Genomic DNA, 113,552 nt, shown 5'->3' with positions numbered 1-113,552 from the left:
TGAGGATCGGCAGCGTCAGCATCATCGCCAGCACCCGCGGCAGCACCAGCAGCTCGATCGGGTCGAGGCCGAGGGTGCGCACGGCATCGAGCTCCTCGTTGGCCTTCATGGCGCCGAGCTGGGCCGTGAAGGCGCTGGCGGTGCGGCCGGCGAGCAGGATGGCGGCGAGCAGCACGCCGAACTCGCGCAGGAAGGCGAAGGCGACCAGGTTGACCGTATAGATGGTGGCGCCGAAGTCGCGCAGCACCGTGGCGCCCAGGAAGGCCACCACGGCGCCCACCAGGAAGGTCAGCAGGGCGACGATGGGCAGGGCGTTGAGGCCGGTCTGATGCAGCTGGGCCACCACCGAGGTGAGGCGCCAGCGGCTCGGCCGCCAGGCGGTGCTGGCCAGGGTGGCGAGCACCTGGCCGATGAAACCGAGCAGCTTGATCTGCTGGTGCCAGAGCCCCTCCACGAGCTGGCCGGTCTGCGCCAGGCCATCCCTCAGCGGCCGGCGGGATCGCGCGGCCGGGGCCGGGCGGTCGACCATCGCCTCGCCCAGGGTGCGCAGCAGGGCGCGGCGCGTCGCCGGCAGTTCCGGCGCCCAGTCGTCGATCGCGGCGAGCCGTTCGGCGCCGGTCAGCTCCATCAGCAGCACGGCGCCGGCGGTGTCCAGGGCGGCCAGCGGCGTCAGGTCGATCCCCTGGGCAGAGGGCTCGCGGTCCTTGGCCAGGCGTTCGACCTCGCGCTTCAGGCTCCCATGGTGCTCGAGCGTCCAGTCGCCCCGGATGGCCAGGCGCTCGCCCTGAGGGTCGATGTGACCGGGCTCATTCTTCACGGGCTCTGTCGCGGTGTCTGTCATGGGCTCGGTCACGGCGTCGGGGTGATTCGGCGAGTCATGGGACTCGATGGTATCAGTCCAGAAGGCGTTATATTAGCGTGCACTGTGTTTTGCGCCGTCGCGCACTTCTCCTCTGGTGACGGCAAGATAGGGTCGGGGTCCATGAGGCCTTGATCAACTATCATGATGGTCTCTCTCATGATGCCCACAGGCTGACAGGATCGACACGATGATCGCACCTTTCTTCCCGGCTCGAGCCTCGATGCAGCACCCTCTGGCGCGCTTGCTTCTGGTGCTGGGCCTGCTGGCGCTGCTCGGCGGCTGCACCTTGCCGTCTCTCGAGGGGCGGCTAGAATCGTCGGCGCTGGACGAGGCGCAGAGTCGTGACACCTCGCTCGGCGAGGGCCTGGCGCCCTCGGTCGACGCCCATCCCGGCCTGAGCGGCATCTACCCGCTGGACAGGCCCATCGATGCCTTCGCCGCCCGGATGGTGATGGCGCATGCCGCCGAGCGCACCCTGGACGTCCAGTATTACATCTGGCACCCAGACATCACCGGCATGCTGCTGTTCGAGGCCCTCTACGAGGCCGCTGAGCGCGGGGTGCGGGTGCGCATGCTGCTCGACGACAGCGGCACCGGGGGGATCGATGAAGAGCTCGCCGCGCTCGCCAGTCACCCCAATATCCAGGTGCGGCTGTTCAATCCCTTCGTCGTGCGCACCCCCAAGTGGATCGGCTATCTGACCGACTTTTCCCGGGCCAATCGGCGGATGCACAACAAATCCTTCACCGCGGACAATCAGGCCTCGATCATCGGCGGGCGCAACATCGGCGACGCGTACTTCGGTGCCGCGAGGGACGTGACCTTCTCGGACCTGGACGTGCTGGCCGTCGGCGAGGTGGTCGACGACGTCTCGAGCGACTTCGACCGCTACTGGAGCAGCGGCTCCTCCTATCCCGCGACGCGCATTCTCCCAAGCGTCGGGCCGGAGGGGCGGGTGCGGCTCGAGCAGGCGTTTGCCGAGGTCGTGAGGGATCCCGAGGCGGACGCCTACCTGACGTCCGTGAGCGAGACGGAGATCGTGCAGAAGCTGCTGGCCAATGAGCTCGGCCTGGTCTGGGCGCCGGTGCGCATGCTCAGCGATGACCCGTCCAAGGGGCTTGGCGAGGCCAGCGGGCGGGCGTTGCTGAGCCACGACCTGGAGCTGATCTTCGCCGATGCCGAGCGCAAGGTCGCGCTCGTCTCGCCCTACTTCGTGCCGGCCGAGGCGGGCACCGAGGCTTTCCGGCGTCTGGAGCGAGACGGGGTCGAGGTCGAGGTGCTGACCAATGCCCTGGAGGCCACCGACGTGGCCGCCGTGCATGCCGGCTATGCCAAGCGGCGCAAGGCGCTGCTCGAAGCGGGGGTCGAGCTCTATGAGCTGCGACGCGGCGCGAGCAAGCAGGGGCGCAACCCGAGTGCGGGGCCGTTCGGCAGCTCCGGGGCCAGCCTGCATGCCAAGACCTTCGCCGTGGATGGCGAACGGATCTTCGTGGGGTCGTTCAACTTCGATCCGCGTTCGGCCAACCTGAATACCGAACTGGGGTTCATCATCGAGGACCCGTCGCTGGCCCGGCAAATCGATGTCGCCTTCGATGAGAGAGTGCCGCTGAACGCCTATGAGGTGCGCCTGGATCCCGACGGGGAGCTCTACTGGCTGGAGCGTCGCGACGGCCAGGTGATCCGTCACGACGTCGAACCCAACTCGGGCCTGTTCAGGCGCATGATCGTTTCCGTGGTCGCGCTGCTGCCGGTCGATTGGCTGCTGTAAGGCGCTGGGCAGCCGCTAGCGGTGCCTGGCCGGACCCAGGCGCTCGATGAGGCGCTGCCACCATGGCGCTCGCGCGTCGCCGGGTCGTGCCGGCTCTCCGGCAGGCGAGTCCGCCAGAAAGGCGGCGATCGGCGCGACCTGGTCGCGGCGGTCGAGCATGGGCGCGTGGCCGCAGCCCGGCACCTCGTGGCTGACGAGCTCGGGTTGGGCCTCGGCCATGCGCGTCACGCTCTCGGCCTTGAGCAGCGGCGAGTGCTGGCCGCGCACGACCATCAGCGGGCAGCGGATCGCGGCCCAGTCCGCCCAGGTATCACGGGGCGTGTCGTGGACGAACTGCTCGGCGATACGCGGATCGAAATGATAGGTCCAGCTGCCGTCGGGAAGTCGCCTGGCGCTGTGCAGCGCCAGGCGACGCCAGGCGTCGTCCCCCTCGATGCCGAAGCCGGCGTAGTGGCGTCTGAGTTCGGCCTCGAGCTCGCCGAAATGCAGGAAGCGATGGGGCACGCCGAAGTAGCCGGCAAGTTCCGCCAGGCCCTCGGGAGCGAGTTCCGGGCCCACGTCGTTGAGTACCAGGCGCTCGATGCGGGCCGCGCTCTCCGGCTCGGCGGCCAGCAGCATGCCCAGCAGGCCGCCCATGGAAGTACCCACCCAGGGCACGCGTTCCAGGCCGAAGTGATCCATCACCGCAGCTGCTATGGTCATATAGTGTGAATAAACGTAGTGGCAGGATGGCGCAGGCGACCAGTCGGACAGGCCTCGGCCCGGGGTGTCGGGTGCCAGGATCCGCCATTTGGGACCGAGCTGCCGGGCAAAGTCGTCGAAGTCGCCGCCGTGGCGAGCCAGCCCATGCCAGGCGATCAGGGTGCGCGGCGCCTCGGGATGCCAGATCCGTACGGCGACCTCAAGCTCCTGCACTGCGATGAGTTCCAAGGCATCCATGGGCTTCTTCCTGAGTGGGTGAGTCGATGGGACATTGGGGTGAGGCCTGTCGATGGCCGATCTCGTTGGTGTGGTGTCACTGCCGTCAATGGCTCATGCTGCATGGCAGCGTAGCGGACGCGGTCGGATCATCGCCAGACTCCTTGGTCGTAGGCGGCCGGCAGTGGACTCGATCGATAAACATGCGACAATGTATGTAAAGCTACCCGTCAAGACACCGAGGATCTACCGATGATGCGTCCCCGTTCCCTTCGCTGCACCGGCACGCGGTTTGCCCGCCGTGCATTGCTGCCGGCCCTGGTCGCGGCAGCCGTCACCGCGCCGGTGCAGGCGGCGGATCTTTTGACCATCGCCCGCGATGCCCTGCAGAGCAACGCCGAACTCTCATCAGCCCGCTCGCAGACTCGCAGCGTCGAGGCGGGGCGAGACGTCCAGCAGGCCGATCTGCTGCCCCAGGTTGAAATAACAGGTAACGCCACACACAGCCGCGACTACGAAAGTCAGTCGAATTCCGGGTCAGGCTCTAACCTCAGTGGTCTCTCGCCGAGTCAGCAACAAATTGCTGCTGCACTGGCAAGTGGATCTTCGTCACAGGATGATAATGTCAACAGCGTTGGGCTGGAGCTGCGCGCCACCCAAGCGCTTTACGACGCTATCAATAGCCGTCAGGTCGAGCAGTCCGAGCGCGAGATCGATCAGCAGCTCTACCGCCTGGCTGCCACCGAGCAGCAGGTGCTGATCGATGTCTCCTCGGCGTATTTCGAGATCCTGCGCGCCTTCGAGGTGCTCGAGGCGCGGCGCGCCCAGGAGCGCGCCATCGGTCGCCAGCTGGAGCAGGCCCGCGAGCAGTTCGAGGTGGGGCTGATCGCCATCACCGAGGTCGAGGAGGCGCAGGCGGCCTTCGATCAGGCGCGGGCGGAGCGCATCACGGCGCAGAGCAATCTGCAGGTGCGTTTCGAGGCCCTGGAGCGCCTGACCGGGCAGCGCTACGCCAGCATCGACTCGCTGGGCGACGAGATCCCCATCGTGGCGCCGACGCCGAGCGATCGCGACCAGTGGGTGGCGCTCGCCATGCAGAACAATCCCCAGGTGCTGGCCAGCCAGGCCGGGGTCGAGGTCTCACGCAGCGGCGTCGATATAGCCCGTGCCGGTCGCCTGCCCACGGTCAACGCCTTCGCCAATTACAGCTACGCGGACAGCGACGCCGACGGTGTCAGTGGCCACGATTCGGATAGCCAGGTCGGCCTAGAGGCGAGCCTGCCGCTCTATACCGGTGGGCGCACCTCGGCCAGCATCCGCCAGAACACCTACCTGCTGGAGGCCAGCCAGTACGACTTCGAGTCCCAGCGTCGCGACACCGTCCAGCAGGTGCGCTCCTTCTATACCCAGGTCAGCAACGACGTCTCCACCGTGGAGGCGCGCGCCCAGGCGATCGTCTCCAACCAGAGCGCGCTGGACGCCACCCGCGCCGGCTACGAGGTGGGCACCCGCAACATCGTCGACGTGCTCAACGCCGAGCAGAACCTCTATAACGCCGTCGCCGATTTCGCCAGCGCCCGCTACGACTACGTGATCAACCTGCTGACCCTGCGCCAGCAGTCGGGGACCCTGGACGTGCCGGCGGTCGAGGAGGTGAACGCCTGGCTGGACGGTGGCGGCGTCTCCTTCACGCTGCCCGAGAATGCCGAGGCGAACGATGCGGTCATGGATATCGGGGCGCCCCCGCGTCTCGAGGAGTAGTGATCGGCACCCGGAAATTTACAAACATTCATGGATGAATGTAAAATTCGTTCTTCCCCCGACGCGCCTAATGGAAAGCACCCATGACAACCTTCATCAAACGAGGCCGGGCCGGCCTGGTGGCACTGGCCGCGAGCCTCGTGCTCGCCGCCTGCGGTCAGCAAGAGACTCCCGAGCAGCAGGCGTCCGGTCAGGGTGATGCGCCCCCGGCGCCCAAGCAGGTCATGGAGATGGCCCGCCAGGATCTACCGCTCGACAAGTCCTACCCCTCCAAGCTGCGCAGCGACGACGAGGTCACCCTGGTGGCCCGCGTCACCGGCTTCCTCGAGCAGCGTCACTTCGAACCGGGCGAGATGGTGGAAAAGGGCGAGAGCCTCTACTCCATCGAGCCGGACCTCTACGAGTCCGTGGTGGCCCAGCGCGAGGCCGACCTCGAGAGCGCCCGCGCCGAACTCTCGCGCGCCCAGCGCGATGCCAACCGCTTCCAGCAGCTGCTCAGCCAGAACTCGGTGAGCCGTCAGCAGGTCGATCAGGCCCAGGCCGAGCTGAACGTGGCTCGCGCCTCGGTCTCCCAGGCCGAAGCGGCGCTGGCCAATGCGCGCATCGACCTGGGCTACGCCGAGGTCACCGCACCGGTGGCCGGCATGATCGGCCTCAGCGAGGTCAACCTGGGTAATCTGGTGCAGCCCGGCACCACGCTGACCACCATCACCCCGCTGGACCCGTTGGAGGTTCGCTTCCAGCTGCCCCAGAACGACGCCTTCGCCCTGCGCCGCCAGCTGAGCGACCAGCCCATCGATGCGGTCACCGCCTGGCTCGACCTGCCGGCCGGCGTCGAGGGCGAGCGCCTCGAGGGTCACCTGGACTTCCTCGGCTCGCGGGTCAACGAGGCCACCAGCACCGTGCAGGCCACCGCGACCTTCGCCAATCCCGATGCTCAGGTGCTGCCTGGCCAGTTCGTGCGCGTGCACCTCGAGGGCGTGAAGCGCTTCAACGTGCTGGCGGTGCCCGAGATCGCCATGACGCAGGGCCTGATGGGTCCGCAGGTCTACGTGCTCGACGAGGACAACAAGGCGCGAGCGCGCACCGTGCAGCTGGGCGAGATCGCCGGCCCCTGGCAGATCCTGCTCGACGGCGTCGAACCCGGTGAGCGAGTAGTAGTGGGCGATCCCGCCGGTTTGCAGCCCGGCACCGCCATCGAGCCCCAGCCGTTCGCGGGTATCGAGCAGATCGCTGGAGAGGGCGCTGGAAAGGGCGCTGGAAAGGGCGCAGGAGAGGGCGCCGGGAATGCCGGTCAGCAAGCTGCCGCCCAGGAACAGAAGCAGGGCGGTGAGGCGAGCGTCGAACCCGCGGCCGAGGCCGAGGGAGACGCCGGGCCATGAATTTCTCCAACTTCTTCATCAAGCGGCCGATCTTCGCGACGGTGCTGGCGATCATCCTGACGCTGATCGGGCTGATGAGCATGCGGGTGCTGCCCATCGAGCAGTACCCGAGCGTGGTGCCGCCCACGGTCTCGGTCAACGCCACCTTCCCGGGGGCCGACGCCGAGACCATGGCCCAGACCGTGGCCGCGCCCCTGGCCGAGGCGATCAACGGCGTCGAGGACATGCTCTACATGACCTCGACCAGCGCCGACAACGGCTCGATGCAGCTGCAGGTGGCCTTCAACATCGGCACCGACGGCGACATCAACACCATCAACGTCAACAATCGGGTACAGGGCGCGCTGTCGCAGCTGCCCGAGGCGGTGCAGGCCCAGGGCGTGACCGTGGAGCTGAGTTCCAGCTCGATCCTGATGCTGGTGGCGCTGACCTCGCCCGAGGAGGACTACGACCGCATCTACCTGCAGAACTACGCCACCCTCAACGTCCTGGACGAGCTTCGCCAGGTGCCGGGGGTCGGCGATGCCGAGGTGCTCGGCGGCGGCGAGTTCGCCATGCGCGTATGGATGGACCCGGACCGGCTGGCGCAATACGACCTGACGCCCACCGAGGTCGCCGCGGCCATCCGCGCGCAGAACACCGAGGTGCCGGCGGGTAGCCTGGCCGCCACGCCGCAGTCGGACCCGCGGGCCTTCACCTACACCATCACCGCCGGTGGGCGGCTCTCCAGCACCGACGATTTCCGCGAGATCTTCCTGCGCACCAACCCGGACGGCTCGGCCCTGCGCCTGGCCGACGTGGCGCGCATCGAGCTCGGCGCGTCGTTCTACGGCGTCGAGGCGCGGCTCAACGGTGGCACTATGGCGCCGATCATCATCAATCAGCAGCCCGGCGCCAACGCCCTGGAGACCGCCAAGGCGGTCGAGGACGTGATGGCGGAGCTGGGAGAGCGTTTCCCGCCGGGGCTCGAGTACGTGGTGCCCTATGACACCACCCAGTTCATCGATGCCTCCGTGGAGACGGTCTTTCACACCTTCATCGAGGCCTTCCTGATCGTCGGCGTCATCCTGTTCATCTTCCTGCAGAACTGGCGCTTTACGGTGATCGCCATGTCGGTGGTGCCGGTCTCGGTGCTGGCGACCTTCGCCGGCTTCTTCGTCTTTGGCTTCACCATCAACCTGCTGACGCTGTTCGCCCTGGTGCTGGCCATCGGCATCGTGGTGGACGATGCCATCCTGGTGGTGGAGAACGTCGAGCGGGTGCTTGGCGAGGACGAGGAGATCAGCGTCCGCGAGGCAACGATCCAGGCCATGAAGGAGGTCGGTGGGCCGGTCATCGCCACTTCGCTGATCATGGCGGCGGTGTTCGTGCCGGTGGCCTTCCTGGGCGGTTTCACCGGACAGATCTACCAGCAGTTCGCGCTGACCATCGCCATCTCGGTGGGCTTCTCGGCGCTGATGGCGCTGACCTTCACTCCGGCGCTGTCGGCGATCTTCATCAAGCACGACCTGCACCGCAAGGAAACGGCTTTCAGCCGCGCGCTGCGCACGCCGCTGCGCCTGTTCGATCGCCTGTTCGCGGGCATCACCGCGGTCTACATGTGGATCGTCAAGAAGCTGGTGCGTTTCTGGGGGCTGGCGCTGCTGCTCACCGGCCTGACGATCGGCGGCTCCTGGTGGCTCTACCAGGCGACCCCCTCTACCCTGGTGCCGGAGACCGACCAGGGCATCGTGCTCACCGCCGTGCAGCTGCCGGACTCCGCTTCGCTGTCGCGGACCCGGGAGTACATGGGCAAGCTCAGCGCGGCCATCGAGGAGATTCCGGGCGTGCGCTTCTCCTCCGCGGTGGCGGGCTATGACATCCTGTCCAGCTCGGTGAACACGGCCCGCGGGATCATGTTCGTGACCATGGACCCCTGGGCCGAGCGCGAGCTGACCGCCAGCGGGCTGATCGGGCGCATCATGCAGCTTGGTGCCCAGATCGAGGGCGGCTCGGCGATGGCCTTCAACATGCCGCCGATCATGGGGCTCTCGACCACCGGTGGCTTCACCGGCTACCTGCAGTCCTTCGAGGGCGCCTCGCCCCAGGAGCTCTTCCAGGCGTCGCTGAAGGTCATGCAGGCGGCCGGCGAGCATCCGGCGCTGAAGCAGGTGTTCACCACCTTCAACGTCAACGTGCCGTCTTTCCGCGCCGAGATCGACCAGCAGAAGGCGCTGAGCTACGGGGTCAGCCTGACGGACCTGAACGCCACGCTGTCGAATACCTTCGGCAACGGCTTCGTCAACTTCTTCAGCTATCAGAACCGCAACTTCCAGGTCTACCTGCAGAACCAGGAGGAGTTTCGCAAGACGCCCTCGGACGTCGCCAACGTTTTCGTCCGCGGCGGCAACGGCGAGCGCATCCCGCTCTCCGAGTTCGTGACTCTCGAGCGCCAGACGGCGCCCGCGGTGGTGACCCGCTTCGGTGTCTATACCGGTGCCCAGTTCCAGGGCGGTCCGGCGCCGGGCTACAGCTCGGGGCAGGCAATCACCGCCATGGAAGAGATCGTCGCGGAAGAGCTCGGCGACGGCTGGGGCATGGGCTGGACCGGCACCGCCTATCAGGAGAGCCAGGCGGGCAGCGCCGCGACGCTGGCCATCGTCTTCGGCCTGCTGATGGTGTTCCTGATCCTCGCCGCCCAGTACGAGAGCTGGTCGCTGCCGCTGGCGGTGTTGACCGCCACGCCCTTCGCCCTGCTGGGCGGGATCGGCGGCATTTTCCTGCGCGGCCTGGACACCAGCGTCTACGTGCAGATCGGCATCCTGGTGGTGGTGGGCCTGGCGGCCAAGAACGCCATCCTGATTGTCGAGTTCGCCGAGCTGCAGCGCCGCGAGATGGGCAAGTCGATCCGCGAGGCGGCGATCACGGCGGCGGAGCTGCGCTTCCGGCCGATCGTCATGACCTCCCTGGCGTTCATCTTCGGCACCCTGCCGCTGATGCTCGCCACCGGCGCGAGCGATACCAGCAGCCACCATATCGGCACCACGGTGGCGATCGGCATGGCCTCGGTGGCGACGCTCGGCAGCCTGTTCGTGCCGACCTTCTACGCCATGATCGCCGCGCTCTCCGCCCGGCTGCAGCGTAAACCGCACGGCGGCGACGAGGCGCCTGGTGAGATGGCCGACGCCGAGCCGCGCAGCAACGCCTGATGCCGACTCGACCCGGCGGGATGTGACGTCCTGCCGAACGCCAAGGGGCGCCCGCATGCGGGCGCCCCTGTTCATGTCGATGGCGACGGTCGTGTTCATGTCGATGGCGACGGGCGTTTTCATAAGGATGTGCGAATGCATCCTTGATTCGGATCAGGTCCGGGTCGCCTCGATGGTCTACGATGAGGGAAAGAAACTCATTCGTCGGCTAAGCGTTATCGCGAGGAGCCAACATGGATATCTTACGTCAGACCCTGCTGAGCTTTCCCGTGGCAATCTTCGGCGCGCTGCTGGCGCTGGTCGCCTGCTACTGGCTGCTGGTGGCGCTTCGCCTGGCGCCGGTCGAGCTCTTCGAGCACGACAGCCTGCGCAACGACACCCTGGCCAGTGCGCTGGTCTCGCTGGGCTTCATCGGCGTGCCGGCCTCGCTGGCGCTGACGGTGCTGATCGCCCTGGCCGGTGGGCTGACCCTGATCCTGGAGCTTGCCGTGCTGCGCTGGCTGCCGCTGGGCTTCTTCCGCATTCCGCTGGGCATACTGGTGATCTGGGGGGCCTTCGCGCTGGCCTCGCCGCTGGCGGCCTGGCTGTGTCAGCGCCTGCACAAGCGTCTGCACCGTCGAGAGCCTCACGGCCATGAGCGTTTGCCGCGCTGCCTGCTGGGAGAGCGGGTGCGCGTCACGTCCGTCTCGGCCGATGAGGCGCCGGTCGTGGCGGCGGTGCTGGAGGGGGATGCGAGCCACGAGGTGGGGCTGGCGACCAAGGCGGGAGACGTGCCGGAGGTCGGGGAGCAGCGGGTGCTGGTGAAGTATCTGCCCGGCGACGGGAGATACCGCGCGGTGCCGGAGAGCGACTATCTGGATGCTCGCACGCGGCTCAGGCGGCTGCACCTGCTGCACCGCCCGAGCCATCACGATGGCGCGTCAGCGTGAGGTGTCGGTCTCGTCGCGGCTGATCAGGGCTAGCTGGGCATTGATCAGTGCCATGCCACGCTCATGGATGGAGTAGGCGTCGGGGTCGCGCAGCCAATCGTGGAAGATACCGCTGATGATCGCCTGCATCAGGCGCGTCGCGGTCTCGGTGGCGATCCCCTCCTTGAGCAGCCCCAGGCGCTGGGCCTCGCCGAAGTAGCCCTCCAGCGCATCGAGGCATTCGCCGGCCATCTCTGCCTGCACGGCGCAGGGGTCGATATCGCCGAAGAATTCGCAGCGGTGGATCAGGATGGCGAGAACACGCCGATGGCGGGGCTGCTCCATGCGCAGCAGGCTCTGCTGGAAGCCCAGTCTAACGGTCTCGAGCGGCGAGGGGTGGGAGGCGCCGGTTTCGGCCACCAGGGCCTCGAAGGGCATGCGCACCCGATCGAGCATGGCGCGAAAGAGATCGGCCTTGTTGTGGAAGTGCCAGTAGACCGCGCCACGGGTCATTCCGGCATGGCGGGCGATCTGCTCCAGTGAGGTGCGAGCGACGCCCTTCTCGAAGAACACCTCCTCGGCGGCCTCGAGCAGTGCCTCGCGGGTGGCTTCGGCTTCGGCCTTGGTGCGTCTGGCCATGGCGGTGGGCTCTCAAAGTGTCACGGTTTTCCTCATTCTACCCGAGTGGCCGGTTTTTTACATTCACGTATGTATGCAAATGTCATCGCCGCGTAAGGCCGTTGGGGGTCGTTTTCCTCGGATCAGGAGCGTATAAGAAACGCCTGAAAAACCGTTTCGTAACGCAAGGAGCGCCGCATGGCCCGTTCCCCCTTCGAGATCGCCGGCACGCGGGTAGCGCCCGGGTCGCGTGCCCAGATCGACGTGCCCGTGGCGCGCCTCTATACCCATGCGCCGCTCTATATCCCCCTGGAAGTGGTCCACGGCCGGCAGTCGGGTCCGGTGCTGCTGGTCTGCGGCGGCATCCATGGCGATGAGATCAACGGCGTGGAGATCGTACGCCGCCTGCTGCGCTCCAAGCAGCTACAGGGGCTGCGCGGTACGCTGATCGGCGTGCCCATCGTCAACGTCTTCGGCTTCGTGCAACACAGCCGCTACCTGCCGGATCGGCGCGACCTCAATCGCTGTTTCCCGGGCAGCGAGTCGGGCTCGCTGGGCGGCCGCGTGGCGGCGCTGTTTCGCGAGCAGATCGTCGATCAGGCCAGCCACATCATCGACCTGCACACCGGGGCGATCCACCGCACCAACCTGCCGCAGATTCGCGCCCAGCTCACCCCCGGCGGTGAGACCGAGCGCATGGCCAACGCCTTCGGGGCGCCGGTGATCCTCAATGCCGACCTGCGCGAGGGCAGCCTGCGCCACTACGCGCAGAACCGCGGTATTCCGGTGCTCACCTACGAGGCGGGGGAGGCGCTGCGTTTCGATCAGTGGGCGATCACCCCCGGGGTGCGGGGCGTGTTGCGGGTGATGCGCCGGCTCGGCATGCTGCCCGGTGAGCACCGCCGTCGGCCGGTACCGGCCGCCGAGGTCTCCAACGGCTCGAGCTGGGCGCGGGCGCCCATCGACGGCATCCTGCGCCCGCAGGTGCGCCTCGGGGCGCGAGTGGCCAGCGGCGAGCTGCTGGGGCGGGTGGCCGATCCCTTCGGCAATGCCGAGGGCGAGGTGCGCGCCGTGGCGGACGGCATCGTCATCGGCATGAGTCGGCTGCCGCTGGCCAACGAGGGCGAGGCGCTCTTCCACATCGCCCGCTTCGACGCCATCGAGGAGGCCGAGAGCGCCATCGAGGACTTCCACTCCAGCCTCGAGCCGCCGCCCGACGCGCTCTACTGATCGTTCTGGCCGCGCCTCGCGACTGACGCGCGCCCACACGACAACGGCGCCGATCGCTCGGCGCCGTTGTCGCGTTCCTGGGGGTGGCCCGGCAGGGCGCAGGCGCAGGCTTACGCCATCTCGGCCGTTTCGCGCTCCGCGACCAGGCCCAGGGCATCATCGAAGACCTGCAGGGTCGCGCCCTCGCGATGGGCGTTCTCGGAGAGGTGGCGGCGGAACTTGCGCCCGCCCGGCTGGCCCTGGAAGAGGCCCAGCAGGTGGCGGGTGATGTGGTTGAGCTTCGCCCCCTCGTCGAGGCGACGGGCGATATAGGGGCGCAGCGCGCGAGCCGCGGCGTGGCGGCTCTCGGCCGGGCCCGGCTCGCCGTAGAGCGCGGCGTCCACGCCGGCCAGCAGCCAGGGGTTCTGGTAAGCCTCGCGGCCGATCATCACGCTGTCGACGCGCTCGAGCTGCTCGCGGCACTCGTCCAGGGTCTTGATGCCGCCGTTGATGCCGATGTGAAGCTCCGGGCGGCTCGCCTTGAGGCGATGCACCCGCGGGTAGTTGAGCGGCGGCACATCGCGGTTCTCCTTGGGGGAGAGCCCCTCTAGCCACGCCTTGCGGGCGTGCACGAGGAAGGTGTCGCAGCCGGCGTCGGCCACCGTGGCGATGAAGCGCGACAGATCCTCGTCCTCGTCCTGGTCGTCGATGCCGATGCGGCACTTCACCGTGACCGGGATCGACACCGCCGCCTGCATGGCGCGCACCGCGGCGGCGACCTTCTCCGGGTGGCCCATCAGGCAGGCGCCGATCAGGTTGTTCTGCACCCGGTCGCTCGGGCAGCCGACGTTGAGGTTCACCTCGTCGTAGCCCCACGCCTCGGCGATCGCCGCACACTCGGCGAGCTCAAAGGCGTCGCTTCCACCCAGCTGCAGGGCAAGCGGATGCTCGATCTCATCGAAGCCGAGGAAACGCGAGCGTGGGCTGCCGTGAAGGATGGCGCCGGTGGTCACCATCTCGGTGTAGAGCAGGGCGCGGCGGCTCAGGGTGCGGGCGAACGCGCGGTAGTCGCGGGTCGTCCAATCCATCATGGGGGCCACGGAGAAGGTGCGGTCGAGCGGTTGCATCGGCATAACGGGGTGTCGGTCGGAAGGGTGCATATTCTACCAGCCCCGGTCACTTTCTGCTCAATTCCCCGGGCGGTTCTGTCTCGTGCGAAGGGTGCGTCAGGAAACCGGACGCGCAGAAACACCAAGGCCCGCATCAGCGGGCCTTGGTGCTCGTAGCCTTACGGCTCGATAGGTCTGTCTGATCGGCGATCAGATGGCTTCGATGTTAGAAGCCTGCAGGCCTTTCTTGCCCTGAACCACGTCGAAAGAGACCTGCTGGCCGTCCTGGAGGGACTTGAAGCCTTCAGCCTTGATTTCGGAGAAGTGGGCAAAGAGGTCATCGCCACCGTCGGTCGGGGTGATGAAGCCAAAGCCTTTTGCGTCGTTGAACCACTTAACAGTGCCAGTAGCCATGTCATGACTCCTTTCTTTGGCGCAGTGCGCCGGATACGAAATTACCGGGTGTAGCCCCGAATGCTAGTGGGTAAAACAAGGGGATATAACCAGACAACCGAAAGGATTCGACTACTACTGACAATATGCGTCTTGCTAACCAACTGGACACACGGTGTCATGGTTGGCGTCCGGCGTCAACTCCTGTGATGAGTCGCGGCGCTTAGGGCAGGCCCCTGGCGCCACCTTGGCCCAGCGCCGCGCCCGTCGTCCATACTGGCGGTATGAGCATTCGACCAATGCAATGCAGGAGAAGCCGATGAGCATCGACCTCACCGAATACCAGAGAGAGCTGTTGGCCCGTGTGCTGCAGCACGGCGGTGTGCTGGCTGCGCCCTTCGGTCACCCCGGCGACGACACGCTTGAGGAGGCGCTGATGGAGGATGTCGACGCCCTGGAGGCCGAGGGGCTGATCATGGTCGAGCGCAGCCGGGGACACGAGGCGCCCGAGCGGCTCTCGCTGACTGAGGCGGGCTACGACGCCCTGGGCATGAGCTAGGGATCATTCGTTCGATGCGCGACGCGTCAGGGCGCGATCGTCGTAGCGTCCTGGCGAGAGGTGCCTGCTATAAAGAAAGACCATTGAGAACGGCCATTGAGAACGACTGCCCAGAAGGGCGATCAATAAGACAGATAAGGACGAACCATCCCGCCGCTGCGTATCGAGGGTAAAGCGTGATAATGGTCGAGGGTGGACCTTGAGGATAGAAGCCTGGCGGTGCCGAGCGAGAGGGTCGGGGCGCCCACGATGCGATGATAAGGAGAGCGACCATGGCGGATCGCAAGCAGGAACTGGAGAGGTTGCGTGAGGAGCTGATCGCGCGGTTCGATCGCTACCAGGCCCATAAGGAGCAGAAGGGCGGTCCGCTGGACAAGGACGCGGAGGATCAGTCGGCCGAGTTTGCCAATGACGAGGTCATCGAGGCCCTGAAGCAGGAAGCGGAAGACGAACTTCGCCAGGTGTTGCATGCGCTGAAGCGTATCGAGGCGGGGGAAGGTGATGCCTGTGAACGCTGCGGTGGGCCCATCGGCGACGGTCGCCTGCGGGCGCTGCCCTACACGACGCGCTGCCTCGACTGTGCGGAGCGCCAATGAGCATCCCCGCCGAGACCGAGGATGATAGTCTGGTGATATATCGACAAGGCGGGAGGCGTGCATGCAAGCGAGGTTTCGAGCGATTGGGATAGGCGTGGTGCTGATGTGGCTGGCGGGCTGCGGTGGCAGCGAGGAGGAGATGGCCAACGGGCCCGACGACCCGGCCCCGGTGGCCGAGATGGCGGAGGAGACGCCCGATCCCGCGCCGGAGCCGACCCCCGAGGTGGCCCCCTTCGATGAGCCGGTCACGATCGATCTGGCGTCGCGCCTGGGCAGCGACCGGCGCCTGACCGTCGAGGGCGAGACCAACTTGCCCGCCGACACACGCCTGCAGGTGCTGGTGGAGCGGGAGCTCAGCGGGGTGCGCTGGCGTGAGCGCGTGTCAGTGGCCGAGGGAGGCTTCGTTGCCGGGCCTTTCGGCCCCGGTAGCGGTCTGCCCGACGGCGACTATCTGGTGGTGGTCGAGGTGCAGGAGGGCAGTGTCCAGCCGGCCGAGGTGCGAGCCAGGCTGGGCGATGGCAACCAGCACCTGCAGGGGCCGCTGGTCGCGCAGTCGCGCCATGGCCTGGGTCAGGTAGCCCGCTACACCAAACGCTTCCTGATCGGCGACGAAACGCGCCGCACCCAGGATCGCGTCGATGTGATGGAGATCGAGTAGCTCCTGATCGGGTAGCGCCTGATCGGGTATTGCTTGATCGGGTATTGCTTGATCGGGTATTGCTTGATCGGGTAGTGCCTTAGAGGGGCTGGGCACGCCAATGAGCCACCAGTTTGCCGACTAGCCGGCAACTGGGGGCGTAGGGGATGAGCTCGTCGCTGTCCTGGCGCTGGAATATCAGCTCCCCGGTGGGTCCCTGCGTGACCCGCCGGATAGCCAGCTCACCATCGTCTTCGATGAGGTAGAGGCCCGGCTGGCGGAAGATGTCGCTGGTGGCGATGGCCACCAGATCGCCCTCCATGAGGAAGTCGAACGCTTCGTCCGGCGCCGGCGTCACCAGGTGGCAGTCGCCGTCCCAGCGCTGCCCGGGCACCATGTCGATCGGCAGTTCGATGACGCGCTGCTTGCCATCCTGCCAGGGTAGCGGCAGTCGGCGGCGCAGGTAGAGAGGCGAGGCGTGAGATCCTTCGTCTTCCAGCAGCCGTGACAACGGGCAGTTGAGCGCCTGGGCCAGGGCGACCAGGCGTTCGTGACCAATCTGCTTGATGGCGCCCGATTCCCAGTAGGAGATCGTGACGTCTGACACCCCGACCCTGCGTGCCAGGGCCGCCTTGTTGAGCTTGGCCTCCAGCCGAAGTTTCTTGATGCGAGGGCCGAGTGTTTCCATTACGTCATCCTATTGTCACAAAGCGTCATATGAGTCTTCCAGGCTCGCTATTGCCCAGGCAACGGCGAGTATCAACGCTAATTCTGCCTTAAACCTCGGCGCGTCACCATGCCACCCGCTCTCCGGCCCAGTCCAGGAAGATGCCGCTCTGGTCGGGCGTGCAGGTCTCCAGCACGTTCAGCAGTGACTCGGCCACGAAGGAGGGGGTGAACAGCTTGCCTTCGGGCACACGGGATTGGAACGGCGCCGAGAGCGGCGTATCCGTGGTACCGGGGTGCAGACAGGCGATGGCCGCCTGGGGGTTGAGTCGGCGAAGTTCCACGGCGGCGGTCTTCATCAACATGTTATGGGCGGCCTTGCTGGCCCGGTAGGCGTACCAGCCGCCGAGTCGATTGTCGCCGATCGAGCCGACACGCGCCGAGAGGCTGGCGAACAGCGTCGGGTGGCGCCCCTTGAGGCTAGGCTGCAGCGCCTTGAGCAGCAGCGCCGGGATGATGGCATTGACGTGATAGAGCCGAGCCATGGCCTCGGCGTCCAGCTCATCGAGCTTCTTCTCCGGACCGATGCCACGGGCGTCGTCGTGGAGCATGCCGATGGCGTTGAACACCAGGTGCACGGGGGCGCCGTTCAGCGCCTGGGCGAGGGCTTCGTTGCCGTCCTCGGTGCCCAGGTCCAGGGCGAGGGATTCGACGCGGGGGTCCGGATGCGTTTGGTAGTGGCGGCTGACGGCGATCACCCGGGCGGGGCGGTCACTGGCGAGCAGGGCTTCGACCACGGCGCAGCCGATGCCGCCGGAGGCGCCGGTCACCACGGCGGTGAAGTCGTCGGGGAGTCGCGTGAGCATGGCATTCCTTATGTGCCGATGACGGGTTCAGCGTGGACCGCGCCGCCGGGGAATGATTCCCGACCACGGCTGCCCCGGCGCTGGCCAGGTGCGTATAATGCGGGCATTCGCCCGCTATGTCAGGGCGGCCTTCCTCCATCGACAGGACCAAGGACGACATGACCGTACGCACTCGTATCGCGCCGTCACCCACCGGCGATCCCCACGTGGGCACCGCCTATATCGCCCTGTTCAACCTCTGCTTCGCTCGCCAGCACGGCGGCCAGTTCATCCTGCGCATCGAGGACACCGACCGGGTGCGCTCGACCCCCGAGTCCGAGCAGATGATCCTCGACTCCCTGAGCTGGCTGGGGCTCGAGTGGGACGAAGGCCCCGACGTCGGCGGCCCCCACGGTCCCTATCGCCAGAGCGAGCGCGGCGACATCTACGGCGAGTACGCCCGGCAGCTGATTGAGTCCGGCCATGCCTTCAAGTGCTACCGCACCAGCGAGGAGCTCGACGAGCTGCGCGAGGCACGCAAGGCGGCCGGCATGCACCTGGCCTTGAAGCCCGCCGACCTGGCGCTGCCCGCCGAGGAACAGGCGCGTCGCGAGCAGGAGGGTTGGCCCTACGTGGTGCGCATGAGTGTGCCGGCCACCGGCACCTGCGTGGTCGAGGACATGCTGCGCGGCGTCATCGAGGTCGAGTGGGCCCAGGTGGACGCCCAGATTCTGCTCAAGTCGGACGGCATGCCCACCTATCATCTGGCCAACGTGGTCGACGATCACCTGATGGGCATCACCCACGTGCTGCGCGGCGAGGAGTGGATCAACTCGGCGCCCAAGCATCAGCTGCTGTATGAGTACTTCGGCTGGCAGATGCCGGTGCTCTGCCACATGCCGCTTTTGCGCAACCCGGACAAGTCGAAGCTCTCCAAGCGCAAGAACCCGACCTCCATCAACTACTATCGGCGCATGGGCTTTTTGCCCCAGGCGGTGACCAACTACCTGGGACGCATGGGCTGGTCGATGCCCGACGAGCGCGAGAAGTTCAGCCTCGACGAGATGATGGCCCACTTCGATATCCAGCGGGTCTCGCTGGGTGGGCCGGTGTTCGACCTCGATAAGCTGACCTGGCTCAACGGGGTCTACATCCGCGAGGATCTGGACGATGCGGCGCTGCTCAAGGCGCTGATGGAGTGGGCCTTCAACGAGGAGTACGTCGGCCAGATCCTGCCCCAGGTCCGCCCGCGTGTGGAGACGCTCTCCCAGGTGGCGCCGTTGGCCGGGCACTTCTTCTCGGGCCTGCCGGTCATCGAGGAGGCCGATTTCGATGCGGTGAAGCTCTCCCGCGAGGAGCTGCTGAAGCTGCTGCAGTTCCTGGTGTGGCGCTTCGAGCTGGTGCCGGCCTGGCACAAGGAGGCGCTGCTCGGTGAGGTCAAGGCGCTGGCGGGGCACTTCGACCTGAAGATGAAGGCCTTCCTGGCGCCGGTGTTCATCGCCGTCACCGGCTCGTCGTCGAGCACCTCGGTGATGGATGCCATGGCGATCCTCGGATCCGACGTGACCCGGGCGCGCCTGCGTCACGCCATCGAGGTGCTGGGCGGGGTCTCCAAGAAGCAGGCCAAGCGCTTCGAGAAGGAATTTCGCGACCTCGCGTGATTTCCTGTTGACGAAGGCGGGGCTTATCAGTAACATGCGCCCCGTCTTCGAGAGATCGGGGCCTTAGCTCAGCTGGGAGAGCGCGACACTGGCAGTGTCGAGGTCAGCGGTTCGATCCCGCTAGGCTCCACCATCGCTTCAGATGGTAGCCATCTTTCAAGATATTGCGTCCCATTCGTCTAGTGGTCCAGGACACCGCCCTTTCACGGCGGTAACAGGGGTTCGAACCCCCTATGGGACGCCACCTCTTGCTTCACCTTCCCCGATATTTCCTCGTCAGCTGGCTATCTTGTCGGTCTGGCCGTACTGCTGTCTCCGTCTATCTCGGCTCTTCGTCCGGCGATGAATCGCGACGATTTCAGTGCAAAATACCCTTGACTTGTCCACTTTACCTCCTTGGGGCCTCGCGACTGTGCATAGACGCCGCGGTGAGGCGCTTGGTTGCCGCCTTTCTTATATAAGTCTTTTATTTCAATGACTTACGATAGGTCAAAAAATGATCAATCTAAGGCGGTGCCGCTATTCATGGCGTTCCAGCGACCTTTTCGAGAGGTTGTGAACAGGGTTATCCACAGAATGTGTGGAAAACGGGCGACACCCACGGGAAGGCGCATGTCAGTAGGTAAGTCAACCGGAAGTGATGAGGATTCTAGTTCTCTGGTAGCAGGGGAATAGAGCGCTGCGCTGCGCGCACAAGGCCGGCCGGGCGGTGTGATGGATACCCACGGCCTGCTGAGGCGGGAGTGGCCCCTGGCGTCTCCAGGGGTATCTGGGTGTGCTCTTGAGGCAAGGGTGAGGCGAGGCGCCATCTCCCCGATGAGCGTCGGCAGGCATAAGCGCGCCGCGGACTTGGCGCCCGTTGGCTCGGCTGGGGCGGGGGCGTCGGCGGGCGAGGCTGGTGGCGTGCCTGAGCGGAGTGGGGCGTTGCCAGTAAGCCGGTATCCGGGGAGGCGGGGTGTCGGGATCGGCAAATGCAAAAAAGGCCGCCCGAGGGGCGGCCTTTTGGTATTGGCGCGAGTGCAGTTCAGCTCGCCGGATAGTCGCGCTTGTCGTGGCCCGTGTAGAGCTGGCGCGGACGGCCGATCTTGTAGCTGTCGCTGAGCATCTCGTTCCAGTGGGAGATCCAGCCGATGGTGCGGGAAACGGCGAAGATCACGGTGAACATGTTCTTCGGGATACCCATGGCCTTGAGGATGATGCCGGAGTAGAAGTCGACGTTCGGGTAGAGCTTGCGCTCGATGAAGTACTCGTCTTCCAGGGCGATCTGCTCCAGGCGCTTGGCGATCTTCAGCTGCGGGTCGTCGGCCAGGCCCAGCTCGGCCAGCACCTCGTCGCAGGTCTCCTTCATCACCTTGGCGCGCGGATCGAAGTTGCGATAGACCCGGTGGCCGAAGCCCATCAGCTTGAAGGGGTCATCCTTATCCTTCGCCTTGTCGATGAAGCGCTGGATGTTCTCCTCGGAGTCGTCGCCGATCTCGTCGAGCATGTTCAGCACGGCCTCGTTGGCGCCGCCGTGTGCCGGGCCCCAGAGCGCGGCGATGCCGGCGCTGATGCAGGCGAAGGGGTTTGCCCCGGTGGAGCCTGCCAGACGCACCGTGGAGGTGGAGGCGTTCTGCTCGTGGTCGGCATGGAGCATGAAGATGCGGTCCATGGCCTTGGCGTAGACCGGGTTGATCCGGTACTCCTCGCACGGGTTGCTGAACATCATGTAGAGGAAGTTCTCTGCATAGGTCAGGTCGTTGCGGGGATAGTTGAACGGCTGGCCGACGTTGTATTTGTAGGACATCGCCGCAATGGTCGGCATCTTGGCGATCAGGCGGATCGCGCTGATCTCACGATCCTCCTGTTTGGAGGTGTCCAGGTGGTCGTGGTAGAAGGCGGCCAGGCCACCGACCACGCCGCACAGGATCGACATCGGGTGGGCGTCGCGGCGGAAGCCCTTGAAGAAGTTGATGATCTGGTCGTGGACCATGGTGTGGTTGGTCACGCGCGCCTTGAAGTCTTCGTATTGCGCGTCGTCGGGCAGCTCGCCGAACAGTAATAGATAGCAGGTCTCGACGAAGTCGGAGTGCTTGGCCAGCTGGTCGATCGGGTAGCCGCGGTGCAGCAGCACGCCGTTGCCGCCATCGATGTAGGTGATCGCCGACTGGCAGGAAGAGGTGGCCATGAAGCCGGGGTCGTAGGTGAAGAGGCCTTGGGCGCCGAGGCCGCGGACGTCGATGACGTCGGGGCCCAGGGAACCGGAATAGATCGGCAGGTCAATCGGGTCGTCCAGGCCGTCTACCGTCAATGTCGCTTTCCTGTCAGCCATGGCTGGCCTCCTCTCGAATTCATGGGGGCGATGTTGGGTGATTTCGCTGCAGTTGCCGGCGAAAAGGTTCGCCCACTATAGAAGCGTCCTCGAGATTGTCAATTCCACTATTGTGCGCCCATGGCTGTACAGTTGGTGATATTATAGATAGTGTTTGTACAATAAATGGTGCCTTGCACCATTTCCAGGCGCGAGCGTTCCCGTCAATGCCTCGGATCCCGTGAAAGACCGCGCCAAGGCCGATAACTCGGCCTTCCACCATGGTCGACTGGGGCGCGTGTCCATTTGTCATGGAGGGGTGATGACCCTATAATCTCAGCGCGCGACTGGCAGGAGTCGGTGGTCGTGTCCAACTCGGCCATGACCGTGTCCCTTCCCGTAACCACCGCCCGCTCGGGCCTTGTCGGACGATGAAGAGCGGGCCAAGAGAGTGTGTAGAGCCGTGAATAGCAAACGACCCGTAAATCTGGATCTGTCCACGATACAGTTCCCCCTCCCCGCCCTGACGTCGATCGCTCACCGCATCACCGGCGTCATCCTCTTCATCGGCCTGATCTTCGCCTTCTGGGCGCTGGACGTGTCACTGTCCTCGCCGGCCGGCTTCGCCGCCGTGAGCGATGTCCTGGCCCACAACTTCCTGGCCAAGTTTATTGCCTGGGGACTGCTCTCCGCGTTGGCCTTCCATTTCGTGGCCGGTATCAAGCACCTGCTGATGGACATGGATATCGGCGTGACCCTCGAGGGTGGCGTCAAGAAGGCACAGATCACCGTGGTGGTGAGTGCGGTCCTGATCATTCTGGCTGGAGTCTGGGTATGGTAACCAACATCACGAATTTCGGACGCAGTGGTCTCTCCGACTGGCTGCTGCAGCGCGTCTCTGCCGTCATCCTGGCGCTCTACTCTCTCTTTATCGTCGGTTTCCTGCTGTTCAGCTCGGGCCTCGATTACGCGGCCTGGAGCGGGCTGTTCGCCCAGACCTGGATGCGCATCTTCTCGCTGCTGGCCTTCATCTCGCTGTCCGCCCACGCCTGGGTCGGGCTGTGGACCGTGACCACCGACTATCTCAAGCCGACCGGTATTCGCATCGGTACGCAGCTCATCATCATCCTGGCCATCTTCGTGTTCCTGGTCTGGGGCATCACCGTTCTGTGGGGAGCCTGATTCATGTCCAACATGCGTAGCCTGTCTTTCGACGCCATCATCATCGGTGGCGGCGGCGCCGGCCTGAGGGCCGCCCTGGAGCTGGCCAAGTCCGGCAAGAAGACCGCCGTGCTGTCCAAGGTCTTCCCGACCCGCTCGCACACCGTCTCCGCCCAGGGCGGCATCACCTGTGCCATCGCCTCCGCCGATCCGAACGACGACTGGCGCTGGCACATGTACGACACCGTCAAGGGCGGCGACTACATCGCCGACCAGGACGCCTCCGAGTACATGTGCTCCGAGGGCCCCAAGGCGGTGTTCGAGCTCGAGCACATGGGCCTGCCGTTCTCCCGCTTCGATAACGGCCGCATCTACCAGCGTCCGTTCGGCGGTCAGTCCAAGGACTTCGGCAAGGGCGGCCAGGCGGCCCGCACCTGCGCCGCGGCCGACCGCACCGGTCACGCCCTGCTGCATACGCTTTATCAGAATAACCTGAAGAACAACACCACCTTCCTCAATGAGTGGTACGCCGTCGATCTGGTCAAGAACGCCAACGGCGACGTGGTGGGTTGCATCGCCATGGACATCGAGACCGGCGAAGTGGTGCACGTGAAGTCCAAGGCCACCGTCATGGCCACCGGCGGGGCGGGGCGCATCTTCGCCTCCACCACCAACGCCCTGATCAACACCGGTGACGGCATCGGCATGGCGCTGCGCGCCGGCTTCCCGATGCAGGACATGGAGATGTGGCAGTTCCACCCGACCGGCATCTACGGCGCGGGTACCCTGGTGACCGAGGGCTGCCGCGGCGAGGGTGGCTACCTGGTCAACAAGGATGGCGAGCGTTTCATGGAGCGCTACGCGCCCAACGCCAAGGATCTGGCCGGCCGCGACGTGGTCGCGCGCTCCATGGTCATGGAGATCCTCGAGGGCCGCGGCTGCGGCGAGAAGGGCGACCACGTCTTCTTGAAGCTGGATCACCTGGGCGAGGAAGTGCTCGGCAAGCGCCTGCCCGGCATCGTCGAACTGTCCAAGACCTTCGCTCACGCGGATCCGGCCAAGGAGCCGATCCCGGTGGTGCCGACCTGTCACTACATGATGGGCGGGATCCCGACCAACGTGCACGGTCAGGCGATCATGCAGGACGCCGAGGGTAACGACCAGATCGTCAACGGCCTGTTCGCCTGCGGCGAAGCGGCCTGCGTGTCGGTCCACGGCGCCAACCGCCTGGGCGGCAACTCGCTGCTCGACCTGGTGGTCTTCGGCCGCGCGGCCGGCATGTTCATCGAGGGGGCGCTCAACGAGGGCATCGAGTACCTCGATGCCTCCGAGTCCGACGTCGAGTCGGCGATGAAGCGCATCACCCGCTGGAATGAGTCCGAGGACGGTGAAACCGTGCCCGACCTCAAGCGCGAGCTGCAGGACATCATGCAGACCTCCTTCGGCGTGTTCCGCGAGGAGAAGAACATGGTGGAGGGCGTCAAGCGTCTGGAAGAGCTGCGCAGCCGCATCGACAATGCCTATCTGCCGGACAAGTCCAGCACCTTCAACACCGCGCGCGTCGAGGCGCTGGAGCTGGATAATCTGATGGAAGTGGCCGAAGCTACCGCCATCGCGGCCCTGGAGCGCAAGGAGAGCCGTGGCGCCCATTCCCGCTACGACTACCCGGACCGTGACGACGTCAACTGGCTGAAGCACTCGCTCTATTTCCCGGCCGAGAAGCGTCTGGGCAAGCGCGACGTGAACTTCGCGCCCAAGACCGTCGAGATGTTCGAGCCGAAAGTCCGTACCTACTAAGGGGGAGTCACGATGTCCACGCTTCAGGTATCCCTGTACCGCTATAACCCGGAAACCGACTCCGCGCCCTTCATGCAGGAGTTCCAGGTCGACACCCAGGGTCGCGACCTCATGGTGCTCGACGTCCTGCACCTGGCCAAGGAGCAGGATAACGGCCTGGCCTATCGCCGCAGCTGCCGCGAGGGCGTGTGTGGGTCCGACGGCATGAACATGAACGGCAAGAACGGCCTGGCCTGCATTACGCCGCTCTCCGAGGTGGTCAAGGGCAACAAGCTGACGCTGCGCCCGCTGCCGGGTCTGCCGGTCATCCGTGACCTGGTGGTCGACATGGGGCTGTTCTACAAGCAGTACGAGCGTATCCAGCCGTACCTGCAGAATGACGAGCCAGCCCCGGCCATCGAGCGCCTGCAGTCGCCGGAAGAGCGCGACAAGCTCGACGGCCTCTACGAGTGCATCCTGTGCGCCTGCTGTTCGACCTCCTGCCCGTCGTTCTGGTGGAACCCGGACAAGTTCGTCGGCCCGGCCGGCCTGCTGCAGGCCTACCGCTTCCTCGCCGATTCGCGTGATGGCGCGACCCGTGAGCGCCTGGCCGAGCTGGAGGATCCGTTCTCCGTGTTCCGCTGCCGCGGGATCATGAACTGCGTCGCGGTCTGCCCGAAGGGACTGAACCCGACGCGGGCGATCGGCAAGATTCGCGAGATGCTGCTGGCCGATGCCACTTAAATCGTGGCGTCCAGCTTGTTATCATGTTCTCCGCTCTCGGGCTGCGGCAAGGCGCCGCAGCCGAGTCCGGTGCGGAGCGTGATGTAAAGAGCCGGTGCCTTGGGCACCGGCTCTTGACCATGGAATTCATGATGCTCTTTCTCCGGCAGAGCATCAGCGATGTCGATGCGGTCGAGTCGTGTCGGCGCCGATACCACCCCATCAGTGCAGGGTGACCAAGAGATGCAACAAGGCATAATGGAGTTGATGTGGCGCTCCTCCCATGTGAGCGGCGGCAATGCCCACTATGTGGAAGCGCTCTACGAGCAGTACCTCGATGATCCCTCCGCCGTTCCCGACGAATGGCGCCAGTACTTCGATCAGCTGCCGCGGCCCGAGGGCGGGGCTAGCCAGGATGTTCCTCTCACCCCGATTCGCGACCAGTTCTATCAGCTGGGTCAGCAGCGTCGTACCGCGCACGTGGCGGCCGAGAGCGGGGAGAGCAAGAAGCAGGTCAAGGTACTCCAGCTGATCAACGCCTACCGCTTCCGCGGGCACCAGAAGGCCGACATCGATCCCCTCGGTCTGCGCAGCCCGACCCCGGTTCCCGATCTCGATCTCTCCTTCCATCAGCTCTCCAAGGCGGATCTGGACACCGAGTTCCAGACCGGTTCCTTCTTCATGGGGCTGGACAAGGCGCCGCTGAAGCAGATCGTCGAGGCGCTGGAGCAGACCTACTGTCGCTCCATCGGCTGCGAGGTGATGCACATCGTCGACACCGAAGAGAAGCGCTGGCTCCAGCAGCGCTTCGAGTCGGTACGTAGCGCGCCGAACTTCAGTCCCGACGTGCGCAAGCACGTCCTCGAGCGTCTCACGGCCGCCGAGGGCCTGGAGAGCTACCTGGCCTCCAAGTACCCGGGCACCAAGCGTTTCGGCCTCGAGGGTGGCGAGTGCTTCATCCCGATGATGGACGAGCTGATCCAGCGCGCCGGCAGCTACGGCACCAAGGAAGTGGTGATCGGCATGGCCCACCGTGGGCGCCTCAACATGCTGGTCAACATCCTCGGCAAGAACCCCTCCGAGCTGATCGACGAGTTCGACGGCAAGAAGGTGGTGGAGCGGGGCTCGGGTGACGTGAAGTACCACCAGGGCTTCAGCTCGAACGTCATGACCCCGGGCGGCGAGGTCCACCTGGCGCTGTCGTTCAACCCCTCCCACCTGGAGATCGTCGCGCCGGTGGTCGAGGGCTCGGTGCGGGCCCGTCAGGATCGCCGCAACGACCCGGTCGGCGACAAGGTGCTGCCGATCAACGTCCATGGCGATGCGGCCTTCGCCGGCCAGGGTGTGGTCATGGAGACCTTCCAGATGTCGCAGACGCGTGCCTACCGCACCGGCGGCACCCTGCACATCGTGATCAACAACCAGGTCGGCTTCACCACCTCGCACCCGCTGGACTCACGCTCCACCGAGTACTGCACCGACATCGCCAAGATGGTTCAGGCGCCGATCTTCCACGTCAACGGCGACGATCCCGATGCCGTGCTGCACGCCACCCAGGTGGCGCTTGACTACCGTCAGCAGTTCAAGCGTGACGTGGTCATCGACCTGGTCTGCTACCGTCGCCGCGGCCACAACGAGGCCGACGAGCCGTCCGGCACCCAGCCGATGATGTACAGCAAGATCAAGGACCATCCGTCCTCGCGGACCCACTACGTCGAACGCCTGGTCAAGGAGGGGCTGCTCTCCGACGACGACGCCAAGGCCATGATGGAGAAATACCGCGACGATCTGCTGGCCGGCAATCACGTGGCCAACGCCCTGGTGCAGAAGCCTAATAAGTCGCTGTTCGTCGACTGGACTCCCTATCTTGGCCATGAGTGGACCGGCCATGCCGACACCCGGGTCGAGATGAAGCGCCTGCAGCGTCTCGCCGGCAAGATGTGCGAGGTGCCCGACGGCGTGACCGTGCAGCGTCAGGTGGCCAAGATCTACGATGATCGCCGCAAGATGCAGGCCGGTGGCATGGCCATCAACTGGGGCTTCGCCGAGACCCTGGCCTACGCCACGTTGCTCGATCAGGGCCACCCGATACGCCTCACCGGTCAGGACGTCGGCCGCGGCACCTTCTCCCACCGCCATGCGGTGGTGCACAACCAGCAGGACGGCAGTGCCTACGTGCCGCTGCAGCACATGGCCGACGGCCAGCCGCGCTTCACCATCCACGACTCCTTCCTCTCCGAGGAGGCGGTGCTGGCGTTCGAGTATGGCTACTCGACCACCGCGCCCAACGACCTGGTGATCTGGGAAGCCCAGTTCGGCGACTTCTTCAACGGCGCCCAGGTGGTGGTGGACCAGTTCATCTCCTCCGGCGAGACCAAGTGGGAGCGTCTCTGCGGCCTGACCATGCTGCTGCCTCACGGCTACGAGGGGCAGGGGCCCGAGCACTCCTCGGCGCGCCTGGAGCGCTTCCTGCAGATGTGCGCCGAGCACAACATGCAGGTCTGTGTGCCGACCACCCCGGCGCAGATCTTCCATCTGCTGCGTCGCCAGGTGATCCGTCCGCTGAGAAAGCCCTTGGTGGTGATGACGCCCAAGAGCCTGCTGCGCCACAAGTCGGCGACCTCGAGCCTCGACGAGCTGGCCGAGGGCAACTTCCAGATGGTGCTGCCCGACCAGGGCAACCTCGAGGCGCAGAAGGTCGAGCGCATCGTGCTGTGTGCCGGCAAGGTCTACTACGACCTGGCCAACTGGCGCGACGAGAATGCCCGCGACGACGTGGCCATCCTGCGCATCGAGCAGCTCTACCCCTTCCCCAAGGAGGAGCTGCTGGAGGCCATCAAGGACTACACCAACGTCGAAGATGTGGTCTGGTGTCAGGAAGAGCCGCTCAACCAGGGCGCCTGGTACTCGAGCCAGCACCACATGCGGGCGGTGGCCGACCTGCTGCGCGACGGCCTGGGCGGCAAGCTCAAGTTCGCCGGTCGCCCGGCATCGGCGGCACCCGCGGCGGGCTACATGTCCGTGCATACCGAACAGCAGCGCCAGCTGGTGGAAGACGCCTTCAATCTGTAAGGCGTCCCACCGGGACGAGAAAGAACATACAAGGGATACGACATGGCTACCGATATCAAGGCACCCACCTTTCCGGAATCCGTTGCCGAAGGCAGCGTCGCCGCCTGGCACAAGAAGCCCGGCGATAGCGTCGAGCGTGACGAGCTGATCGTCGAGATCGAGACCGACAAGGTGGTGCTCGAGGTCGTGGCTCCCGAGGCCGGCACTCTGTCCGAGGTGCTGGTGGAAGAGGGTGACACCGTGGAGTCCGAGCAGCTGCTGGGTCGCCTCGGCGCGGGCGAGGCCAAGGGCGAGGCCAAGGGCGAGGCGCCGGCCGACAAGCAGCAAGAGAAGCAGGACGAGCCGAAGGGCGAGGCCAAGGCCGAAGCGCCGGCCGGCGGTGGCCAGGCCCATGAGGTCAAGGCCCCGACCTTCCCCGAGTCCATCCAGGAAGGCACCGTAGCGAGCTGGGCCAAGCAAGTCGGCGACGCCGTCAAGCGTGACGAGGTGCTGGCCGAGATCGAGACCGACAAGGTGGTCCTCGAGGTCGTCGCTCCGGCCGACGGTGCGCTGACCGAGATCAAGGCCGAGGAGGGCAGCCAGGTGACCTCCGAGCAGGTGCTGGCCGTCTTCACCGAAGGTGCCGGCGGCGCCTCCACGCCGGCTACCAGCGGCGAAGAGAAACCGGCGGCCTCCGCCGATGACGGTGCCAGCGACGAGAAGGTCGGCGACAAGATCCTCGCCCCGGCCGCGCGCAAGCTGGTCGCCGAGCACGACCTCGACGTCGCGAAGATCGAGGGCACCGGCAAGGGTGGCCGGGTCCTCAAGGAGGACGTGCAGCGCGCCGTGAACGACGGCAGCGCCAAGAAGTCTGCCAAGCCGGCCGGCGGCGCCCAGTCCGCCGCCGCGGCGGCTCCGGTGGTCGAAGGCGAGCGCCCCGAGAAGCGCGTGCCGATGAGCCGCCTGCGCCAGACCATCGCCAAGCGCCTGGTCCAGGCCCAGCAGACCGCCGCCATGCTCACCACCTACAACGAGGTGGACATGAGCGCGGTGATGGAGCTGCGCGGCCAGTACAAGGAGACCTTCCTCAAGGCTCACGACGTCAAGCTCGGCTTCATGGGCTTCTTCGTCAAGGCGGCCTCCGAGGCCCTCAAGCGCTTCCCGGACGTCAACGCTTCCATCGACGGCACCGACATCGTCTATCACGGCTATCAGGACATCGGCGTGGCGGTCTCCACCGACCGCGGTCTGGTCGTCCCGGTGCTGCGCGACACCGACAGCATGAAGATCGCCGACGTCGAGAAGGGCATCGTCGACTTCGGCAAGCGGGCCCGTGACGGCAAGCTCGGCATCGACGAGATGCAGGGCGGCACCTTTACCATCACCAACGGCGGCACCTTCGGTTCGCTGATGTCCACGCCGATCCTCAACCCGCCGCAGACTGCCATCCTGGGCATGCACAAGATTCAGGAGCGTCCCATGGCGGTGAACGGCAAGGTCGAGATCCGCCCGATGATGTACCTGGCGGTCTCCTATGACCACCGCATGATCGACGGCAAGGACGCGGTCCGCTTCCTGGTGACCATCAAGGAACTGCTCGAAGACCCGGCGCGTCTGCTGCTGGACATCTGATTCGCGAAGCCGGCAACGTCTTCCAGCAACAAGCCACAAAGGAGCCAACATGGCTGACAAGTTTGATGTGATCGTGATCGGCGCGGGCCCCGGCGGCTACGTGGCCGCCATTCGTGCCGCCCAGATGGGCCTGAAGACCGCCTGCGTCGAGAAGTGGATCGGCAAGGAAGGCAAGGTCGTGCACGGCGGCACCTGCCTCAACGTGGGCTGCATCCCGTCCAAGGCGCTGCTCGAGGCTTCCCACAAGTTCGTCGAGGCCAAGCACGACTTCGACGACCTGGGCATCCAGGCCGGTGACGTCAGCATGGACGTCAAGAAGATGATGGCCCGCAAGGACAAGATCGTGAAGAACCTGACCGGTGGCATCTCAGGGCTCTTCAAGGCCAATGGCGTCACCGCCATCGAGGGCACCGGTAAGGTGGCCTCCGCCAAGCAGGTCGAGGTCACCGACCAGGACGGCAAGGCGACCACCTATGAGGCCGACAGCATCGTCGTCGCCGCCGGCTCCGTGCCGGTGGAGATTCCGCCGACCCCGCTGCAGGAAGGCCTGGTGGTCGACTCCACCGGCGCCCTGGAATTCCAGGAGACCCCGAAGCGTCTGGGCGTGATCGGCGCCGGCATCATCGGCCTGGAGCTCGGCAGCGTGTGGAACCGCCTGGGCTCCGAGGTGACCGTGCTCGAGGCCATGGACAACTTCCTGCCGATGGTCGATGGGGCCGTCGCCAAGGAGACCCAGAAGCTGCTCAAGAAGCAGGGACTGGACATCAAGCTCAATGCGCGCGTGACCGGCTCCGAGGTCAAGGGTGAGGAAGTCGTCGTCAAGTACGCCGATGCCGACGGCGACCAGGAGATGACCTTCGACAAGCTGATCGTCTGCGTCGGCCGCAAGCCCTACACCAAGGGCGTGATCGCCGACGGTGTGGGCGTCGACACCGACGAACGCGGCTTCATCCACGTCGACGACCAGTGCCGCACCAGCGTGCCGGGCGTCTACGCCATCGGCGACTGCGTGCGCGGCCCGATGCTGGCGCACAAGGCCTCCGAAGAGGGCATCATGGTCGCCGACATCATCGCCGGCCATAAGGCCGAGATGAACTACGACGCCATTCCCAACGTCATCTACACCTTCCCGGAGGTGGCCTGGGTCGGCATGACCGAGCAGGACGCCAAAGCGGCCGGCATCGAGGTCAAGGTCGGCGCCTTCCCGTTCGCCGCCAGCGGCCGTGCCATGGCCAACAATGCGACCGAGGGCATGGCGCGCATCATCGCCGATGCCGAGACGGATCGCGTGCTGGGCGTGCACATCGTCGGTCAGCATGCCGGCGAGATGATCGCCCAGGGCGTCATCGCGCTCGAGTTCGGCTCCAGCGCCGAAGACCTGGCGCTGACCTGCTATGCGCATCCGACCATGTCGGAAGCGGTGCACGAGGCGGCGCTGGCCGTCGAGGGCCATGCCATCCACATGGCCAACCGCAAGAAGAAGAAGTAAGGACAACAAGCGCCACCGTCAGGTGGCGCATCGCTTCCGGCCATGTATCGGAAGCGAACGGTGGTGACACGACACCCGCCGCCCCGAGGCGGCGGCCTTGTCACCGTTCGAGTCACATGCAACCAATGGCATGAATCGATGAACCTTCACGAGTATCAGAGCAAGCAGCTGTTTGCCGATTACGGCCTGCCGGTATCCAAGGGCTTCGCCGTCGACACCCCCGAGGAGGCCGCGGAGGCCTGCAAGAAGATCGGTGGCGACATGTGGGTGGTCAAGGCCCAGGTCCACGCCGGCGGCCGCGGCAAGGCCGGTGGCGTCAAGCTGATCAAGGATCCGGAGGAGGCCAAGACCTTCGCCGAGTCCTGGCTGGGCAAGAATCTGGTGACCTTCCAGACCGACGAGAAGGGTCAGCCGGTCACCAAGATCCTGGTCGAGACCTGCACCGACATCGCCAACGAGCTCTACCTGGGCGCCGTGGTCGATCGCGGTACCCAGCGCGTGGTCTTCATGGCGTCCACCGAGGGTGGCGTGGAGATCGAGAAGGTCGCGGAAGAGACCCCCGAGAAGATCCTCAAGGCCGAGATCGATCCGCTGGTCGGCGCTCAGCCCTACCAGGCGCGTGAGCTGGCCTTCGCCCTGGGCCTCGAAGGCGCTCAGGTGAAGCAGTTCACCAAGATCTTCCTGGGCCTGTCCAAGCTGTTCCACGACAAGGACCTGGCGCTGCTCGAGATCAACCCGCTGGTGGTGACCGACGAGGGTAACCTCCACTGCCTCGACGCCAAGATCGGCCTGGACGGCAACGCCCTCTATCGCCATCCGGACCTGCAGGCGATGCGCGACCCGTCTCAGGAAGACGCGCGCGAAGCCGAGGCAGCGGCATGGGACCTCAACTACGTGGCCCTGGACGGCAACATCGGCTGCATGGTCAACGGCGCTGGCCTCGCCATGGGCACCATGGACATCGTCAACCTGAATGGCGGCAGCCCGGCCAACTTCCTCGACGTCGGCGGCGGTGCCACCAAGGAGCGCGTGGCGGAAGCGTTCAAGATCATCCTGTCCGACGACAACGTCAAGGCCGTGCTGGTCAACATCTTCGGCGGCATCGTGCGCTGCGACATGATCGCCGAGGGCATCATCGGTGCCGTCGAGCAGGTCGGTGTCAACGTGCCGGTCGTGGTGCGTCTGGAAGGTAACAACGCCGAGCTGGGTGCCGAGAAACTGGCCTCCAGCGGTCTGAACATCATCGCTGCTACCAGCCTGACCGATGCGGCTCAGCAGGTCGTCAAGGCAGCGGAGGGCAAGTAATGAGCATCCTGATCGACAAGAACACCAAGGTCATCTGCCAGGGCTTCACCGGCGGACAGGGGACCTTCCATTCCGAGCAGGCGATCGCCTACGGCACCCAGATGGTCGGCGGCGTGACCCCGGGTAAGGGCGGCCAGGAGCACCTGGGCCTGCCGGTGTTCAACACCGTCAAGGAAGCCGTCGAGCAGACCGGCGCCGAGGCCAGCGTGATCTACGTGCCGGCCCCCTTCTGCAAGGATTCCATCCTGGAAGCCGCCAACGCCGGCATCAAGCTGATCGTCTGCATCACCGAGGGCATTCCGACCCTCGACATGCTCGACGTCAAGGTGAAGTGCAACGAGCTGGGCGTGCGCCTGATCGGCCCGAACTGCCCCGGTGTCATCACTCCGGGCGAGTGCAAGATCGGCATCATGCCGGGCCACATCCACAAGCCAGGCAAGGTCGGTATCGTGTCGCGCTCCGGCACCCTGACCTATGAAGCCGTCAAGCAGACCACCGACCACGGCTTCGGCCAGTCCACCTGTGTGGGCATCGGCGGCGACCCGATCCCGGGCTCCAACTTCATCGACATCCTGGAGATGTTCGAGAAGGACCCGGCGACCGAGGCGATCGTGATGATCGGCGAGATCGGCGGCACCGCCGAGGAAGAGGCCGCGGCCTACATCAAGGAGCACGTCTCCAAGCCGGTCGTCTCCTACATCGCCGGCGTCACCGCCCCCCCGGGCAAGCGCATGGGCCATGCCGGTGCGATCATCGCTGGCGGCAAGGGCACTGCGGACGAGAAGTTCGGCGCCCTCGAGGCGGCGGGCGTCAAGACCGTGCGCTCCCTGGCCGAGATCGGCGATGCCCTGAAGGTCGCTACCGGCTGGTAAGCCGCGCGACGTCAAGCATCGACAAAGGGCACCCTCGGGTGCCCTTTCTTGTGCTCGGCTGTCGGCGAATAACCAACGACTGCCGGCGTCAACGACCGGTCGCCGGTGTCGAGACAGCAGTAACGTTGGCACGGCAGTAACGGCCTCCAACGCAAGACGGCGACCCGAGGGTCGCCGTCCTGTGCCGCGTGCCGCTGGTGGGGGTCAGACCGCGGGGCGGCCGACCAGCGAGCGGGTCTCTTCGCGTGCCTCGGTCAGTGTCACGCGGATGACGTCGCCGAGCTTGAAGCGCTCCTCGCCCTCGACCTGGATGCGCCCGTCCTTGTCGTCGATCGCCACCTTCTTGCGGTCGCTGTGCATCAGCGGGGCCGGGATGAAGGCGGTGGCGCCGTTGGCGGTCAGGCGTACCCGCATGCCGCCGCGGTTGACCGCGATGACCTCGGCCTCGAAGGTCTCACCGGCCTCGGCCGAGGGCGTCAGGTAGCGCACGTAGAGCCAGTCCTTGACGTCGCGCTCGGCCATGCGATTCAGCCGGCGACGCTCGGTGAGCTGCTCGGTGAGCGCCTGGCTGGCCTCGGCCGGGGCCTGCTCGCCCTTGAGCACGCGCTTGATCAAGCGGTGATTGACCATGTCGCCGTACTTGCGGATCGGCGAGGTCCAGGTGGCGTAGGCGGCGAGGCCCAGGCCGAAGTGCGGACCGGGCTGCGCCGACATGCTGGTGAAGCCCTGGAAGCGGCGCAGGCGCGCGTCGAGCCAGGCGTCGTCGCGGCCCTCGAGCTCGCGCTTGAGCTCGGTGTAGCGGGAGAGCTCGGTGAGCTGCTCGTGCTCCACCTGGATGTCCTGCTCGGCCAGGAACTCCTGGGCGGCCTCGGCCTTCTCGGGCTCGAAGGCGCGGTGGACGTTGAAGATGCCGTGGCCGACGTGCTCGGCGAGCAGGTGCGCGCAGCAGGCGTTGGCGGCGATCATCGACTCTTCGATCATGCGGTTGGCGATGCGCCGATGCTCGGTGCGGATGTCCAGCACGTTGCCGGCGTCGTCCAGGTCGAAGACGAAGTCGGGACGATCCTTGAACACCAGGGCGTGAGCCGCGCGCCAGGCGCTGCGCGCCTCGGTCATGGCCGCCAGGGCCTTGAGCTGCTCACCGATCGCATCAACCGGCGCCCAGTCGCCCTGGCCCTCGAGCCAGTCGGAGACCCGATCGTAGGCGAGCTTGGCATGTGAGCGGGCGGTGGCGGCGAAGAAGCGGTAGTCGCCGAGGCTGCCGTCGGCGCCGATCTCCAGGGTGCAGGCCAGCACCGGGCGATCCTTGTTCTCCCACAGCGAGCATAGGTCGTCGGCCAGCTGCTCGGGCAGCATGGTGACGTTCTGGCCCGGCAGGTAGACGGTGAAGGCGCGGGTGCGTGCCTCCAGGTCGGCGGCGTGACCCTCTTCCACGTAGGCGGTGGGGTCGGCGATGGCCACCGTCAGCGACCAGCCGCCGTCTTCGCGGGTCTGGATGCGCAGGGCGTCATCCATATCGCGGGTCTTCTCGCCGTCGATGGTGAAGAACGGCTCGGCGGTCAGGTCCTCGCGCGTAAGGCCCTCGTCGCGCAGCGGCCAGTCGTCGCCGGCGTCCGGGCACTCCTGCTCGAGCGCGTGGCGCGCCAGGGTGACGCGCCACGGCACGGCGGGGTCGTCGGTCTTGGCCACCAGCTCGTCGATCTGGGTGAAGAAGGCGCGATCGTCGGGCTTGAGCGGGTGGCGTACCAGGCGGGCCACCACCCAGTCGCCGTCATTGATGCTCGCCTCGTCGAGGCTGCGCTTGATGCGCGCCTTCAGCGGGGTGTTCATGGTCGGGTGATCGGGAATCACCGCCAGGCGACCGTCGCGCTTCTGCACGCGGGCGATGAAGCGTGCCATGCCGGTCTCTATCAGGGTGTCGGGCTCCACCGACTTCTTGTCGCCCTCCTCATGGAGGACGGCCCCGACACGATCGCCATGCAGCACCTGCTTCATGGCGGGGGGCGGCACGAAATAGGAGTCACCGTCGTCGGTCTCGAGGAAACCGAAGCCCCGGTCGGTGGCCTTGATCACGCCCTCTACGCGAGGGGTGTTGTCGCGGATCTGTTGCTTGAGCTGAGCAAGCGCCGAATTGTTCTGCAGCATGGTCACGATCGGTTGGCGAGTAGGGGGGCCACTATACGGATTCGCGACCTCGCCGCCAAACGCCGCGGATGGCCCCTATGGGGAATCAATCGCTTGCAGTGACGACGCCGTTGCCTCGGCGCCGCCCGCTTCGCCAGGCGCCGCTCAGCGGACGGTGATTACGCTGCAGTCGGCGGCGTGGCCCACCTTGTGGGAGACGCTGCCGATCACCAGCCCCTTCAGATCGCCAAGGCCCCGGCTGCCCATCACGATGGCATCGACGTCGCGTCGCCGCGCCTCGTCGAGGATGGTGCGGGTCGGATCGCCCTGGGTGATCATCGTCTCGACATGGGAGACGCCGGCGTCGCGGGCGGCCTGCTCGGCGCGGTCCATGACCTTTCGGCCGGCCGCCTCGAGCTCCTCCTCGGAGGCCTTGAGGTCGACGGCGCCGATGCCCCACACCAGCAGCGTCTCATGGGCGAGCTTTTCGGGAATGTGCAAGAGGATCAGCGCCGTCTCTTTCTGCAGGGCCAGCTGGCAGGCCACGGACAGGGCCTTCTTGGCGTGTTCGGAGCCGTCGATAGGTACCAGGATGGAATGGAACATGACGCGGTCCTCCTTGCGAAGACGAGAGGTGGCTTCCTACCGATGAGCCTAGTCATCTCACGGGGCGCTGTCATGATCCGGATCAAGGATGGCGGGTCTTCTCCCGCGTGCGCTGCTCGCTGGCCTCCAGGCGCCTGAGCTGGCGCCACAGGTCACGTCGCAGGTCGGCCAGGCGGGGAGACTCCTCGGCGGTGAAGGCCAGCGGCCGCGCCAGGCGCTGGGTGCGCAGCCCCAGGCGGGCACCCAGCAGCCCGATGCCGAGTCCCTGGGCGGCCCGGGTCGAGAGCTTGCCGGCCAGGTTCATCGTCAGCATCTCCATGCTGGCTTCGCTGGCGATCTCGCTGGCGCCGGCGAAGGCCATCTGATAGAGCACGCCGCGCAGCAGCCGCAGGCGCGCCGCGTATCCGAGCTCCAGGCCATAGAGCCGGCACAGCCGATCGACCATCGCCAGGTGTCGCCAGGCCACCAGCGCCATGTCCACCAGGGTCAGCGGGCTGACCGCCACCATGATCGCCGTCTCGCCGGACATCCGCGAGATCAGACGGCTCGCCTCGCGATCCCGCGGCGCGAGCAGGTGGTGGTCGAGCAGCGCGCGAACGTCGCGCCCGTCGTGGTGGGGTTCCCGGGCCGCCAGGAAGGCCTGCCAGTGGGGGTGGTCGTCATCCAGGGCCAGGTCGCGGCGGAGCGCCTCGGAAAGCGTGCGCGCCTGGGCCGGGGTGGCCTCGGGCAGCGCGGCCAGGCGCTCGCGCAGTCGCGCGTGGCGGCTCAGGCGGCGCAGGCGCCAGAGTTCGCGCAGCACCGCCGAACCGCCGAGGCCGAGGGCCAGCAGCAGCAGCAGGCTCCAGGCGCCGGCCAGCCAGTCACCGCCGAGGCTTACGGCATAGAGGGTGTGGCCGGCCTCCAGCGCGCCCAGGCCGAGGCTGCCGCCAAGCAGCGCGGCGAGTCCCCAGCGACGCTTGCGCGGGCGCATCAGGCCCGCGTCCAGCGCCTCTGCCTCCCACTGCGCCTGGCGCTCTGTCTCGGCCGGAGGCCGGCTCGGCGCCTCATGATCGAACTGCCGGCCGGGTTGCGGGTCCTGCGGGGCGACGTCGTCGTGACTCTCGTCGAGGGGGAAGTGCTCCCCCGGGCGCGGGTCGGGCTCGCGAGGGGGCATCATGACAGCTTGTCTCCGATCAGCCAGTCCAGGGCGGCGTCCATGCGGATATGCGGCAGCGGCGTGCCGGGCTCGCGGGGCAGGGGGCGAAAGGCGGTGAAGGCGAAGCCCTGGCGGGCCCAGAAGTCGGCCCGGGGCAGGCGGTCCGGCACCTCGCCGGGAAACAGCAGCCGCGATTCGCCGTCGAGCGTCGTGCCGCGCAGGGCCGGCGAGCGACGCCCCTGCTGATTCACCTCGCGGCCCTCGGTGGCGCGAATTGCCGCCAGCGACAGAGCCTTGACCGGCACGTCGGAGAAGCGCAGGTCCTTGAGCGGCTCGGCGAGCAGCGCCTCGAGCAGGGCGACCAGGCGGCCATGCTGCTCGGGCGTGACGTGATCGGCCTTGGTGGCGGCGATGGCCAGGCGATCGATACGCGGCGCGAAGAGTCGCGTCAGCAGGCTGCGCTTGCCGTAGTCGAAGCTCTGCATCAGGCGCGACAGCGCCCGGGAGAGATCCTCGAAGCGCTCGGGCCCGGCGTTGAGGGCGCCGAGCACGTCGACCAGCACGATCTGTCGATCGAAACGCCGGAAGTGCTCGCGGTAGAAGGGCCGCACGATGTGCTGCTGGTAGTGGCGAAAGCGCCGGGCCAGGGTGGCATAGAGGCTCTCGGCCGGCAGCGCGGTGAGGGTCTCGCGGTCGGCCTCGGCGATGCCGGGCAGTGGAAAGAACTGCAGCACCGGGGCGCCCTCGAGTTCGCCGGGCAGCAGGAAGCGTCCCGGCTGCAGGTCGGCGAAGCCGGCCTCCCGGGCGGCCCGAAGCCCGCTGGCGTAGTGCTCGGCGATCTCGGCCAGGCGCGCCTCGTCGACCTCCTCGGCGGGGTCGAGCTTGGCCACCGCCGCCCGCCAGTCGGCGAACAGGGCGGCACGCTCGCTGCCGCCGTCGTGGCGCTGGGTCTCGCTCCAGCTCAGGTAGTCGTGGCCCAGCAGCGGCAGGTCGAGCAGCCACTCGCCGGGATAGTCGAACAGGTCCAGGGTCAGCTGGCGTGTCTCACCGCCAAACAGGCCGCTGCGCGAGGGCCGATAGCGAAGCGTCAGGCGCAGCTCGCTGATCCCGCGGGTCGGGTCTGGCCAGCGCGGTGGCTCTGCGTCCAGTGCCGCCATGGCCTGGTCGTAGGGGAAGCGCGGCACGCCCAGGTCCTGCTGCTGGACCCGGCGGGCGCCGAGCAGGCGTCCCTCGCGGGCGGCGGGCAACAGGTCGAGACGCGTCTCCAGGCCGGCATGGCGCAGCTGGTTGACCAGCGAGGTGAGGAAGGCCGTCTTGCCCGCGCGCGACAGGCCGGTCACCGCGAGGCGCAGCTGGCGGTCGCGGCCGCGCTCGAGCAGGTCATGGAGTTCACGGGGCAGGGAAGGGCGCATCGGGTATCCTGGCAGGCGGTTTTCGTCGCCCTAATGTGCGGGTCGCGTCGGCGCCTGACAAGAGACGCTATGACGCAACGCGCCGCCTCGCGCGGGGCTGAAGGGCGTAAAGCAGGGCGGAGGCATCGGCTGGCGGTGCACCTAGCTCGGCGGCATGGCCCCCGCCGGGATCGGCTGGACCACTCCGAACAGCTGCAGCAGCATGGGCGTGGCGGCGATGGCGAAGCCCAGAATCGCCAGGGTTCGGCCGAGCACTCGCCGCTCGGGACGCCGCGCCAGGGTCAGCCCCCCGATGCAGATCAGCAGGCCGAGGATATTGAAGACGTAACCGAGCATCTGCAGCAGTTCGAAGGTGGTCATGAGGCTCCCTTGTGGTGGGTGAGGAGGGGGACGGCTACCCTCTGATGGTATCAGCTTCATCCCGGTGCATGAGGAGGATCATATGGAGGAGCATCGTCCCGAGACGGTGATCGACTTCTGGTTCGGGGAGCTCAAGCCCGCCCAGTGGTTTCGCAAGGACGCGCGCCTGGACGCCGAGATCGCGCGGCGCTTCGAGGCGCTGCTGACGGCGGCCGGCCGCGGCGAGCTGTGGCAGTGGCGAGCCTCGGCCCGCGGGCGCCTGGCCGAGGTGATCGTGCTCGACCAGTTCCCGCGCCATATCCATCGCGGCTCGCCCCTGGCCTTCGCCTGGGACCCACTGGCCCTGGTGCTGGCCCAAGAGGCCGTCGCCCACCAGGCGGACCGCCTGCTCGACGTGGCCTGGCGCGCTTTTCTGTTCATGCCCTACATGCACAGCGAGTCGCTGGTCATCCACGACGAGGCGCTGCGCCTGTTTGCCCAGCCGGGGCTCGAGGAGAACCTGCGCCACGAGCAGCGCCACCGCGACGTGCTGGTCCGCTTCGGCCGCTACCCCCACCGCAATGCCGCCCTCGGACGCGACTCGACCCCTGTGGAGCGCGCCTTCCTCGACCGTCCCGGGTCGACCTTCTAGCGCGTTTCGCCCGCGAGAGATCGCCGCCTGAGCGCGTCGGGCTTTTCTCTCGTTCGCCGCCGAGGCACCATCGAGTCTTCGTGACCGATCGGGTCACCCCGCAAAAAAGGAGCGTGTTCCATGGGTATTATCGCCTGGCTGATCATCGGTGGCCTGGCCGGCTGGATCGCCGGCCATATCATGCGCGGCGGCGGCTTCGGCCTGCTCGGCAATATCGGCGTCGGCGTGGTCGGCGCTGTGGTCGGCGGCGGCCTGTTCAATCTGCTGGGGCTGCATGCCGGTGGCTTCGTCGGATCGCTGGTCACCGCCATCGTCGGCGCCGTGGCGCTGCTGTGGGTCATCGCCAAGGTCAAGAAGGCCTGACGCGTCCTCCGCCGGGCCGGGTCTGTTCGAGGGACACGGCTGGCGGGGTTATCTCCATGGCCCCGCCCTTGGCGGGGCCATCTCTAGGGACCCGCATGTACGTACTGAAACGACTCGGCGCCGTGCTGATCCGCGGCGTCGCCGATATGGGGTGGGGGGTGCTTGGCCTGCTGCTGCTTGGCTATCTGCTGCTCGCCTGGATCGGACTATCACTGGTCGGTGAAACGGCACTGGTCGCCTCGCCGACCGCCTTCCTCTATTACATGATCGTCACCACCTCCACCGTCGGTTACGGGGACGCCTCTCCGGTCACGCGAGGCGGTCAGCTGATGGTCGTGTTCTTCATCATTCCGGTGGGGATCGGGCTCTTCGCCACCCTGCTGGGCAAGGCCTCCGCCCTGGTGATCGCACAGTTCACCCGGCGCCTCAACGGGGAGCAATCGATCGTGCAGAAGGATCATATCGTCATCGTCGGCTACAACGCCTACACCGCGTCGCTGGTCGACCAGGTCCGCGAGGAGTCGCGGCCCGGGCAGGTGGTGGCGCTCTGCGTCGGCGCCGGCGCTCCGTCCCGCAATCCCTTCCTCGAGCAGGGCGTGGAGTACTTCCGCGCCGCCTCCCTGTCGGACGAATCGCTCTACGAGCGGGCCGCGGTCAAGAATGCCTCCCTGGTGGTGGTCGACGTCGAGGACGACAGCGAGACGAATCTCGTCTGCATGCACCTCTCCGCGCTGGTCGACGCGCGCTGCCGGATCACCGCCTACGTGAAGAACCAGATGGTGGGGCGGCTGCTCGAGACCCACTGCCCCACGGTGAACGTGATTCCCTCGCTGCACCAGAAGATGCTGGTCAAGGCCGCCGTCGATCCCGGCAGCGAGGAGGTCATGCGCCTGCTCGTCGATGCCGACCAGGCGCAAACGCAGTTCTCGACTCGCCTGGCGGGCCTCTCGGAGCAGGTGTCGGTCGAGCGGGTGACGACTCGCCTGCGGGCCCGCTGCCGAGCCTCGCTGATTGCGATCCGTCGGGGCGAGCAGCCATACCCGGTGCTCAACCCCGACGACGATGTCCTGCTGGCGGCGGGGGACGAGGTCTTCTATATCGCCGGGCGCCGGATCTCCCCCGAGGAAATGGCCGAGCATCTGGTGGCAGAGGTGGTGGACTGAGGGATGAGTGGGCGCGTGACCCGCGCAGATGACTGGCGCACGCGGATCGAACGGATGGAGAGGAGACGCGTGTCGAGGCGCGGCGTCGCGATAAGCGCCTCAGCCGGCCGGCTTGGGCAGGATGCGCCGGTAGCGATCCAGGCAGCGATCCAGCCAGTCGCCGTTCAGCGCGACGTCGCTGGCCGCGGCGGGTAGCCGTATCTCGAGCAGGAAGAGGCCGTGGCGCTCACTGTCGCGCGTGGTCAGGTGGCGGCCGAGTTGCCCGGCGAGATCCGGCGCCAGGGACTCGAGGCGCCGCCAGGTGAGCCGCAGGGCCTCTCGTTCGATCAGGTACTGGAAGCGTGCCGCGTCCTTCAGTATGGCCATGCCGCCCTGCGCCAGCCCCTGGGAGAGGCTCTCCAGGGTGCGATAGCCCGGGGCGCCGGCGGCCCGACAGGCGTGGGTACCTTCCACGAAGCAGTCCTCCCGCTCGGCGGGGTCCTCCGGCCAGCGGCCGCCGCGACGCCGTTCGGGGGTGGCTACGAACGGCAATACCACCGAGACGGCCGGCGTGCCGTCGTTGAGTCGGGCCTCGCGGGCGCCGATCATGCCGTGGGCCAGCTGTCCCTTTAGCCAGCGATAGTCGCAGGCCTGCTGGATACGAGCCCGGGCATCCTGGGCCGTGTGATGGGCCCCCTGCAGAGAGCGCAGCAGAGAGAGGGTGCGAAAGATCATGGCGCCATACCGATAGACAAGCGAGAAGACGAAGGCGCGAGCCGCGCTGTGGCGACCATAGCAGGGAATCGGTCCGATGGCCTCCCGGACCGGGCCCCGATGCAGGCCTGACGCAAGCCCTGACGCAAACCGCCCGGCTGGAGACAGCCGGGCGGTGGGTCGTGCGCCGGGGGGATATCCCGTCAGGGGCCCGCGTCAGGCGGTGGCGGCGCTCTTGCTGCCGACCAGCTCCTTGAGAGACTCCTCGACGATGGCCAGGCCCTCCTCGAGAACCTCGTCCTCGATGGTGACCGGCATCAAGAAGCGGATGGTGTTGCCGTAGAGGCCGCAGGAGAGCAGGACCAGCCCCTTCTCGCGCGCCTTCTTGCACAGCGCGGCGGCCAGGTCGGCATCCGGGGTGTGGTTGGCCCGATCAGAGACCAGGTCCATGGCCGCCATGGCGCCCAGGTTGCGGCCGAAGTCGACGCAGTCGAAGTCCTGCTGCCACTGGGCGAAGCGCTTGGCCAGCTTGTCACCGAGCGCCTGGCTCTTGCCGAGGATGTCCTCTTCCTCGAACACCTCGAGGACCGCCAGGGTCGCCGCACAGGAGACCGGGCTGCCGGTGTAGGTGCCGCCCAGGGAGTTGGGGCCGGAGGCGTCCATGACCTTGTCGGTGCCGACCACGGCAGAGATCGGCATGCCGTCGGCCATGCTCTTGGCCATGGTGATGATGTCCGGCTCGACGCCGCTGTGCTCGATGGCGAACAGCTTGCCGGTACGACCGAAGCCGGACTGCACCTCGTCGATGATCATCAGGATGCCGTGCTCATCGCAGATCTCACGGATCGCCTTGAGGAAGCTGGTCGGCGCCGGGTAGAACCCCCCCTCGCCGAGCACCGGCTCCAGTACGATGGCGGCGGTGTCCTTGGGGTTGGCATCGGTCTTCAGCGCCATCTTCAGGCCGCGCAGGGCCTCGTCCTCGCTGACGCCGTGGTAGGGCACCGGGTAGGGGGCACGGAAGACGTTGCCCGGCATGGTGCCGAAGTCGGTGGCGTAGGGGGCGACCTTGCCGTTCATGGCCATGGTCATGAAGGTACGGCCGTGGTAGCCGCCGTCGAAGCAGATGACGTTGTTCTTGCCGGTGGCCGCGCGGGCGACCTTGACGGCGTTCTCCAGGGCCTCGGCGCCGGAGTTGGCGAGCATCACCTTGGCATGACCGCGTACCGGGGTGACCTGGCTGAGCTTCTCGGCAACCCTCACGTAGCCCTCGTAGGGCATCACGGTCTGGCAGGTGTGCATGACACGGTCGAGCTGGTCCTTGACCGCCTGCACCACCTTGGGATGGCGATGGCCGATGTTGAGCACGCCGATGCCGCCGGCGAAGTCGATGATGCGGTTGCCGTCGGCGTCCCAGATCAGGGCGTTCTCGGCGCGGTCGGCGAACTGGGTGGCCGGGCTCGCGGCTCCGCTGGCCACGTAGCGCTGCTTGAGGTCGTTGAGCTGTGCGTTGTTCATGGGTCCTGACTCCTTGTTAGACGCTGCGGGCGATGACGGGTCGCCGACGCAGACCTATTTTAGTCCAGTGTGCTCATACGGGCCGTGGCGCGACCCTTCGCGTCCCGGGCCCGATTCCTTTACGCCGCAGAGGGGCAAGCTCGGTCAAGAGCATGCCCTCGCTACCGGTCACCATGCCATATTCGAGCCCCTCCATCACATACCAGATGCGACGCCAGTCGCGGACGATGGAAGGGCGCGCTGCCGCCAGGCCTGCGCCCCGGGCGTTTTTCTCGTGCAACGCCTTTACGGCCATCGGCGCTGGCACGGCTTTCCGGTACACTATGTCGCCGACTTGCTGCGCTTTGCAGCACCGCACGTTCCTGTTCCGCATGATGGCGAGGTGAGCCTTGGTCGATCCCCTTAATGCCTGGTGGGCCCAGCAGCTGGTGCTGTGTGACTGGGCCTTCGCTCCCGATCCCCTCACGGTGGATGCCGAGACGGCGGTTGCGCGACTCTCGGCGCTGGGGGTTGTCGACCGTGGCGAGCTGGGCTGGTGCCTGCTGGAGAGTCTCGGCACGGGCGGTCAGGTCGCTCCGGCCCGCCTTTTGGCAGGCCTCGAGCTCATCGCCCTGGCCGGTAGTGCCGGCTGGCTGTCCGAGGCACGCGCCCGAGGCTGGGCCCAGCAGCTGGCCGAAGAGATCGCCACGCACCACTCGAGCCTCGACGCCTGGCTGTCGGCGCTGCTGCGTGCCCGCAGTGCCGATGGCTGGGTGCGCGGCGACGACGGCTTCTATGAGGCCTGTGAGGCGCTGGCGGTGCTCGAACACGACGGCGCCGGCGTGACCTGGGAGATGCTGCAGGAGTGGCTCGCCCATCATCCCCGTCAGGCGCCACTCTGGCCGGCGGCTTCCGAGCACCAGGTCTGGCGGCTGCGCGCCGCCTTCTCGCCGGTGCTCGAGTTGCCGGCCGGCGCGCACGACTGGCAGCGTCTCGAGGCCTGGCTTGTCGAGGCCTGGCAGATCCATGATCGCGATGAGCTGCTGCGCAGCCTGCTGTGGCTGGCTGCTCAGGGCGATCGTCAGGGCTGGGATCTGGACGCCGCGCGTCTGCTCGAGGCCGATGGCGCGGCGCGCCGGCAGTGGCAGGATGCACTGGACGGGGTCGAGCGCGACTACGGTCGGGTGCTGCTCGGCTTCCTCGATCGCGGCGAGCCGCTGGAGTGGGCCGCCTGGGACTGGCTGCGCCTGGTCGACCTGGCCTGGGCCGGCGCCTGTCTGGGATGGCTCGATGAGCAGGAGGCTCAGGACTTCGCCCACCACGGCGCGGACCTGCTGCTGCGTCGCTACAGCGACTGGACGGCTCTGGTGCGGGGCTATCAGCGCGGCCGCAGCCTCTTCGAGGGGCGCAACATGCTGCCCGCGCTCGAGGCCGACTGGTCGCTGCTGCTGCACTCGCCGGTCAGCCCCTGGAAGACGTCACTGCAGGGGCTGGTCCCCGACGAGCTCATCGAGGCGTCGCGGGACGCCCTGCGCGCTTGGCGGCGCGATCCGCGCCACTGGGTGTTGGCGCTGGCGGCGGTGCGCGAGCCCGAGTTCACCGCTCGGCAGGGCACGACGCCGCCCGTGCTGCCGGCGACGCGGCGTGAAGAGGCGCGACACTACCTCGCCGAGACCCTCGATCTTCACGCCGACGAGGGCGTCGACGCACTCTCTCGCTACTGGCTGCCGGCCCAGGCCCATCACCTCAACCAGCTGGCCGCGGACGCCGCTCACGGGGCGCTGCCGGCGGCCGAGACGCCCTTCGGTCATGCGATCCCCAAGGAGCTGGCCGGTCGCGACGGCCTGAAGCAGGCCAGCCGCCACGCCGCGACGATCCACATGGCCGAGAAGTTCGCCTTCCACCTGCAGATGGCCATGGACAGCGGCGATTTCGATGCCACCCGCCTGGCCGCGCTGGCGCGATCCCTGCAGGGCTCGCTGTGCCGTTTCTATCCCGATGCCCGGCGCCTGCTGCAGGCCTGGGCCCAGTGGGAGAGCCTGCTTCCCGAGCCCGAACAGCCCCCGATGCTCGCCGAGATCCGCTGGCATCTGGAGGATCCCGGCAGCCTCTTCCACTGGCTCGACTGGCGGGTCGGAGAGTGGTGCGAGCCGGGCCCGCGGCCGACACTTTGGCACTTTACGGCCATGGCCCTCGTCGGTCCGCTCAACAGCCCGGCCTGGAGCCTGCCTCAGCCGGAAAGCCAGCGCGAGTGCGCGGCCATCCGCGAATGGGTCGACGGCCACTATGCCCTGCACGGTGCGGCCGAGCTCACCGAGTTCCTCGACTACCTGATCGAGGCGGGCGATCGCCAGGAGTACCAGATCAACTACGCCCCCTACACCCTCAACCGGGGACGGTTGGCCTCGGAGATCGCGATCCTGGAGAGCGACGAGTGCAGCGAGGAGGAGGGCGCCCATCTGCTGCGCCTGAAGCGGGTCAGGGACGACGAGGATGGCTGCAACGACATCGATCTGGCGGCCTGGGACATCGCCCAGGCGGTAGACCTGGCCATCGCCGGCCGTCAGCTCGGCTGGCTCGAGGAGCCGGCTTTCCTGCGCCTGCTCGAGCGGGCGCACGGCCTGGTCAGCGAGCACTATGCGGGCTGGGAAGAGTACGCCCGGGGCCTGCACGCCGGCTTCTCCTTCTTCATGGGCGAGACGCCCGAGCGCGAGAGCTTCCTGGCCGGTTTCCGCCAGGCGCTGGTGGCCTGGCTCTCCGGGGCGCCCCCCCTGGCCGGCGCCTGGGCCAGCCTCGACTTCCCCGGGGCGCGACCGCGACACTGGGCGCCGCTGCATATCGATACGCTGCCGGGCGATCATCGTACCCTCCACTGAGGGCTCGCCCCGCGACGCGGCTTTGGTTTATAGTCGGCTCGGCGCAGCGTCGCTGTCGGGCCATCGACCCGCGGCGTGCCGCCGAGAGGCCACTGTGGCAGTGCCCCCGGAACGTCAGGGAACACTGCCACAGCGACCATCCGCAGGAGCCGAGGGACGCGTCGCATCGATGGAGCGGATGCGGCCCCGAGAACGAGGACGTCGCAGGATGCTGGATGCGCGCGCGTGTCGTGTTGGAGTCATGGGAGTCGCCCTGCTGCTGGCGGGCTGTGCCTCATCCGGGGGTAATGAAGCCCCGGCGGTGGGTGACTACTTCGCCCGAGACCTGCCGGGCTTGCCCGGCGACCCTCGCATGTCGCCGGTGGATAACCCCATCCTCGAGGCCCGTGGCCTGCGCCATCCGCCCCCGCGGCTGATTCGTCGCGCCCTGCTGGCACAGCACGAGCGCTGGGTCGGCACCCCCTACCGGCTGGGCGGGGAGAGTCCCCGGGGCATCGACTGTTCCGCGCTGGTCCAGAATATCTTCAGCGATACCTTCCGCTTCGACCTGCCGCGCACCACCGGCGGGCAGCTGCGTGAGGGGCGTGAGGTCGAGCGTGATGCCCTGCGCCCCGGCGACCTGGTGTTCTTCCGCCCTCCCGGTGCCTATCGCCACGTCGGCATCTACGTCGGTGAGGGCCGCTTCCTGCACGCCTCCACCTCCCGGGGCGTGATGATCTCCGACCTCGACAACCGCTACTGGCAGCGCTACTACTGGCAGGCGCGCCGCACCCTGGAGCCGGTCCTGCTGGCCCGGCGTCTCGACGCCCTGGGTGAGGGCTGAGCGGGCGGCATGATCGCGGCGCGCACGCCCGCCTGGTGGCGCACCACCCTGGCGCTCTGCCTGGGCTCCTTCCTGGTCTTCATCAACCTCTACGCCCCTCAGCCGCTGCTGCCGGCGCTGCGCGAGGCCTTTGGGGTCTCGACGCTGGCCATCAGCCTGGTGATGTCCGTCGCCACGCTGTCGCTTGCCGCCTCGCTGCTGGTCTTTGGCCCGCTGTCGGACGCCATCGGCCGGGGCGCCATCATGCGCCTGACCCTGTTGGCATCCGGGCTGCTCTCGCTGGCCCTTTCGCTGGCGCCGACCTTCGAGGCCCTGCTGGTGCTGCGTGCGCTGCAGGGATTCGTGCTCGGCGGGTTGCCGGCGGTGGCCATCGCCTGGATGGGCGATGAGTTCGAACGCCCGGCGCTGCTCTCGGCGGTGGGGCTCTATATCGGCGCCAACTCGCTGGGCGGCATCGGCGGGCGGGTGGTCGGTGGCGCGGTGGCCGAGATCGGCGGCGCGTCGGCGAGTTTCCTGGCGGTGGGAGCCATGACGCTGGTCGGGCTGGCGCTGTTCTGGAAGCTGTTGCCGCCGGCGCGGGCCTTCACACCGCGACGCTTCGCGCTGGGTGGGGCCCTGGCCGATCTCGGCGCGCACCTGGTGACCCCGAAGTTGCTGGGGGCCTACCTGCTCGGCGGGCTCAACTTCATGATCTTCATCAACCAGTACAGCTATCTGACCTTCCGCCTGGCGGAGGCGCCCTTCGGGCTGGGCGCGCGGCTGTTGGGCCTGATCTTCCTGACCTACCTGGGCGGGACGCTCGGCTCGTCGCTCTCGGGGCGCCTGGCCGCGCGCTGGTCGCAGCCGGCGTGCATGATGTTGGGGATTCTAATTCTTGCGGGCGGCACGGCGATGACCCTGGCCGGTTCGCTTGGCTGGATCATCATCGGACTCTCGCTCAACGCCTTCGGCTTCTTCCTGGCCCACTCCATGGCCTCGAGTTGGGTGGGGCGTCACGCCCGTTGTGCCCGGGGCAGCGCCTCGGCGCTCTACCTGGTGTTCTACTATGGCGGGGCCAGCCTCGGCGGACTATGGCTCGAGCCGTTCTGGCGGGCCGCCGGCTGGCTCGGGGTGGCGCTGGCGTCGTGGCTGGTGCTGGGGGCCACCCTGGCGCTCGCCGCCTGGCTCTGGTGCGGCGAGCGCCGCGAGGCTCAGGGTGCCGCGCTGGCACCGGCTTCCTCGCCCCAGACCTCCTCTAGCCGGTCGACGCGGCCGCAGGCCGACTTGTAGAAGTTGTAGCGCACCCGATTCTCGGCGTAGTAGTTCTGATGGTAGTCCTCGGCCGGGTAGAAGGCGTCGAAGTCGCTGATCTCGGTGGCGATCTCCTGGTCGAAGCGCTCGGCGACTTCCTCGCGGCTGGCCTCGGCCAGGGCATGCTGCTCGTCGTCCATGGGGAAGATGGCGCTGCGATAGGAGGCGCCCTTGTCGCAGAACTGACGATCCACGGCGAAGGGATCGATGTTGCGCCAGAACACGTGCAGCAGCGTCTCGTAGTCGACCCGGTCGGGATCGTAGTCGACCTTGACCGCCTCGGCGTGACCCGTGCCGCCGGCCACGACCTGCTGGTAGGTCGGGTCTTTCGTGTTGCCACCGGTATAGCCCGAAGTGGTGGCGGTCACGCCACCGACCTTGTCGTAGGCCTCTTCCATGCACCAGAAACAGCCGCCGGCGAAGACCGCGCTGTCCGACTCCGCGCTGGCCTGAGAGGGGCTCCCCAGCAGAATGGCTGCCGGCAGGGCCAGCAGCGATAAGTGTCGCAGGGTCGGGGAGGAGGACAGATTCATGGATGGCTCCGTTGGTGAGAGGTGTTAGATTAGAGGCTATCGATTGCCTAGAGTTCCGTACAAGCCCTGTTCAACAATATACGCAGTGTAAGGGACCTCGCCCCAAGGCGACAGAGGAGCGTTCTCATGCCGGGCCGCCGCTGATGCCATGCGGTCCCTGCGCTTTTCGATACCTTCTCATCTTCACGACCAGGAGCCTCTCTTGACTCGACGACGCCTGATACTCGCGGCCTTGATCGCACTGCTGGTGGCGGCCTATTTCCTCACCGGCGCCCACGAGGTCCTGACCCTCGAGAACCTGCAGGCCGAGCAGCAGCGCTTCCAGGCCTGGCTGGCCGCCGACCCCCTGACCGTCGCCGGCGGCTTCTTCCTGATCTATGTCGTTATCACGGCGGTCTCGCTGCCCGGTGCAACGCTGCTGACGCTGCTCGGCGGGGCGCTGTTCGGCCTCGGCTGGGGGCTTCTGCTCATCTCCTTCGCCAGCAGCCTGGGGGCGACGCTCGCCGCGCTGATCGCCCGCACCCTGGCGCGCGAGCCGCTGGAGCGGCGTTTCGCCTCCCAGCTTGCGCGCATCAACGCCGGCATCGAGCGCGAGGGGGCCTTCTATCTCTTCACCCTGCGGCTGATCCCGCTCTTTCCCTTCTTCGTGATCAACCTGGTGATGGGCCTGACCCGCATGCGGCTCACGACCTTCTACTGGGTCAGCCAGCTGGGCATGCTGCCCGGCACCGCGGTCTACGTGAACGCCGGCCGTGAGCTTGGCAACCTGGAGTCGCTGGGCGGCATCCTCTCGCCGGGCCTGATCGGCTCCTTCGTGCTGATCGGCCTCTTCCCCTGGCTGGCGCGTGGCCTGGTGGCCATCGGCAAGCGCCGGCAGCTGGCCCGTCGCTTCGAGCGTCCGGCGCGGTTCGATCAGGACATCGCGGTGATCGGCGGCGGCTCGGCGGGGCTAGTGGCGAGCTACATCGCCTCGGCGGTCAAGGCGCGAGTCGCGCTGGTCGAGCGCGACCGGCTGGGCGGCGATTGCCTCAATACCGGCTGCGTGCCCTCCAAGGCCCTCATTCGCACCGCACGCATCGTCAGCGAGATCCGTGAGGCGCCCCGCTTCGGCGTCACCGCTGGTGAGCCCGAGGTGGATTTCACCGCGGTGATGGGCCATGTGCACCGGGCCATTCGCGAGGTGGAGCCCCATGACAGCCGCGAACGCTATGAGGGGCTAGGCGTGGAGGTGATCGCAGGCGATGCCGTTCTCGAGGATCCCTGGCGGGTGCGGATCCGCGAAGGCGACGCGGAACGGGTGATCACCACTCGCCACGTGATCATCGCCAGCGGGGCGCGCCCGCGGGTGCCGCCGCTGCCGGGCCTGGAGGCCATCGAGGTGCTCACCTCGGATAACCTCTGGCAGCTCGAGACTCTGCCCGAGCGGCTGGTGGTGCTGGGCGGCGGTCCGATCGGCTGCGAGCTGGGCCAGAGCTTCGCCCGGCTGGGCAGCCAGGTGTCGCTGGTGGAGATGGGCGAGCAGCTGCTGCCCCGGGAAGATCGCGACGTGGCCGGCGAGCTCGAGGCGCGGCTGGACGAGGAGGGCGTGTCGGTGCGCCTCGCCACCCGGGCGCGGCGCGTGTTGTCCGACGATCACGGCGGCCACGTGCTGGAGGTCGAACACAGCGACGAGCACGGCGAGGCGCACCTCGAGCGCTTGCCCTTCAGCCACCTGCTGGTGGCGGTGGGGCGTCAGGCCAACGTCGCGGGGATGGGCCTCGAGGCGCTGGGTGTCGAGACCCGCAGTGATGGCACCCTCGCCGTGGACGAGACCCTGCAGAGCGTGCTGCCCAACGTCTGGGCCTGTGGCGACGTGGCCGGTCCCTATCAGCTCACCCATGCCAGCGCCCATCAGGCCTGGCACGCCACGGTGAATGCGCTGTTCGGCGAGCTAAAGCGTTTTCGCGTGAGCTATCGGGCCCTGCCGGCGGTCACCTTCACCGACCCCGAGGTGGCCCGCGTCGGCCTCAACGAACGCGAGGCCCAGAAGCAGGGCGTGGAGGTCGAGGTGACCCGCTACGCCCTGAGCGAACTGGATCGTGCCATCGCCGAGGGCAGCACCGAGGGCTTCGTCAAGGTGTTGACCGTGCCCGGGCGTGACCGCCTGCTCGGTGCGACCATCGTGGGCCCGGGTGCTGGCGAGATGCTGGCCGAGTTCACCCTGGCGATGACCCAGGGCATCGGGCTCAATAAGCTGCTCGGGACCATCCACCCCTATCCGACCCACAGCGAGGCGGTCAAGGCGACGGCGGGGGTGTGGAAGAACGCCCACAAGCCCGAGCGTGTGCTGGGCTGGCTGTCGCGCTACTTCGCCTGGCGGCGCGGTAAGGGGGATGAGACAGCCGCTGGGAAAGCCGCCGAGACAGCGGTCGAGCAATCGACCGAGCAAACGACCGAGAAGGGGGGGCAGTAATGCTCGATCGTTGGACCATGCCCCTCACCCAGGCGCCGCTGACGCGCCTGGCGCGGTGCCTAGCAAGATGGCGGGTGCGTCCCGACCAGGTGACGGTGGCGGCCTTCCTGATCGGCATGCTGGCGCTGCCGTTGCTAGCCCTGGAGGCGTACCTGCCGGCGCTGGCCGCGATCCTGCTCAATCGGCTAGGCGACGGGCTTGACGGTGCCCTGGCCCGGCTCTCGGGCCAGGACAGCGACGCCGGTGGCTTCCTCGACATCGGCCTGGACTTCGTCTTTTACGGGGCGGTGGTGCTCGGCTTCGCCCTGGCCGATCCGGCCGCCAATGCCCTGGCGGCGGCCTTCCTGCTGTTCGCCTTCATCGGCACGGGCACTTCCTTTCTGGCCTTCGCCATCATGGCCACGCGTCACGGCCTGGAACGTCCGCGCTTCCAGCAGAAGGCGTTCTACTACCTGCACGGGCTGACCGAGGGTACCGAGACCGTGCTGGCCTTCGTGGTGTTCTGCCTGTTTCCCGACCACTTCGTGCTGCTCGCCACGCTGTTCGCCGCGGCCTGCCTGCTGACCACCGCCACCCGGCTAGGGGGCGGCTATCGCACCCTGCGGGCCTTCGAGACGAAGGATGAGGTGGTGGCGCGGGCCCGGCAGGAGTCCGTTCGCTGAGGTGGGGCCTGGAGGCGGTCGACCCGCATCCGGGCGACCCGCATCCGGGCGACCCGCATCCGGGCGACCCGAAACGACGAAGGGGCAGCCAGTGGCTGCCCCTTCGCGTCGTGTCATGCCGTATCCGCCGTCGCTCGGCGGGCATGCTCACGGCAAGACGATCAGTGCTCGTGACCGCCTTCACCGTGCACGTGGCCGTGCTCGACCTCTTCCTCGCTGGCCTCGCGGACTTCGGCGATTTCCACGTCGAAGTTCAGGGACTGGCCGGCAAGCGGGTGGTTGCCGTCGACGGTGACGGTGTCGCCATCGATCTGGGTCACGGTGACCATCAGCGGGCCGCCCTGAGTCTGAGCCTGGAACTGCATGCCGGGCTCGACGCTCTCGACGCCCTGGAAGGCATCGCGCGGCACTTCCTGCACCAGCTGGGGCTGAATCTCGCCATAGCCTTCTTCCGGGGCAACCTGTGCCTGGAGCTTGTCGCCAGCCGCGCGACCTTCCAGTTGCTTCTCGAGGCCCGGGATGATGTTGCCGGCGCCGTGGAGGTAGGTCAGCGGCTCGCGGCCTTCCGAGCTGTCCAGCACTTCACCTGCGTCGTTGGTCAGGGTGTAGTGGAACGCGACAACGGAATTCTGCGCAATCTGCATTGAAGAACCTTTCGGTGAGTGCATTTGGCCAGCCATGGTAACGCGCCGGTCAAGCGGCTGTCAGGGGCATTGAGGAAATTCAGGATGCGCCGGGCGAGCCTGAGCGGCATTCACCCTGGCGCGCCGGCCGGTTCGCCAGTGAGGGACCTTCGGACTGTTGCGTGGTCTATCGGGCAGGGATACCCTGGCAGATCAAGATTTCTGCCCCCCTTTTTCGTCCGCCTTTTTCCTGGAGAATGCCATGACCCCGATCCTGATCTGGCTGATTGCCTTCGCCGTCGTCCTGACGCTCTTGCTCAAACGCTGGGATGCCTCGATCAACCGCGGGCTCGATGGGCTGCTGCCCGCCGTGCTGCGCAGCGAGGATGACCGCTGGGTCTGGTGTCCGGCGCTGGCGGTGCTGGTCGCCACCGCCGTGGTACAGCCGGTCGATCTGCTGCTCACGCTGATCGTCATCGGCGTGCTGGCGCTGGTCGGCACCAAGCTGGCCGGCTGGGCCATGAACAAGGTGCAGCACTGAGACCAGACGGAGTCTGCTGCGAGGGCGAAGCGCCCCCGCCGATGCGCTCGTCAGACCTCCAGCACTGACGCATTGAAAAAGGCCCGCGGATTACTCCGCGGGCCTTTTTTTGCCGGTCAGGTTTATGTCGGCCAGGTTTATGTCGGCCAAGTTATGCCGGTCAGATTCAGGCCGGCCCGGTCGCCGGCATCATCACCGCCCTCAGTAGGGCGCGACGCTGGCGTTGGATCCGCTGCCGATGATGCGCACGCGCTGGCCCACCTGGAAGTTCTGCTCGGCCTTCTGGACGATGACCACGCTCTGGCCGTTGTCCTGGCGGATCTCGATCTCCCAGGCCGGGATCAGGTTGCTGGACTCCTCGATCCGCGAGCCGGCCAGGCTGCCCGCGATCACCCCGGCCGCCGTAGCGAGGGTGCGGCCCGAGCCGCCGCCGACCTGGTTGCCCAGCAGGCCACCGATCACCGCGCCGCCGCCGGTGCCGATCAGCCCGCCGGCACGGCTGTCGGCCTGGATCTGCACCTGGCGCAGGGCGGTGATGGTGCCGAAGGTGACGGACTGGGCCGCCTTGGCCTGGTTGCCGCTGTAGACGTTGCCGGAGTAGGGCGAGGTGTTGGCGCAGCCGGCCAGCGTCAGGACGCTAAGGGCGAGAACGGGAAGAAGGCGCTTCATGAGGAGATCTCCTTGATGTCCTTGAGGAACACTCGGTCATGCAGGGACGGCCAAAGGTTAATGGACAGTGTTCGCTAATGAGTCTAACCATCGCGAGGAGGCTTGGCCAGCGTTCTGACCATGATGATGGAAAGTCTAGCGCCGGGGCGAGGCGAGGAGTATGAAAACAATCAGCAGAAAACTGTCAGCAGAAAACAGTAAGCATGAAAAAGGGAGGCCATGAAGGCCTCCCCGGGTTCTGCGATGAGGGGCAGCGATCGCCCAGGCGGATTGTCTCAGGCGAACTGCCCCGGGCGATCGGGCCGCGTCCTCAGCCGAACTGGTTCATGGTGTTGTCCTTGCCGCCGGCCTTCAGTGCCGCCTCGCCGTGGAAGAACTCCTTGTGGTCGTCGCCGATGTTGGAGCCGGCCATGTCCTGGTGCCTGACGGTGGCGATGCCCTCGCGGATCTCCTTGCGCTGCACGCCTGCCACGTAGGCCAGCATGCCCTCGTCGCCGAAGTAGCCCTTGGCCAGGTTGTCGGTGGACAGGGCCGCGGTGTGGTAGGTCGGCAGGGTGATCAGGTGGTGGAAGATCCCCGCCTCGCGGGCGCCGTCGCGCTGGAAGTTGCGGGTCCACTCGTCGGCAAGCCTGCCAAGCTCGGTCTCGTCGTACTTGGCGTTCATCAGGTCGGCGCGCTCGTAGGCGGCGACGTCCTTGCCTTCCTGCTCCCAGGCGTCGAAGACCTGCTGGCGGAAGTTCAGGGTCCAGTTAAAGGACGGTGAGTTGTTGTAGACCAGCTTGGCGTCCGGGCAGACCTCGCGGATGCGGTTGACCATGCCGGCGATCTGGCCGACGTGGGGCTTCTCGGTCTCGATCCACAAGAGGTCGGCACCGTTCTGCAGGCTGGTGATGCAGTCGAGCACCACGCGGTCCTCGCCGGTGCCCGGCTTGAACTGATAGAGGCCGGAGGCCAGGCGCTTGACCTTGACCAGCTTGCCGTCCTGCTTGATCACCACGTCGCCGTTGTCGATGTCGGAGGCGCTAGCGATCTCGTCGCCGTCCAGGTAGCTGTTGTACTGGTCGCCCAGGTCGCCCGGCTCGTCGGTCACGGCGATCTTCTGGGTCAGGCCGGCGCCCAGGGAATCGGTGCGGGCGACGATTACGCCGTCCTCGACGCCGAGCTCCAGGAAGGCGTAGCGCACGGCGTTGATCTTGGCGATGAAGTCTTCGTGGGGCACGGTGACCTTGCCGTCCTGGTGGCCGCACTGCTTCTCGTCGGAGACCTGGTTTTCGAGCTGGATGCAGCAGGCACCCGCCTCGATCATCTTCTTGGCCAGCAGGTAAGTGGCCTCGGCGTTGCCGAAACCGGCATCGATGTCGGCGATGATCGGCACGATGTGGGTCTCGTGGCCGTCGATCTTGGCGATCAGCTCATCGGCCTTCTTCTCGTCGCCGGCCTTCTTCGCCTCTTCCAGGTCGCGGAACAGGTGGTTCAGCTCCCAGGTGTCGGCCTGGCGCAGGAAGGTGTAGAGCTCCTCGATCAGCGACGGCACGCTGGTCTTCTCGTGCATGGACTGATCGGGCAGCGGGCCGAACTCGGAGCGCAGCGCGGCGACCATCCAGCCGGAGAGGTAGAGGTAGGAGCGCTTGGTGGTGTTGAAGTGCTTCTTGATGGAGATCAGCTTCTGCTGGCCGATGAAGCCGTGCCAGCAGCCCAGCGACTGGGTGTACTGGGAGCTGTCGGCGTCGTAGGCGGCCATGTCCTCGCGCATGATCTTCGCGGTGTAGCGGGCGATGTCCAGGCCGGTCTGAAAGCGGTTCTGTACCCGCATGCGGGCGGCGTGCTCAGGATTGACGTTGTCCCACTTGCCTTGCTGGGCTTCGCGCAGTTGAGCCAGTGCCTTGAGTTCGTCTTTGAATGTCGTCATGGGGCCATCCTTCAGGTCAGGAGTGGAATCTCGCGATCGCAGCCATCCGTCGCTACGCCTCGCCAAAGTCGCCAGCTGCATCACTCGGCCAAGCCTATGAATTCGGAAAGCCTTATGCTGCACCTGCGAAGTGTGTTCAGGTTCCATCACTGCCGAGAGGTTGTCTCTACGGCCTTGGTCGAACCCTGGCGAAGAGTGGAGGGGCGGTGTTCAGCGCCGGTAAGGCCGGGTGAGCGACGACCCTTCTTCCCTCGCCATGGATTCCACTATGGCCCTGCATGGCGGGCGCGAACAATTGACCCTTGGCCGCAGAGGGCGTTGTAACTCGACTACAGGAAGGCGGCGGGCGCCGCCTTTTGTGTAGTCGAATGCCGAGGGTGGCGTGGCGGGACTCGGCTCAATCCTGAAGCGGAAGTTGCATGTTGCGGTGCGCAATGCCGGCGTCCATGAACTCGCCGCCGACGGCTTCGAAGCCCAGCCGCTCGTAGAAGGCCAGGGCATGAGTCTGGGCGGCGAGCTCCACCCGCGGGTGGCCGTCGCGACGGGCGGCCTCGATGGCGGCCTGCATCAGGGCCACCCCGATGCCGCAGCCGCGCGCCTCATTGAGCACCGCCACCCGGCCGATGTGGGCGTCCGGCAGCAGCCGCGCGGTGCCCACGGGGATGCCGTCCTGCAGGGCCAGGAAGTGGCGACAGGCGCTGTCGCGCCCGTCCCACTCCTCCTCGACGGGGACGCACTGCTCCTCGATGAAGACGACGCGACGGATCGCGGTGGCTTCGGGGCCAAGGGCCTCCCAGCTTCCTTCACGAATTTCCACGCTTTTCTTATGCACGATGGGCCCCTCCCGGCCGGATCATGGTTCCCTTGCTCCTTGCTCCTTGCTCCTTGCTCCTGGTCACTCCTCGAACTCGTCGGGCCAGGCGAGGCTGCCGGCGTCGCGCAGGGCGCCGAGCAGCGCGGGCGCCTCGTCGTAGGCCAGCAGGGCCGCGTCCAGAGGGGTGTCGGAGGCCAGCAGGCGGGCCAGCGGCAGGGCGCACACGACGCCGTCGCCATCGGCGAATAGCGTCGCCCGGGACTCGTCGAGAGCCCGCCAGGCGAAGCGCGACCCGGGGCTTCTCACCAGCTGCTCGCCCTCCTGTAGTGCGGCGACAAGCGCCTCGGGCTCGGTCGGCGTCTCGGTGGGCACCAGCTGGTCGGCGTACTTGGGCTGAGTCATCACTCGGCCGAACCACTGGGCCAGCTGGGCCGGATCATCGAGGGTATCGAGGATCAGCCGGCGCATGCGGGCCACGGCGGCATCGTCGAGCTCGGCGGGATCCGCCGGTGGCGCCATGCCGGCGTCGCCGTAGCGCTTCGAGGACGGCAGCTGCTCGCCGAGATAGTCGGCGTAGGAGGTGATGGCCTCGTCCGCCGAGGGCGCGCGGAAGCCGACCGAGAGTGTCAGGCAGTCGTCGGACTGGCTGACGCCGTGATGGGCCCAGGCGGGGGGCAGGTAGAGCATGTCGCCCGGTTCCAGGACCCAGTCCTGGTCGGCCTCGACCTCGAAGCGCTCGAGGATGCGCAGGTCGATGCCGTCGAGGATCGGCGCCTCGTCGGGAACCTGGCCGCCGAGCTGCCAGCGGCGGGTGCCCTGGCCCTGCAGCAGGAAGACGTCGTACTGGTCGACGTGGGGGCCGACGCTGCCGCCGGGCGGCGCGTAGCTGACCATGACGTCATCGAGGCGCCAGCGCGGCAGGAAGGTGAAGTGCTCGAGCAGCGCGGCGACCTCGGGCACGTAGTGATCCACGGCCTGTACCAGCAGGGTCCAGTCGCGCTCGGGGAGCTGGGCGAAGGTGGCCTCATCGAAGGGGCCGTGGCTGACCTGCCAGGGGCGCTCATTCCCCTCTGCATCGCGGCCGCGCTCCTCGACCAGGCGGGCCTCGATGCCCTCCTCGCAGGCCAGGCCGGCGAGCTCATCGGGGGCGAGGGGACACTCGAAGTCGGGGAAGGCGCCGCGGATCAGCAGAGGCTTGCGCTGCCAGTGGTCGCGCAGGAAGTCGGTGGCAGAGAGGCCGCCGAGCAGGGTGAGGGGTTCGTCTGGTGACATGGTCTCGCGCTCGCGAAGGGGTGAAACGGCGACAGGCGCCGTCGGGCGCCTGTCGGGATACTAGCATGTGTGCCGAGGGCCAGCCGTGACAGCGAGCGTCAGCAGCGAGTCATGCGCTCCGTGGGCAGGGCGCCGCGAGGGCGCTGTGAACCCTTCCCTGGGCGCTACCTTTGCCATCCATGGCAAAGGACCCTCGCTCTGACCCGCCCCCGGCCGCTGATCATGCTTTCGGCTTTCGGCTTTCGGCTTTCGGCTTTCGGCTTTCGGCTTTCGGCTTTCGGCTTTCGGCTTTCGGCTTAGAGGTTGCGCGCCTGGGCCTCGGCGTTGCCGATGTAGCTGGCCGGGCTGAGCGCCTTGAGCTCGCTCTTCACCTCGGCGGGCAGCTCGAGGGTGTCGATGAAGGCGGCGAAACCGGTCTGGTCGATGCGCTTGCCGCGGGTCAGCTCCTTGAGCTTCTCGTAGGGCTTCTCGATGCCGTAGCGGCGCATCACTGTCTGGATCGGCTCGGCGAGCACCTCCCAGCTGTTGTCGAGATCCTCGGCCAGGCGCGCCGGGTTGGCCTCGAGCTTGGAGATGCCCTTGAGCGAGGCCTGGTAGGCGATCATGCCGTAGGCCAGGCCCACGCCGAGGTTCCTGAGCACCGTGGAGTCGGTGAGGTCGCGCTGCCAGCGGGAGATCGGCAGCTTCTGGGCGAGGTGGCCGAGTATCGCGTTGGCAAGCCCCAGGTTGCCCTCGGAGTTCTCGAAGTCGATCGGGTTGACCTTGTGCGGCATGGTCGAGGAGCCGATCTCCCCGGCCACGGTGCGCTGCTTGAAGTAGCCAAGCGAGATGTAGCCCCAGACGTCGCGGTCGAAGTCGATAAGGATGGTATTGAAGCGGCAGACCGCGTCGAACAGCTCGGCAATGTAGTCGTGGGGCTCGATCTGGGTGGTGTAGGGGTTGAAGGTCAGGCCCAGGCCCTCGACGAAGCTCTGGGCATTGGCTTCCCAGTCCACCTCGGGGTAGGTCGTGAGGTGCGCGTTGTAGTTGCCCACCGCGCCGTTGATCTTGCCGAAGATCTCGACCGCCTCGATCTGCTTGAGCTGGCGACGCAGGCGATAGGCGACGTTGGCCATCTCCTTGCCGAGCGTGGTGGGGCTCGCGGTCTGGCCGTGGGTGCGCGAGAGCATCGGCTGGGCGGCGTGCTCCTCGGCCAGGCGGGCGACCTCGTCGGCGACCTGGTGCATCATCGACAGCAGCGCCTTCAGGCCGTCGGTCAGCATCACGCCGTGGGAGAGGTTGTTGATGTCCTCGCTGGTGCAGGCGAAGTGCACGAACTCGGTGACCGCATGCAGCTCCGGTTGATCGGCGATCTTCTCCTTGATGAAGTACTCCACCGCCTTGACGTCGTGGTTGGTGGTGCGCTCGATCTCCTTGATGCGCTCGGCGTCCGTCAGGGAGAAATCGCGCAGCAGCGCCTCGAGGTGCGCGGTGGCCTCGGCGGAGAGCCTCGGCACCTCGGTGATCTGCGGGTGCTCGGCGAGACACTCGAGCCAGCGGATCTCGACGATGACCCGGGCGCGGATCAGGCCGAATTCGCTGAAGTGCTCGCGCAGGGCGGCGGCCTTGGACTCGTAGCGGCCATCGACGGGAGACAGGGCGGTGAGGGCGGAGAGGGGCAGAGGAGCGGCTTGCATGGGTTGGATTCCGGTCAAGGGGTGGTCACGGGGGTAATGAAAAGGCGGATCAGCCCAGCTGGTCCAGGGCCTTCTTCAGGGCGCCGCGCTGGAAGACCAGCTTCCAGCGCCGGCCCCCCTGCTGGTGCCAGAGCAGGGCGAAGCGGATGCCGGCGAGCAGGATGGCGCGCACGCGCTCCGGCATCATGCGGCTCTGCAGCAGCGAGGGGTCGCCCTGGACGACGATGCGCGTCTTGAGCGTCGAGAGCGTCTCCTGGTAGGCCTCGCCGAGGCTCGAGATGACGTTCTCGTGGGTGGCGCCGAAGTGTTCTGCCTGACCCTGGATGCGCGTCAGACGCGTCCCCAGGTCGTCCATCATGGCGTCGTTGGAGCGCAGCTGGTTCATCAGCATCAGCAGCGAGAAGCCGTAGCGCAGCACTACCGGATTGACCTGCTGGCGTCCGACCACGCCCTCGAGTACCTCGAGTCCCTGGCGCAGGTTGTTGGGGTGGCCGCCGTAGATCGCCTCGAAACTCTCCGGATTGGTGTCCAGGGTAGCGCGGATCAGGGTCTCCCAGGCGCGCTGGTCGGTCTGTCCGGTGCGGGCGAGCGCGTCGACCTGGCTGGCGGCCTGGAAGACCCCGGCCAGCGCCAGGGCCTGGCGGGCCGCGGGCGTGTCCGGGGCGCGGTGGATTGGGGTCGAGGCGGTCATTGGCCAAGCTCCTTGGCGTTCCAGGTGGCGCGGATCACGCCGCCGCCCAGGCAGATATCGCCGTCGTAGAGCACCAGCGACTGCCCGGGCGTCACGGCGCGCTGGGGATCGTCGAAGCGCACCTCGACGCCGCCGTCCTCCCGCGTGTGGAACGTGCAGGGCACGTCGGCCTGGCGGTAGCGAGTCTTGGCGGTGAGGCGAGCTTCGGCGGCCGGTGCCTCGCCGGCCACCCAGTCCATGGCCTCGGTGGCCAGGCTATCGGTGTAGAGCAGCGGGTGGTGCTTGCCCTGCACGGCGACGAGCACGTTGCGCGTGAGGTCCTTGGCGGCCACGTACCAGGGGGCGTCGGGATGGTGGGCGAGCCCACCGATGCCGAGCCCCTGGCGCTGGCCCAGGGTGTAGTACATCAGGCCCATGTGCTCGCCGATCACCTCGCCCTCGGGCGTCTCGATCACGCCGGGTTGGGCGGGCAGATACTGCTTGAGGAAATCGCTGAAGCGGCGCTCGCCGATGAAGCAGATGCCGGTCGAGTCCTTCTTGCGCGCGGTGACCAGTTCGTGGCGCTCGGCGATGGCACGCACCTCGGGCTTCTCGAGCTCGCCCACCGGGAACAGGGTGCGGGCGATGGCGGCCTGGGGCACGGCGTGCAGGAAGTAGCTCTGATCCTTGTTGGGATCGAGCCCCTTGAGCAGCCTCGGGCGTTCGTCGCCATCGAGACGGCCGCGCACCTGCCCTTCACGAACATAGTGGCCGGTGGCGATCTTCTCGGCGCCGAGCATCTCGGCGTACTCGAGGAACACCTTGAACTTGATCTCGCGGTTGCAGAGGATGTCCGGATTCGGGGTGCGGCCCGCCTGGTACTCGGCCAGGAAGTGCTCGAAGACGTTGTCCCAGTACTCGGCGGCGAAGTTGGCGGTATGCAGCGGGATGCCGAGCTTCTGGCAGACGGCCTCGGCATCCGCCAGGTCCTCCTTGGCGGTGCAGTACTCCGTGCCGTCGTCTTCGTCCCAGTTCTTCATGAACAGGCCTTCGACCTCGTACCCCTGCTCTAGCAGCAGCAGGGCGGATACGGAGGAGTCGACGCCGCCGGACATGCCGACGATCACCTTGCCTGTGGTGGCGGTCATGGGCGCTCTCGGATTGAGTGTCACAAATGGGGTGGGATTATACATGATGTCAGCGTCTGGCGCCGAGCCGGTGGTCGGCTCGATGCTTGTCTTTCGCGGCATTCCCGACGACAGCGCCCGGCGTGCCGGACCATCGCGGGGGCGCAGTGAATACCTCCCTGACCGCTACCTTTTCCTTCCCTGGAAAAGGACCCCCGCTTCGCGCTGCCCTCGGCGCCGCTTACTGGGTGTCATCATCCGCTTGGCCGCTTGGCCGCTCAGCGCTCGTGAATCACATCCATGGGGTAGAAGCGGCTCGCCAGCGCATCGCGGATGCGTCGCATCACCAGGGGGCTTCTCAGGCGGCCTTCGCGCTCCAGCGCCTCGAGCTCTTCGAGGGTCAGCCAGTGGACGGCGAAGATGGCAGGGTCCAGCTCGCTGCCGAGATGTGCCAGCGCCATGCCGAAGAAGCCATGGCTGTGGAAGGTCAGGCCGTCAGGGGAGCGGTAGACGTACATGCCCAGGTAGTCGGTGATGCCGACCTGCCAGGCGGTCTCCTCGCGCAGCTCACGCAGGGCGGCGTCGCGGATGCGTTCACCAGGCTCCAGGTGGCCGGCGGGCTGGTTGAACAGCGTCTCGGGCCCGCCGCGGTCCTCCTCGACGATGAGGAAGCGACCGGCGCGTTCCACCACGGTGGCCACGGTGACGAAGGGATGCCAGCGGCTCATGGGCGTCTCCTTGGTGGGCGGCGGCGCTGGGCCGTCGGCTTGGGGGCATGCAGGGTCTCGCGGCGCCACTCGCCGGGGGCCAGGCCGTCCAACCGCCAGGGGCCGATGGCCACGCGCACCAGGCGCAGGGTCGGATGGCCGACATGGGCGGTCATGCGCCTTACCTGGCGGTTGCGGCCCTCGCTGATGGTCAGCTCCAGCCAGGTGGTGACGGGATGGCGCCTGGGATCCAGAGGCGGGGTGCGCTCGGCAAGCTCGCTCGAGACGAGCCGACGGACCTTCGCCGGCCGGGTCGGGCCATCCTTGAGAGTGACGCCGTCGCGCAGCGCCTGCAAGGCGGCATCGTCGGGGGTGCCCTCCACCTGCACGCGGTAGGTCTTGGGCTGCTTGTGCCGGGGGTGGCTGATGCGGTGGATCAGGGCGCCGTCGTCGCTGAGCAGCAGCAATCCCTCGGAATCGTAGTCCAGTCGCCCGGCGGCGTAGATGCCCGGCACCGAGATGACATCGGCCAGGGTGGCGCGATGCTCCGCTCCATCGGCGCGGCGGTCGGTGAACTGGGAGAGCATGCGGTAGGGCTTGTTCAACAGGTAAAGGTTCATCGTCTCTTTCCACTATGCCGAGCGCCTGACGCCGCGTAATGCCTGATGCTACAACGCGACGGCTCCCCTCCGCCAAGGGGCGGACGGGAGCCGAGAGAGCCGCCCGCAAGGGGCGGCGGGACGCTTCGGGACGCTACCTTCAGCCCTGGGCGACCAGCGCCAGGGCGTCGTTCAGGGTCTTGCTCGGACGCATGACGTCACGCGCCAGCTCGGCGTCGGCATGGTAGTAGCCCTTGATGTCCACGGGCTGTCCCTGCACGCCGTTGAGCTCCTCGAGGATGGTCGCCTCGTTGGCAATCAACGTCTCGGCCAGGCGAGCGAAGAGTGCCTTGAGGTCCGCGTCCTCGTCCTGAGCCGCCAGGGCCTGGGCCCAGTAGAGGGCTAGGTAGAAGTGGCTGCCGCGGTTGTCCAGCTCGCCGGCCTTGCGGGAGGGCGACTTGTTGTGCTCGAGGAACTCGCCGGTGGCCTTGTCCAGCGCCTCGGCCATCAGGGCGGCCCGGGCGTTGTCGAAGGTCTTGGCGAGATGCTCCAGGGAGGCCCCCATGGCGAGGAACTCGCCGAGGCTGTCCCAGCGCAGGTGATTTTCCTCGAGGAGCTGCTGGACGTGCTTGGGCGCCGAGCCGCCAGCGCCGGTCTCGAACATGCCGCCACCGGCCATCAGTGGCACGATGGAGAGCATCTTGGCGCTGGTCCCGAGCTCCAGAATCGGAAACAGGTCGGTGAGGTAGTCGCGCAGGATGTTGCCGGTCACCGAGATGGTGTCGAGGCCGCGAACGACGCGCTCGAGGGTGTAGCGCATGGCCCTGACCTGGGACATGATCTGGATGTCCAGACCCTCGGTATCGTGCTCCGCGAGGTAGGCCCTGACCTTCTTGATCAGCTCATTCTCGTGCGGGCGGTAGGGATCGAGCCAGAACACGGCCGGCATGCCGGAGTCGCGGCAGCGCTCTACCGCCAGTTTCACCCAGTCGCGGATCGGCGCGTCCTTGACCTGGCACATCCGCCAGATGTCGCCCTCTTCGACGGTCTGGGAGAGCAGCACCTCGCCGGTCTCCAGGTCGGTGATGTTGGCGACACCGTCCGCCGGGGCCTCGAAGGTCTTGTCGTGGGAGCCATACTCCTCGGCTTTCTGGGCCATCAGGCCGACGTTGGGCACGGTGCCCATGGTGGCGGGGTCGAAGGCGCCGTTCCACTTACAGAAGTTGATCATCTCCTGGTAGATGCGCGCGAAGGTCGACTCCGGCATCACCGCCTTGACGTCCTTGAGGCGGCCGTCGGCGCCATACATCTTGCCGCCGGCACGAATCATGGCCGGCATCGAGGCGTCCACGATCACGTCGCTGGGCGAGTGGAAGTTGGTGATGCCGCGCGCCGAGTCGACCATCGCCAGTTCTGGACGCTGGTCATGGCAGGCGTGCAGGTCGCGGATGATCTCCTCGCGCTGGGTCTCGGGCAGGGTGTCGACCTTCTCGTAGAGGTTCGCCATGCCGTTGTTGACGTCGACGCCCAGCTCGTCGAACAGCTCGCCGTGCTTCTCGAAGGCGTCCTTGTAGAAGATCTTCACGCAGTGGCCGAACACGATGGGGTGCGAGACCTTCATCATCGTCGCCTTGACGTGGAGGGAGAACATCACGCCGGTCTGGCGGGCATCTTCGATTTCCCGCTCGTAGAACTCGAGCAGCGCCTTCTTGCTCATGAACATGCTGTCGATGACCTCGCCTGACTGCAGCGAGACCTCGGGCTTGAGCACGTGCGCCTCGCCGCTCTCGGTGATCAGCTCCATCTTGACCTTGCGGGCGCGATCCAGGGTCATCGACTTCTCGCCGTGGTAGAAGTCGCCGCCGTGCATGTGCGAGACGTGGCTGCGCGAGGCCTGGCTCCACTCGCCCATGTGATGGGGGTACTTGCGGGCGTATGCCTTGACGGCCTTCGGTGCACGGCGATCGGAGTTGCCCTCACGCAGCACCGGGTTGACGGCGCTGCCCTTGACCTTGTCGTAGCGCGCCTGGATGTCACGCTCTTCGTCGTTCTTTGGCTCGTAGGGATATTCCGGCAGGGGGTAGCCCTGTCCCTGCAGCTCCTTGATGGCTTCGTGAAGCTGCGGCATGGAGGCGCTGATGTTGGGCAGCTTGATGATGTTGGCTTCCGGCGTCTTGGCCAGGGCGCCCAGTTCGGCCAGGTGATCCTCGACGCGCTGCTCCGCGGTCAGGTAGTCGGGAAACAGCGAGAGGATGCGGGCCGCCAGGGAGATGTCGCGAGTTTCCACCTCGATACCGGCAGCATCGGTGAAGGCGTCGATGATCGGTAGCAGCGAGTGGGTCGCCAGCGCAGGCGCTTCGTCGGTGAACGTGTAGATAATCTTGGGCGTCTGGGACATGGGACGTTGATCTCTCTGGTCACTTCGATGGCGTGGAGCGGGCGCGCGCGAAGCGCCCCGACGAGCGGGGAGAGAGTGTAGCAAGATTGTCGACAAAAGTACCGTAGCGTAATCCGAGGTGAGGGCCGATGATAGTTGGCGTCCTTTACCGAACAGACCAGACAGGGGAGATCTCCATGGGGTTTCAGAAAATCGTCGTACCCGACGGTGGCCACAAGATCACGGTCAACGCCGACAACACCCTGAACGTGCCGAACGATCCGATCATTCCGTTCATCGAGGGTGACGGCATCGGTGTCGATGTGACGCCGGCCATGAAGATCGCCATCGATGCCGCCGTGCAGCATGCCTATGACGGCGAGCGCAAGATCCACTGGATGGAGGTTTATGCCGGCGAGAAGGCTACCCACGTCTACGATGCCGACACCTGGATGCCGGAAGAGACCCTGGAGGCGGTCAAGGAGTACGTCGTCTCCATCAAGGGGCCGCTGACCACGCCGGTGGGCGGGGGTATCCGTTCCCTGAACGTCGCCCTGCGTCAGAAGCTCGACCTCTACGTCTGCCAGCGCCCGGTGCGGTGGTTCGAGGGCGTGCCGAGCCCGGTCAAGAAACCGGCCGACGTCGACATGGTGATCTTCCGCGAGAACTCCGAGGACATCTACGCCGGTATCGAGTGGAAGGCCGGCACCCCGGAAGCCGACAAGGTCATCAAGTTCCTGCGCGAGGAGATGGGTGTCCAGAACATCCGTTTCCCCGAGAACTGCGGCATCGGCGTCAAGCCGGTTTCCGTCGAGGGCACCAAGCGCCTGGTCCGTCAGGCCCTGCAGTACACCATCGATAATGACCGTGAGTCGCTGACCCTGGTGCACAAGGGCAATATCATGAAATTCACCGAGGGGTCCTTCAAGGACTGGGGCTACGAGCTCGCCAAGGAGGAGTTCGGTGCCGAGCTTCTCGACGGCGGCCCCTGGATGACCATGAAGAACCCGAAGACCGGCAAGGAGATCGTCATCAAGGACGTCATCGCCGATGCGATGCTGCAGCAGATCCTGCTGCGTCCGGCCGAGTATGACGTTATCGCCACCCTGAACCTGAACGGCGACTACCTCTCCGACGCCCTGGCGGCGGAAGTGGGCGGCATCGGCATCGCGCCGGGCGCCAACCTGTCAGACGCCGTGGCCATGTTCGAGGCTACCCATGGCACAGCGCCGAAGTATGCCGGCCAGGACAAGGTCAACCCGGGCTCGCTGATCCTCTCCGCCGAGATGATGCTGCGCCACATGGGGTGGGTCGAGGCGGCCGACCTGGTGCTCAAGGGCATGGAGAAGGCCATCTCCAAGGGCGAGGTCACCTATGACTTCCATCGCCAGATGGACGATGCCAAGCTGCTCAAGTGTTCCGAGTTCGGCCAGGCCGTCGCCGATAACATGTAAGATGTAGGACGCGATGCCGGACCCGGGCCCTCGTCCGCCTCCAGGCGGACGAGGGCCCTTTGCGTTCGTGTAGCCCGTAAACCAGCGTTGGTGATGAACCCTGCCGGCGCGGTGGCGTCCAATCACGGTTGAGATGATCGCCGCGCGCGGCTTGTCGAGATGGATAGTGGCTCTTATGTTCAGTAGAGATGATGAGGTGACAGCGCGAATGTGGCAGGCCTTCCCGTCAGGAGGCATGACGCGACCGCCGGGCCCGGATTCCCCCGGCCTGCAAGATACCGGGCGACCCGAGGAAGAGGACGGCGATCTGGCGGTGCAGCCTGCCGACCCGGAGGTGGCACGTCCTCCCATGTACAAGGTAGTGCTGCACAATGACGACTTCACGCCCATGGAGTTCGTGGTCGAGGTGCTGCAGACCTTCTTCCATATGGACAGCGAGGCGGCGGTGCAGATCATGCTGACCGTCCATACACGAGGCAAGGCGACCTGCGGTGTCTTTACTCACGACATCGCGGAAACCAAAAGCCATCAGGTCAATCAATATGCAAGAGAGTGTCAGCATCCGCTGCTGTGCGACATCGAGGCGGCGGACTGAGTGGCATGGTCGAGGAGGAAGTGCGGCGGTCAAGCGTTGAGGCCGAACTTGCAACGCTACCGTTTGTACCCGAATGTTGATGATGCCGGACCATGAACGATCCGACGCGAAGCCCTGAGCGGCGAGAAGGGGACTGCCATGCTGAGTAAAGAACTTGAACTGACCCTGAACACGGCCTTCACCGTGGCTCGCTCCAAGCGCCACGAGTTCATGACCGTGGAGCACCTGCTGCTGGCACTGCTCGACAATGCCTCGGCGGCGGACGTGCTGCGCGCCTGCGGGGCCAACCTCGACAAGCTGCGGTCCGACCTGCAGGATTTCATCAATTCCACCACGCCGCTGATTCCCGAGGATCAGTCTGACCGTGAGACGCAGCCGACCCTGGGGTTCCAGCGCGTGCTGCAGCGCGCGGTCTTCCATGTCCAGTCGTCCGGCAAGAGCGAGGTCACCGGCGCCAACGTGCTGGTGGCGATCTTCTCCGAGCAGGAGAGCCAGGCGGTCTACTTCCTCAAGCAACAGAACGTGGCGCGGGTCGATGCCGTCAACTACATCGCCCACGGCATCTCCAAGGTGGCCGGCCATGGTCAGAGCCCGTCTTCGCCCTCGCCCGAGGCCGAGGAGGCCGAGGAGGGGGGCGCCGAAACGGGCTCCAACCCCTTGACCAGCTACGCCACCAACCTCAACGAGCAGGCGAGGATGGGCAAGATCGATCCGCTGATCGGTCGCGACCATGAACTCGAGCGCGTGGTGCAGATCCTGGCGCGGCGCCGCAAGAACAACCCGCTGCTGGTGGGCGAGGCCGGGGTCGGCAAGACCGCCATCGCCGAGGGGCTGGCCAAGCGCGTCGTCGAGGAGGACGTGCCCGAGGTGATCAGCGACGCCGTGGTCTATTCGCTGGACATGGGCGCGCTGCTGGCCGGCACCAAGTACCGCGGCGACTTCGAGAAACGCCTGAAGAACCTGCTGGCCGAGCTGCGCAAGCAGCCCAATGCCATCCTGTTCATCGACGAGATCCACACGGTGATCGGCGCGGGCGCCGCCTCCGGCGGGGTGATGGACGCCTCCAACCTGCTCAAGCCGCTGCTCTCCTCGGGCGAGCTGCGCTGCATTGGCTCCACCACCTTCCAGGAGTATCGCGGCATCTTCGAGAAGGATCGCGCCCTGGCTCGGCGCTTCCAGAAGGTCGACGTGATGGCGCCCTCGGTAGAGGACACCACCCGGATCCTCAAGGGCCTGCGCTCGCGCTTCGAGGAGCACCACCAGCTGAAGTACACCGATGCGGCCCTGGAGAGCGCGTCACGGCTGTCTGATCGCTATATCAACGACCGTCACCTGCCCGACAAGGCCATCGACGTGATCGACGAGGCCGGCGCCCATCAGCGGCTGCTGCCGCCGGAGGTGCGCGTCGATACCATCGACGTGGATCAGGTCGAGGCCGTGGTGGCCTCCATCGCGCGGATTCCGCCGAAGAGCGTCTCGAGCTCCGATCGCAAGCTGCTGGCCAACATCGATCGCGATCTCAAGATGCTGGTGTTCGGCCAGGACGAGGCCATCGACAGCCTTGCCGCGGCGATCAAGCTGTCGCGGGCCGGCCTCAAGTCGCCGGACAAGCCGGTGGGCAGCTTCCTGTTCGCCGGCCCCACCGGGGTCGGCAAGACCGAGGTGGCCCGCCAGCTCTCGCACATCATGGGCATCGAGCTGGTGCGCTTCGACATGTCCGAGTACATGGAGCGCCACACCGTGTCGCGGCTGATTGGTGCGCCTCCCGGCTACGTCGGCTACGACCAGGGCGGGCTGCTCACCGAGGCGATCACCAAGCAGCCCCACTGCGTGCTGCTGCTCGACGAGATCGAGAAGGCGCACCCCGAGGTCTTCAACCTGCTGCTGCAGGTCATGGATCACGGCCGCCTGACCGACAACAACGGCCGCGAGGCGGATTTCCGTCACGTGATCCTGATCATGACCTCCAATGCCGGGGTCGAGCAGGCCACGCGGCGCTCCATCGGCTTCCAGAGCCAGGACCACTCCACCGATGCCATGGAGGTGATCCGCAAGACCTTCTCGCCGGAGTTCCGCAACCGCCTGGACGGCATCATCCAGTTCCACGCCCTGCCCACCTCGGTGGTACGCAACGTGGTCGACAAGTTCCTGGTGGAGCTGCAGGCGCAACTCGACGAGAAGCGTGTCCAGCTGGACGTGGACGATGCGGCGCGGGAGTGGCTGGCCGAGAAGGGCTACGATCCCGACATGGGGGCACGCCCGATGGCTCGCCTGATTCAGGAGAAGCTCAAGAAGCCGCTGGCCGAGCTGATCCTGTTCGGCGAGCTCGCCGAGCACGGTGGCGTGGTGCACGTCAGCGTGGAAGCCGGCGATCTGCACCTGGCCACGGAGTCGGAGCTGGCCGACGCGCCCTGAGGAAAGCCAGGTCGGCTAAACCATCAGTCGGCCAAACCATCACAGCGCCCTGTCTTCGGACGGGGCGTTGTTCGTTCGGGCGTGATGCGGGAGGAGGTGGCGGACGCGAAGGCGGACGACACTCGAGCGGCGCCCGGGCCTGGTGGCCCGATCGGCGCTCAGCGGGCGCGGTAGACGATGCGGCCCTTGGACAGGTCGTAGGGAGTCAGTTCGACCTTGACCTTGTCGCCGGTGAGGATGCGAATGTAGTGCTTGCGCATCTTGCCGGAGATATGGGCGGTCACCACGTGGCCGTTCTCGAGTTCGACGCGGAACGTAGTGTTGGGAAGGGTATCGACGACGACGCCTTCCATTTCGATATGGTCTTCACGTGCCATATAGGCGGTTCCTCGCTGATGATGACAAAAAACGGGCGGCGCGGTGTCGCGGCAGGGCCACCCGTGCCGACAGGATAGCGCGATATTGTGCCGCATGCCGCTCGTCATGGCAAAGGAACCCTGGTTCGATTGCGCCTATTGCGTGGTGATCAGGCGCCGCCAGTGGCGACCGTCGAGCATCTCCAGCGGCTGGAAGCTCTGCTTGTAGGCCATCTTGCGACACTCGCGGATCCAGTAGCCGAGATAGACATGCGGCAGCCCCAGCTCGTGGGCGCGCAGGACCAGTGATAAGACGGCCAGGGTGCCCAGGGAGCGCCGCTCCAGTTCGGGCGCGGGATCGAAGAACGTGTAGATGGCCGAGAGGCCGTGCTCGAGCTGATCGAAGGCCGAAACGGCCACCAGTCGCCCGTCGAGGCGAAACTCCAGCAGTCGGGCATAGGGCTGGTCGAGGGTCAGGAAGGTGCGGTACTGCTCGTGGCTCGGCGGGTACATGTCGCCATCGGCATGGCGGGTCCTGACGTAGTGCGCATAGAGGGCATAGTGCTCGGGATCGAAGAGGGCTGGGCGCACGTGCAGGCTGAGGTCGGCGTTGCGGTTCAGCAGCTTGCGCTGGGTACGACTCGGTGAGAACGCCTCCACCGGGATGCGCACCGAGATGCAGGCGTTGCAGGTATCGCAGTGGGGTCGGTAGAGATGGCGGCCGCTGCGACGAAAGCCGAGCAGCGCCAGGGCGTCGTAAACGCCTCGGCTCGGCGCCTCCTGGGGGTCGAGGAATAGCGTGGTTGCCTCACGGCCCGCCAGGTAGCTGCAGGCGTGAGGTACGGTCAGAAAGAAGCGCAGGTCCCTGACCGGCTGTCGGGGGGCGTTGCTGCTCAAAGCTGCCGTCTCCTCTGCGTCTTGCTCGCGCGAATCCCCGGCCCGGTCATCCTACGGTGCCGATCGTCTCGAAGGACCAATTGGGGGCCGGCGCGATCGCCTCCGCTTGCCGACGGTCATGCGCGGGTTCACCCAGCCACTGATCAAGATAGTCGATGAACTCTCGGCGGGCGATGTCTCGTGCGCCCAGGCTCGCCAGGTGATCGGTGTGCATCTGGCAGTCGATCAGTCGACCGTCGCCGGCGGCCATGACTCGGGCCAGCTGTACCAGGGCGACCTTGGAGGCGTCGGGCTCTCGGGAGAACATCGACTCGCCGAAGAACACCGGCCCCAGCGCGATGCCGTAGAGACCGCCGACCAGAGCATCGTCGCGCCATACCTCCACGGAGTGGGCCGCCCCGAGCGCGTGCAGCTGCCCGTAGGCCGTGCGCATCTCGTCGGTGATCCAGGTGCCCGGCTGGTCGTCACGCGGGGCCGCGCAGGCCACCATCACCGCCTCGAAGGCGCGGTCGGCGGTTATCGTGAATCCAGCGTTGCGCAGCCGCTTGGCGAGGCTTCGCCGCACGCGGATCTCGCCGGGCACCAGCACCATGCGCGGGTCCGGGCTCCACCAGAGGATCGGTTGATCATCGCCGAACCAGGGGAAGATACCGTGGCGATAGGCGGCCAGCAGCCAGGCCGGGGTCAGGGCGCCGCCCGCGGCCAGCAGGCCGTCGGGATCGCGCAGCGCTGACTCGACGGGGGGAAATTGTACGGCGTGCGCGGGTAGCCAGGGCAGCATGGGGCCTCTTCCTCATTGACGGCTCGTTCAGTCTGCCGCGCCGCGGAGCAGGGCTCAAGGCATGCCGGCCCCTGTGATGGTGAGCGCTTGCTCGGTATGATTGATGCCATGACATCCGCAATACGCCATGTGGGCGCAAGGGAGGTGGCCGCTTGAGTGTCAAGAAAAGGTCCTCGTCGCGTCGTGAGGCGGCGGCGAATGCCAGGGAGAAGGCCAGGCGCGTCGGCCTGCGGCTGCAGGGGGCGACTCGCGAGGGCGTGGTGATCATCCTGCTGGCCGCCTGCGTGTTCCTGTTGCTGGCGCTCTACAGCTTCCGTAGGGACGACCCCGGCTGGTCGAGCAGCGGCCCGGAGACCGAGGTCGCCAACTGGATGGGCGCCTTCGGCGCCTGGCTCGCCGATGTGCTCTACTCGCTGTTCGGTGTCAGCGCCTTATGGTGGCCGGGCATGCTGGGGTTCGCCGCCTGGTGGCTGATCCGTTCGCGTCAGGTGCGCTTCGAGTGGGATCCCACTGCCCTGGCGGTGCGCTGCGGTGGGTTGGTGCTGCTTTTGCTGGGCACCACCACCCTGGGGGCGCTGCACTTCTACCGCCCCGATGGCCCCTTGCCCTACTCGACGGGCGGCATCCTCGGGGAGGGCCTGGTCGGTGCGCTGCTGCCCCTAGTGGGCGCGGGCGGCACCGGCCTGCTCTCCGTGGCGGCCATGCTCTGTGGTTTTCCCCTGTTCACCGGTCTCTCCTGGTTGACGGTGATGGACGAGCTGGGCCGTCGCGGCCTGCTGGGGTGGCGCTGGGTGGTCGACCGGTTCGGGCTGTCGCGGGAGCGCCGCGCCGAGCGGCGTGACCTCGACCAGCAGACCCGCGAGACAAGGGATGCCGAGGCGCCGTCCGCAAGCCCCGAAGAGACCGACGAGCGGCCTCCCTGGTGGCGGCGGCTGGGCCGCCGCCGCGATGACGCGCCGACGCTGGCGACCGATCCCGGCTTCGGCGACGACGGTGAGACCGATATCCCCTGGGAGGTGCCCGAGCGCACGCCGTCGGCCAAGCGCCCAGAGGCCGCCTACTCGGCGCGCATGGCGCAGGAGCCGCGGGTCGATATTACGCCCCTCGAGGCGCCACGCCCCGAGACGTCTCGCCGCGACTCGCCGCCCGCACGTGCCTCCGCCGAGGTCGATGCGCCCGAGCGTTCCCGTGCGCCGCGAGTCGAGCCCACTGCCGAGGCGATGCGTTCGTCCGCCGAGCCCCGGGAGCTCGATGAGCGCCCCGATACGGGTGGCCATGACGCCGAGGCGCCGGGCGCGCGGCGCCGGCCGGAGACGATTCCCGAGCCGGTGCTGCCCGACGATGACGAGGTGACGCCGGCCTGGCAGGGGCCGGCCCTGCGGGCGTGCCGCGACGACGAGCGTCTGGACGGCGTACTCGATGCGTCCATCGACGCCCATGACGCCTCGCGCAGAGAAACTCAGGACGCTGCCGAAGACGTCGACGAGCCGCCCGTGGCGCGCGCCTCCTCCGGGGCTTCGCCGCACTCGCCCGCGCGCGATTCCCGTCGACAGGAGCCACGTCTCGCCGATTGGCAGAGTGGTGACGCCGAGTTCGACGAGGAGGCCTCGGAGCCGTTCCTCACCTCTCATACGGTTCGTGAAGCCCCCGAGGCGATTCGGGAAGACCCCGAGGCGACACGCGACGCCTCTCGAGCGGATCGCGAGGAGCCGCACGATGCCGCCGAGGCGCCGCCCCGGCGCGATCCCGGCGTGGCGCCCCCCGAGCCCGCCGAGCAGGAGGACGAGCCGAGCGTGGACGACGCCGCGCCTGCCCGGAAAGACGATGCGCCCCGGGTAGCGAGTGCCGAGCAGGCGCGCGAGGCCGCCGACGAGCCCGAGGGCCCGGCGCTGTGGACCGTGGAGCACCTGCAGAACCAGCGGCCGATGTTTGACGATCTGCAGGAGCCCGATGGCGAGCTGCCGAACCTGCGCCTGCTGACGCCGCCGGAGCCCCAGCAGCGCAACTACTCCGAGCAGCAGCTCGCCGAGATGGCCGAGCTGCTCGAGACGCGGCTGCGCGAATACGGCGTCCGCGCCGAGGTGGTCGACACCTGGCCGGGGCCGGTGATCACGCGTTTCGAGATCAAGCCGGCGGCGGGCGTGAAGGTCTCCAAGATCAGCAACCTGGCCAAGGACCTGGCGCGCTCCCTGATGGTCAAGAGCGTACGGGTGGTCGAGGTGATTCCTGGCCGGCCCACCGTGGGCATCGAGATCCCCAATCCGCACCGGGCGATGATCCGCCTGCGCGAGGTCATCGATTCCGACAGTTACCAGCATGAGGCCTCGGCGCTGACCCTGGCGCTGGGTCAGGACATTGGCGGTGGCCCGGTGGTGGCCAACCTCGGCAAGATGCCCCATCTGCTGGTCGCCGGCACCACCGGCTCGGGCAAGTCGGTGGGCGTCAACGCCATGCTGATCTCGATGTTGCTCAAGGCGACGCCCGACGAGGTGCGCATGATCATGGTCGACCCCAAGATGCTGGAGCTGTCGGTCTACGACGGCATCCCTCATCTATTGGCGCCGGTGGTCACCGACATGAAGGAGGCGGCCAACGCCCTGCGCTGGTGCGTCGCCGAGATGGAGCGGCGCTACAAGCTGATGGCCGCCATGGGCGTGCGCAACATCGCCGGCTTCAACGCCAAGCTCGACGAGGCCGAGCGGGCCGGCGCCCAGGTGGCCGACCCGCTGTGGGAACCGCAGCCCTGGGAGATGCACCAGGCCCCGCCGGTGCTCGAGAAGCTGCCCTACATCGTGGTGGTGATCGACGAGTTTGCCGACATGTTCATGATCGTCGGCAAGAAGGTCGAGGAGCTGATCGCGCGCCTGGCGCAGAAGGCCCGTGCCGCCGGCATCCACCTGATTCTCGCCACCCAGCGCCCCTCGGTGGACGTGGTGACCGGCCTGATCAAGGCCAACATCCCCACCCGCATGGCCTTCCAGGTCTCATCGCGGGTCGATTCGCGCACCATCCTCGATCAGGGCGGCGCCGAGAACCTGCTGGGCCACGGCGACATGCTCTACCTGCCCGCAGGCTCCGGCATGCCGACCCGCGTGCACGGCGCCTTCGTCGATGACGACGAGGTACATCGGGTGGTCGAGGACTGGAAGCGCCGCGGCGAGCCGGAGTACATCGACGAGATCCTCTCCGGCGGCGTCTCCGCCGAGGCCCTGGCCGGGCTCGAGGCCGAGGGGAGCGGCGGCGACGGCGATGCCGAGCAGGACGCGCTCTACGACGAGGCGGTGCAGTTCGTGACGGAGTCGCGGCGAGCCTCCATTTCGGCCGTTCAGCGGCGTTTCAAGATCGGCTACAACCGGGCGGCGCGCCTGGTCGAGTCGATGGAGATGGCCGGCGTGGTCTCCACCATGGGCACCAACGGCGCCCGCGAGGTGCTGGCGCCGCCCCCGGTGGGCGACTGATGCACCGCAATCATGCAGCAACGATGAAAGCCTGCGACGGGCGTGCAACCCGTCGGGGCTTGTCCGGTCCGAGTGTCAGGATGCCATGATGGACCCGTCCAGGGAGACAGAGACGATGAGCATGAATAAGACCCTCGCCGCGCTGGCCGTGACGCTTTGCGTGCCGATATCGGCCCTGGCCAGTGAAGGCGCCGATCGCCTGGCGGCGATCCTCGAGCCGCTTGAGACCTATGCGGCCGACTTCGAGCAGCAGATCCTCGATGGCAGCGGCCAGCGCCTGCAGGAGGCGCGCGGTCGCATGTGGCTGTCGCGTCCCGGCAAGTTCCGCTGGGAGGTGGAGGCGCCCTATGAACAGCTGGTGGTCTCCGGTGGTGAGGAGGTGATCCTCTATGACCCCGACCTCGAGCAGGCCACGGTGCAGCCGCTCGATCAGCGCGTGACCCATACCCCGGCCCTGCTGCTCTCCGGCAGCGCCGACGAGCTGACCGACAGCTACGAGGTTACCCGTCAGCAGCAGGGGGCCAGCGAGACCTTTATCCTGGCGCCGAAGGATCCCGACACCCTGTTCGAGGAGCTGAAGATGACCTTCCGCGGCGAGGCGCTGGACATGCTGCAGATGACCGACAGCACCGGTCAGCGCACCGCCATCGGCTTCGATAACGTGCGCATGAACGAGGGGGTGGACGAAAGCCGCTTCGCTTTCGATATCCCCGCGGGCACCGATGTGATCCGCTCGACGCAGTAACGCGCAAGCCCGATAGCGCTACCGAAGACCCCCGCCGGCACTCACCTCCGGCGGGGGTCTTCATTTGCGCGGCGCCCGATCGCCGCCGGCGTTACCCGCCGGCGTTACCCGCCGGCGTCGTCCGCCTCGGCGTCCCGCTGCGCCCGCCAGGCCATGATCTGGGCGTAGCGCTTCTCCTGGCCGTGGCTGGTGGGGTGATAGAGCGGGCGGTGGGGCACCTCGTCGGGCCAGCAGTCGTGGGCGCTGCCGGCCGGATAGCCGTCGGGCTCGCTGTGCGCGTAGCGATAACCCTCGCCGTGGCCCAGCGACTCCATCAGCTTGGTCGGGGCGTTGCGCAGGTAGGTGGGTACCTCGAGCCGCGGCTGCGAGGCCGCCAGATCCTTGGCCTGCTTCCAGGCGCGATCGATGGCGTTGCTCTTCGGGGCCACCGCCAGATGGATGGCGGCGTGGGCAATGGCGCGCTGGCCCTCGTAGTCGCCCAGGCGCAGGTAGGCATCCCAGGCCGACATGACCAGCGGCAGGGCGCGCGGGTCGGCGTTGCCGACGTCCTCCGAGGCGATGGCCGTCAGGCGACGGATCACGTCCAGCGGGTCGCCGCCACCCTGCATGAAGCGGGCGATGTAGAGCAGGGCGGCGTCGGGGCGCGAGGAGCGGATCGACTTGTGGATCGCCGAGAGCAGGTCATAGTAGTGATCGCCCTGCTTGTCGAAGGCGCTGGCGGTGTGGCCGATCACGTCCTCCAGCGCCTCGCGGGGCAAGCGCTCGCCGCTCCCCTCGGCCAGCGTGAAGTCGCAGGCGGTCTCCAGCAGGCCCAGCGCCCGTCGGGCATCGCCGGCGGCGGCGCGGGCCAGTATCGCCAGCACCTCATCGTTCACCTGGATCCGTCGGGCGCCCAGGCCGCGCGTCTCATCATTCAGCGCTCGCTGCATGACCTCCACGAGCTCGGCCTCGGTGAGCGACTTGAGGACGTGGACCCGGGCCCGCGAGAGCAGCGCCGAGTTGACCTCGAAGGAAGGGTTCTCGGTGGTGGCACCGATCAGCGTCAGCAGCCCCGATTCCACATGGGGCAGCAGGGCGTCCTGCTGGCTCTTGTTGAGACGGTGGATCTCGTCGAGAAACAGCAGGGTGGGGCGCTCCCGGGCCTGGAAGTCGCGGGCGCGATCGACCGCGGCGCGAATCTCCTTGACCCCGGCCATCACCGCCGAGAGGTGCTCCAGGTGAGCACCGGAGACCTCGGCGAGGATCTCGGCCAGGGTGGTCTTGCCGGTGCCGGGAGGCCCCCAGAGGATCATCGAGCGCACCACCCCGCTCTCGGCCATGCGCGCCAATGGCTTGCCAGGACCCACCAGCGCCTGCTGGCCCACGTAGTCCTCGAGGCGGCGCGGACGCATGCGAAAGGCCAGGGGGGCCGCATCGTCCGGGGCGTGGCGCTGGAAGAGATCCATGTCTGACTCCTTGGCGCATGGCTGATAGAGTGGATGTGTCATCGCAGGCAATACGACCCTGGATGAGAGGCAAGATTCGCCCCGGGGGACTAGCCTGAGGCAGGTCGTTTTATTGGTGCACGTTACGCCCGGTGAACCTGACGTGCCGGGGCGAATCCAACGCTGAAGAACATCCTAGGCATCATTGTCAGCACCACCGCTCTCTGATCCACCGCTCGTATCCCATATCGCCATGGAGGAGACCGCCGACATGCCCAAGCTGAACCAGTTGCGTCAGGATCATGCCAACATGGCGCGCATGTTGCACGTTCTGCAGCTCAAGCAGAAGACCCTGGCCCAGGGCGCGCGCCCCAACTTCCAGCTGGTCAGAGAGGTCGTGGACTACATCCTCGATTACCAGGAGGGTTTTACCCGGCCCCTCGAGAAGGTCTGCAGCGAGCGGCTCAAGGAGCTGGATCCGTCGAGTGCCGAGGTCACCGAGCAGCTCGCCAAGGATTATCGCTCGTTGAAGGCTCGGCTGAACCGCCTCTCCAACGATCTCGACATGATTCTCATGGATTCGGTCGTGCCCATGGACAAGTTCGCCGAGGACCTCAAGTCTTACCTGGAGAGCCACCGCGCTTATCTCAGGGAAGAGCGTGAACAGCTCTTCCCGCTGATCCGCGAGAACTTCAACGACGAGGACTTCAAGGCCCTGGCAGAGGCCCTGCCGGAAGGCGCCCAGGACCATGTCGCGCGCCTGGAAGAGGCCTATCCCGAGCTCTATCACGAGCTGCGCGACGCCCCCGTCCCTCAGACCTGAGTCCGACCATTCACGCGGGGCCTCCATGGACGGAGCCCCGTCATCGTGCGTCCACTCGGCTACGAACGAAAGCGTTTGGGCGCTCGTGAATCACGCCAGGGAGCCTCGCCCCTTCGGCTCGGCCGCGACTCTGGGGTAGAATGCCCGGCATCGCCCGCGGTCACTCCCCGATCATGCCCCCTTGTCTCGCGCACGTCCCATCGCTGTTCCTCCCGTCGCCGACGTCGCCCCTGGCAGGGACGCTCGGTCGATGGTAGCTCCGATCCTGGTCTTCGATTCCGGCGTGGGCGGTCTGTCGGTGGTGCAGGCGCTGCGCCACCGGCTGCCCGGCGTCGCCCTGGCCTACGCCTGTGATAATGCCATGCTGCCCTACGGGCGACGCGAGGATGCCTGGCTGGTGCAGCGGATTCGGTCCGTCTGCCAGGCGGCGGTGGCGGCCAGCGGCTGTCGGGCGCTGGTGGTGGCCTGCAACACGGCCAGTACCCTGGCGCTGGATGCGCTGCGCGAGTGCCTGACCATTCCCGTGATCGGGACCGTGCCGGCCATCAAGCCGGCCGCCTCGGTGAGCCGGACACGCCACATCGGCCTGCTGGCGACCAGCGCCACCGTGTCACGCCCCTATACCCTGCGGCTGATCCAGGATTTCGCGGCCGACTGCCGCGTCACCCGGCTCGCGGCCGATGCCCTGGTGGGCGAGGCGGAGCGCCTGGTGGTCGGGGAAGTCCCGGACCGCGTGGCGATCGGGCGAGCCCTCGCGCCGCTTTGGGAGGCGTCGGCCGTCGAAGTGCCGCCCCTGGACACCGTGGTGCTGGGCTGCACCCACTTCCCGCTGCTGCGCCGCTGGCTTGCCGAGGCAGCCCCCCGTGAGGTGGCCTGGGTCGACTCCGGGGAGGCCATTGCGCGCCGCGTGGCCCAGGTGGTGACGGCCCCCGATCGCTGCCAGGCCGCCGGACCGAGCTACGCCACGGCCCTCGACGAGCGCCTGGGCAAGGGGCTTGCCGCCTTCGGCTTCGCCCCGCCAAGGTGGCTGCAGCCGGGCTGAATCACCCGCGTTCGCTGTAGGCTCACCGCCCCCTATTCATCACTTATCATCACTGACCCTTACTACAGGAGCCGCCGTGGCCATTCCCGTCGTCGACCCCGCCCGCTATGACCAGCAGCTCGAGGCCAAGCGCGAGCGCATCATCCGCGACTTCGCACGCTTCGCACCGCCGTCGCTTGCAGTCTTTCCCTCGCCGCCGAGCCACTATCGCCAGCGCTGCGAGTTCCGCCTCTGGCACGAGGGGGACGATCTCTTCTACGCCATGTTCGAGGTGGATCCCGAGGACCCGAAGAAGAAGACGGTCGTGCGCCTCGATGACTATCCGGTGGCCAGCCGGCAGATCAACGACCTCATGCCGCGCCTGCTCGACGCGATCCGCGACAACGACCTGCTGCGCCGCCGCCTGTTTCAGGTCGAGTTCCTCACCACTCTCACCGGCGAGGCGCTGGTGACGCTGATCTACCATCGCCGTCTCGATGAGGCCTGGGAGGCCGAGGCCCGTGCCCTGCAGGAGGCGCTCGGCATCATGATCATCGGCCGCGCCCGCAAGCAGCGCCTGGTGCTGGAACGCGACCACGTCTGGGAGCGCCTGACGGTGGACGACGAGTCGCTGGTCTACCAGCAGGTGGAGAACAGCTTCACCCAGCCTAACGCCGAGATCTGCCGCTCGATGCTCTCCTGGGCGCGGGACGTCACCCAGGGCAGCCAGGACGGCGACCTGGTGGAGCTCTACTGCGGCAACGGCAACTTCACCGTGGCGCTCGCCGGCAACTTCCGGCGGGTGCTGGCCACCGAGATCTCGCGCACCTCGGTGGCCAGTGCACGGATCAACCTCGAGGCCAACGGCATCGACAACGCCGAGGTGGGGCGCATGTCCGCCGAGGAGTTCTCCCAGGCCCTGAAAGGCGAGAAGGGCGGTCGCCGGGTCAGCGAGATGGCCCTCGACGACTACGCCTTCTCCACCGTGCTGGTGGACCCGCCGCGGGCCGGCCTCGATGACGAGAGCTGTCAACAGCTCAGCGACTATGACCGTATCGTCTATATTTCATGCAATCCCGAGACCCTGGCCGAGAATCTCGAGACGCTGACCCGCACCCACGAGATTCGGCGCTTCGCGCTCTTCGACCAGTTTCCCTGGACCCACCATTGCGAGTGCGGGGTCCTGCTGGTGCGTCGCGACTGATTCGACCTTGGTCGAAGCGGTGGGCGCGTTGTCAAGCCACGATGCGTAACCGACATGCTCTATGAGTGAAGAGGCATGTGGTTGGGGGCGGCTCGGGAAGTGACGTAAGCTGGACGGCGATGCGGCCAGGAGGCCGCCCGTCAAGTTCTTCCGGCCGCTTCCGGCGGCCGCTGGCAGCCGAGGTGATGGATGCAACATGTCGCACACGAGGAGACCCGCGAGGATCTGCTCAAGCAACTCGAGGAGCGGCTGCAAGGCCGTCTGGACGAGGACAAGGCCGCCCAGGTCCATGCCTTCGCCCGCCACTTCTATGCCACGATCCCGCTCGACGACCTGGCCGATCGCCGTCTCGACGACATCTACGGTGCCACGCTCTCCGTCTGGCACTTCCTGCAGCAGTTCGATCCCGCCGACCCCAAGGTGCGGGTCTTCAACCCCGACTTCGAGCAGCACGGCTGGCAGTCCACGCATACCTTCATCGCCGTGCTGCACGAGGACATGCCCTTCCTGGTCGACTCCGTGCGCATCGAGCTCAACCGCCGCGGCATGACCGTGCACGCCATTCATAACGCCGTGCTGGCCTCCCAGCGCGATAGCGAGCATCGCCTCGAGCGGGTCTCGCCGACCCAGCAGGCCGATGCCCCGGAGAACCGCGAGTCGCTGATCGCCATCGAGGTGGATCGCCACTCCGACCCGGCGGTGCTCGAGGATATCGAGGCCAGCCTGCAGGAAGTGCTGCGCGACGTGCGCACCGCGGTGGCCGACTTCGAACCGATGCGCGATCAGGCCCGGGCGGCCCTGGCCGAGCTCAAGGCCTCGCGGCCCGAGCAGGTCAAGGTCGAGGACCATGAGGAGGCCACGGCCTTCGTCGAGTGGCTGCTCCACGACAACTTCACCTTCCTCGGCTACGACGAATACGCCGTCCACGAGGAGCAGGGGCGTCAGCGCCTGGATCGTGTCGAGCAGAGCGAGCTGGGGGTCTTCCGCCTCGATCAGCCCCGCTATCAGGAGCGCATCCGCACCGATCAGGGCGTCGAGGGCGACCGCTTCGTGCTGGTGCCCCAGCTGCTGTCGTTCGCCAAGAGCGCCCACCACGCGCGGATCCACCGACCTACCTATCCCGACTACATCTCCATCGATCGCTACGACGATCAGGGGCGGGTGATCGGCGAACGGCGCTTTTTGGGCCTGTTCACCGCCACGGTCTACAACGAGTCGCCGCGCAACGTGCCGATCCTGCGCCGCAAGCTCGACACGGTGATGGACAACTCCGGCTTCAATCCCAAGGGCCACAACGGCAAGCACCTGCTGCACATCCTCGAGGTCTATCCCCGCGACGACCTGTTCCAGATCGATACCGACGAGCTGACGCAGACGTCGCTGGGCATCCTCGACATGCGCGAGCGGCGCCGCGTGCGGCTGTTCATCCGCGAGGATCGCTCCGGACGCTTCTACTCCTGCCTGGCCTTCGTGCCGCGGGACGTCTTCTCCACCGAGCTGCGCCAGCGCATCCAGCAGCTGCTGTGCGAGGAGCTCGACGCCACCTTCGGCGATTTCAACACTTACCTCTCCGAATCGGTGCTGGCGCGCATTCAGTTCATCCTGCGCTTCAAGGGCGACCGGCCCACGGAGTACGACCTGCGCCGTCTGGAAGCCAAGCTGGCGACGCTGGCGCGCAACTGGCGCGACGATCTCCAGGGTGCCGCTATCGAGGGCTTCGGCGAGGAGCAGGCCAACCTGCTGATGGATCGCTTCCGCGACGCCTTCCCGGCGAGCTACCGCGACGACTTCTCGGCACGCACCGCGGTCTACGACCTGCAGCACATCAGCGAGCTGGATGACGGCGCCCCGCTGGCCCTTTCCCTCTACCGCCTGGTGGAAGAGGAGGGCAGCGGCGTCAACCTCAAGCTGTTCCACCGCGACCGGCCGATTCCGCTCTCCGACGTGCTACCGATGATGGAGAACCTGGGGCTGCGCGTGCTCGGCGAGCGCCCCTACGAGGTGCAGGCCAAGGATCACAGCTACTGGATCCACGACTTCGATCTCGAGCACCACACCAGTAACGAGGTCAACCTTCAGGAGATGCGCAAGCCCTTCATCGAGGCCTTCCAGCGCATCTGGATCGGCGAGGCGGACAACGATCCGTTCAACCGGCTGATCATCGGCGCCAACCTGGACTGGCGCGAAGTCGCCATGCTCAGGGGCTACGCCCGCTACCTGAAGCAGATCCGCTTTGGCGTCTCCCAGGATTACATGGCCACCACCCTGGTCAATCATCCGGAGATCACCCGCGAGCTGGTGACCCTGTTCGAGCTGCGCTTCGATCCCAACGAGCGCCCGCCCGAGGGCGAGGTCGAGGCCTGCAGCGCGCGCATCCTGGCGCTGCTCGACGACGTCGCCAGCCTCAACGACGACCAGCTGCTGCGCCGCTACATGGAGATGATCCAGGCGACACAGCGCACCAACTACTACCAGAAGGGCGCCGACGGCCGTCAGAAGGACTACATGGCCTTCAAGATGGAGCCTTCTCGGATCACCGGCATGCCCAAGCCGCGGCCGGCCCACGAGATCTTCGTCTGCTCGCCGCGGGTCGAGGGCGTGCACCTGCGCGGCGGCAAGGTCGCCCGCGGCGGGCTGCGCTGGTCCGACCGCTTCGAGGATTTCCGGACCGAGGTGCTGGGGCTGGTCAAGGCGCAGCAGGTCAAGAACGCGGTGATCGTGCCGGTGGGCGCCAAGGGCGGCTTCGTCTGCAAGCGGATGCCCGAAGGCGCGGATCGCGATGCCATCCAGCAGGAAGGCATCGCCTGCTACAAGATCTTCATCCGTGCCCTGCTCGACGTCACCGACAACCGGGTGGGCGGCGAGATCGTGCCGCCTGAGGACGTGGTGCGCCACGACGACGACGATGCCTACCTGGTGGTGGCCGCCGACAAGGGCACCGCGACCTTCTCGGACATCGCCAACGAGATCTCCGCCGAGTACGGCCACTGGCTGGGCGACGCCTTCGCCTCCGGCGGGGCCAACGGCTACGACCACAAGAAGATGGGCATCACCGCCAAGGGCGCCTGGGAGTCGGTCCAGCGCCACTTCCGCGGCCTGGGGCTGAACACCCAGCAGGACGAGTTCTCGGTGGTCGGCATCGGCGACATGGCGGGCGACGTCTTCGGCAACGGCATGCTGCTCTCCGACAAGATTCGCCTGGTGGGTGCCTTCAACCACCTGCACATCTTCGTCGATCCGACCCCCGACGTGGCGGCGAGCTTCGCCGAGCGCCAGCGCCTGTTCGCTTTGCCGCGCTCCAGCTGGCAGGACTACGACGCCGCGCTGATCTCCGAGGGAGGCGGTATCTTCAGCCGCGCCGCCAAGACCGTGCCCATCTCGCGGCAGATGAAGGCGCTGTTCGGCATCAAGGAGGACAAGCTCTCCCCCAACGAGCTGATCCGCGCAATGCTCAAGTCGCGGGTCGACCTGCTGTGGAACGGCGGCATCGGCACCTACGTGAAGTGCAGCGAAGAGACCGATGCCCAGGTCGGCGACAAGGCCAACGACGGCCTGCGCGTCGACGGCCGCGAGCTCAACTGCCGGGTAGTCGGCGAGGGCGGCAACCTCGGCCTCACTCAGCGGGGCCGCATGGAGGCCGCCGCCAAGGGCGTGCGGGTCAACACCGACTTCATCGACAACGCCGGCGGGGTCAACTGCTCCGACCACGAGGTCAACATCAAGATCCTCATCGACGAGGTGGTCAAGCGCGGTGACATGACCGAGAAGCAGCGCAATAAGCTGCTCGCCGACATGACCGCCGAAGTCTCGGACCTGGTGCTCAAGGACAACTATCGCCAGACCCAGGCGCTGGATCTCGCCGAGCGTCTCTCGAAGCAGGGCATCGGCCCCTTCCGGCGCTTCATCAGCGAACTGGAAGCGACCGGCCAGATCGATCGCGAGCTGGAGTTCCTGCCCGACGACGAGCTGCTCCAGGAGCGCGCCGCCAACGAGCAGGGCATGCTGCTGCCGGAGCTCTCGGTGCTGATCTCCTACGCCAAGAGCGTGCTCAAGGGCGACCTGATCGCCTCGGATGTCCCGGACGACCCGACCATCGTCAAGTTCGTCGAGCGTATCTTCCCGAGCGTGCTCGTCGAGCGCTATCGCGACGAGGTGTATGAGCACCGGCTGACTCGCGAGATCGTCGCGACCCAGGTGGCCAACGACCTGGTCGATCACATGGGCGTCGTCTTCGTGCGCCGCCTGATCGACTCCACCGGCGCCGACCGCGCCGCGATCGCCCGGGCCTACGTGATCGCTCGCGACAGCTTCCAGCTGCCGCGCCTGTGGGAGCAGATCGAGGCGCTGGACAACCAGGTCTCGAGCGCCGTGCAGTACGACATGATGCTCGACCTGATGCGCATGCTGCGCCGCGCCACCCGCTGGTTCCTGCGCAACCGCACCGGCATGAGCACCCAGGAGGCCATCGACTTCTTCGCGCCGCGTCTGGCGCAGCTGCAGGAGAACATCGGCAAGCGCCTGCGCGGCGAGGAGCACGAAGCCTGGGAGGCCCGTCGCAAGGCGCTGGTCGAGGCCGGCGTGCCCGAGGCCCTGGCAGCCACCGTGGCCGCCGCCAACAGCCTCTATGCGGCGCTCGGCATCATCCAGACGGCGCGCCAGACTCAGGAGAAGCCCCAGCGCGTGGCCGAGGTCTTCTACGAGATCGGCGATCGCCTCGAGCTGCCGTGGATGATCCAGCGGATCACTGAGCTCAAGGTGCGCGACAGCTGGCAGGCTCAGGCCCGCGAGACCTTCCGCGACGACATCGATCGCCAGCAGCTGGCGCTGACCACCAGCGTGCTGGGCATGGAGAATGGCGCCAAGGACTCCAGCGAGCGAGTCACTCAGTGGCTCTCGCTGCACCAGGGCATGCACCAGCGCTGGTGTCGCCTGCTCGAGGAGGTGAGCAGCGGCGCCCACGGCGGCTTCCCGCTCTTCGCCGTGGCGGTGCGCGAGCTGGTCGACCTGGCCGAGAGCAATCGCGCCTGATCGCCCCCGTCGCGCCCGATCCGTCGAGGCCCTGAAGACACGAAACCCCGCCACTGGCGGGGTTTCGTGCATCTGGGGGCGGCGTATCGGTGCCAGATGCCTAGCGTAGGCCTGGCACAGGCGCTAGAGCAGGAACACGGTGGCGAGGCCGAGGAAGGACATGAAGCCCACCACGTCGGTCACCGTGGTCAGGATCACCGAGCCCGACAGGGCCGGGTCGATACCCGCCCGCTTGAGCATCAGCGGGATCACGATGCCGGCGACCCCGGCCGCCAGCATGTTGATCACCAGCGCGGCGGCGATGATCACGCCGATGGCGATGCTGTTGAACCACAGCACCGCGAGCACGGCCACCACCAGCGACCACAGCACGCCGTTGAGGGCGGCGATGCCGATCTCCTTGCGCAGCAGCCAGTGGCTGTTGGTGCGGCTGATCTGCCCCAGGGCCAGGCCGCGGATCGCGAGTGTCAGGGTCTGGCTGCCGGCGATGCCGCCCATGCTGGCGACGATCGGCATCAGCACCGCCAGGGCGACGATCTGATCCAGGGCCGCCTCGAAGCGTCCGATCACCCAGGCGGCCAGGAAGGCCGTCAGCAGGTTGATGCCGAGCCACACGGCGCGGCGCTTGGCGCTGGGCATCACCGGGGCGAAGAGGTCTTCCTCTTCGTCCAGGCCCGCCATGTTCATCAGCGCCTGCTCGGAGTTCTCGCGGATCACGTCGACGATGTCGTCGATGATGATGCGCCCGAGCAGCAGGCCTGATTCGTCGACCACCGGGGCGGAGGTCAGGTCGTGGGTCTGGAAGAGCGTGGCCACGTCGGTCGACTTCATGGTCACCTGGATGCTGTCCACATCGCTGTCCATCAGGTCGGCCACGGCCATCTCGGGATCGTTGGCGATCAGTCGTGCCAGCGGCAGCACGCCGACGAAGCGGCCGTTGCGGTCCACCACCATCAGCATGTGGGTGTTGTCGGGGACCGCCTCCTTCCAGCGCAGGAAGCGTCTCACCGTCTCCAGGCTGACGTCGGCGCGCACGGCGATGGTGTCGGTGCGCATCAGGCGACCGGCACTGTCCTCCTCGAAGGAGAGGGTCTCCTGCAGGCGCGAGCGCTGCAGCGCGTCCATGGAGCGCAGCATGTCGGCGGCGACCTGCTGGGGCAGATCCTCGAAGATCTCCGCCAGGTCGGTGGTGTCCAGGCCGGTCGTGGCGGCGACGATCTCGGCGTGATCCATGTCGTCGATCAGGGTGCCGCGCACCTCGTCGTGCACGTGCAGCAGCACCTCGCCGTCGATCTCCCCCGGCACGCGTTCCCACAGGCTGATGCGCGCCGCCGGCGGCAGCGACTCCAGCAGCAGGGCCACTTCCGCGGGTTCGAGGTCGGAGAGCACGTCATCGACCCGCTCCAGTTGCTCTTTCTCCAGCGCCAGGTGGATCCGCGACAGGCGGTGCTCGAGTGTCTCGGTGGTATCGGTCATAGGCGCTTCCTGGCAATGGTGCATCGAGGCGGGCTGGCCGCCTCGCGGTGTCCTGAGTGAGGAACTCGTCGAAGGCCCAGTAGAGCATAAATGGCGCGAATGATGGAGCCGGGGCGTGCCGGACCAGCCGGTTGGGCCCGGCCCGGGCGCGTCGTCTCTAGGTGGCGAGGCTGGTATACTCTCGCCCCGCTTGCCACCGCGCCGACGGTGGTCCCGCGCCAGCCCCCATCGCCCGCCACTGTCCTGGAGCCGCCATGTACTCGCTTGCCCGATCGCTGCTGTTTCGTTTCGATGCCGAGACCGCCCACGGCATGGCGCTCTCCGCCCTGGACCTGGCCGGCCGCCTGGGTCTGGCCTCGCGGCTGGGCGGCGGCCGGATCGACGATCCGATCGAAGTGATGGGGCTGCGCTTTCCCAATCGGGTGGGGCTCGCCGCCGGGCTCGACAAGAACGCCGACCATCTCGATGCCTTGGGGGCGCTGGGGTTCGGCTTCGTCGAGGTGGGCACCGTGACGCCCAGGCCCCAGGACGGTAACCCGAAGCCGCGGATGTTCCGGCTGCCGGAAGCCGGCGCCATCATCAATCGCATGGGCTTCAACAACGCCGGGGTCGACCATCTGGTGGCCAGGGTGCAGGCGAGTCGTTACGACGGCGTGATCGGCATCAACATCGGCAAAAACCTGACCACCCCGGTGGAGCAGGCGGTGGACGACTACCTGACCTGCCTTCGCAAGGTGCACGCGCACGCGCACTACATCGCGGTGAACATCTCCTCGCCCAACACCCCGGGGCTTCGCAACCTGCAGTTCGGCGAGCATCTCGATGCGCTGCTCGGGGCCCTGCGCGAGGAGGGACGCCGGCTCGATCGCCAGACCGGACGGCGCGTGCCCCTGGCGGTGAAGATCGCCCCGGACATGAGCGTCGATGAGGTCGGCCTGGTGGCCGGCGCGCTCGAGGCCAACGCCATCGACGCGGTGATCGCCACCAATACCACGGTCTCCCGCGAGGCGGTGGCGGGGCTTGCCCACGGCGACGAGCAGGGCGGTCTCTCCGGGCGACCGGTCCTCGAGCCCTCCAACGCGGTGATCCGTGAGCTGCGTCGCCGCCTGCCCAACATGCCGATCATCGGCGTGGGCGGCATCGACAGCGAAGAGGCGGCGCTTGGCAAGGTGGCCGCCGGCGCCGACCTGGTGCAGCTCTATTCGGGCTTCATCTATCGCGGGCCCGAGCTGGTAGGCGAGTGTGCCCGGGCGCTGCGCGATCGGGCAAGCAAGGCGTGAGGCGCGGTAGGTTGTCCGGCGCGCCCGCTCGTTACCATGCTCGTGACAACGGTACGTAAAAAGCCCATGGCAGGGCCATGGGCTTGAGAGGTTTGTCGTCGTTATCGACGAGGGCTGTTGACCCGGGGGAGTCGGGGTCACACCACCATGGGGTTCTTGTGAATACCGGAGACACCCGTCATGCCGGACCATTGATCCCCACGACCTTCACGCCAACCGCTCATCCAGTACTCGCGTAGATTGATATCCTGGCTGGGACACTCATCGCGGGAACGACCCGAGAGACCCGCCTTGTACCCATGAACATAGGCACGCTGGAAGCGATCACGTTTCTGTCGTTTCATTGGACTACCTCTTGATGAAGGTACCGACGAAGACCCGATCTCGAGATCGGATTCGTGTTGCTCGGAAGGCGCCAAACGTCATGTGATCTTCTGATCCTTGAAGATCCCCGCTGTGCGAACACAGCTGCATAAAGACACCTAACCCGATGACAGGAACGCATGCGTCATTCAGTAGCTACTCAGTCATTGATAGCCCAAGATGATGACGATTGTCGATCGATGATTTGTAACAACGCGTTCACCTGACCGTCACGCCACTATGCCGGCCAGGCGCCGCGCCGATGGATATTCCATGACCGAACAGCAATACCCAGACTCTCTTCATTTCCTGGCGACCTGCCCCAAGGGCATCGAGCTGCTGCTGGCCGACGAGCTGGCCGCGCTGGGCGCCACCCCCGGCAAGACCACGGTGGCCGGCGTATTTTTCCAGGCCAGCCTCGAGAACGCCTACCGCGTCTGCCTGTGGTCGCGCCTGGCCAACCGGGTGGTGCTCTGCCTGGCCCGGGAGGAGGGTATCGAGACCCCCGAGGCGCTGCGCGCCGCCGCCGCGGCCATCGACTGGCGCGACCACCTCGCCCCCGGCAAGACCCTGGCCGTGGACTTCCACGGCCGCTCCGACGCGATCCGGCATACCCGCTTCGGCGCCCAGACCGTCAAGGATGGGGTGGTGGATCGCCTGTACGCCGAGGCGCGGCCGCGGCCCGATATCGACACCCGACAGCCCGACCTGCGCCTGTACGCCCACCTGCACCGGGGTCGGCTGACGCTGGGCGTGGACCTCTCGGGCGACAGCCTGCACCGCCGCGGCTACCGCCGCGACGTCGGCCATGCCCCGCTCAAGGAGAATCTGGCCGCCGCCCTGCTGGTGCGTGCCGGCTGGCCGGCACTGGCCCGCGATGGGGCGCCGCTGGTCGATCCGCTGTGCGGCGCCGGCACGCTGCTGATCGAGGCCGCCCTGATGGCCGCCGACATCGCCCCGGGGCTCAGTCGTGAGCGCTTCGGCTTCCACGGCTGGGCCGGCCACGACGAGCCCTGCTGGCACGAGCTCAAGCGCGAGGCCGAGGCGCGGGCGAGCATCGGGCGCAAGCGCTGCCGCTCGCGGCTCTACGGCTTTGACGAGAGCCCCCCCGCGCTGGCGGCGGCCAAGGCCAACGCCATGCGCGCCGGCGTGCCGGCGCTGATCGAGCTCAAGGGCGCGGCCCTGACCGGGCTTTCGCGCCCCGAGGGCCTGCCTGACTCGCCAGCGGGGCTGGTGATGACCAACCCGCCCTACGGCGAGCGTCTCGGCGAGCTGCCGGAACTGGTGCAGCTCTATGCCCAGCTCGGCGAACGGGTCAAGGCGGCCTTTCCGGGCTGGCGGCTGGCCGTGTTCACCGCCAACCCGGATCTGGGGCACCGCATTGGCCTGCGCGCCCACAAGCACTACTCGCTGAAGAACGGGCCCCTGGATGCGCGCCTGCTGCTGATGGCGATTCCCGAGCGGGACGAGGCCGCATCAGCGGGAGCCCCCGGCGCCGCTGCCGCCGAGGCGCCGCCGGCGCGCTCCGAGGGCGCGCAGATGTTCGCCAATCGCCTGGAGAAGAACCGCAAGCGGCTCAAGAAGTGGCTCAAGCGCTCCGGCGAGCCGTGCTACCGGCTCTACGATGCCGACATGCCCGAATATGCCCTGGCCATCGATATCTACGGCGATCGCGTGCACGTGCAGGAGTATGCGCCGCCCAAGTCCGTCGATGCCGGCCAGGCCCAGAAGCGTCTGTTTGAAGCGCTGGGCGTGATTCCCGAGGTGCTCGGCATCGATCCGAGCCGCGTGGTGATCAAGCGTCGCGAGCGCCAGAGCGGCAAGGATCAGTACCGCAAGCAGGCGGCCAGCGGCGAGCGCTTCGAGGTGCGCGAGGGGCGGGCTCGGCTGTGGGTCAACCTGCGCGACTACCTGGACACGGGCCTGTTCCTCGACCATCGCCCGGTGCGGCGAATGCTCGGCGAGATGGCCGCCGGCAAGCGCTTCCTGAATCTCTTCTGCTACACCGCCACCGCCACCGTGCAGGCGGCGCTGGGCTCGCAGAAGGAGGGCGCCGAGCAGGGCGAAGGCGCCAGCGACAGCGTCAGCGTCGATCTCTCCAACACCTACCTGGAATGGGCGCGGGACAACTTCGCCCTCAACCGGCTCGACCCCAGCCGCCACCGGGTGGTGCGCGACGACTGCCTGCGCTGGCTCGAGACCGCCGGCGGCGAGTTCGACCTGATCTTCATGGACCCGCCGACCTTCTCCAACTCGAAGAAGATGACCGATACCCTCGACGTGCAGCGCGATCACGGCCGACTGGTGCGCCTCGCCATGGCGCGCCTGGCGCCGGGGGGCACCCTGGTGTTCTCCAACAACCAGCGGCGCTTCCAGCTGGATGCGGACCTGGCCGAGCAGTATCGGGTCGAGGATATCTCGGCGAAGACGTTCGATCCGGATTTCACTCGTCGCCCGGACCTGCACCACTGCTTCCTGATTCGCCATCGGGAGGACGCATGATCCGCCTCAGGCTCTACACCACCCTGGGCTGTCATCTCTGCGAGCAGCTCGAGGCGCTGCTCGCGACCCTCTGCGACGCGCCGCATCGGCTCGAGCGGGTCGAGATCAGCGACGATGACGCCCTGGTCGAGCGCTACGGGGTGCGCATTCCCGTGCTGGTGGACGAGGCGGGGCAGGAGCTGGATCGCGGCATGCAACCCGAGCGCCTGGCCGCCTGGCTGGCGGAGCGGGGCTGGCTGAACGAGATGGCCTGGCAGGCCCTGCAGCGTCAGCTGAGCGGCGAAATGGTATCCGAGACGGCGCGGGGAGAGGCGAAGGGCGCGGCCCTGCGCGGCGGGCGTCGATACCTGGGGTAGGCGTTCCCTAGAGCGAATCCAGCAGCGAGAGCTGGCTGACGGCGTCGCGCCCCTCGGCGCTCTCGGCCTCCACCTCCAGCACCTTGCGAAAGCCGCGGGAGGTCAGGATGGTGGACTCGTCGGCCAGCCACATCATCGCCTGGGCGTGGTCGTCGGCCAGGCGATGCTTCAGGCCGCCGAACTGGGTGCCGATCTGGCCCCAGGCGCGGCTGAAGATCCAGTCGCCGAACATGTCCTGATGGACATGCACCAGCACATAGTCATGGTCGGTTTCCCAGCGGACGATCACGGCAGCTCCAGAGGTTTAGGGCGGCGCCGGCGGCGCACCCTGTGTGCGTATGGCGGTATTGTAAGGGCTTGGGCACACTGAACAAGTCGCAGCGTTATGGAAGTCGGGAGTCAGCCATGAAAATCGTCGTCGATGCCAATGTTCCCGCCGCCGAGGCCTGCTTCGGCGCGCTGGGCGAGGTAGTCCGCGTGCCGGGACGAGAGATCGCCCCGGCGACCCTCGCCTCGGCCGATGCGCTGGTGGTGCGCTCCATCACCCGGGTCGATGCGGCCCTGATCGCCGAGGCGAAGTCGATGGGCTCGCCGCTGCGCTTCGTCGGCACCTGCACCATCGGCACCGACCACGTGGACCAGCACGCCTTGGCCGGCCACGACATCGCCTTTTCAAGCGCCCCGGGCTGCAACGCCGAGGCGGTGCTGGACTACGTGCTGGCAAGTCTCTCGACCCTGGCCGAGCGCCACGACTTCCGACTCGTCGAGCGCCGCGTGGGCATCGTCGGCGTGGGCAACGTCGGTGGGCGGTTGCTCAAGCGGCTCACCGCCATGGGCATCGACTGCCTGGCCTGCGACCCGCCCAGGGTGGAAGCCGAGGGCCTCGAGGCGGAGCGGCAGGGCGCACGGAGCCTGGCCGGCTTTCACGACCTGGATACCCTGATCGACGAGTGCGACGTGCTCTGCCTGCACACGCCGCTGGTGAGCGAAGGCCCCCATGCCACCCACCACCTGCTCGATGTCCAGCGCATCGCGGCCCTGGCGCCGGGCACGCTGCTGCTCAATGCCGGGCGCGGCGACTGCGTGGATGGTCGGGCGCTGCGCCAGCGGCTGGCGGGGCAGGGCGACATCACGGCGGTGCTCGACGTCTGGGAACACGAGCCCGCCATCGATGCCGCCCTGGCCGACCTCGCCGCGATCGCCACGCCGCACATCGCCGGCTATAGCCTGGACGGCAAGCTGCGCGGCACCCATCACATCTACCGCGCCCTGGCCCACCATGTCGGCCTGCCGGCGCGGCTGACGATGGATGACCTGGCGCCCGCGCCGCCCGTAGCGCGCCTGGTGCTCGAGGCCGGCCTGTCGCCCGAGGAGGCGCTGCGCCTGTGTCTGCGCGCCGTCTACGACCCGCGGCGCGACCACGATAGCCTGCATCGCGAGGCGCGTCGCCAGGGCATGGCCAAGGGCTTCGATGGCTGCCGGGCCCGCTATCCGCTGCGCCGCGAGGTCGCCTCCCTCGAGATCGAACTGGGGGAGGGCGCGCGTGAGCTGCGGCCGCTGCTGGCGGGGGCGGGGTTCCGGATCGCCGCCGACTGAGGAGTGCGACGCGACGGTCTCTTTGCTACGGCCCAAAACGACAGCAGGCCCGCCAATCGGCGGGCCTGCTGCGTTTACGGGGACTCGTTTTCAGGGCTCGGCCCCGGAACTGTCAGAATACCTGGCTACTGCCGGTAGGCGGCTTCCTTGAGGGCGCGGATGCGGTCGTCCAGCGGCGGGTGGCTGGCGAACAGCCGCTCCATCAGCGAGCGCGTCTGGCCCTTGGTGATGGCCATGGCCCGTAGCGTATCCGGCATCTGGTCGGGCATCTCGGTCTCGGCCTTGAGCCGCGCCAGGGCGTTGATCATGGCGCCGCTGCCGGCGAGCTGGGCGCCCGCGGTGTCGGCCCGGTACTCCCGGAAGCGCGAGAACCAGGCGACGATGGCCGAGGCGATCAGGCCGAAGGCGATCTCGGCGACGATCACCACCGCGAAGTAGCCCATGAACCCGAGGCCCCCCTCGCCGTCGCTGCGGCTCTTCAGGAAGCCGTCGATCAGGTGGGCGACCACCCGGGCGAAGAACATCACGAAGGTGTTGAGCACCCCCTGCACCAGCGCCAGGGTCACCATGTCGCCGTTGGCCACGTGGCCGATCTCGTGGGCCAGCACCGCCCGCACCTCCTCGGGGCGCATGCGGTTGAGCAGGCCAGCGGAGACCGCCACCAGCGCATCGTCCTTGTTCCAGCCGGTGGCGAAGGCGTTGGACTGCTGGGCGGGAAAGATGCCCACCTCCGGCATCTTGATGCCGGCATCGCGCGCCAGTTCACCCACGGTGTCGAGCAGCCACTGCTCGGTGGAGTTGCTCGGCGATTCGATCACCACGGTGCCGGTCGAGCGCTTGGCCATCCACTTGGAGATGAACAGCGAGATCATCGAGCCGGCCATGCCGAAGACGAAGCAGAAGATCAGCAGGGCATTGAAGTTCATGCCCTGGGCGTTCAGGTAGCTTTCGACCCCCAGCAGGCGCAGGGTGATGCTGGCCACCAGGATCACCGCCAGGTTGGTGCCCAGGAACAGCAGGATTCTCATCATTGCCGGAACTCTCCAGTCATCGTTACGAGGCGCCGCGGCAGCGGCGTAGACAAGCTGTTGCTTAGCTATTGCTTAGATATGCGCTGGCCCGCCGGTTTTCAAGCGACGGGCAAGCATAGCCCCGGCTACTGACGATAGCGCGACAGGAAGCGCGCGAAGCGGTCCAGGGCATCCTCCAGCTGGTCGGCCCAGGGCAGGGTGACGATGCGCACATGATCGGGCTCGGGCCAGTTGAAGGCCGTGCCCTGGACCAGCAGGATCTTCTCCTGCAGCAGCAGGTCGAGCACCAGCTGCTGGTCGTCCTGGATGTTGAAGACCTTGGGGTCGAGCCGCGGAAAGGCGTAGAGCGCCCCCTTGGGCCGGGTGCAGCTGACGCCGGGAATGGCGTTGAGCTTCTCGACGGTGATGTCGCGCTGGGCGAGCAGGCGGCCGCCGGGCAGGATCAGGTCGTTGATCGACTGGTAGCCGCCCAGCGCCGTCTGGATGGCGTGCTGGGCCGGCACGTTGGCACACAGCCGCATCGAGGCCAGCATGGTCAGCCCCTGGATGAAGTCGGCGGCGCGCTGCTTGGCGAGGTTCCCCGAGAGGATCATCCAGCCGCTGCGAAAGCCGGCGCAGCGATAGCTCTTGGAGAGCCCGTTCATGGTTACCACCAGCTGGTCTTCACCGGCCAGCGCCCCGGTGGAGACGTGCTCGACCCCGTCGTAGAGGATCTTGTCGTAGATCTCGTCGGAGAACACCACCAGGTCGTGCTCCCGGGCGATCTCCAGAAGCTCGCGCACCACCGCCGGCGGGTAGACGGCGCCGGTGGGGTTGTTCGGGTTGATGATCACGATAGCGCGGGTGTGGGCGGTCACCTTGGCGCGGATGTCATCCATGTCCGGCGCCCAGTCGGCCTGCTCGTCGCACCGGTAGTGCACGGCGTGGCCGCCCGAGAGGTGAGCGGCGGCGGTCCACAGCGGGTAGTCGGGGGCCGGGATCAGCACCTCGTCGCCGTCGTTGAGCAGCGCCTGAAACGCCATCACGATCAGCTCCGAGACGCCGTTGCCGATGTAGATGTCCTCGATGCCGACGCCGGGAATCTCCTTGCGCTGGCACTCCTGCATGATCGCCTTGCGCGCCGAGTAGAGCCCCTTGGAATCGCAATACCCCTGGGCGGTGGAGAGGTTGCGCATCACGTCCTGGAGGATCTCCTCCGGTGCCTCGAAGCCGAACGGCGCGGGGTTGCCGATATTCAGCTTGAGGATGCGCTGGCCTTCTTCCTCCAGCCGCTTGGCGTGCTCGAGCACCGGGCCGCGGATGTCGTAGCAGACGTTCTCGAGCTTGTGCGATTTCCTGATCGGGGGAGTATCCATGGGCGCTGAATCCAGTGATGTCCGTGTGCCGCCTTGGGCGGCGGTCGTTGTTCGTCGGCGTCGCGTGATTATGCGGGTTCGGCGTCGTCGCCACCATCCTTGGAGGGCTGCTCGTCCAGGGTCCGTTCGTCCGGGGCCCGTTCTTCAGCAGCGAGCTCGTCGGGTTCCGGCGCGACCGGGATGTCCGCCGGCGTTTCCAGGGTCAGGCGACCGAGCTTGCCGTCGCGCAGCTCGTGGAGCAGCACCTCCGCGCCGCGGTGCAGGTCGATCTCGCCGCCAGCGCGCAGGCCGCCGCGCTTGGCGGCGATCTCGCTGAGGATGGCATGGCCGTCGTAGCCGCTCAGGGCCAGCAGATCGACCCGCACGGGGCCGTCGGCATCCACCTGGTCGGCATCGGGATGCGCCGTGTAGGCCGGCAGCGCCTTGAGTTTGTAGCGCGCGGTGAGCGCCTCGGGATAGCGCCGGGCCAGCTCGGCGGCGGCGACCACTGCCACGTCGACATAGTCGATGGCGGTGTCGCGAATGGCCCCGCTGGCGGCCAGGCGGTGGGCGCTCGCCTGATCCTCGATCTTCGGCCACAGCACGCCGGGGGTGTCGATCAGCGCCACGCGGCCGCCGATGCGCACCTTCTGCTGGCGCTTGGTGACGGCGGGCTCGTTGCCGGTCTTGGCGATGGTGCGCCCGGCCAGGCCGTTGATCAGGGTCGACTTGCCGACGTTGGGGATTCCCATGACCATCACCCGCACGTCGCGGTCGGCGCGCACCTGGCCGGCCAGTTCGTGACACAGCTTGGGAATGCGCTTGAGCTCGCGGGCCTGGGTGGTGGTCACCGCCAGGGCCCGGGTATCCGCCTGGGCGTCGAAGAAGGCCGTCCACTCGCGGGTGCGCTCGGGGTCGGCCAGATCGGCCCGCGAGAGAATCTTGAGCACCGGCTTGTGGCGCGTCAGCTCGGCGAGCATGGGGTTGGCGCTGGAGTAGGGCAGCCGGGCGTCGAGCACCTCGATCACCACGTCGATCTCCGGCAGCGCCTCGAGGATCTGCCGGCGCGCCTTGTTCATGTGTCCCGGAAACCAGCCGAGCATCGAGCCTCTCCTGCGTGAGCGTGAATAAAAACGGCCGTCATCATAGCAGATGGACGGCCGTCTCCGGGCAGGGCAGTCGCGGGTCTCGCGGCTACTCGCCGGCGTGGAACTCGATCGCTACCGAGTTGATGCAGTAGCGAAGCCCGGTGGTCTCCGGCGGACCGTCGGGGAACACGTGGCCGAGGTGGGCGTCGCAGCGGGCGCAGGTCACCTCGGTGCGCTGCATGCCGTGGCTGGTGTCGGTCTGCTCCTCGACGCATTTGTCGGTGAAGGGACGATCGAAGCTCGGCCAGCCGCAGCCGGCCTCGAACTTGTGCTCGTTCTCGAACAGCGGGGCGTTGCAGCACACGCAGTGATAGATGCCGTGCTCATCGCTCACGTGGTATTTCCCGCTGAAGGGGGCCTCCGTGCCCTTCTCGCGGGTGACGCGGTACTGCTCGGGCGTCAGCTGCTCACGCCACTCGGCGTCGCTCTTTTCGATCTTGCTGCGCATGGGCTATCTCCTCTTTGCGTCGTGGCGCCGGCGGCGGGCTCGGCGTCCTGCTGCCATTCTGACATCTAGCAGGGTGGGGGTTTCCAGTGGCGGGCCGTGACAGGTCACGCGATATCAACGAGCGACGAGAGGTGCTTGACAGCTTTCGGGGTCGTCGGTATTATTCGCCGCACCTCGACGAGCGAGCCAATGCGTCCCATTCGTCTAGTGGTCCAGGACACCGCCCTTTCACGGCGGTAACAGGGGTTCGAACCCCCTATGGGACGCCACTCGATTCGTTAAGGTACCGGAGTGCGGGAATAGCTCAGCGGTAGAGCATCGCCTTGCCAAGGCGAGGGTCGGGAGTTCGAATCTCCTTTCCCGCTCCAGTTTGAAGGTACAATTTGCGTCCCATTCGTCTAGTGGTCCAGGACACCGCCCTTTCACGGCGGTAACAGGGGTTCGAACCCCCTATGGGACGCCACCTTCGACTTCCGGTGGTAACACAGTGCGAGAAGGCCAAGCGGGAATAGCTCAGTGGTAGAGCATCGCCTTGCCAAGGCGAGGGTCGGGAGTTCGAATCTCCTTTCCCGCTCCAAGAGTGTGGTAAACGAGCCAAGGCTCGGGTCAGGATCTGGAACGCCAGCCCGGTCGAATCTCCTTTCCCGCTCCATGCGTCCCATTCGTCTAGTGGCCTAGGACACCGCCCTTTCACGGCGGTAACAGGGGTTCGAACCCCCTATGGGACGCCACTTCGCACAAGCACGACCTATAGATTAGCGGGAATAGCTCAGCGGTAGAGCATCGCCTTGCCAAGGCGAGGGTCGGGAGTTCGAATCTCCTTTCCCGCTCCAATCTTGTATTACCCTCCCAGATGTCGATCATGAGCTAAGGCGCTAGCCTGGCTGATGACACTTCGTCGCGTCTCGCTTTTGCTCCAACCGATCCCAGTATCTCCCCGGTCAGGCCAAGGCTCGTATCCTGAGTCGGAACGCCAGCCCGGCTGTTTCTGCTTTCCCGAATGCGCTAAGGTGGCTCGAGACACGGGGTGCGGCCGCGGCCGCTGAGATAATACCCGTCGAACCTGATCCAGTTCACACTGGCGAAGGGATGTCGGCCGGCTCCAGCGCGGCGTCCTTTGCCGCGTATCAAGGAGTTTTCATGGCCGTCTTCTCTCTCCCCATCGACCAGCAGGTCGTGCTCATCACCGGTGGCGCTCGTGGTCTCGGCGCCCACCTGACACGCGCCTTCCTCGATCAGGGCGCCCGCGTGGTGGTCAACTACTACCGGAGCCGCGAGGCCGCCGAGGCGCTGGTGAAGGAGGCGCCGCAGCGGGCGCTGGCCGTCCAGGCCGACGTGCGAGACGCCGACGCGATCAGGGCGCTGTTCGAGCAGGCGTGCGGCCATTTCGGCGCCCCGATCAGCACCGTGGTCAATAATGCCCTGCCGGAGTTCACCTTCAACGGCGACGCGCGCCCCGACGCCGATGCCCTGGACTGGGCGCACCTCCAGCAGCAGCTCGAGGGCGTCAACCGGGGCGCGCTGAACACCATCCAGGCGGCGCTTGCCGGCATGCGCGAGCAGGGTGGCGGGCGCATCATCAACGTCGGCACCAATCTCTTCCAGAACCCCGTCGTGCCCTATCACGACTACACCGCCGGCAAGGCCGCGCTGCTCTCGCTGACCCGCACGCTCTCCAACGACCTGGGGCCCGACGGCATCACCGTGAACATGGTCTCCGGCGGGCTGTTGCGCACCACCGATGCGTCCAGCGCGACCCCGGAGGCGGTCTTCGACCTGATCGCGCAGAATACTCCGCTGCGCCGGGTGACCACGCCGGAGGAGTTCGCCGACGCGGCGCTGTTCTTCGCCTCGCCCTGGGCGAGGGCGGTCACCGGCCAGAACCTGATCGTCGACGGCGGACTGGTGAAGGGATGATGAGGCCGCGCAACCCCGACGAGAGACTGCACCTCAACCTGTTCGTGATGGGCTGTGGCCACCATCGCGCGGCCTGGCGCCATCCCGACTCCAGCGCCGAACGGCTCGGCGACATCGCCTACTACGAGTCGCTGGCCCGCACCGCCGAGCGCGGCAAGCTCGACGCGGTGTTCTTCGCCGACGGCATGAGCGCCGGCAGCGTGGAGGACGGCTTCAACTGGCACCTCGAACCGCTGACCGCGCTCTCCGCCATGAGCCGGGCCACCCGGCACATCGGCCTGATCAGCACGCTCTCGAGCACCTTCTACACGCCTTTCCACGCGGCCCGGCTGGTGGGCTCGCTGGATCACATCTCCGGCGGGCGCGTGGGCTGGAACGTGGTGACCTCGATGTTCGACAGCGAGGCGCGCAATCACGGCTACCCGGCCATGCCGGCCCATGCCGAGCGCTATGCGCGCGCCGAGGAGTTCGTGCAGACGGTGCTGGCGCTGTGGGACAGCTGGTCCGACGACGCCATCGAGCGCGACCGCCAGGGCCGCTACGCTGATCCGGACAAGGTGCGCCGGATCGACCACCACGGCGAGCACTTCCTGGTCGACGGGCCCCTGAACCTGCCGCGCCCGCCCCAGGGCCATCCGGTGCTGGTGCAGGCGGGCGCCTCCTCCCAGGGGCGCGACCTGGCGGCGCGCTACGCCGAGGCGATCTACGCGGTCGCCTACGACCTGGAAACCGCCCAGGGCTACTACCGGGACATCAAGGATCGGGTGGCGGCGGCCGGGCGCAGCGCGCCGGTGCCGATCCTGCCGGGGCTCGTCACCTATGTGGGCTCCACCATGGAGGAGGCCCGGGCCAAGCAGCGGGCGCTGGATGAGTGCCTGCCGGTGGCGGCCTCGCTGCGCCAGCTGGAACTCTTCATCGAGCAGGACTGCAGCGACTGGGCGCTCGATGCGCCGGTGCCGTCGCTGCCGCCGCTCGCCGAGTTCCGCGGCCCCCAGGGGCGCTACGCCACCATCCTGCGTATCATCGAGACCGAGCGGCCGACCCTGCGCCAGCTGCTCGGGCGCCTCGCCGCCGGCGGCGGCCACTGCACCATGATCGGCACCCCGGAGAGCATCGCCGACGAGATGGAACGCTGGTTCCGCGGCCGCGGCGCGGACGGCTTCAACCTGATGCCGCCGTCGCTGCCCGGCGGGATCGATGACTTCGTCGACCAGGTAGTGCCGGAACTGCAGCGCCGCGGGCTGTTCCGCGAGGCGTACACCACCACCACGCTGCGCGGCCACTTCGGCCTCGAACGCCCGGAGGGGCGACACTCTTAGCGCTATCAGTAGCGAGCCCCAGAACGCGAAACGCCCCTCCGTGAGGGGCGTTTTCGTGTCGCTCATGAATAGGGCGGCCGGCCGGCGCTCAGCCCTCGAAGCGTCGCGCGCCGGCGCTCAGCACCGCGAAGTCGAAGCGCTGCTTGGCCGGCAGCAGCGCCAGCAGTGCCAGGCCCGTCACGACCGGCATGAAGGTGGCGAGCAGGAAGGACTCCATCAGGGTGGTCAGGGCGTCGCCCGGCGCCGGGAAGAGGGTGAGGCCGGCGACCAGGCCGCTGAGGGTGGCCAGCACCGCGGCGCGCCCGTCGAAGCGGCGGTTGAACAGCCCGAAGAACACCGGGAAGGCCGCCGCGCAGCACAGCAGGTCGGCCAGCAGGAAGAGATACAGCACGCTGTAGCCCTGGGCGGCCACGAATGTCACCGGCAGTGCCAGCAGCAGGATCAGCCAGCGCGACAGGCGCATCAGCCGCGGGCCGCTGGCGCCGGGCAGCAGGCGCCCGCCGTCCACGGCGATCATGCTCGAGGCGGCGCTGATGGTGGTGTCGGCGCTGCTCATCACCAGCGCCAGGCCCAGGAAGATCAGCCCCACCGCGAACCAGCCCGGGATGTCGGCGAGCAGCACGCTGAACAGCGCGACCGAGCCGTCGCCGGGCAGCCCCAGTCCCACGAACGCCAGGCCGAACAGGCCCATCACGAAGATCATCGGCGCGCTCAGAAGGCCGCCGAGCAGGAAGCCCAGGCTTACGGCGCGGTTGCTCTGGGCGGCATAGACGCGCTGCCAGTTGCCCTGGTAGAAGAGCCCGGTCAGCATCACGGCCAAAAAGAAGGTGAGGCCGGCCTTGAGGCCGCCCAGGTCGGTGACGTCCAGCAGCTGCGGCGCCGTCGCCTCGAGCCCGGCGAGGGTGGGTTCGAGGCCGCCGGCGGCCTGCCAGCCGACGATTAGCAGCACTGCGAGCAGCGGCAGGATCACGATCATCTGCACCTTGTCGGTGAAGATCGAGGCGCGCAGGCCACCGTAGAGGGTGTAGAGCAGGGTGGCGGCCATCACCACCGAGCTGGTCGCCCAGAGCGGGACCGGCGCCAGCAGCCCGACCATCTTGGCGATGGCGGTGATCCCCGCGGCCAGCGAGATGAAGAGATAGAACAGCATGATCACCAGGGTGAAGGCGTACATGGGGCGCCCGTAGCGGCTCATCACGAATTCGGTGAGCGAGTGACCGCCCGGCGAGAGCTGGCGCAGGCGCCGCCCCAGCGGAATCATCACCAGCCTGGGGGCCAGCGAACCGAGCGCATAGCCGGCGATGGCGCCCAGGCCCCCCCAGGTGGCCGCCTGGGCGGGGCCGAACAGGATCCAGGTGCCCAGCGTCGAGGCCATCAGGGTCAGCACCGTGGCGGTGGCGCTCTGGCTGTTGCGGGCGATGATGAAGTCTTCGAGGCTCTCGTGGTGGCGGCGGGCATAGAGCAGGCCCGGCACGGCAAAGAGCGCCGCGAAGGCGATGAGCCACCAGAAGGCGTGGGCGGTCGACAGCATGACGTTCTCCCTAGCATGGAATGGCCCGGCGTGATGCCGAGCGTCGCTACGAGAGGACGCGGTTGCGTTGGGTGAGAAGCGTGGCCGAACGGCACTTCCTTCCCTTCGCCGGCATGATCCGGATCAGGTTCGAAGGGTTACCGGGCGTGCCGCGAGGCACGCTGCCGGAATCTCAGTCCGCGAGGACTCCCCCAGGAATGCGCTCCAGCCTAGGGCCCCGGCGTCACGGGGTCAACACGGCCCGCGGCGCCCGCGGCAACGATGAGCATGCGAACTGTCACGTCGGTGGCGTAAGATGGTAGGCCGCTAGGGGCGGGCAGGCACCGGTCGCTGCCTGATGTTCGGCTCGAGCGGCGGAAGGCAGGTTGGATCTGGCGAGGGGCGCCGAGGACAGGTCGAAGAGGGGGTCCTACGCCAGGGATGGCGTCGGTAGCGCCCAGGGAGGGGTTCACAGCGCCCCCTCGTTGGTCCGACACTTCGGGACCTGTCGACGGATCAGCCCCGAGCGATAACGCCAACTGCAATAGCCCTGCGGCGGAGGGGCGGCGGCTTGAATTGCGCCGTGGCGCCCCCATCTCAGCGCCCCGTGTGCCGGGACGCGAGCGGGTTTTTTCCGGCGCGTGCCGCCGCGGCACCCCATTCATCTTCTGTACGGGATCTTTCATGGCCGAACCGGCTCTGTCCATCCGTGGCCTGACCAAGGTCTACGGCAATGGCTTCGAGGCCCTCAAGGGCATCGACCTCGACGTCGCCCAGGGCGACTTCTACGCCCTGCTGGGCCCCAACGGCGCCGGCAAGTCGACCACCCTGGGCGTGGTCTGCTCGCTGGTGCAGAAGACCGCGGGGAAGATCACGATCTTCGGCATCGACGTCGACACCGACTTCGCCCGGGCCAAGTACCACCTCGGCGTGGTGCCCCAGGAGTTCAACTTCAGCCAGTTCGAGAAGGTCATCGACATCGTGCTGGCCCAGGCGGGCTACTACGGGATGTCGCGGCGCGAGGCGCTGCCCCGCGCCGAACAGCTGCTGCGCGACCTGAGCCTCTGGGACAAGCGCAACGGCCCCGCACGGATGCTCTCTGGCGGCATGAAGCGCCGGCTGATGATCGCCCGGGCGCTGATGCATCGCCCCAAGCTCTTGATCCTCGATGAGCCCACCGCCGGGGTCGACATCGAGCTGCGCCGCAGCATGTGGGAGTACATGCGCCGCATCAACCGGGAGGAGGGTGTCACCATCATCCTCACCACCCACTATCTCGAGGAGGCCGAGAGCCTCTGTCGCCGCGTGGGCATCATCAACCACGGCGAGATCGTGCGCGACACCAGCGTGCGCGAGCTGCTCGCCGAGCTCGATACCGAGACCTTCCTGCTCGATCTTGCCCATCCGGTAGAGGCGGCCCCCGAGGTCGAGGGCTTCGAGATCAGCCGGGTGGACGATGCCCAGCTGGCGGTGGTGGTGCACCGCGGCCAGCGGCTCAACGACGTCTTCGCAGCGCTCAGCGAGCAGGGCATGCAGGTGATGTCGATGCGCAACCGCGCCAATCGCCTGGAGGAGATGTTCGTCTCCATGGTGGAAGACGACCAGCAGAAGGAGGCGCGCCCATGAATCCCCAGCAGATCGCCATCGCTCTATGGACCCTGGTTCACAAGGAAATCAAGCGCTTCACGCGAATCTGGCCGCAGACCCTGCTCCCGCCGTCGATCACCATGACGATGTATTTCATCATCTTCGGCAACCTGATCGGCTCGCGGATCGGCGAGATGGACGGCTACAGCTACATGGACTTCATCGTCCCCGGGCTGATCATGATGGCGGTGATCACCAACAGCTACTCCAACGTGGCGTCATCCTTCTTCTCCAACAAGTTCCAGCGCTCCATCGAGGAGATGATGGTCTCGCCGATGCCCAACTGGGTGATCCTCTCCGGCTTCGTGCTCGGCGGCATGGCCCGGGGCCTGGGCGTGGGGCTGATCGTCACCGGGGTGTCGCTGTTCTTCACCCGCATCGAGGTGGCCCACCCGCTGCTCACGGTCTTCGTGGTGGTGCTGACCGCGGCGCTGTTCGCCATCGGCGGCTTCATCAACGCCCTGCTGGGCAAGAAGTTCGACGACATCTCCATCGTGCCGACCTTCGTGCTGACGCCGCTGACCTACCTGGGCGGCGTCTTCTACTCGATCTCGCTGCTGCCGGACTTCTGGCAGGGCGTCTCGATGCTCAATCCCATCCTCTACATGGTCAACGTCTTCCGCTACGGCTTCCTCGGGGTCTCCGACATCCCGGTGGGCTGGGCGCTGGCGGCCGTGCTGGCCTTCATCAGCGTGCTCTACGGCGTCGCGCTGTGGATGCTGAAGCATGGCAAGGGCATCAGGAGCTGACAGACATGACCCAACATCGACCCGACACCCTCACCCACGCCCCGCTGGGGCGTGAGTCCGCCTATCCCGAGCACTACGATGCCGGGCTGCTCTATCCCATTCCCCGGGCCGCCAACCGCGCGCCGCTGGGCATCGAGGAAGGCCCCTTGCCCTTCGTCGGCGAGGACGAGTGGCATGCCTTCGAGGTCTCCTGGCTCAACGCCCGGGGCAAGCCGCTGGTCGCCGTGGCGCGCTTTCGCCTGCCGGCCGAGTCGCCCTACCTGATCGAGTCCAAGTCCTGGAAGCTCTACCTCAACGGCTTCAACCAGACCCGTTTCGAGAGCCGCCAGGCGGTGATCGATACCCTGCTGCGCGACCTGGCTCAGGCGGCCGGCGCGCCCGTCTCCGTCGAGCTGCTCGACGTGAACGACGCCGCACTGGCGGTGAAGCGCCTGCCCGGCGAGTGCCTGGACGATCTCGACATCGAGGTCACCGACTACACCCCGAGCGCCGAGCACCTCACGGCGGGGGAGGAGATCGTCGAGGAGACGCTCTATTCCCACCTGCTCAAGTCCAACTGCCCGGTCACCGGCCAGCCCGACTGGGGCAGCGTGCTGATCCGCTACCGCGGCCCCAGGCTCGACCGCGAGGGGCTGCTGCGCTACCTGATCGGCTATCGCCAGCACCAGGACTTCCACGAGCACTGCGTGGAGCACATCTTCACCGACCTGATGGCCCGCGCCCGGCCGGAGCGGCTGATGGTGCTGGCGCGCTACGTGCGCCGCGGCGGGCTCGACATCAGCCCCTGGCGCGCCACCCCCGGCGAGCGGCCTCCCGAGCCGCTGCGGCTCTCTCGGCAATAAGGACGCGCAGCAGAGAGGCACGAGGCGGGCAGGGCTATCGCAGTTACGAAAGCCGAGGGGCGCTGGGGGCAATCTGACGAGGAGATCCTACGCCAGGGATGGCGTCGGTAGCGCCCAAGGAAGGGTTCACAGCGCCTCCTCACAGGCTTGCTCCCAGATCAGCCCCGAGCGATGTATCTATCTGCGATAGCCCTAACGAGGAGGGCGCCGGCACGACAGTCGCCCGGGCAGCTGATAGAGTGACGAGAAAGATTCTCGTCTGAAAAACCCAAGGGAGAGACTCAATGGACGCGCTGACGCTGCTGCACGAACGCAGTTCCATGGGCAAGCTGATGGGCCCGCCGCCGAACCCCGAACAGCTCGAGGCGATCTACCGGGCGGCCCTGCGCGCGCCGGACCACAAGGAGCTGCGCCCCTGGCGCTTCATCGAGTTCTCCGGCGAGGGCCTCTCGCGCCTCGGCGAGCTGTTCGCCGAGGCCGAGTTCCGCGAGGACCCCCACGCCAGTGACGCCACCCTCAACGCGGCCCGCAAGAAGCCGCAGCGCGCGCCGATGATCATCGCGGTGATCGCCAAGGTCACCCCGGACGAGCCCAAGGTGCCGAAGATCGAGCAGGTGATCTCCGCCGGCTGCGCCGCCCACGGCGTGCTGCTCGCCGCCCACGCTCAGGGGCTCGGTGCCATGTGGCGCAGCGGCAAGTACGCCTTCGACCCCACCGTGCGCAAGGGGCTGGGGCTCGCCGAGGACGACGAGGTGGTGGCCTTCCTCTACCTGGGCACCCTGGGCGGGCGCCACAAGCCGCTGCCCGAGCACGACATCGACGCCTTCGTCGAGCGCTGGGACTGACCCATGCGCGAGATCGGCGTTCCCCACCCGCGCTTGCCGCTGCCCGCCGCCGGCGGCGAGGACGACATGGCCGCGTTCCTCGCCTGGCTGGGCGAGGCGATTCCCATGGTGGGCGCACTCGGTATCCGCGAGATGACCCGCGATGACGAGCGCCTCACCTGGCAGCTGGCGCTCACACCTAGCCTCAACGACAAGGGCACCGGCTTCGGCGGCGCGCTCGCCGCCCAGACGACCCTGCTCGGCTGGTGCTGGACCACGCTCTGGCTGCGCCGCCGCGGCCTCGCCCGGGACGTGGTGGTCGCCGAGTCCACCCAGCGCTTCCTGGCGCCCGTGACCGGCGACTACCGGCTGGTCTGCGAGCCCGAGGCGGACGACGGCCCCGCCAGCCTCGCCGAGCGCCTGGAGCGGCGCGGCAAGGGGCGCATCGCCCTGGTCCAGCGTCTCTGGTGCGGAGACACTCTCTGCCTGGAAGCGCGGGGCGACTACGCGGTGCTGCCCGAGGCCTGAGCCGGGCGGCATGGGGCCGCATGAAAACCGCGAAACTGGCTTGCATTCGCGGACTTAAGTCGTTAGTATATGCGCCGTTCTTGAGCAAAAGGCCACGCGCCAAAGCTGAAGGATAACAATGCGGAGGGGTGTCCGAGTGGTCGAAGGAGCGCGCCTGGAAAGCGCGTAAGTCGAAAGGCTTCGAGGGTTCGAATCCCTCCCCCTCCGCCACGAATATCGATTAAGCCGCTGATTTCAGCGGCTTTTTCTTTGCCTGCATTTTCTTAACCCACACTTTGACCCACACCTAGTACCTGGCTTCCATAGGCTCCTTCAGGACGTCCTTGGACGGCCTTTCTCCTCGTGCTGTCGCTCTTCCTGCCGCCATGCCTAATCTGGGCAGTCATTTCCTATTCAGGAATGACAGCCGTTCAGGCTTTCGGTACTGTCGTCCTAAGTGTTGTGAGCAGCAATGAGCTTGGGAGTGGTGACATAGCGTTTCTAGCTTTCTCTTCGGACACACCCACGCAGCTGACACGGTGGGACTGGTGTTGGTGCCTCGGACAAGAGGCCGAGCTGAAGCCGCGACCCGCACCCGGAAGGGTGTTCCTGCTGCTGGTGCACGGTGAGCGGCGCATCAAGCGCGTGCAGCGCGTCGCCGGCGGCGCCTGGTTGCTGATCAGCGACAACCCGCGCTATGAGAAGGAATTTATCAAGCCGCAGGACATGAAGGATGTAGAGATCCTGGGTCGGTGCGAGATTCGCATTGGACGGGTTTTGTAACTGTAAAATTAAAATAGCATTCCTGCACAGACAGGACGTTGTAAGTGCGGTTTAAGGCCGCCGCGATCGATGGGAAACCACCCGGAAAGGGCATTACAACGAAGACGCAAGGAGGCGTAGGGATGAAGCGTGCACTGTTCACTCTCCTTAGAGGTGTATCCCAGGAGACCGAAGGCCAAGTGGTGACAGTTCTGGAAGGCATGTGACATGCGCCTGCTGATAATAGCTCTTTGGCCGTGTCTTTACTCGCAGACAGTATCGCTAAAGCGATTGCTGTTAATGCGTGAAGTTTTTAAAGTTTCTGTTTTCTGCGGGGGAAGTAAGTGAATATCGAAGTTAGTGATATGTTTGGATTGAGTCAGCCAATTACAAAGCTTATTGAGGTTACTTCCAGAGGGCTGGGTAGGTCCACGGATGCATTCTTTAGGGTAAGGAATGCAAAAGCTTTCGCTAAAGAGCTTGAGGTCGTTTCTGGAGCATTAGAGAACCATGGGAAAGCTTTGGGGGGGGTTAAGTTTTCCAGAGAGGATATAGAAGTATTGTCCTCTGAGACGGGCCTGCCCTCTGAAAGCGTGGAGCAGTATACAGCACTGGCCCAGCGAGCCTACTCCGCAGGTGTAGCATCTTCAATGCGTAAACAGGCTAACACCGAAAGTGTATTGAGTGCCGCTGCTGAAGAACTAAAGGAAGAGGAGTATGTTCCTGAAGAGGATGTTGATGAAGATTGGCTTTCATTGTACTTCTCTATAATAGAAAATGTTAGCAGTGATTACATGAAGCTCCTGTGGGGTAAAGTTCTTGCTGGGCAAATAAAATCACCTGATCGCTTCTCTCTTAGGACGTTGGATGTTTTACGAACAATGAGCGCTCGGGAGGCAGAGTTGTTTTCTCAAGTGGCTAGGCATGCAGTCACTGATAATGGAAAAGAACCCAGTCATATTCTTCTTCCTCAGGATGAGTTGTTGGAATTTCATGATGATATGGCTTTTGGGGACTATAATCTTCTTGAGCAGATTGGCCTTGTTCAAGGCCTGTCGTTAACTTTTAGTAATCTTCGGTCAGGTGCAAGAATTATTTTGAGGAATGGTGGTAAGGCTGGTCGCATAGACTTTAAGGAAGAAGTTTATAAGATTTCTATTAATTATACTGCGTTCACTAGGATTGGGCTTGATCTTTTTTCTCTGGTTCAGGAAAGAGGTGGTAGTGAGCAGTATTTAGAAAAGGTTCTCGGATTGTTTGATGTGAAGACACCCCATCAAAAGGTGGTGTCTGACCTTGCGTACAGGGAAGGTAAGCTCTTTATGGTTAATGAGAAAACCCTTACTTAAGGTGTCGTAAATAAGAATGTGCGGCCGCTTCGCTCTTTATAGCCCATATCCCAAGCTCTCCCAGGCCTTGCGCCTGCTGCTGGAGCCTCGGGAGCTGACGCCTCGCTACAATGTGGCGCCGGGCACCTGGATCACCGCGGTGCGCCATCCCAGCGATGACGCGCCGCTGGTGATGGATGAGGTGTGGTGGGGCTACCGGCCGCGCTGGGCGAAGGAGAAGGCGCCCGAGCCCATCAACGCCACAGTAGAGAAGGTGGCCACCTCCAACTACTTCCGCGGGGCGTTCGCCCATCACCGCTGCCTGGTGCCGGCGGATGGCTGGTACGAGTGGCTGCCCGTGGACGGGAAGAAGCAGCCGCACTTCCTGTGCCGCGAGGATCGCGAGCCGATCTGGCTGGCGGGCATCTGGAGCGAACGGCCGGATGGTAAGCCGGGATGCGCCATCCTCACCGAGCCGGCCCGTGGCGTGGCCAAGGAGATCCACGATCGCATGCCGCTGGCCCTGGATGCCGAGAGTTTAGAGCCCTGGCTCGACACGCACCTTACCGATCGCGAGACGATCCGCCACGTGGTGCACCATTTTTCCGCTGACCTGATCACCCACTGGCAGGTGAGCACGCGGCTGAACAAGCCCACGCATGATTCACCAGTGTTAATTCAACAGGCCGATGTTTTTTGATTTCATCTTTAGTGGTGGCTTATGAATAGAAAACATACGATTGATTTGCTGTTTTTCTTTTTCTTTTTTCTCCAGATAGCATCTGTAGCTTACCTTTATTTCTATTGGAAGTATCTGGGGGTGGATGCTTTTCTGTATATTTCCATTGAAGATATTCTTCTTGCTTCAGGTGGCATAGTATTCCTTTTTTCATGGGTTTTTATAATTATATGTTTTAGTGTCTTCTTTATGCCAGGAGGAAAGGACTTCCAAGAGATGGAGGATGGTAAGCCCTGGCTTGGTTTTTTTGGGGTCATTGTTTGTTTTTTGGTTTTTTTGGGGGAGGCTCTGTATCTCCCTGAATATATGCGATCATATTTTTATGCAAGCATTACAGTGTTCGCATATCTAACAAGATACCTCTCTTCGATATTATTTCATCCATCAGGGTTGAATAATATTTTTAATAACAAGGTGGTGTCGTATATCTGTCTTTCTTTGGTAATTACTGGCTTGATAATGGTTGTCCCCCTTTCTATATGGAACGCTAGAGTAGATGTTAGTCGAGGGCATGCTGGGGAGAATGTTAAGTATGTGGCTATAGCTGGCTGTGAGGAGTGCTATTTCGGCTTTCTTGGCAAGCTGGGGGATTATGTGTTTATGTATAGTTCGCGTGCTAATAAGATTGTTGCGATCCCAAGTTCAAGAGTCGAAAGCATTACTTATCATTGAAGATAGCGTGGACAGATAACTTGTATGGTTATGTTTTTGTAGCCGGTAGATCATCCCGCCGAGTACTCCAGCACAGCGTACGATGGGCACAGATCAAGTGCTATGCGGTCTCGGCGGTAGGCCGTCCAAGATTGACGGTACCATGCCTCATCTTCCTATTGAGCTCGTCAAGGGCGGCGCGCTCGGATGTGTTGAGCAGCACAAGCTGTTGGCGGTTGGCGTCGTTGGTTCAGGAAAGCGTCGCGTTCATCGGGTTGATCGTGTTCCCGACACCGCGGCATATGAGAAAATCTCGCCCTCACCCGACACTCCTCCCGCGACGTTAAGGCCCCGCCCGTGAGCCACCAGCCCCCCTCCATGAAGTCGCTGATCGCGTTCGAGGCCACCGCGCGCCTGGGCTCGATGACGGCGGCGGCGGATGCTGAGCGCACCAGCCAGCCGACCATCTCGCAGCGCATCCGGGCGCTGGAGGAGCGGGTCGGGCTGCCGCTGTTCGATCGCCAGGGCGGGCGGCTTTCGCTGAACGCCCAGGGCGAGCGCTTCTATCGGGAGGTGGCACCTGGCCTCAAGTCGGTGCGCGAGGCCTGCGAGCGGGTGATGCAGGAGGGGCGGCGGCCGTCGCCCTCGGTGGTGATCGCCGCCGGCTCCGGCTTCACGCACCTCTGGCTGCTGCCGCGCCTGCCGGCGCTCAAGCGGGCCTTTCCGGAGGTCACCTTCCAGCTGATGCCGATCGATCGCGCCGACGACCCGGAGCTGCAGGCCGCCGACATCGCCATCCGCTTCGGGCCCAGAACGCCGCACGCCGAGGCGCGCTTGATGGCAAGCGAGGCTGTCTTCCCGGTGTGCAGCCCGGCCTATGCCGACCAGCACGGCCTGACCGACACGCTGAGCTCGGAGGCGCTGCCCGACCTCGCGCTGCTGCATCAGGACATCAAGGACCCGCGCTGGCTCGACTGGAGGCAGTGGTGCCACACCGCGGGGCTGAGCCTCGCGCCGCGCGACGACGTCTTCGCCTACTACAACTACGCGCTGCTGCTGAACGCCGCGCTCGCCCACCAGGGCGTGGCGCTCGGCTGGTCGATCCTCGTCGAGGAGCACCTGGCGAACGGCCAGCTGGTCGCGCTGGGGCCGCGGGTCACGCGGCGCGACTACGGCTACTGGCTGAGCGTCAAGCATCACCGCAGCGCGATGCTCGAGCCGATCGGCGACTGGCTGCTCGAGGCGGTCCACCGCCGCCAGCCCGGCGCCCAGGCGTAGCGAGGCCAAGACACGATGGACTGAGCCTCACCCCTCGGGCTCGGCGAGGGCCTCGCGCACCACCTCCAGGAAACCCGCCACCAGGCGCCGTTCGCTCTGCTGACGCAGGCAGACCAGGGTCTCGATCATGCAGTGGCCGCTGTCCTCGATGGCGAGCCGATGCATGCCGGGATGATGGCCGGCCTCGGCCGCCGAGACGATCCCCACGCCGAGCCCCGCCGCCACCAGCTCGAAGACGGCCTCGCGCCCCTCGGCCTCGATGGCCGGCGTGAGCGCGAGCCCCGCCGCGCGCAGCTCCGCCTCCAGGGCCTGGCGGGTCATGGAGCCGCGTTCGCGGAGCACCAGCGGGGCCCGGGCGAGATCGGCCAGGCGTATCGAGCGCCAGCGGGCCCAGGCGTGGTCGGCGGGCACGAAGGCGATCAGCGGGGCGCGGCTCAGTTCCACCGTCAGCAGGCGCGGATCCTCCACCGTGCGGCCCAGCACGGCGAAGTCGGCGCGGTGCTCGAACAGCCGCGAGAGGGCCTCGTCGGTGTTGCCGGTCATCAGCTGGAAGCGTACCCCGGGATAGCGCGCCTGAAAGCGGGCGATAAAGCGGCGCACGTGCATCGGCGAGTCCACCGCCAGGGTGAGTTTGCCCGATTGCAGGTCCCGGGCGCCGGCCAGCAGCGCCTCGGCCTCGTCGGCGGCGGCGAACAGCCGCTGGGTGATGCCGAGCAGCCGCTCACCCACGTCGGTGAGTTCCATCGAGCGCCGACTGCGGCGCAGCAGGCTGACGCCGAAGCGCTCCTCCAGCTTGCGCACCTGGTCGGAGACCGCCGGCTGGCTGAGGCAGAGGCGTTCGGCGGCGCGGGTGAAGCTGCCGTGGACGGCCACCGCATGAAAGGCGCGTAGCTGCGCGTGGGAAAGGGACATGGTTTCACTATAAGTTCAGCTTTTATCAAAGATACGATAAATCGATTTTATCTATGGTCAAGCGGCTGGTCTGATGGGCACCACTTTTCTTTGACCATTTCTCCTCATTACGTAGTCGGAGTCGCCCATGTCCCTCGCCACCGCCACGCCCCCCGTCGACGCGCCCGGTCAGCACGCGCCCTACCTGCTGACCCCCGGCCCCCTGACCACCAGCGACACCATCAAGGCCGCGATGCTCCACGACTGGGGCTCTTGGGACGACGACTTCAACCGCCTGACCGCCGAGATCCGGGCGCAGCTGCTCGAGATGGCCGGCGCCTCGGATAACGACTACGCCTGCGTGCCCCTGCAGGGCAGCGGCACCTTCGCCGTGGAGGCGGCGCTGGCCACCGCCATCGATCGCCACGGCAAGGCCCTGGTGCTCGCCAACGGCGCCTACGGCCAGCGCGCCGCCAAGATCCTCGATTATCTGGGCCGCGAGCACGTGGTGCTCGACAAGGGCGACTATCTGCCGCCCCGGGGCGAGGAGGTGGCCGCATGGCTCGATGCCGACCCCGAGATCACCGACGTCTTCCTGGTCCACTGCGAAACGAGCTCCGGCATCCTCAATCCTCTGGCCGAGATCGCCGAGGTGGTCAAGGCCCGGGGCAAGGGGCTGATCGTCGACGCCATGAGCTCCTTCGGCGCGGTGCCGCTGAGCGTCGAGGCGCTGAACGTCGACGTGCTGGTCTCCTCGGCCAACAAGTGCATCGAGGGGGTGCCCGGCTTCGGCTTCGTGATCCTGCGCCGCGATCTGCTCGAGGCCAGCGCCGGCCGTTCCCACTCGTTGAGCCTCGATCTGTATGAGCAGTGGCGCTACATGGAGCGCACCGGCCAGTGGCGCTTTACCCCGCCGACCCACGTGGTCGCCGCCTTTCACACGGCGCTGGCCGAGCACCGCGCCGAGGGCGGGGTGGCAGGGCGCCTGGCCCGCTACACGCGCAGCCGCGAGCGGCTGGTGGCCGGCATGCGCGAGCTGGGCTTTGCCACCCTGCTCGAGGATCGCTGGCTGTCGCCGATCATCACCACCTTCGTAAGCCCCGGCCATCCCGCCTTCGACTTCGGCCGCTTCTACGCCGAGCTCAAGGCCCGGGGCTTCATGATCTATCCGGGCAAGCTGACCGAGGCCGAGAGCTTTCGCATCGGCTGCATCGGCCGCCTGGATGTCGCGGTGGTCGAGCGCCTGCTCGGCGCCGTGCGCGAGGCCCTCGACGCCATGGGCGTCGACGATGCCCGCCCGGCGGCCTGAGCCGCCACTTTCCTTTGCAACCAACCACTGAACACACGCCGCTCTTCAGTGAACACACGCCACTCTTCAATGAACACACGCCACTGCCCCTGAAACGGAAAACAAAGAGGAACGCCTCATGAACTACAACGCCCCCGACCGCCTGCAGGCCGCCATTCACGACTGGGCCGGCACCGTGGTGGACTTCGGCTCCTTCGCGCCGACCCAGATCTTCGTCGATGCCTTCGCCGAGTTCGGCGTCGCGCTCAGCCTGGAGGAGGCCCGCGGCCCCATGGGCATGGGCAAGTGGGATCACATCCGCGCCCTGTGCGATGTTCCCGAGATCGCCGCGCGCTGCGCCGAGGTGTTCGGCCATGCGCCCACCGATGCCGACGTGACCGCCCTCTACGAGCGCTTCATGCCGCTGCAGGTCGAGAAGATCCCCGAGCACTCGGCGCTGATTCCCGGCGCCATCGAGGCGATCGCCGCCATGCGCGAGCAGGGCATGAAGATCGGCTCCTGCTCCGGCTATCCCGCCGTGGTCATGGAGCGGGTCGTGGAGATGGCGGCGCAGCGCGGCTATAA

At 66.7% G+C, this 113,552-nt stretch carries 95 protein-coding genes, 9 tRNA genes and 2 riboswitches (2 of these 106 running past the window's edge); of the genes, 64 read left to right on the top strand and 40 right to left on the bottom strand.

The window, feature by feature from the left end; genetic code table 11:
• Positions 1-841: the 5' portion of an ABC transporter permease gene (locus RSO68_RS04520; protein ID WP_390882378.1), read on the bottom strand. It extends 311 nt beyond the left edge of the window; 841 of the gene's 1,152 nt are visible here — the first part of the coding sequence; it begins with the start codon at positions 839-841; its stop codon lies beyond the left edge, outside the window.
• A 208-nt stretch (positions 842-1,049) separates the two neighbouring features.
• Between RSO68_RS04520 and RSO68_RS04515 the strand changes: the two genes are divergently transcribed.
• Complete coding sequence (locus tag RSO68_RS04515) at positions 1,050-2,630, top strand: phospholipase D family protein (RefSeq protein ID WP_315585586.1); 1,581 nt, start codon at positions 1,050-1,052, stop codon at positions 2,628-2,630.
• A gap of 15 nt (positions 2,631-2,645) precedes the next feature.
• Here the strand turns inward: RSO68_RS04515 and RSO68_RS04510 are convergent, their stop codons facing one another.
• Positions 2,646-3,569 (bottom strand): alpha/beta fold hydrolase, encoded by a 924-nt coding sequence (locus RSO68_RS04510; protein ID WP_315585585.1) that lies wholly within the window; start codon positions 3,567-3,569, stop codon positions 2,646-2,648.
• A 231-nt stretch (positions 3,570-3,800) separates the two neighbouring features.
• Here RSO68_RS04510 and RSO68_RS04505 point away from each other — a divergent pair, with 231 nt between their 5' ends.
• The 4 genes from RSO68_RS04505 to RSO68_RS04490 all read left to right on the top strand — a co-directional run bounded on the left by RSO68_RS04505 (position 3,801) and on the right by RSO68_RS04490 (position 10,808).
• A complete protein-coding gene (locus tag RSO68_RS04505) occupies positions 3,801-5,309 on the top strand; it encodes a TolC family outer membrane protein (RefSeq protein ID WP_315585584.1) in 1,509 nt (502 codons plus the stop codon).
• 83 nt (positions 5,310-5,392) lie between these two features.
• Positions 5,393-6,691, top strand: coding sequence for an efflux RND transporter periplasmic adaptor subunit (locus RSO68_RS04500; RefSeq protein WP_315585583.1), 1,299 nt, complete (start codon positions 5,393-5,395; stop codon positions 6,689-6,691).
• Positions 6,688-9,879: an efflux RND transporter permease subunit gene (locus RSO68_RS04495; protein WP_315585582.1), complete on the top strand. Its 3,192-nt coding sequence runs from the start codon at positions 6,688-6,690 to the stop codon at positions 9,877-9,879. The genes RSO68_RS04500 and RSO68_RS04495 overlap by 4 nt, the downstream gene beginning before the upstream one ends.
• Positions 9,880-10,112: 233 nt before the next feature.
• On the top strand, positions 10,113-10,808 hold the full coding sequence (locus RSO68_RS04490; protein ID WP_315585581.1) for a hypothetical protein: 696 nt from the start codon (positions 10,113-10,115) through the stop codon (positions 10,806-10,808).
• Here the strand turns inward: RSO68_RS04490 and RSO68_RS04485 are convergent.
• Positions 10,800-11,426 (bottom strand): TetR family transcriptional regulator, encoded by a 627-nt coding sequence (locus RSO68_RS04485; protein ID WP_089851676.1) that lies wholly within the window; start codon positions 11,424-11,426, stop codon positions 10,800-10,802. The genes RSO68_RS04490 and RSO68_RS04485 overlap by 9 nt on opposite strands.
• Positions 11,427-11,603: 177 nt before the next feature.
• On the opposite strand from RSO68_RS04485, the gene RSO68_RS04480 reads away from it, so the two are divergent.
• Positions 11,604-12,635, top strand: coding sequence for a succinylglutamate desuccinylase/aspartoacylase family protein (locus RSO68_RS04480; RefSeq protein WP_089851674.1), 1,032 nt, complete (start codon positions 11,604-11,606; stop codon positions 12,633-12,635).
• Between the two features lie 110 nt (positions 12,636-12,745).
• Here the strand turns inward: RSO68_RS04480 and dusA are convergent, their stop codons facing one another.
• Together dusA and RSO68_RS04470 are read right to left on the bottom strand one after the other, a co-directional pair.
• A complete protein-coding gene (dusA, locus tag RSO68_RS04475; RefSeq protein ID WP_315585745.1) occupies positions 12,746-13,741 on the bottom strand; it encodes a tRNA dihydrouridine(20/20a) synthase DusA in 996 nt (331 codons plus the stop codon).
• 192 nt (positions 13,742-13,933) lie between these two features.
• Positions 13,934-14,137 carry a cold-shock protein gene (locus tag RSO68_RS04470; RefSeq protein ID WP_089847775.1) on the bottom strand — a complete coding sequence of 68 codons (204 nt, stop codon included), beginning with the start codon at positions 14,135-14,137 and terminating at the stop codon, positions 13,934-13,936.
• Between the two features lie 298 nt (positions 14,138-14,435).
• Between RSO68_RS04470 and RSO68_RS04465 the strand changes: the two genes are divergently transcribed.
• From RSO68_RS04465 to RSO68_RS04455, 3 genes are all read left to right on the top strand, one after another.
• Positions 14,436-14,675 (top strand): hypothetical protein, encoded by a 240-nt coding sequence (locus RSO68_RS04465; RefSeq protein ID WP_089847777.1) that lies wholly within the window; start codon positions 14,436-14,438, stop codon positions 14,673-14,675.
• Between the two features lie 272 nt (positions 14,676-14,947).
• The gene (locus RSO68_RS04460; protein WP_089847779.1) at positions 14,948-15,271 is read left to right on the top strand and encodes a TraR/DksA family transcriptional regulator; all 324 of its coding nucleotides are present in this window, start codon (positions 14,948-14,950) and stop codon (positions 15,269-15,271) included.
• A gap of 103 nt (positions 15,272-15,374) precedes the next feature.
• On the top strand, positions 15,375-15,929 hold the full coding sequence (locus tag RSO68_RS04455; protein ID WP_315585744.1) for a hypothetical protein: 555 nt from the start codon (positions 15,375-15,377) through the stop codon (positions 15,927-15,929).
• A 79-nt stretch (positions 15,930-16,008) separates the two neighbouring features.
• On the opposite strand, the gene RSO68_RS04450 is transcribed toward RSO68_RS04455, so the two are convergent.
• A complete protein-coding gene (locus RSO68_RS04450; protein ID WP_089847785.1) occupies positions 16,009-16,596 on the bottom strand; it encodes a helix-turn-helix domain-containing protein in 588 nt (195 codons plus the stop codon).
• Positions 16,597-16,699: 103 nt separating this feature from the next.
• On the bottom strand, positions 16,700-17,440 hold the full coding sequence (locus RSO68_RS04445; protein WP_089847787.1) for an SDR family NAD(P)-dependent oxidoreductase: 741 nt from the start codon (positions 17,438-17,440) through the stop codon (positions 16,700-16,702).
• 158 nt (positions 17,441-17,598) lie between these two features.
• On the opposite strand from RSO68_RS04445, the gene gltX reads away from it, so the two are divergent.
• From gltX to RSO68_RS04430, 3 genes are all read left to right on the top strand, one after another.
• Positions 17,599-19,080: a glutamate--tRNA ligase gene (gene gltX, locus RSO68_RS04440; protein ID WP_315585580.1), complete on the top strand. Its 1,482-nt coding sequence runs from the start codon at positions 17,599-17,601 to the stop codon at positions 19,078-19,080.
• Between the two features lie 57 nt (positions 19,081-19,137).
• A tRNA-Ala gene (locus RSO68_RS04435) sits at positions 19,138-19,213 on the top strand.
• A 35-nt stretch (positions 19,214-19,248) separates the two neighbouring features.
• Positions 19,249-19,324: transfer RNA gene (locus tag RSO68_RS04430), tRNA-Glu, on the top strand.
• Between the two features lie 780 nt (positions 19,325-20,104).
• Here RSO68_RS04430 and gltA read toward each other — a convergent pair.
• Positions 20,105-21,391 carry a citrate synthase gene (gene gltA / locus RSO68_RS04425; protein WP_315585579.1) on the bottom strand — a complete coding sequence of 429 codons (1,287 nt, stop codon included), beginning with the start codon at positions 21,389-21,391 and terminating at the stop codon, positions 20,105-20,107.
• Between the two features lie 442 nt (positions 21,392-21,833).
• On the opposite strand from gltA, the gene sdhC reads away from it, so the two are divergent.
• The 9 genes from sdhC (at position 21,834) to sucD (ending at position 33,379) form a co-directional block, all read left to right on the top strand.
• Positions 21,834-22,211, top strand: coding sequence for a succinate dehydrogenase, cytochrome b556 subunit (sdhC, locus tag RSO68_RS04420; RefSeq protein WP_315585578.1), 378 nt, complete (start codon positions 21,834-21,836; stop codon positions 22,209-22,211).
• The gene (sdhD, locus tag RSO68_RS04415; RefSeq protein WP_315585577.1) at positions 22,205-22,552 is read left to right on the top strand and encodes a succinate dehydrogenase, hydrophobic membrane anchor protein; all 348 of its coding nucleotides are present in this window, start codon (positions 22,205-22,207) and stop codon (positions 22,550-22,552) included. Before sdhC ends, sdhD begins: the two co-directional genes overlap by 7 nt.
• 3 nt (positions 22,553-22,555) lie before the next feature.
• Positions 22,556-24,328: a succinate dehydrogenase flavoprotein subunit gene (gene sdhA / locus RSO68_RS04410; RefSeq protein ID WP_089847797.1), complete on the top strand. Its 1,773-nt coding sequence runs from the start codon at positions 22,556-22,558 to the stop codon at positions 24,326-24,328.
• Positions 24,329-24,340: 12 nt separating this feature from the next.
• Positions 24,341-25,051, top strand: coding sequence for a succinate dehydrogenase iron-sulfur subunit (locus tag RSO68_RS04405; protein ID WP_089847799.1), 711 nt, complete (start codon positions 24,341-24,343; stop codon positions 25,049-25,051).
• A 222-nt stretch (positions 25,052-25,273) separates the two neighbouring features.
• Positions 25,274-28,102, top strand: coding sequence for a 2-oxoglutarate dehydrogenase E1 component (locus RSO68_RS04400; RefSeq protein WP_089847800.1), 2,829 nt, complete (start codon positions 25,274-25,276; stop codon positions 28,100-28,102).
• Between the two features lie 42 nt (positions 28,103-28,144).
• Positions 28,145-29,713, top strand: a complete 1,569-nt coding sequence (gene odhB / locus RSO68_RS04395) for a 2-oxoglutarate dehydrogenase complex dihydrolipoyllysine-residue succinyltransferase (RefSeq protein WP_315585576.1) — start codon at positions 28,145-28,147, stop codon at positions 29,711-29,713.
• 49 nt (positions 29,714-29,762) lie between these two features.
• Entirely contained in the window at positions 29,763-31,202 is a 1,440-nt protein-coding gene (gene lpdA, locus RSO68_RS04390; protein ID WP_089847803.1) for a dihydrolipoyl dehydrogenase, read from the top strand.
• A 138-nt stretch (positions 31,203-31,340) separates the two neighbouring features.
• Positions 31,341-32,507, top strand: a complete 1,167-nt coding sequence (sucC, locus tag RSO68_RS04385; protein WP_089847805.1) for an ADP-forming succinate--CoA ligase subunit beta — start codon at positions 31,341-31,343, stop codon at positions 32,505-32,507.
• Complete coding sequence (gene sucD / locus RSO68_RS04380) at positions 32,507-33,379, top strand: succinate--CoA ligase subunit alpha (RefSeq protein ID WP_089847807.1); 873 nt, start codon at positions 32,507-32,509, stop codon at positions 33,377-33,379. Before sucC ends, sucD begins: the two co-directional genes overlap by 1 nt.
• A gap of 204 nt (positions 33,380-33,583) precedes the next feature.
• Here the strand turns inward: sucD and RSO68_RS04375 are convergent, their stop codons facing one another.
• From RSO68_RS04375 to RSO68_RS04355, 5 genes are all read right to left on the bottom strand, one after another.
• A complete protein-coding gene (locus RSO68_RS04375) occupies positions 33,584-35,524 on the bottom strand; it encodes an exoribonuclease II (RefSeq protein WP_315585575.1) in 1,941 nt (646 codons plus the stop codon).
• 144 nt (positions 35,525-35,668) lie between these two features.
• Positions 35,669-36,109 carry a universal stress protein gene (locus RSO68_RS04370; protein WP_089847811.1) on the bottom strand — a complete coding sequence of 147 codons (441 nt, stop codon included), beginning with the start codon at positions 36,107-36,109 and terminating at the stop codon, positions 35,669-35,671.
• Between the two features lie 82 nt (positions 36,110-36,191).
• Positions 36,192-37,265: a TIGR01620 family protein gene (locus RSO68_RS04365; protein ID WP_315585574.1), complete on the bottom strand. Its 1,074-nt coding sequence runs from the start codon at positions 37,263-37,265 to the stop codon at positions 36,192-36,194.
• Entirely contained in the window at positions 37,262-38,656 is a 1,395-nt protein-coding gene (locus RSO68_RS04360; protein ID WP_315585573.1) for a YcjX family GTP-binding protein, read from the bottom strand. Before RSO68_RS04360 ends, RSO68_RS04365 begins: the two co-directional genes overlap by 4 nt.
• Positions 38,657-38,797: 141 nt before the next feature.
• The gene (locus tag RSO68_RS04355) at positions 38,798-39,016 is read right to left on the bottom strand and encodes a hypothetical protein (RefSeq protein WP_089847815.1); all 219 of its coding nucleotides are present in this window, start codon (positions 39,014-39,016) and stop codon (positions 38,798-38,800) included.
• A gap of 82 nt (positions 39,017-39,098) precedes the next feature.
• Between RSO68_RS04355 and RSO68_RS04350 the strand changes: the two genes are divergently transcribed.
• The 3 genes from RSO68_RS04350 to RSO68_RS04340 all read left to right on the top strand — a co-directional run bounded on the left by RSO68_RS04350 (position 39,099) and on the right by RSO68_RS04340 (position 41,173).
• Positions 39,099-39,647, top strand: coding sequence for a DUF924 family protein (locus RSO68_RS04350; protein WP_315585572.1), 549 nt, complete (start codon positions 39,099-39,101; stop codon positions 39,645-39,647).
• A gap of 120 nt (positions 39,648-39,767) precedes the next feature.
• Positions 39,768-40,010 carry a GlsB/YeaQ/YmgE family stress response membrane protein gene (locus tag RSO68_RS04345; protein WP_089847820.1) on the top strand — a complete coding sequence of 81 codons (243 nt, stop codon included), beginning with the start codon at positions 39,768-39,770 and terminating at the stop codon, positions 40,008-40,010.
• A 95-nt stretch (positions 40,011-40,105) separates the two neighbouring features.
• Entirely contained in the window at positions 40,106-41,173 is a 1,068-nt protein-coding gene (locus RSO68_RS04340) for an ion channel (protein ID WP_175535033.1), read from the top strand.
• Positions 41,174-41,272: 99 nt separating this feature from the next.
• On the opposite strand, the gene RSO68_RS04335 is transcribed toward RSO68_RS04340, so the two are convergent.
• Together RSO68_RS04335 and gabT are read right to left on the bottom strand one after the other, a co-directional pair.
• Positions 41,273-41,887 (bottom strand): hypothetical protein, encoded by a 615-nt coding sequence (locus RSO68_RS04335; protein WP_315585571.1) that lies wholly within the window; start codon positions 41,885-41,887, stop codon positions 41,273-41,275.
• Between the two features lie 195 nt (positions 41,888-42,082).
• Positions 42,083-43,381, bottom strand: a complete 1,299-nt coding sequence (gabT, locus tag RSO68_RS04330; protein ID WP_315585570.1) for a 4-aminobutyrate--2-oxoglutarate transaminase — start codon at positions 43,379-43,381, stop codon at positions 42,083-42,085.
• A 389-nt stretch (positions 43,382-43,770) separates the two neighbouring features.
• On the opposite strand from gabT, the gene RSO68_RS04320 reads away from it, so the two are divergent.
• The 3 genes from RSO68_RS04320 (at position 43,771) to RSO68_RS04310 (ending at position 48,328) form a co-directional block, all read left to right on the top strand.
• Positions 43,771-46,236 (top strand): DUF1266 domain-containing protein, encoded by a 2,466-nt coding sequence (locus RSO68_RS04320; protein ID WP_315585569.1) that lies wholly within the window; start codon positions 43,771-43,773, stop codon positions 46,234-46,236.
• A 241-nt stretch (positions 46,237-46,477) separates the two neighbouring features.
• On the top strand, positions 46,478-47,059 hold the full coding sequence (locus RSO68_RS04315) for a C40 family peptidase (protein ID WP_089847830.1): 582 nt from the start codon (positions 46,478-46,480) through the stop codon (positions 47,057-47,059).
• A 9-nt stretch (positions 47,060-47,068) separates the two neighbouring features.
• Positions 47,069-48,328, top strand: coding sequence for an MFS transporter (locus RSO68_RS04310; RefSeq protein WP_315585568.1), 1,260 nt, complete (start codon positions 47,069-47,071; stop codon positions 48,326-48,328).
• Here the strand turns inward: RSO68_RS04310 and msrA are convergent.
• Complete coding sequence (gene msrA, locus RSO68_RS04305) at positions 48,250-48,882, bottom strand: peptide-methionine (S)-S-oxide reductase MsrA (protein WP_315585567.1); 633 nt, start codon at positions 48,880-48,882, stop codon at positions 48,250-48,252. The two genes, RSO68_RS04310 and msrA, sit on opposite strands and share 79 nt — an antisense overlap.
• A gap of 202 nt (positions 48,883-49,084) precedes the next feature.
• Between msrA and RSO68_RS04300 the strand changes: the two genes are divergently transcribed.
• Positions 49,085-51,334: an FAD-dependent oxidoreductase gene (locus RSO68_RS04300; protein ID WP_315585566.1), complete on the top strand. Its 2,250-nt coding sequence runs from the start codon at positions 49,085-49,087 to the stop codon at positions 51,332-51,334.
• The gene (locus tag RSO68_RS04295; protein ID WP_089847838.1) at positions 51,334-51,996 is read left to right on the top strand and encodes a CDP-alcohol phosphatidyltransferase family protein; all 663 of its coding nucleotides are present in this window, start codon (positions 51,334-51,336) and stop codon (positions 51,994-51,996) included. The genes RSO68_RS04300 and RSO68_RS04295 overlap by 1 nt, the downstream gene beginning before the upstream one ends.
• Positions 51,997-52,157: 161 nt before the next feature.
• On the opposite strand, the gene RSO68_RS04290 is transcribed toward RSO68_RS04295, so the two are convergent.
• Positions 52,158-52,640 (bottom strand): FKBP-type peptidyl-prolyl cis-trans isomerase, encoded by a 483-nt coding sequence (locus RSO68_RS04290; protein WP_089847839.1) that lies wholly within the window; start codon positions 52,638-52,640, stop codon positions 52,158-52,160.
• Between the two features lie 241 nt (positions 52,641-52,881).
• Here RSO68_RS04290 and RSO68_RS04285 point away from each other — a divergent pair, with 241 nt between their 5' ends.
• Entirely contained in the window at positions 52,882-53,160 is a 279-nt protein-coding gene (locus RSO68_RS04285; RefSeq protein ID WP_089847841.1) for a hypothetical protein, read from the top strand.
• Between the two features lie 201 nt (positions 53,161-53,361).
• On the opposite strand, the gene RSO68_RS04280 is transcribed toward RSO68_RS04285, so the two are convergent.
• The 10 genes from RSO68_RS04280 to RSO68_RS04235 all read right to left on the bottom strand — a co-directional run bounded on the left by RSO68_RS04280 (position 53,362) and on the right by RSO68_RS04235 (position 65,001).
• Positions 53,362-53,829: an outer membrane lipoprotein gene (locus RSO68_RS04280; protein WP_089847843.1), complete on the bottom strand. Its 468-nt coding sequence runs from the start codon at positions 53,827-53,829 to the stop codon at positions 53,362-53,364.
• A gap of 310 nt (positions 53,830-54,139) precedes the next feature.
• The gene (locus tag RSO68_RS04275) at positions 54,140-55,738 is read right to left on the bottom strand and encodes an isocitrate lyase (RefSeq protein ID WP_315585565.1); all 1,599 of its coding nucleotides are present in this window, start codon (positions 55,736-55,738) and stop codon (positions 54,140-54,142) included.
• Positions 55,739-56,135: 397 nt separating this feature from the next.
• Positions 56,136-56,570, bottom strand: a complete 435-nt coding sequence (locus RSO68_RS04270; RefSeq protein ID WP_315585564.1) for a GNAT family N-acetyltransferase — start codon at positions 56,568-56,570, stop codon at positions 56,136-56,138.
• A 63-nt stretch (positions 56,571-56,633) separates the two neighbouring features.
• Positions 56,634-57,824 carry a cupin domain-containing protein gene (locus RSO68_RS04265; protein ID WP_089847849.1) on the bottom strand — a complete coding sequence of 397 codons (1,191 nt, stop codon included), beginning with the start codon at positions 57,822-57,824 and terminating at the stop codon, positions 56,634-56,636.
• A gap of 296 nt (positions 57,825-58,120) precedes the next feature.
• On the bottom strand, positions 58,121-59,485 hold the full coding sequence (gene purB, locus RSO68_RS04260; protein ID WP_089847958.1) for an adenylosuccinate lyase: 1,365 nt from the start codon (positions 59,483-59,485) through the stop codon (positions 58,121-58,123).
• A gap of 64 nt (positions 59,486-59,549) precedes the next feature.
• Positions 59,550-60,191: a high frequency lysogenization protein HflD gene (gene hflD / locus RSO68_RS04255; protein ID WP_315585563.1), complete on the bottom strand. Its 642-nt coding sequence runs from the start codon at positions 60,189-60,191 to the stop codon at positions 59,550-59,552.
• A complete protein-coding gene (mnmA, locus tag RSO68_RS04250) occupies positions 60,188-61,318 on the bottom strand; it encodes a tRNA 2-thiouridine(34) synthase MnmA (RefSeq protein ID WP_315585562.1) in 1,131 nt (376 codons plus the stop codon). The genes hflD and mnmA overlap by 4 nt, the downstream gene beginning before the upstream one ends.
• 257 nt (positions 61,319-61,575) lie before the next feature.
• Positions 61,576-62,025 (bottom strand): NUDIX domain-containing protein, encoded by a 450-nt coding sequence (locus RSO68_RS04245; RefSeq protein ID WP_089847855.1) that lies wholly within the window; start codon positions 62,023-62,025, stop codon positions 61,576-61,578.
• The gene (locus RSO68_RS04240; protein WP_089847857.1) at positions 62,022-62,624 is read right to left on the bottom strand and encodes a pseudouridine synthase; all 603 of its coding nucleotides are present in this window, start codon (positions 62,622-62,624) and stop codon (positions 62,022-62,024) included. The genes RSO68_RS04245 and RSO68_RS04240 overlap by 4 nt, the downstream gene beginning before the upstream one ends.
• A gap of 139 nt (positions 62,625-62,763) precedes the next feature.
• The gene (locus RSO68_RS04235; protein ID WP_315585561.1) at positions 62,764-65,001 is read right to left on the bottom strand and encodes an NADP-dependent isocitrate dehydrogenase; all 2,238 of its coding nucleotides are present in this window, start codon (positions 64,999-65,001) and stop codon (positions 62,764-62,766) included.
• Between the two features lie 176 nt (positions 65,002-65,177).
• Here RSO68_RS04235 and icd point away from each other — a divergent pair, with 176 nt between their 5' ends.
• The 3 genes from icd (at position 65,178) to clpA (ending at position 69,444) form a co-directional block, all read left to right on the top strand.
• Positions 65,178-66,434, top strand: coding sequence for an NADP-dependent isocitrate dehydrogenase (gene icd, locus RSO68_RS04230; RefSeq protein ID WP_315585560.1), 1,257 nt, complete (start codon positions 65,178-65,180; stop codon positions 66,432-66,434).
• Positions 66,435-66,642: 208 nt separating this feature from the next.
• Positions 66,643-67,029 (top strand): ATP-dependent Clp protease adapter ClpS, encoded by a 387-nt coding sequence (gene clpS / locus RSO68_RS04225; protein WP_390882377.1) that lies wholly within the window; start codon positions 66,643-66,645, stop codon positions 67,027-67,029.
• 138 nt (positions 67,030-67,167) lie between these two features.
• On the top strand, positions 67,168-69,444 hold the full coding sequence (clpA, locus tag RSO68_RS04220) for an ATP-dependent Clp protease ATP-binding subunit ClpA (RefSeq protein ID WP_089847865.1): 2,277 nt from the start codon (positions 67,168-67,170) through the stop codon (positions 69,442-69,444).
• A gap of 158 nt (positions 69,445-69,602) precedes the next feature.
• Here clpA and infA read toward each other — a convergent pair whose 3' ends face one another.
• The 3 genes from infA to aat form a co-directional block, all read right to left on the bottom strand.
• Positions 69,603-69,821 (bottom strand): translation initiation factor IF-1, encoded by a 219-nt coding sequence (gene infA / locus RSO68_RS04215; protein ID WP_089847867.1) that lies wholly within the window; start codon positions 69,819-69,821, stop codon positions 69,603-69,605.
• A gap of 135 nt (positions 69,822-69,956) precedes the next feature.
• The gene (locus RSO68_RS04210) at positions 69,957-70,697 is read right to left on the bottom strand and encodes an arginyltransferase (RefSeq protein ID WP_315585559.1); all 741 of its coding nucleotides are present in this window, start codon (positions 70,695-70,697) and stop codon (positions 69,957-69,959) included.
• A gap of 46 nt (positions 70,698-70,743) precedes the next feature.
• Positions 70,744-71,478 (bottom strand): leucyl/phenylalanyl-tRNA--protein transferase, encoded by a 735-nt coding sequence (gene aat / locus RSO68_RS04205; RefSeq protein WP_089847872.1) that lies wholly within the window; start codon positions 71,476-71,478, stop codon positions 70,744-70,746.
• A gap of 152 nt (positions 71,479-71,630) precedes the next feature.
• Here aat and RSO68_RS04200 point away from each other — a divergent pair, with 152 nt between their 5' ends.
• Both RSO68_RS04200 and lolA read left to right on the top strand, forming a co-directional pair.
• A complete protein-coding gene (locus tag RSO68_RS04200; protein WP_315585558.1) occupies positions 71,631-74,936 on the top strand; it encodes a DNA translocase FtsK in 3,306 nt (1,101 codons plus the stop codon).
• A gap of 115 nt (positions 74,937-75,051) precedes the next feature.
• The gene (gene lolA, locus RSO68_RS04195; RefSeq protein WP_315585557.1) at positions 75,052-75,681 is read left to right on the top strand and encodes an outer membrane lipoprotein chaperone LolA; all 630 of its coding nucleotides are present in this window, start codon (positions 75,052-75,054) and stop codon (positions 75,679-75,681) included.
• A 104-nt stretch (positions 75,682-75,785) separates the two neighbouring features.
• Here lolA and RSO68_RS04190 read toward each other — a convergent pair whose 3' ends face one another.
• A complete protein-coding gene (locus RSO68_RS04190; protein WP_089847878.1) occupies positions 75,786-77,126 on the bottom strand; it encodes a replication-associated recombination protein A in 1,341 nt (446 codons plus the stop codon).
• A 250-nt stretch (positions 77,127-77,376) separates the two neighbouring features.
• On the opposite strand from RSO68_RS04190, the gene RSO68_RS04185 reads away from it, so the two are divergent.
• From RSO68_RS04185 to RSO68_RS04170, 4 genes are all read left to right on the top strand, one after another.
• Complete coding sequence (locus RSO68_RS04185; RefSeq protein WP_089847880.1) at positions 77,377-77,928, top strand: hemerythrin domain-containing protein; 552 nt, start codon at positions 77,377-77,379, stop codon at positions 77,926-77,928.
• Between the two features lie 250 nt (positions 77,929-78,178).
• The gene (murI, locus tag RSO68_RS04180; protein ID WP_315585556.1) at positions 78,179-78,970 is read left to right on the top strand and encodes a glutamate racemase; all 792 of its coding nucleotides are present in this window, start codon (positions 78,179-78,181) and stop codon (positions 78,968-78,970) included.
• A gap of 76 nt (positions 78,971-79,046) precedes the next feature.
• Complete coding sequence (trmA, locus tag RSO68_RS04175; protein WP_315585555.1) at positions 79,047-80,153, top strand: tRNA (uridine(54)-C5)-methyltransferase TrmA; 1,107 nt, start codon at positions 79,047-79,049, stop codon at positions 80,151-80,153.
• A 189-nt stretch (positions 80,154-80,342) separates the two neighbouring features.
• A complete protein-coding gene (locus RSO68_RS04170) occupies positions 80,343-85,181 on the top strand; it encodes an NAD-glutamate dehydrogenase (RefSeq protein WP_315585554.1) in 4,839 nt (1,612 codons plus the stop codon).
• Positions 85,182-85,304: 123 nt separating this feature from the next.
• Here the strand turns inward: RSO68_RS04170 and mgtE are convergent, their stop codons facing one another.
• Positions 85,305-86,657 (bottom strand): magnesium transporter, encoded by a 1,353-nt coding sequence (gene mgtE / locus RSO68_RS04165; protein WP_315585553.1) that lies wholly within the window; start codon positions 86,655-86,657, stop codon positions 85,305-85,307.
• Positions 86,658-86,911: 254 nt separating this feature from the next.
• Here mgtE and RSO68_RS04160 point away from each other — a divergent pair, with 254 nt between their 5' ends.
• On the top strand, positions 86,912-87,937 hold the full coding sequence (locus tag RSO68_RS04160; protein ID WP_089847890.1) for a quinone-dependent dihydroorotate dehydrogenase: 1,026 nt from the start codon (positions 86,912-86,914) through the stop codon (positions 87,935-87,937).
• Positions 87,938-88,074: 137 nt separating this feature from the next.
• Here RSO68_RS04160 and rmf read toward each other — a convergent pair whose 3' ends face one another.
• Positions 88,075-88,281, bottom strand: a complete 207-nt coding sequence (gene rmf / locus RSO68_RS04155; RefSeq protein WP_089847892.1) for a ribosome modulation factor — start codon at positions 88,279-88,281, stop codon at positions 88,075-88,077.
• Between the two features lie 292 nt (positions 88,282-88,573).
• Here rmf and rlmKL point away from each other — a divergent pair, with 292 nt between their 5' ends.
• The gene (rlmKL, locus tag RSO68_RS04150) at positions 88,574-90,802 is read left to right on the top strand and encodes a bifunctional 23S rRNA (guanine(2069)-N(7))-methyltransferase RlmK/23S rRNA (guanine(2445)-N(2))-methyltransferase RlmL (protein ID WP_315585552.1); all 2,229 of its coding nucleotides are present in this window, start codon (positions 88,574-88,576) and stop codon (positions 90,800-90,802) included.
• A complete protein-coding gene (locus tag RSO68_RS04145; RefSeq protein WP_315585551.1) occupies positions 90,799-91,158 on the top strand; it encodes a glutaredoxin family protein in 360 nt (119 codons plus the stop codon). Before rlmKL ends, RSO68_RS04145 begins: the two co-directional genes overlap by 4 nt.
• A gap of 7 nt (positions 91,159-91,165) precedes the next feature.
• On the opposite strand, the gene RSO68_RS04140 is transcribed toward RSO68_RS04145, so the two are convergent.
• On the bottom strand, positions 91,166-91,447 hold the full coding sequence (locus RSO68_RS04140; protein ID WP_089847898.1) for a hypothetical protein: 282 nt from the start codon (positions 91,445-91,447) through the stop codon (positions 91,166-91,168).
• 116 nt (positions 91,448-91,563) lie between these two features.
• Between RSO68_RS04140 and pdxB the strand changes: the two genes are divergently transcribed.
• Entirely contained in the window at positions 91,564-92,754 is a 1,191-nt protein-coding gene (gene pdxB, locus RSO68_RS04135) for a 4-phosphoerythronate dehydrogenase PdxB (RefSeq protein ID WP_315585550.1), read from the top strand.
• A 125-nt stretch (positions 92,755-92,879) separates the two neighbouring features.
• Here pdxB and htpX read toward each other — a convergent pair whose 3' ends face one another.
• From htpX to msrB, 4 genes are all read right to left on the bottom strand, one after another.
• Positions 92,880-93,785 (bottom strand): protease HtpX, encoded by a 906-nt coding sequence (gene htpX / locus RSO68_RS04130; protein ID WP_089847902.1) that lies wholly within the window; start codon positions 93,783-93,785, stop codon positions 92,880-92,882.
• 125 nt (positions 93,786-93,910) lie between these two features.
• Positions 93,911-95,140: a pyridoxal phosphate-dependent aminotransferase gene (locus RSO68_RS04125; RefSeq protein ID WP_089847904.1), complete on the bottom strand. Its 1,230-nt coding sequence runs from the start codon at positions 95,138-95,140 to the stop codon at positions 93,911-93,913.
• A gap of 68 nt (positions 95,141-95,208) precedes the next feature.
• Positions 95,209-96,222 carry a ribosome biogenesis GTPase YlqF gene (ylqF, locus tag RSO68_RS04120; protein ID WP_315585549.1) on the bottom strand — a complete coding sequence of 338 codons (1,014 nt, stop codon included), beginning with the start codon at positions 96,220-96,222 and terminating at the stop codon, positions 95,209-95,211.
• A gap of 91 nt (positions 96,223-96,313) precedes the next feature.
• Positions 96,314-96,715, bottom strand: a complete 402-nt coding sequence (msrB, locus tag RSO68_RS04115) for a peptide-methionine (R)-S-oxide reductase MsrB (protein WP_089847908.1) — start codon at positions 96,713-96,715, stop codon at positions 96,314-96,316.
• A gap of 193 nt (positions 96,716-96,908) precedes the next feature.
• Between msrB and RSO68_RS04110 the strand changes: the two genes are divergently transcribed.
• The 8 genes from RSO68_RS04110 to RSO68_RS04075 all read left to right on the top strand — a co-directional run bounded on the left by RSO68_RS04110 (position 96,909) and on the right by RSO68_RS04075 (position 99,951).
• Positions 96,909-96,984, top strand: a tRNA-Glu gene (locus tag RSO68_RS04110).
• 24 nt (positions 96,985-97,008) lie between these two features.
• Positions 97,009-97,083 (top strand) — tRNA-Gly (locus RSO68_RS04105).
• 19 nt (positions 97,084-97,102) lie between these two features.
• Positions 97,103-97,178: transfer RNA gene (locus tag RSO68_RS04100), tRNA-Glu, on the top strand.
• 39 nt (positions 97,179-97,217) lie between these two features.
• Positions 97,218-97,292 (top strand) — tRNA-Gly (locus tag RSO68_RS04095).
• Positions 97,293-97,370: 78 nt separating this feature from the next.
• A tRNA-Glu gene (locus tag RSO68_RS04090) sits at positions 97,371-97,446 on the top strand.
• 27 nt (positions 97,447-97,473) lie between these two features.
• Positions 97,474-97,548: transfer RNA gene (locus RSO68_RS04085), tRNA-Gly, on the top strand.
• A 180-nt stretch (positions 97,549-97,728) separates the two neighbouring features.
• A riboswitch (TPP riboswitch) is annotated at positions 97,729-97,822 on the top strand.
• 33 nt (positions 97,823-97,855) lie between these two features.
• Positions 97,856-98,632, top strand: coding sequence for a 3-oxoacyl-ACP reductase (locus RSO68_RS04080; RefSeq protein ID WP_315585548.1), 777 nt, complete (start codon positions 97,856-97,858; stop codon positions 98,630-98,632).
• Entirely contained in the window at positions 98,629-99,951 is a 1,323-nt protein-coding gene (locus RSO68_RS04075; protein ID WP_315585547.1) for an LLM class flavin-dependent oxidoreductase, read from the top strand. The genes RSO68_RS04080 and RSO68_RS04075 overlap by 4 nt, the downstream gene beginning before the upstream one ends.
• Positions 99,952-100,039: 88 nt before the next feature.
• Here RSO68_RS04075 and RSO68_RS04070 read toward each other — a convergent pair whose 3' ends face one another.
• The gene (locus tag RSO68_RS04070) at positions 100,040-101,482 is read right to left on the bottom strand and encodes a sodium:solute symporter family transporter (protein ID WP_315585546.1); all 1,443 of its coding nucleotides are present in this window, start codon (positions 101,480-101,482) and stop codon (positions 100,040-100,042) included.
• An 83-nt stretch (positions 101,483-101,565) separates the two neighbouring features.
• A riboswitch (TPP riboswitch) is annotated at positions 101,566-101,685 on the bottom strand.
• A 460-nt stretch (positions 101,686-102,145) separates the two neighbouring features.
• Here RSO68_RS04070 and RSO68_RS04065 point away from each other — a divergent pair.
• From RSO68_RS04065 to RSO68_RS04015, 11 genes are all read left to right on the top strand, one after another.
• Entirely contained in the window at positions 102,146-103,087 is a 942-nt protein-coding gene (locus RSO68_RS04065) for an ABC transporter ATP-binding protein (protein WP_315585545.1), read from the top strand.
• Positions 103,084-103,857, top strand: a complete 774-nt coding sequence (locus RSO68_RS04060; RefSeq protein WP_089847916.1) for an ABC transporter permease — start codon at positions 103,084-103,086, stop codon at positions 103,855-103,857. Before RSO68_RS04065 ends, RSO68_RS04060 begins: the two co-directional genes overlap by 4 nt.
• Before the next feature lie 5 nt (positions 103,858-103,862).
• The gene (queF, locus tag RSO68_RS04055) at positions 103,863-104,699 is read left to right on the top strand and encodes an NADPH-dependent 7-cyano-7-deazaguanine reductase QueF (protein ID WP_315585544.1); all 837 of its coding nucleotides are present in this window, start codon (positions 103,863-103,865) and stop codon (positions 104,697-104,699) included.
• A 284-nt stretch (positions 104,700-104,983) separates the two neighbouring features.
• On the top strand, positions 104,984-105,544 hold the full coding sequence (locus tag RSO68_RS04050) for a nitroreductase family protein (protein ID WP_315585543.1): 561 nt from the start codon (positions 104,984-104,986) through the stop codon (positions 105,542-105,544).
• Positions 105,545-105,547: 3 nt separating this feature from the next.
• Positions 105,548-106,051: a YiiD C-terminal domain-containing protein gene (locus RSO68_RS04045; RefSeq protein ID WP_315585542.1), complete on the top strand. Its 504-nt coding sequence runs from the start codon at positions 105,548-105,550 to the stop codon at positions 106,049-106,051.
• A 122-nt stretch (positions 106,052-106,173) separates the two neighbouring features.
• Positions 106,174-106,261 (top strand) — tRNA-Ser (locus tag RSO68_RS04040).
• A gap of 189 nt (positions 106,262-106,450) precedes the next feature.
• Positions 106,451-106,813, top strand: a complete 363-nt coding sequence (locus tag RSO68_RS04035; protein WP_315585743.1) for a S24 family peptidase — start codon at positions 106,451-106,453, stop codon at positions 106,811-106,813.
• Positions 106,814-107,136: 323 nt separating this feature from the next.
• Positions 107,137-108,141: a DUF2806 domain-containing protein gene (locus RSO68_RS04030; protein ID WP_315585541.1), complete on the top strand. Its 1,005-nt coding sequence runs from the start codon at positions 107,137-107,139 to the stop codon at positions 108,139-108,141.
• A 16-nt stretch (positions 108,142-108,157) separates the two neighbouring features.
• Positions 108,158-108,820 carry an SOS response-associated peptidase gene (locus RSO68_RS04025; RefSeq protein WP_315585540.1) on the top strand — a complete coding sequence of 221 codons (663 nt, stop codon included), beginning with the start codon at positions 108,158-108,160 and terminating at the stop codon, positions 108,818-108,820.
• 21 nt (positions 108,821-108,841) lie between these two features.
• Complete coding sequence (locus tag RSO68_RS04020) at positions 108,842-109,531, top strand: hypothetical protein (RefSeq protein WP_315585539.1); 690 nt, start codon at positions 108,842-108,844, stop codon at positions 109,529-109,531.
• 336 nt (positions 109,532-109,867) lie between these two features.
• Entirely contained in the window at positions 109,868-110,788 is a 921-nt protein-coding gene (locus RSO68_RS04015; protein WP_315585538.1) for a LysR substrate-binding domain-containing protein, read from the top strand.
• 27 nt (positions 110,789-110,815) lie between these two features.
• Here the strand turns inward: RSO68_RS04015 and RSO68_RS04010 are convergent, their stop codons facing one another.
• Entirely contained in the window at positions 110,816-111,700 is an 885-nt protein-coding gene (locus RSO68_RS04010; protein ID WP_315585537.1) for a LysR substrate-binding domain-containing protein, read from the bottom strand.
• 127 nt (positions 111,701-111,827) lie between these two features.
• Here RSO68_RS04010 and RSO68_RS04005 point away from each other — a divergent pair, with 127 nt between their 5' ends.
• Positions 111,828-112,988, top strand: coding sequence for a 2-aminoethylphosphonate--pyruvate transaminase (locus RSO68_RS04005; RefSeq protein WP_315585536.1), 1,161 nt, complete (start codon positions 111,828-111,830; stop codon positions 112,986-112,988).
• Between the two features lie 118 nt (positions 112,989-113,106).
• A protein-coding gene (gene phnX / locus RSO68_RS04000) for a phosphonoacetaldehyde hydrolase (RefSeq protein WP_315585535.1) crosses the window boundary here: on the top strand, positions 113,107-113,552 show its 5' portion. The gene runs 382 nt beyond the window's last position; the window shows 446 of its 828 coding nt (coding positions 1-446); its start codon is at positions 113,107-113,109; its stop codon lies beyond the right edge, outside the window.

The sequence above is a fragment of the Halomonas saccharevitans genome, assembly GCF_032333995.1.
GTDB classification, from domain to species: Bacteria; Pseudomonadota; Gammaproteobacteria; order Pseudomonadales; family Halomonadaceae; genus Halomonas; species Halomonas saccharevitans.
The sequence above is the reverse complement of the archived record's forward strand: the minus strand, read 5'-3'. Positions and strand labels throughout refer to the sequence as shown.

Excerpts from the sequence above, each read along its gene's own strand:
- RSO68_RS04375 (WP_315585575.1), bottom strand. The coding sequence starts at position 35,524 with ATGCTGCAGAACAATTCGGCGCTTGCTCAGCTCAAGCAACAGATCCGC.
- RSO68_RS04365 (WP_315585574.1), bottom strand. The coding sequence starts at position 37,265 with ATGATGCCCCCTCGCGAGCCCGACCCGCGCCCGGGGGAGCACTTCCCC.
- sdhD (WP_315585577.1), top strand. The coding sequence starts at position 22,205 with ATGGTAACCAACATCACGAATTTCGGACGCAGTGGTCTCTCCGACTGG.
- RSO68_RS04510 (WP_315585585.1), bottom strand. The coding sequence starts at position 3,569 with ATGGATGCCTTGGAACTCATCGCAGTGCAGGAGCTTGAGGTCGCCGTA.
- RSO68_RS04460 (WP_089847779.1), top strand. The coding sequence starts at position 14,948 with ATGGCGGATCGCAAGCAGGAACTGGAGAGGTTGCGTGAGGAGCTGATC.
- RSO68_RS04125 (WP_089847904.1), bottom strand. The coding sequence starts at position 95,140 with ATGGATACTCCCCCGATCAGGAAATCGCACAAGCTCGAGAACGTCTGC.
- mnmA (WP_315585562.1), bottom strand. The coding sequence starts at position 61,318 with ATGACCGCCACCACAGGCAAGGTGATCGTCGGCATGTCCGGCGGCGTC.
- dusA (WP_315585745.1), bottom strand. The coding sequence starts at position 13,741 with ATGCAACCGCTCGACCGCACCTTCTCCGTGGCCCCCATGATGGATTGG.
- murI (WP_315585556.1), top strand. The coding sequence starts at position 78,179 with ATGGTAGCTCCGATCCTGGTCTTCGATTCCGGCGTGGGCGGTCTGTCG.
- rlmKL (WP_315585552.1), top strand. The coding sequence starts at position 88,574 with ATGACCGAACAGCAATACCCAGACTCTCTTCATTTCCTGGCGACCTGC.
- RSO68_RS04445 (WP_089847787.1), bottom strand. The coding sequence starts at position 17,440 with ATGCTCACGCGACTCCCCGACGACTTCACCGCCGTGGTGACCGGCGCC.
- RSO68_RS04495 (WP_315585582.1), top strand. The coding sequence starts at position 6,688 with ATGAATTTCTCCAACTTCTTCATCAAGCGGCCGATCTTCGCGACGGTG.
- RSO68_RS04025 (WP_315585540.1), top strand. The coding sequence starts at position 108,158 with ATGTGCGGCCGCTTCGCTCTTTATAGCCCATATCCCAAGCTCTCCCAG.
- RSO68_RS04290 (WP_089847839.1), bottom strand. The coding sequence starts at position 52,640 with ATGCAGATTGCGCAGAATTCCGTTGTCGCGTTCCACTACACCCTGACC.
- RSO68_RS04060 (WP_089847916.1), top strand. The coding sequence starts at position 103,084 with ATGAATCCCCAGCAGATCGCCATCGCTCTATGGACCCTGGTTCACAAG.
- RSO68_RS04190 (WP_089847878.1), bottom strand. The coding sequence starts at position 77,126 with ATGGATCTCTTCCAGCGCCACGCCCCGGACGATGCGGCCCCCCTGGCC.
- RSO68_RS04050 (WP_315585543.1), top strand. The coding sequence starts at position 104,984 with ATGGACGCGCTGACGCTGCTGCACGAACGCAGTTCCATGGGCAAGCTG.
- RSO68_RS04080 (WP_315585548.1), top strand. The coding sequence starts at position 97,856 with ATGGCCGTCTTCTCTCTCCCCATCGACCAGCAGGTCGTGCTCATCACC.
- aat (WP_089847872.1), bottom strand. The coding sequence starts at position 71,478 with ATGCTGCCCTGGCTACCCGCGCACGCCGTACAATTTCCCCCCGTCGAG.
- RSO68_RS04065 (WP_315585545.1), top strand. The coding sequence starts at position 102,146 with ATGGCCGAACCGGCTCTGTCCATCCGTGGCCTGACCAAGGTCTACGGC.
- queF (WP_315585544.1), top strand. The coding sequence starts at position 103,863 with ATGACCCAACATCGACCCGACACCCTCACCCACGCCCCGCTGGGGCGT.
- RSO68_RS04285 (WP_089847841.1), top strand. The coding sequence starts at position 52,882 with ATGACCCCGATCCTGATCTGGCTGATTGCCTTCGCCGTCGTCCTGACG.
- ylqF (WP_315585549.1), bottom strand. The coding sequence starts at position 96,222 with ATGCTCGGCTGGTTTCCGGGACACATGAACAAGGCGCGCCGGCAGATC.
- RSO68_RS04035 (WP_315585743.1), top strand. The coding sequence starts at position 106,451 with ATGACAGCCGTTCAGGCTTTCGGTACTGTCGTCCTAAGTGTTGTGAGC.
- RSO68_RS04295 (WP_089847838.1), top strand. The coding sequence starts at position 51,334 with ATGCTCGATCGTTGGACCATGCCCCTCACCCAGGCGCCGCTGACGCGC.
- RSO68_RS04005 (WP_315585536.1), top strand. The coding sequence starts at position 111,828 with ATGTCCCTCGCCACCGCCACGCCCCCCGTCGACGCGCCCGGTCAGCAC.
- pdxB (WP_315585550.1), top strand. The coding sequence starts at position 91,564 with ATGAAAATCGTCGTCGATGCCAATGTTCCCGCCGCCGAGGCCTGCTTC.
- RSO68_RS04310 (WP_315585568.1), top strand. The coding sequence starts at position 47,069 with ATGATCGCGGCGCGCACGCCCGCCTGGTGGCGCACCACCCTGGCGCTC.
- sdhA (WP_089847797.1), top strand. The coding sequence starts at position 22,556 with ATGTCCAACATGCGTAGCCTGTCTTTCGACGCCATCATCATCGGTGGC.
- RSO68_RS04245 (WP_089847855.1), bottom strand. The coding sequence starts at position 62,025 with ATGAGCCGCTGGCATCCCTTCGTCACCGTGGCCACCGTGGTGGAACGC.
- RSO68_RS04315 (WP_089847830.1), top strand. The coding sequence starts at position 46,478 with ATGGGAGTCGCCCTGCTGCTGGCGGGCTGTGCCTCATCCGGGGGTAAT.
- odhB (WP_315585576.1), top strand. The coding sequence starts at position 28,145 with ATGGCTACCGATATCAAGGCACCCACCTTTCCGGAATCCGTTGCCGAA.
- RSO68_RS04075 (WP_315585547.1), top strand. The coding sequence starts at position 98,629 with ATGATGAGGCCGCGCAACCCCGACGAGAGACTGCACCTCAACCTGTTC.
- RSO68_RS04145 (WP_315585551.1), top strand. The coding sequence starts at position 90,799 with ATGATCCGCCTCAGGCTCTACACCACCCTGGGCTGTCATCTCTGCGAG.
- RSO68_RS04500 (WP_315585583.1), top strand. The coding sequence starts at position 5,393 with ATGACAACCTTCATCAAACGAGGCCGGGCCGGCCTGGTGGCACTGGCC.
- msrB (WP_089847908.1), bottom strand. The coding sequence starts at position 96,715 with ATGCGCAGCAAGATCGAAAAGAGCGACGCCGAGTGGCGTGAGCAGCTG.
- RSO68_RS04275 (WP_315585565.1), bottom strand. The coding sequence starts at position 55,738 with ATGACGACATTCAAAGACGAACTCAAGGCACTGGCTCAACTGCGCGAA.
- RSO68_RS04070 (WP_315585546.1), bottom strand. The coding sequence starts at position 101,482 with ATGCTGTCGACCGCCCACGCCTTCTGGTGGCTCATCGCCTTCGCGGCG.
- RSO68_RS04490 (WP_315585581.1), top strand. The coding sequence starts at position 10,113 with ATGGATATCTTACGTCAGACCCTGCTGAGCTTTCCCGTGGCAATCTTC.
- RSO68_RS04515 (WP_315585586.1), top strand. The coding sequence starts at position 1,050 with ATGATCGCACCTTTCTTCCCGGCTCGAGCCTCGATGCAGCACCCTCTG.
- msrA (WP_315585567.1), bottom strand. The coding sequence starts at position 48,882 with ATGAATCTGTCCTCCTCCCCGACCCTGCGACACTTATCGCTGCTGGCC.
- RSO68_RS04020 (WP_315585539.1), top strand. The coding sequence starts at position 108,842 with ATGAATAGAAAACATACGATTGATTTGCTGTTTTTCTTTTTCTTTTTT.
- RSO68_RS04480 (WP_089851674.1), top strand. The coding sequence starts at position 11,604 with ATGGCCCGTTCCCCCTTCGAGATCGCCGGCACGCGGGTAGCGCCCGGG.
- clpS (WP_390882377.1), top strand. The coding sequence starts at position 66,643 with ATGTGGCAGGCCTTCCCGTCAGGAGGCATGACGCGACCGCCGGGCCCG.
- RSO68_RS04455 (WP_315585744.1), top strand. The coding sequence starts at position 15,375 with ATGTGGCTGGCGGGCTGCGGTGGCAGCGAGGAGGAGATGGCCAACGGG.
- RSO68_RS04350 (WP_315585572.1), top strand. The coding sequence starts at position 39,099 with ATGGAGGAGCATCGTCCCGAGACGGTGATCGACTTCTGGTTCGGGGAG.
- RSO68_RS04235 (WP_315585561.1), bottom strand. The coding sequence starts at position 65,001 with ATGTCCCAGACGCCCAAGATTATCTACACGTTCACCGACGAAGCGCCT.
- RSO68_RS04355 (WP_089847815.1), bottom strand. The coding sequence starts at position 39,016 with ATGACCACCTTCGAACTGCTGCAGATGCTCGGTTACGTCTTCAATATC.
- htpX (WP_089847902.1), bottom strand. The coding sequence starts at position 93,785 with ATGATGAGAATCCTGCTGTTCCTGGGCACCAACCTGGCGGTGATCCTG.
- RSO68_RS04045 (WP_315585542.1), top strand. The coding sequence starts at position 105,548 with ATGCGCGAGATCGGCGTTCCCCACCCGCGCTTGCCGCTGCCCGCCGCC.
- clpA (WP_089847865.1), top strand. The coding sequence starts at position 67,168 with ATGCTGAGTAAAGAACTTGAACTGACCCTGAACACGGCCTTCACCGTG.
- sucD (WP_089847807.1), top strand. The coding sequence starts at position 32,507 with ATGAGCATCCTGATCGACAAGAACACCAAGGTCATCTGCCAGGGCTTC.
- hflD (WP_315585563.1), bottom strand. The coding sequence starts at position 60,191 with ATGACCGCCTCGACCCCAATCCACCGCGCCCCGGACACGCCCGCGGCC.
- gltA (WP_315585579.1), bottom strand. The coding sequence starts at position 21,391 with ATGGCTGACAGGAAAGCGACATTGACGGTAGACGGCCTGGACGACCCG.
- RSO68_RS04160 (WP_089847890.1), top strand. The coding sequence starts at position 86,912 with ATGTACTCGCTTGCCCGATCGCTGCTGTTTCGTTTCGATGCCGAGACC.
- gltX (WP_315585580.1), top strand. The coding sequence starts at position 17,599 with ATGACCGTACGCACTCGTATCGCGCCGTCACCCACCGGCGATCCCCAC.
- RSO68_RS04340 (WP_175535033.1), top strand. The coding sequence starts at position 40,106 with ATGTACGTACTGAAACGACTCGGCGCCGTGCTGATCCGCGGCGTCGCC.
- RSO68_RS04400 (WP_089847800.1), top strand. The coding sequence starts at position 25,274 with ATGCAACAAGGCATAATGGAGTTGATGTGGCGCTCCTCCCATGTGAGC.
- RSO68_RS04265 (WP_089847849.1), bottom strand. The coding sequence starts at position 57,824 with ATGTCACCAGACGAACCCCTCACCCTGCTCGGCGGCCTCTCTGCCACC.
- RSO68_RS04240 (WP_089847857.1), bottom strand. The coding sequence starts at position 62,624 with ATGAACCTTTACCTGTTGAACAAGCCCTACCGCATGCTCTCCCAGTTC.
- lpdA (WP_089847803.1), top strand. The coding sequence starts at position 29,763 with ATGGCTGACAAGTTTGATGTGATCGTGATCGGCGCGGGCCCCGGCGGC.
- lolA (WP_315585557.1), top strand. The coding sequence starts at position 75,052 with ATGAGCATGAATAAGACCCTCGCCGCGCTGGCCGTGACGCTTTGCGTG.
- RSO68_RS04360 (WP_315585573.1), bottom strand. The coding sequence starts at position 38,656 with ATGCGCCCTTCCCTGCCCCGTGAACTCCATGACCTGCTCGAGCGCGGC.
- RSO68_RS04405 (WP_089847799.1), top strand. The coding sequence starts at position 24,341 with ATGTCCACGCTTCAGGTATCCCTGTACCGCTATAACCCGGAAACCGAC.
- RSO68_RS04335 (WP_315585571.1), bottom strand. The coding sequence starts at position 41,887 with ATGATCTTTCGCACCCTCTCTCTGCTGCGCTCTCTGCAGGGGGCCCAT.
- infA (WP_089847867.1), bottom strand. The coding sequence starts at position 69,821 with ATGGCACGTGAAGACCATATCGAAATGGAAGGCGTCGTCGTCGATACC.
- mgtE (WP_315585553.1), bottom strand. The coding sequence starts at position 86,657 with ATGACCGATACCACCGAGACACTCGAGCACCGCCTGTCGCGGATCCAC.
- rmf (WP_089847892.1), bottom strand. The coding sequence starts at position 88,281 with ATGAAACGACAGAAACGTGATCGCTTCCAGCGTGCCTATGTTCATGGG.
- RSO68_RS04345 (WP_089847820.1), top strand. The coding sequence starts at position 39,768 with ATGGGTATTATCGCCTGGCTGATCATCGGTGGCCTGGCCGGCTGGATC.
- RSO68_RS04450 (WP_089847785.1), bottom strand. The coding sequence starts at position 16,596 with ATGGAAACACTCGGCCCTCGCATCAAGAAACTTCGGCTGGAGGCCAAG.
- icd (WP_315585560.1), top strand. The coding sequence starts at position 65,178 with ATGGGGTTTCAGAAAATCGTCGTACCCGACGGTGGCCACAAGATCACG.
- RSO68_RS04465 (WP_089847777.1), top strand. The coding sequence starts at position 14,436 with ATGAGCATCGACCTCACCGAATACCAGAGAGAGCTGTTGGCCCGTGTG.
- RSO68_RS04470 (WP_089847775.1), bottom strand. The coding sequence starts at position 14,137 with ATGGCTACTGGCACTGTTAAGTGGTTCAACGACGCAAAAGGCTTTGGC.
- gabT (WP_315585570.1), bottom strand. The coding sequence starts at position 43,381 with ATGAACAACGCACAGCTCAACGACCTCAAGCAGCGCTACGTGGCCAGC.
- RSO68_RS04170 (WP_315585554.1), top strand. The coding sequence starts at position 80,343 with ATGCAACATGTCGCACACGAGGAGACCCGCGAGGATCTGCTCAAGCAA.
- RSO68_RS04185 (WP_089847880.1), top strand. The coding sequence starts at position 77,377 with ATGCCCAAGCTGAACCAGTTGCGTCAGGATCATGCCAACATGGCGCGC.
- RSO68_RS04370 (WP_089847811.1), bottom strand. The coding sequence starts at position 36,109 with ATGTTCCATTCCATCCTGGTACCTATCGACGGCTCCGAACACGCCAAG.
- RSO68_RS04505 (WP_315585584.1), top strand. The coding sequence starts at position 3,801 with ATGATGCGTCCCCGTTCCCTTCGCTGCACCGGCACGCGGTTTGCCCGC.
- RSO68_RS04010 (WP_315585537.1), bottom strand. The coding sequence starts at position 111,700 with ATGTCCCTTTCCCACGCGCAGCTACGCGCCTTTCATGCGGTGGCCGTC.
- sucC (WP_089847805.1), top strand. The coding sequence starts at position 31,341 with ATGAACCTTCACGAGTATCAGAGCAAGCAGCTGTTTGCCGATTACGGC.
- RSO68_RS04280 (WP_089847843.1), bottom strand. The coding sequence starts at position 53,829 with ATGAAGCGCCTTCTTCCCGTTCTCGCCCTTAGCGTCCTGACGCTGGCC.
- RSO68_RS04485 (WP_089851676.1), bottom strand. The coding sequence starts at position 11,426 with ATGGCCAGACGCACCAAGGCCGAAGCCGAAGCCACCCGCGAGGCACTG.